Source organism: Mycolicibacterium sp. ND9-15 (genome assembly GCF_035918395.1).
In the GTDB taxonomy this organism is placed as follows: Bacteria; Actinomycetota; Actinomycetes; order Mycobacteriales; family Mycobacteriaceae; genus Mycobacterium.
In genome coordinates this window covers 4,885,956-4,999,247 of record NZ_CP142362.1, presented here as the reverse complement: position 1 = coordinate 4,999,247, position 113,292 = coordinate 4,885,956, and the positions used below count along the sequence as shown (strand labels likewise).

Genomic DNA, 113,292 nt, shown 5'->3' with positions numbered 1-113,292 from the left:
ATCCGGGATGAAGGGTCCGCACGCCTTCGCGGGCGCCGGTGCGTGGTCCGTCGTCACCGAGGAACGACGCCGGGCCGTGACGCTTTGCGGTCACCACGTGACAAACCCCCTTCGAAGCCGTGCGGGGCGGCCCCCGATAATGCTTTCGTCATACCACCCGTACGAACCGCGGGGTAGGGATCGCGCATCCGCGCGTCCGCGCCCACCGAAGCGCCGGGTGAGGTCGATCAGCACATCCCAGCAAGTGCATCTGCTCGGTCGGAGGTGTCAGGATGGCGCGCCGCACGTAATCGGCAACAGTCGGATGCTCTTCGAGCATGCGGTTCACCGCCGCATCGCGGGCGGCGGCGTGCCTGCGAGGATCGTCGATTGTGGCGTGACGGTGGAGGCCGAAAGACTGTTCATTGAGCCGAAGTGGGTTCGCGGATGACGCCGATCTCGGACAGGCTGCGAGTGATCGAGGCGATCTCGGCGACCAGTATCCGGGCGGCGCCGTCGTCGTCGGTGAGCCCGTCTGCCCGCTCGCGCACCTGCTGGTTGGCCACAGACAACGCTGCGAGGTCGACGGTCCAGGGTGTTCCCGGATTCGGCGGTGCCCCGCGTAGTGCGTCGACGAAGTCGTCCACGGCGGCGATGAATTCCGGTGTCAGCGTGGCGGATGGCTGACTCGGTAGGTTGTCCTCCAGAGCGGTGCACGAGATGGTGACGGCGTTCAGCGCGGTGCGGTATGAACGCAGCCACCGACGTAGCTCGCGGGAGTCCATCCGAGTGGCTCCCGACGCGGCCTCGAATCCGGCGCGGGCGCGATACGCGTGCTGCCACGCCGAGGACACGGCATCGCTCGGATGGTCGAGCGGATGTACGTAGGCGCGCACAACGGTTGCCGCGTAGTCGATTTCGGTCTTGAGAAGTTCGCCGGCTCGATGAGCCAACCGGGTCAGCGCGTGGTCCGGCAACGCGACGTGCGCTACGACGGCGAGTCCGCCTCCGATGATGACCGAGAACAACCGGTCCTCGAGCGTCGCCCCGGAGGTGACGGCGTCGATCTCGAGAAGGAATACGACGGCGGCGGCCACGGTTGCGCTGGTGGCGATGTACCCCGTTCTGGTCACCGCGTAGGTCGCGGCGAGACAGAGCACCGCCAGCACGGCGGCGAACAGACCCGTGGGGCGCAACAGCAGCACGATCGCCGAAGCCACGACAATGCCGGTGGCGATGCCCGCCAGTCGTCCGACACAGCGCGTATACGTGTGCGCGGTCTCGGGACGTAACACCATCAACACGGCGAGCGCGATCCAGTAGCCGTGCGCGATGGGGGCGAAGCGGTCTGCGGACGCAGCCAGGGCGACGGCTGCCGACAACCGCATGGCATGCCGGAGGATCGGCGAGGTCAAGGTCATGTGTGCCCGTACCGTCGTCATCGCCGCACGCAACGGGCTGATCAGATCGGGTCGGTACAGGTCGGGGAACCGCAACTCGGCCGCTTCGTGCAATTGCTGCGAAAGACGCTCGACCCCGGGGCTTTCCGGCTTACTCAGCGCGGCCACTGCGGCATCCAGCCGGACCAGGCCGTGCTCGGCGTTTCTTCGCGCGGTGTGGGTGTGGTCGGCGATCGCGTCCAGCACTTCGGCTGCGGCTGCCAGCATCCGTGAGATCTCTTCGCGGTTGGCCTCGGGGGTCCCGCGCAGCATGCGCAATGTCGCCATGATTCGTTCGGGCAACCGGTGCCCGCCCCGGTAGGCCTCGGGGTGACGGCTTGCCTGGGTGTCGACGAACGCGTCGCGCAACGACGGCATCAGGGTCGCGGCGGCGGGGGCCTCCGCGTCCTGGGCAACCTGGCGCGCATCGGCGGCCAGGGCTCGGTATGCCTCGGTCAACGCCTCGCGTTGCGTGCGCCATCGCTGCGGCGGCCAGACGGCGATCAGCGCCGACTGCACGGCACCGCCGACGATCGTCAGCAGCGTCGGAACCAGAACGGACGCCGCCGTCGGAGCCAGCGGCGGCGCAATCGCGAGCAGGGCGGCACTGGCGGCGGCGACCAGGCCCGCGTTCCTGCCGACCGCCCATTGCAGGCCTGCGCCGAAGCACCAGAGCGCGAGCGCTGCGATGAACACGGCGTCGAACGACGAACACAGCGAGCCGATAAGGACCGCCACGCCCATCTCCACGGCCACGACGAGCACCCGGGTGGCCCGCCCGCCGGGGCTGTCCTGCAGGGCGATGGCGCCGGCGACCACTGCCGCGCCCGCCGCCCACACGGCGGTAGCACCCGAGTCCCACAGCAGCGCGATGGCGGCGACCGCCAATACGCCGAGCAGGCTCCTGGCCACCGCCCCGGCGTCGGGCACGGTGGGCCGGAGGGCGTCGATGAGCCGGCTGCGGGTGCTCACGCACTCATTCTGACGCCTCCGGACCATCACCGGCGCAGTACACGCATCTGATCTGTGTCGGTCTCGGCGCCGTGGCCCTGGTCCGACGGTGCGCGGCGTGTCAAACCCCATGTGGCACATGGCAAAGCGTCCTCCGAAAGCACCGCTTCGGATCCGCTCGATTCCTCTGCGATGACTCGGGTTGGGGGCTACAGTCAGTCGACGGGGTTGCCTGCCGGTCCGGCACACAAATCCCGTCATACGAGAACCACCGAGCGAATCCGCGAGTATCGACGGATGGCCGGCCGCGGCGACGAAGGGAATCGTGATGAGCACTGCGGCCGAGCGAGCAGCCCAACTCGATCTGGTGGCCCGGTTGAAGTCGGCCTATCCCGAGCTGCCGGATGCCCCGACGCCGGACCTCCTCGATCACAACCGGATCACCGCGTACCTCAAACCCGTCCACGACGTCGGCGGTGAACCGGACGCGCCGATGAAGTACGAGAACAAGCAGTATGAACTCTGGGAGCACATGACCTATGTGATCTGCGAGGTGCTCGCGTGGCGCGGCATCTGGCTCTCGGAGGAACGCCGCCGGATCGGCAACGTCGACGTGGGCAGGGCAGAGTATCTGGGTCTGCCGTATTACGGCCGCTGGTTGTTGGCCGTCGCCCGGGTGCTCGTCGAGAAACACCACATCGGTCTGACCGAGTTGAGCGAGCGGATGGCGGAGGTCAAGGCGCGCTATGAGGGCGGGCTGGCCCCAAAGAAGCTGGAAGCCAAGCCGAGGTTCGAAGGCGACGGAGCAGACGTCAAGCGCAACGCTCATCACAAGCACGCGGTGGGCAAGGGGGACCCACAAATCTATGCCGGGCAGGCCGGGCAGCCGCAGTTCAAGGTCGGCGACGCGGTGGTCGTCCGTGAACTGCCGGTGATCTTCTACACGCGGACCCCGGAATACGTGCGCGGCGCGAAGGGCGAAATCGCAACCGTCGCCTACGAAAGCCCGGCCGCCGAAGACGAAACCTGGGACCGCCCGGCCAAACCGGAGTGGTTCTACGTCGTGCGGTTCAACATGGCGGAGTTGTGGCACGGCTACACCGGCACCGGCGACGACGTCATACAGACCGAGATCCCCGAGCACTGGCTGGAGGCCGCCCCATGACTGACCATGGTCACGATCACGACCATGAGAGCACCGTCGCACCGATGGTCGACGAGATCACCGACTTCGAGGTCCTCGAAATCGCGTTGCGTGAACTGTGTATCGAGAAGGGCATCTTCACCGCCGAAGAGCACCGGCGCTTCACCGAGTTCGCCGAGCAAATCGGGCCGAGCCCCGCGGCGGCCCTGGTCGCCAGGGCGTGGATGGATTCCGAATTCAAGAAGCTAGCCCTGGCAGAGCCCATGAGCGCCAGCAAGGAGGTCGGCGTCGACTGGATGGAACCAACCGGTTTCGGCACACCGAGCGACTTCACCGCATTCGAGATCCTCGAAGACACGCCGACGCTGCACAACGTGATCGTCTGCGCGTTGTGCTCCTGCTATCCCCGCCCCATCCTGGGCAATTCTCCGGAGTGGTATCGCACCCCGAACTACCGCAGGCGCATGGTCCGCTGGCCGCGTCAGGTACTGGCAGAGTTCGGGCTTTATCTGCCCGATGAGATCTCCATCCGGGTACAGGACTCCAACCAGAAACACCGGTTCATGGTGATGCCCATGCGCCCCGAGGGCACCGAGGACTGGACCGAGGAACAGCTCGCCGAAATCATCACCCGCGACTGCCTCATCGGAGTCGCACTGCCCAGGGCAGGCGTCACGACGAACGTCATCACCGACACCCGTCCCGCCGTACACCCTGCCTCCGAAGCATGAGCGGCACAACGGAACCCGGTATCGAACAGACGGCGATCGCGTCGCTGGAGAAAATCGTCGAGCGCAATCAAGTGTGGTCGCGGATGGCCGCCAAGTACGGGGTGGAAAACCCTGTGCCGCCGTGGAAGACAAGTTTGGACGGCATGTGCGACGCGCTCGACCGGGCCGCATGCGATGTCGATGTCTTAGACTTCAAGGCGCGTCGCGACGAAGAGGACGCGTTGTCGGCGACGCGCTACGCCGGGTTGCCCTATCCGGAGAGCCAGTTGGTGTCGCTTGCGCACTCGTTGGTGGCTCGCGGAATCATCGACGAGGACGAGCTGACACAACGCCTGGCCGGCATCCGCGAGCGGTTGGAAGCCTGATCGGCACGGCGCGTTAGGTTCGCTTCGTGGAAAAAGTCATCATCACGCTGCGGGGTGCCCCGGCCGACGACGCGTGGTGCGTGCGCATGCGCGAACACGTCGCCTCCGATCTGCTCGCCCTCGGAATGCCCGGGCTGACGGTCAACGTGCGCGACGGCGTGGTCCGCGACTCACTGATGACACTGACCACGCTGGATCCGCCCGTGATGGGCTTCGTCAGCGTGTGGACCCAGCAGTACTACGGCGATCAGCTGACCGATGCGATCTCCCGACTGAAACAGGAGGCCGACGACGTGGCGGCCTATCTGGTCACCGAATCGGTCCCGCTCGCGCCGCCGGCCACCGCGCCGGGCGAGCGGACCGAGGGCTTCACCAACGTCGCACTGCTCCGCCGGCCGGCCGATCTCGACGAGGCCACCTGGTTGACCCGCTGGCACATCGACCACACTCCGGTGGCCATCGAGACCCAGTCGACGTTCGGCTACACGCAGAACGCCGTGGTGCGCACACTGACGCCCGGTGCGGCGCCGATCTCCGCGATCGTCGAGGAACTGTTCCCGCATGCCGCGCTGTCCGACCTGCACGCGTTCTTCGGCGCGGCCGACGACGACGACCTCCGCTACCGGATGGAGCGCATGGTCGCCAGCACGGCGACCTTCGGCGCCAACCGCGACGTCGACACGGTGCCGACCAGTCGTTACGTGTACCGGACACCCTTCACCGATTCCGCTGCTGCACAGAGGAATTCATGACGACACTCGATGACGCAGTGGGGCTGGCCGCGGCCGACAACGGGCTGGCCGTTGTGTCGACGCTCCGCGGCGACGGCACCATCCAAGCCTCGGTGGTCAACGTCGGCAAGCTGGCGCATCCGGACACCGGCGCACCGGTCCTGGGCTTCGTCACCTACGGCAAGGTCAAGCTGGCCAACCTGCGCGTGCGTCCGCAACTGGCGGTGACCTTCCGCGACGGATGGCAGTGGGCGACCGTCGAAGGCAGCGCAGAGCTCGCAGGGCCGGACGATCTTCAACCATGGCTCACCGAGCCAGACCGGTTGCGGCTGCTGCTGCGCGAGGTGTTCGCGGCCGCGGGCGGAAGCCACGACGACTGGGCGGAATACGACCGGGTGATGGCCGAACAGCGGCGCACCGTGGTGCTCGTTTCACCCTCCCGGGTTTACCGCAACGGTTAACGCTTACGCTGCTGCCGTGGCTGAAACGACCCTGCAGATCGCCGATGACAACCGGGTCCGCACGCTGACCCTGAACCGGCCCGAGGTGCTCAACGCGTTCAACGAGGAGATGTACCTCGCGACAGCGGTCGCCCTCCAGGAAGCCGCCGCCGACCCGGAGGTGGCGGTCGTTGTGCTGACCGGCGAAGGGCGAGCGTTCAGCGCGGGTAACGACCTGAACGAGATGCACAGACGCATCACCGATCCCGCGTTCAACGAGCGGGGCAGCCACTTCACCACGATGATCGACGCGCTCGCCGACTTTCCGAAGCCGTTGATCTGCGCCGTCAACGGCGTCGGAGTCGGCATCGGCGCAACGATTCTCGGGTATTCGGATCTGGTCTTCATGTCTGCTGCTGCCCGGCTCAAGACGCCGTTCACAAGCCTGGGCGTGGCCCCGGAGGCGGCGTCCTCTTACCTGTTGCCGCGGTTGATGGGTCGGCAGAACGCCGCTTGGCTACTGATGTCGTCGGAATGGGTGGATGCGCCCGAGGCACACCGGATGGGACTGGCCTGGAAGGTATGTCCGCCGGAGGAGTTGCTGTCGGAAGCTCGCCGCCACGCCGAAGTGCTGGCATCGCGGCCCATCCCCAGCCTGATGGCGGTCAAGCAGACCATCGTGGCACCGACGCGCGACGGTATCGCCGCCGCGACCGCCCGGGAGAACGAACACTTCGCGGTGCTGATGGGCGCCGCGGCCAATGCGACCGCGCTGGCCGACTTCACCGGTAGGCGCGGGGAGAGCAGCGGAGGTTAGTGATTAACCGCTTTGGGCGTCGCCTCTTCGACATCGGCGTGTGCGGCGATGATCGCCCGCAGAGTGCGCCGGCACCTGCCGCAATCGCCACCCGCACCGCAGGCCTCGGCGATCTGCTTCGACGTCCGTGCCCCGTTGGACACGCATTCGGTGACGTCGTGGCTCGTGGTTCCGGTGCACAGGCAGACAAACATCGGCTCCCCCGTCAACCCTGCTCGGCCACGGCCATCAGATGGGCGAACCGGCCGACGAACTGAGTCGGGTAGGGGCCCAATCCCACGTTGGACATCCACTCCGCTGCCGCATCCGGGTGATCGACCCAGTGCTTCGCGGCGGCTTCGTCCTCGATCTCCTGCAGGATCATCACTTCCTGCCCGTCGTCGAGGGCGCGGTACACCCAGATCTTGCGCACCCCGCTGCGCTTGAAGCGCCCGATGCCGTCGTGAACCTTGACCATCAGCGCCGACACGTCCTCGACCGACGACATGACGCCCACCACCACGCGGCCCACGCGATCCGCGGGGGAGGGCGCGTACAGGTCGATCTTCTCGACCACTTCACCCCCGAAGATCGGTGGGATGTCGTCGACCCCGGCGATGTCGAACCACTCGAATACCGCGGATGATCGCAGGACGTCGCGGATTGACCGGGCGTTTCTAATTCCAATTGTCACGAGGACGCGATTCGGCTCCCAAATCGACTCATATAGGACGACATGATGGGCGCCGATCGAGTGCAGGTTTTCGCGACGCTTCTTGAGCCATTTCCACATTCGCTCGACGTCGGCAACTCGAAAATCGCACGCGAGAATCAATGAGTGGAGATCGTACTCACCCATCGATTCTTCCTGCCTACCTCGCGCCCTCGACAATGGTTAGCGCAGTCTAACCTTACTTAGCCTAGGCAGTCCAGAGTGGGGGTCGGCTCAGCGCCTCGAGCCGTCGGGGCGCGTCATGATTGAGCCGAAAACGCGCCTCGCCCAAGCAGTAAAGCAAGCTTGCGGGGCATAACTGGACTAGTTTGAGAGTGCGGCACCACAGCGAACGCGTGACCCCAGCCCCCAACTGCCTAGGAGCGACCATGCAAGGCGATCCGGACGTCCTCAAACTGCTGAACGAGCAGTTGACAAGCGAACTCACCGCCATCAACCAGTATTTCCTGCATTCGAAGATGCAGGCGAATTGGGGCTTTACCGAACTGGCCGAATACACGCGTAAAGAGTCCTTCGACGAAATGAATCATGCGGAGGACATCACCAACCGCATCCTTATGCTCGACGGGCTTCCGAACTACCAGCGACTGTTCTCGCTGCGCATCGGTCAGACCCTGCGTGAGCAGTTCGAGGCCGACCTGGCGATCGAGTACGAAGTGCTGGAGCGCCTCCGCCCGGGCATCATCATGTGCCGCGAGAAGGGTGACGCGACCTCGGCGACGCTGCTGGAGAAGATCCTCAACAGCGAAGAAGAGCACATCGATTACCTCGAGACGCAACTGCAGCTGATGGACAAGCTCGGCGATGAGCTCTACGCGGCGCAGTGCGTGTCGCGCCCACCGACCTCGCTGTAACTCTTGCAGTCGAGCGGTCGAGTCCGTCGGCGCCGCAAGAATGATCGGTGTCACCAGTGCCAAGCACCAGACCCGGCTCGCAGACGACACCCGGTCATGACACATCTCAGCAGTGAAAAGAAGGGCCCCGCCAGTATCTGGTACTGACGGGGCCTCTCTCCGTGTGCGCTGTGCTTATGCGCGAGGGTTGTTCGTGATGGTGCCGCCGCCGCGATTCGACGGGTAATCGGCGTCCTTGCGACGTTTCAGCCCCGCCAGTCCGAGCAGACCCAGCAGTCCCGCCAGGCCCCACAGGCCGTTGTCGCCGCTGTCGTCGTTGGCGTGTTGGTCCTGGGCGAGCGTTGTCGTGGTGGTCGCGGGCGCTTCGACCGTATCCGCGCTGGCGATACCGGCACCGCCGAACAACAGGGTCAGAGTAGTGGCTCCGATGACAAGTGGCTTCTGCATCTTCTCTCCTAAGTAGGTGTGGTCGGTCCCGAGGACCGCCACGCTCCGAGGTGGGACCAGGCTGCTCTAGTCGCCAGACTCAGCAGGCTTGCTGAGTTTGTTGCACCGGGCTTGATTTGCCAGGCGTGCGAAAGTGAAACCACTTTGAATAGCTAAGTGATGCCTAGCGCGGTGGTCTGCCGAGTTCAGGATGCACGTGTGACGTGCAGCACTCTTCCCTGCCTATAGTGCGCCCGTTTCGGCCTCAGCGAAGTGGGCGCAAAGTTCGCAGTAGAGGACGATCTACGAAGTGTCTGCCGTGCCGGGACGCCCCAACAATGCACGGACGACCCGGCGTGGCCCGTAGGGTCGAAGCATCTGGCTCGCGGGACTCGGGCGGACGCGTTGCGGCCACCAGAACCAGCGTCCGAGAACGACCGCGATTGACGGAGTCATGAATGCGCGCACGATCAGGGTGTCGAACAGCAGGCCAAGGCCGATGGTGGTCCCGATCTGACCGAGTACGCGCAAATCACTGAATACGAACGAAGACATAGTCGCGGCGAAAACGAGACCGGCCGATGTCACCACCGAGCCGGTGCCGGCCATCGTACGAATCATCCCGGTTTTGACCCCGGCGCCGATCTCCTCTTTGAATCGGGAAATCAACAATAAATTGTAGTCCGACCCGACGCCCAGGAGCACAATAATGGCGAGCGCGAGCACGATCCAATACAACTGGATGCCGAAAACATGCTGCCAAACCAGCACCGACAGTCCGAAAGAGGCACCCAACGAAAGCGTCACCGTGCCCACGATGACGATCGCGGCGACCAGGCTGCGCGTGACGAACATCATGATGAGCAAAATGAGACTCAGTGCGGCGATGACGGCAATGATCAGATCATATTTGGCGCCGTCCTGGATATCTTTGTATGTCGCGGCGGTGCCCGCGAGGGAGATCTCCGAACCCTGTAAGGAGGTGCCCTTCAAAGCCGTAGACACCACGTTCCTGATGGGGACGATATGCCCGATGCCCTGCGGAGTCGCAGGGTCACCCTCATGAGTGATGATCATGCGGGCCGCCTTGCCGTCCGGCGACAGAAACATCTTCAACCCGCGCTGAAAATCGGGATTGCCGAAGGCTTCCGGCGGTAGATAAAAGAAGTCATCGATCTTGGCGGCATCGAAAGCTTGTCCCATCGCGGTGGAGTTTTCGGTCATTTCCGCCATCTGATCGTAGATCCCCGACATCGTGGAGTAGTTGGACAGCAGCAGTTCATGATTGGTCTCTTGGCCGGCGATCTGGCCCGGTATCAATTCCACCAGTTGCGGTTGGACCGCATTCAACCTGTCCAAGCTTTCCTTGAAACTTTCCATCTGCCCGCTGAGCTTGTCGATCCCGTCGAGCGCCTCGAAAGCGGACCTCGCTGCTGCGCAGGACGGGATGTTGAAACAATGCTGTTCCCAATAGAAGTAATTACGAATTGGTCTTAGAAAATCGTCGACGTTCGCCATGTTGTCTCGGAGTTCGGTCAATGTGGCAGTCACTTCGTCGAAGCTTGCCACCTGGTCATTCGTCGCAGCGGCCATTTCCTGCTGAAGAGCATATTGACGCTTCAAGACGTCGATCGATTTCACCATCTCGTCGGCCTGCTTCAGCATGTCGTCGGCGCGGTCTTGCTGATAGGTGAGGTTCATGATCTGTCCGGTGTTTTGCATGCTGATCTGAAAAGGAATCGAGGCGTGGTCAATCGGCGTCCCCAGTGGCCGGGTGATGGACTGTACCTGGGCGATACCGGGAAGGCGAAACACCTCCCTGGCAACCCTGTCCAAGACAAGCATGTCGGCCGGATTGCGCATATCGTGGTCGGCCTCGATCATCAGCAAGTCGGGGTTCAGCCGGGCCGAGGGAAAATGGCGCTCCGCAGCGGCATAACCGACATTCGCCGGAGCACTGGCCGGGATGTAATGGCGCACATCGTAACTCGTCTCATACCCCGGCAAGGCCAGCAAGCCGACGAGGGCAACCGCACCGGTCACCGCCAAGATGGGCCCCGGCCAGCGGACAATGGCCGTGCCCACCCGCCGCCACCCACGCGTGCGCATCGTGCGTTTCGGTTCGAGAAGACCCAACCGACCACCCACGGTAACCACCGCCGGGATCAGCGTGAGCGCAGCCGCCAACGCAACCAGGACAGCGATCGTGACGGGAGCGCCGAGACTGTGAAAGTAGGGCAGCCGGGTGAAGCTGAGGCAGTACACCGCTCCGGCAATGGTCAAACCGGAGCCCAGAACGACGTGCGCGGTGCCGCGAAACATCGTGTGGAAGGCCGCCGGTCGATCCTCGCCGACCCCACGAGCTTCCTGATAGCGGCCGATGAAAAATATCGCGTAATCGGTCCCGGCTGCAATGACAAGCAATGTGAGCAGATTCGTCGCGTACACCGAAAGCCCGATGATCCCGGAGTCGGCCAGAAACGCGATGACCCCCCGCGCTGCAAGCAACTGCGCAAAAACCGTCAACAGCACCAGAAACATGGTGGCGACGGAACGATAGACAAAGAACAACATCACCGCGATCACCGCAAGGGTGATCAACGTGACTTTCACGGTGCCTTTGCTGCCCGCGCCGAACTGATCCGCGAGCAGGGGCCCCGCGCCGGTGACATAGGCGTGGACTCCGCTCGGCGGCAGCGTATTTGCCACGATGTCACGGACAGCATCGACGGACTCATTTGCCAAGGCCTCGCCTTGATTGCCGGCCAGATAGATCTGGACATACGCGGCCTTCCCGTCGGCGCTCTGGACGCCTGCGGCCGTCAGCGGGTCTCCCCAGAAGTTCTGGACGTTTTCTACATGCTTGGTGTCCTCGGCCAGCTTCTGAACCAACGTGTCGTGGTAGCGGTGCGCGTCCTCGCCGAGCGGCTCGTCGCCTTCCAGCACGACCATGGCCGCACTGTCGGAATCGAACTCGTGGAACACCTTGCCCATGCGCTTCATCGCCTGCAGCGACGGCGCATCCGCTGGGGTCAAAGACACGTTGCGTTCCTTTGCGACCTCTTCCAATCGCGGCACGGCCACGTTGGTCACTGCAGCCAGGCCCACCCAGAACAAGAGGATCGGCACCGCCAGCCGGCGGATCGTCCCCGAAAGGGAGGTTCGAGAGTCCTGCTCGTCGCTCACGAGGACTTGTCCACGCAGAAGGTATAGGCGTTGACGTTGTTGACGGCCCTCTCGTCTTTGACGACACCGTTGACGGTGATGCGGCAGCCGATGAAGTCGCTGTCGCCCTGCGCCACCACGTTCGCGAAGACGGCCGGCTGAGTCGTCGTAATCGTGAAGGCCCACGGAAGGGTGGCATCGTGGACCTGGCGCGGTTCGCTGTTGCCGTCCAGGTAGTTGATGGTCGCCACCGCCCCTTGGGAGCCGAAAACCTCAAGGGTTACGTGTTTAGGGTTGAACGGAACGATCTCATTCGAGATGCCGTCGCCAGGCGAAGCGTTGCTGTGACTTCCCAAAATCCCCTGGAGCCGATACACGCTGTACCCCGAGACCGCAACCACTATGACCGCGACCAGCAGCATCCAGCCTCTTTTCACCATTCCTCGGAGTGAAATCCTCTTCACCCGTTGGCCTTTCGATTGCAGGCGGCGCCAGCCTGACGAAAATCAGATGCCTCGCAGTCAGCGGGGATGTCGAGCACGGGAGAGAATCCGTTCGTTGCAGGGACCGACCACGTTCACTCTGCGCCGGCGACCGGCGTAATATCAACGATGATGAATTCTGTTTCCCGTCGGGGCCGCAGGCCGGGCAAGCCGGACACTCGCACGCAGATCCTCGACGTCGCCCGAAAGCGCTTCCTCGGGGGCGGATATCAGGCGGTCACGATGCGAGCAGTCGCAGCGGAGGCCGGCGTTGACCTTGCGCTGGTCAGCTACTACTTCGGTTCGAAGAAGGGCCTGTTGGGCGCTGCCCTCGCGCTGGCCGTCAACCCGGCCGACATCCTCGGTCGTGCCGCCGAGGGCGACACCGCACTGTTTCCCCAACGCGCCCTGCGCTCCCTACTCCGACTTTGGGAGGACCCCGAGAGTGGCGCGCCGCTGCGCGCGTTGATCGCCGGCGCCGCCCATGACGCGGTGGTGGCGAACCTGGTCAAAGAGATGATCGAGGTCGAACTCATCGACCTGATCGCGGAGCGGATTGGCGGGGCGAACGCCCGTAAACGCGCCGCAGCGTTCTGCGCCCAGCTGGCCGGCTTGATCGTAACCCGCTACATCCTGCGCCTCGAACCGATTGCCTCTATGCGCTCTGATGAATTAATCCGGCTCTACAGCCCGCCGTTACGACTGGCACTCAGGACCTGACCGCCGGTTTCGATGCCGGCTTCACGGTCTCGGCGTTCGCACGCTCGCGGGGGGCCCTGTCGCGGACCGGCGACAGCACCACGCTGGTGACCGCCGGCTGAGCGGCCAAACTAGAACGCGTTCCATTTCTGCTGTGGCGGCGTACGATGCCGCCATGAGCCGAATTGGGGATTTCGCCGACGACGACGCCGCCGCCTGGGTGACGAAGTCGCCGGATATCGGCGTCGCCATGGTCGGCTTCACCAATGCGGTCTACACGAAGAACCGGTTACCGATGCGGGTCCGTGAACTGGCGCGAATGGTGATCGCGTTGGACAACGAATGCGTGGTGTGTCAGAACACCCGCGACTCCGAAGGTCTCGCCGCGGGTGTCGACGAGGACCTTTACGACCATGCCGCCCAATGGCGCACGTGGCCCGGATACAGCGCGCAGGAACGGATCGCCGCCGAGTTCGCCGAGCGCTTCGCCAGCGACCACACCGGCCTGCGCGACGACGAAGACTTCTGGCGGCGCTGCCGCGAACAGTTCTCCGATGAATTGCTCGCCGATCTCGCGTTGTCGTGTGCGATGTGGCTCGGCATGGGTCGCATGCTACGCACGCTCGACATCGGTCAAAGCTGCAAGATCACGCTGTGAGTCGCGGCGCCGCCGCGCACAATAACGGCTATGGCCGCTAAACCGCTCGCCGCCGCGGCGATCGCGCAACTCGAGGCCGACGGGGTTGCCACCCTCATCGGCACGGTGGTCAACCCTGCCGGGTTGATACACGCCAAGACGGTTCCGCTTCGTCGGATGGGCGCGTTCGCCGATCCCGGGCTCGGCGCCAGCCCGGTATGGCACGCGTTCGCAATAGACCAGACCGGCATCGTGTTCGGCGATGCGATCACCCCCGTCGGTGACGAACGGGTACGCATCGATTTGGGCGCACTACGCATCCTGGGCGACGGATTGGCTTGGGCGCCGGGGTCTTTCTTCCACCAGGACGGCTCCCCAGACCCGTACTGCAGCCGGGGTGCGCTCGCCCGGGTGCAGGATCGGTTGTCGGACGCGGGGATCGACACTGTCGTGGGCCATGAACTGGAGTTCGTGCTGGTCGGCCCCGACGGTGGCCGCCTGCCGTCACACCTCTGGGCGCAGTACGGCCTGGCGGGTGTGCTGGAGTTCGAGGGTTTCGTGCGTGACGTCACCAACGCCGCCACCGGTTCGGGCGTCGCATTAGAACAAATCCACCCCGAATACGGGCGCAATCAGTTCGAGATCTCGCTGGCGCCGTTGCCGCCCGTCGCAGCGGTTGACGCGGTGGTGTTGATGCGCATCATCGTGGGGCGGGTCGCGCGGCAGTACGGCATGCGCGCGAGCATGTCGCCGGTGCCGTTCGCCGGTGGGGCCGGATCGGGTGCACATCAACATTTCTCGATGAAGCGCGGGGACACCCCGCTGTTTTCCGACGGCACCGGTGTCAACGGGATGACGCCAGAGGGCGAGTCGGCGGTCGCCGGCCTGGTAGCCGGTCTGCCCGATGCGCACGGCGTGCTGGCCGGTTCGGTGCTGTCGGGACAGCGTCTGCAGCCGGGGAACTGGGCGGGCGCCTACGTCTGCTGGGGTACCGAGAATCGCGAAGCCGCAGTGCGTTTCCTGCGCGGCGGGGCGAGCAATCCGTACGGCGCCAACATCGAGGTCAAGATCGCCGACCCGTCGGCCAACCCGTACTTCGCGGCGGCCGCGATCCTGGGGCTTGCGCTCGACGGGATCGAACGCGCGCTGACGCTGCCTGCCGAGGTCACCGTCGATCCGGCCACGTTGACCGAGGCGCAACGACAGCAGGCGGGCATCGTGCTGCTGCCCGAGAAGCAGGCCGACGCACTCGACGTGCTGGACCGATCGTCGTTGATGCGGGGGATTCTCGGCGACGCGGCCGTGGATTCCGTGGTTGCGGTGCGTCGCTACGAACACGACAACTTCGGTGCGCTGAGCCACGAAGAGGTTGCCGACAAGTTCCGGCTGGCCTGGAGCGTATGACTTCGGCGCTCGGTGAACACATCGAATCCGTGCCGATGGTCGACCACCACGTGCACGGCTGCTGGTTGCACGCCCCCGATCGCATTTCCTTCGAGAACGGGCTGAACGAAGCGAATACCGAGCCGCTCGCCGACTTCGATTCGGCGTTCGACACCCAGTTGGGCTTCGCCGTGCGGGCGCACTGTGCGCCGCTTCTCGGTATGCAGCGGCACGTCGATGCCGACACTTATTGGGCACGGCGCTGCGAGTGGGCCGAGGCCGACCTGGCGCGGCGCTTTCTGACGACGGCCAACGTCTCCGACTGGTTCGTCGACACCGGATTCGCCACTGGCGCGGCTGATCTCGGCGAGCTGTCGGCGTTGGCGGTCGGCACGGTCCATGAGATCGTCCGACTGGAGTCGGTGGCCGAAAGCGCGATCGCGCTGCCGGGGGACTATGCGTCCGCTTTCGAGACCCTGCTGCGGGAGCGCGCGGCTGGTGCGGTGGCTACCAAGTCGATCCTGGCCTATCGTGGCGGGTTCGCCGGTGACCTCTCGGAACCCTCTGCGACCGAGGTGGCTGAGGCGGCCGCACGCTGGCGCGACAGCGGGCAAGACCGCCTGAGCGACCGAGTGCTGTTGCGGTTCGGTCTTCACCAAGCACTGCGACTCGGCAAGCCGCTGCAGTTCCACGTCGGCTTCGGTGACCGGGACTGCGACCTGCGCACCACCAATCCGCTGTACCTGCTGGATTTCCTGCGCCGCAGCGGGGACACGCCGATCATGCTCTTGCACTGTTACCCGTACGAACGTGAAGCCGGTTATCTGGCACAGGCATTCAACAACGTCTACCTCGACGGTGGGCTCGCGATCAACTACCTCGGCGCCCGCGCCTCTGCGTTTATAGCGCGGCTGCTGGAGATGGCTCCCTTCCGTAAGATCCTCTATTCGTCGGACGGTTTCGGGCCGGCCGAACTACACTTCCTCGGGGCGCGCCTGTGGCGCCGCGGAATGCTAAGGGTGCTGGAGGGATTCGTCGACTCCGGCGATTGGAGCGAGCGAGACGCGATCCGAGTCGTCGATCTCATCGCGCACGGCACTGCCCGGCGCGTATACCGTCTGGCTTGACCGGCGTCAGACGGTTCCGTTGGCTGTGGTTGTCGCTCTGTTCGCCGCCCTGCGCGGTGATGTGGTGCCGGTTTCGTCGAGCCGTCCGACGACGAGCACCGGAACCGGGGAATGCTCGATCAACTCCGCCGACACGCTGCCCAGGAGATACGCCGACAGGCCGCGCCCGCGCCGGCCGACGACCACCAGGTCCATGTCCTGCTGTTCAGCGAACCGGCGCAGCGTGGCGCCGGGCGGACCGGCCAGCACCTCGGTGTGCACCGCCGCAGAACCGTCGAGGCGAGCCACCAGCGCGGCCAACCGCGCAACGGCGGCATCGATGACTGCGCGGGAGACGTCTTCGGTCGCCTCGAAGTGGACGACCTCTGCCAGCACGAGTACGCCGAATCTCGGCCCGAACAAGCGCATGGTTTCCGATAATGCTCGCTCGGACTCGGTTGAACCGTCGATCCCTATCAATATGCGCGGACCGGTGGTTTCGGGGGAGCGGCGCGGTGGCGCCCCCTCCGCGCCGACGGCGGCCAGAGCGGGGCGTCGCTGCACGCGTTCCGCCGCGATCGGCACGAAAAGCAGTCCGAGCGGCATCGCGGCCAGGATCCACAGTGGATCGAATCCTCGTCGGGCCATCCACAGACCGGAGGCGAGACCCACCCCGACCCACGTGACAGCCAGAACGAGGATCGTCGCCGAAGTCACAACCTCACTGTTTCACAACGACGTTCGATCTCAAAAGGCTATTGGCGCCGACCGTTCAGGGGCTCTTGGTGCCGTCCGGGCCGCTTGGTGCAACCGGAAGGCTCCGCTTCAGACGACTCCGGTCGCGTCGAACACCCAGGACATGTCGGCATTGGCGAAGTCCTCCAGCCACGTGGGCGGCGCGTGATTGGCCAGCGCCCCCATGTCCCAGTAGTCCTTCCACAACGTGATCTTGCCGTCTTCGACACGATGCACGGTGACGAACTGCAGAACAGCGGATTCGCCTGTGGGCCAATGCCATTCCTCATGGTGTTCGTACATCACGTCCGTGCCGTTGTCGACCATCAGGCCGGTGAAGTTCTGGTACGAGGCCAGCGGCTCCAGGCCGATCTTGAGTCGTTTGACGATGTCCTCCGGACCGCGCGCGGCGGCCGCCGGCCCTACCGGCATGTCGAGATAGATGCAGTCGTCGGCCAGGAAGGTTTTCACCGCCTCCCAGTCGCGCGCCGACAGCGCTTTCCACATCCCCAGCACCGTATCCTCAACCGACACCGGCCAATTCACCTTTCTGTTGTGCGAGCGCAGGCGCCTTGTGCGCGGCGCGCAGGAACCGCCCGGTGCGCCGCTCACCGACCAGATCGGTCGGCTTGCCGTCTAGGAAAACCGCACGGCCGCCGACGAACACGGCCGACACCGTGTCGTCGTTGCGGTTGACCATGCGGGACAGCCCGCCGTACTGGTCGACCCCCTCTTCGGCATAACGATCCAGCGAGTCGTCGAGGGCGGCGGGGTCGACGATCACGACGTCGGCCCGGTCACCGAGACGCAGGTGGCCGGCATCCAGGCGGTACCAGTCAGCCAGTTCCCCGGTGAGCCGGTGCACCGCATGTTCGACCGTCATGAACGGTTTTCCAGCCTGTGCTGCGCTGTGTACGTGGCGCAGGAAACGCAACCCCATGTTGTAGAACGCCATGTTGCGCAGATGCGCACCGGCGTCGGAGAACCCCATCTGGATACCGGAGTCGGGCGCGAGCTTCTTGAGCACCTCGGGGCGATGATTGGAGATCGTGGTGCGCCAGCGCAGCTGCGTGCCGTGCTCGAGCACCAGATCCAGGAACGCATCGACCGGATGCATGCCACCGCGATCCCGGCCGACCTGACCGAAGGACTTGCCGACGACCGAGGGATCTGGGCAAGCGACGATCTCGGCGTCGAAGAAGTCGCGTTGCCACACCCGGATACCGAGCTTGCTCTCGTACTCTTTGCGGAATCGGCGGCGATATCCCGCGTCGCGCATCAACTCGTTGCGCTCGACCTCGTCACGCAGGTGCAGCGCCGCAGCCCCGGCGCCGAACTCCTCGAAGACGACCAGGTCGATGCCGTCGGCGTAGACCTCGAACGGAACCGGTAGGTGCTGCCAACGAAAGTTCCCACCGAGCTTGTTCACCAACCGCGCCGCCGGGCCCAGCGCATGGATGGTGTACGGGTTGGATTTCACGTCCGCCGCCGACAGCAGGCTGGTCTTGAGCGGGTTGCGGATGATGCCCAGCGACTGCGCCAGCTGCGAGCCGAGATTGAGCGGGTTCTGGATATCGGGGCCCGACTGCAGCACCCGGCCGGCGCGGCGCAACAGCGACTTCAGCCGGCGCAGTTCTCGCGGTTTGGCGTAGGTCGACGGCAGCGTCCTCGAACGACACACGTCGCCGTCGAGCTTGTCGAAAAGCAGTTGCTGCGAGGACATTCCGACGAATCCCGCCTTGAGCGCCTCAGACAGCCAGCGCTCCATCTGGGCTTGCTCGGTCATGGTGGGTCGCTGGTCGTTGCGCGTGGCGCGATCAAGTCCCATCACCGCCGCGCGCATGTCGGAGTGTCCGATGAACGCCGCCACGTTGGGGCCCAGCGGCCGCGACTCGAGTGCCTCGATGTACTCCTCGCAGTTCGCCCAGGTCTTGTGCTGTTGGACCGCGGCGATCACGTGTTCACGGGGGATGGCTTCCACCCGGCCGAAGATGTCGCCGGCCTCGCTGGCGCCGATGTGCACCGTCGACAGCGAACAGGACCCCAGCATTACGGTGGTGACGCCGTGCCGCAACGACTCCGCGAGGGCGGGGCCGTTGAGCACCTCTACGTCGTAGTGGGTGTGGATGTCGAGCATGCCCGGCACGACCCACTTGCCGGTTGCGTCGATCACCTGTGGGCAGGCCGTGGCGTCAAGGTCATCCGCACTGACGGCGACGACGCGGCCGTCGCGGATACCGAGGTTGCGGACCGCCGACGGGCCGCCGGTGCCGTCGAACCAACGGCCGTTGCGGATGATCGTGTCGTAATTCACCACGCCCATAGAACAGTCCACAGATTGCGGTGTCAACGAAATCTGTGAACAGATCCGGAAATTTGTCTACTTCGTCCGATGACGTGCGCTTTTCGGCAAAACGAGGGTTGCAGTGAATGACGACCGCGAACCGGATGGGGTGTCGATGTCGAAGCGGCGGCGGCATACTCACGGAGGTGACCCCGTTGCAGCGTTACATCGCCGAAGAGATCGCCACCGATCACGTCGACGGGCTGCTGACCAGGCGCGAGGCGCTGCGCCGGCTCGCGCTACTCGGCGTCGGCACCGCCGGGGCCACGGCGTTGTTCGCCGCGTGCAGCCAGAACCGCGAGCCGACGCCGGAGTCACGGACCACTTCGAGCAGGCCCGTGACCACCAGCGTTCCGCCACCGGGAGGCGAGAACGCGCTACCCGCCACACCGATCACCTGGGCGGGACCCCGCGGTGAGCTTCAGGGCGCCTGGGCCGAAGCGCCGAACGCCCGCGGCGGCGTCCTGGTCATCCACGAGAACAAGGGACTGAACGAGCACATCCGCTCGGTGGCGGGCCGGTTCGCAGGGATCGGTTACTCCGCGTTGGCGATCGACCTGCTGTCGGCGCAGGGCGGCACGGCGGCGTTCGGCGACCCCGCCGAAGCGACGGCGGCGCTGGGCAAGATCCCGCCGGAGGAAGCGGTGGCGGATCTGAGATCGGGCGTCGACGAATTGCAGCGGCGCGTGCCCGGCAAGAAGGTCGCCGCGGTGGGGTTCTGCATGGGTGGTGGGTATGTCTGGCGTCTGTTGGCCGCCGGTGAACCGCGGCTGTCGGCCGCTGTCCCGTTCTACGGGCCGACACCCGATGATCCCGACTTTGCAGGATCTGAAGACGTTGCGGTGCTGGGTATCTACGCCGAGCAGGATCAGCGGGTGAACGCCACCGAAGCCGTCGCGACGTCGGCGCTCGAGAAGGCCGGCCTGGTTCATGAGCTGGTCACCGAACCCGATGCCAACCACGCGTTCTTCAATGACACCGGCGAGCGCTACAACGCGGCCGCCGCGGCCGACGCGTGGCGCCGCGTCCAGGACTGGTTCCACCGCTACGTCGACTGACCCACTCTTTTTTTCCGCGAGCGTGCGGGTCTGCACCCGACACGCCGCCGGTAATTCGACATTTGCGCACCCTCGACGGCGGACGACCGTGCGCAAAACGGGGTCAGCACATTCATCGGCAGTTCACCCGCCGCCATCGACGCGTCAATCGCAGCCCACGCCCCGCGGACACATTCAGCGCATGCGGGTTGTACAGACAGCCAACTTCTACGGCCCGCGCTCGGGCGGGCTGCGCACAGCGGCCGATCGCCTCGGCGCGGAGTGCTGTGCGCGCGGCCACGACGTCTACCTCGTCGTGCCGGGCGCGCGGTTCGAGTGGCAGAGGCTGCCATCGAGCGTCACGCGAATTTCGCTGCTCGCCCAACGGATTCCATTCACCGGCGGCTACCGCGCGGTGATGCCTCGCCCGGTCACCGCATTGGAGCAGCTCACACCCGACGCCATCGAAGTGTCCGACCGACTCACGTTGCGCTCCTTGGCCGCATGGGAACGAAGCCATGGGGCGTCCACTGTGATGATCTCGCATGAGACGTTCGGGCTGTCCGCGCTGGAGTCGCTGGCATGCGGAACACCGGCGGTGGTGTCACGGACCTCCGCGCTCACCGAGGTGCTCGACGCCGGAAGTGGTGCGGTCGCCGATAAGGACCCGGCCACGATCGCTCGCGCGGTCACCTCGGTCATCAGCCGGCCAGAGTCCGTGCGTCGCAGGGACGCACGCCGACGGGTCGAGGAGTTCACCTGGCCCAGAGCGGCTTCCGGCATGCTGCGGGCGTTGGCCATGCGCTGACCGGTCGCCGGCTGAACCGCAAACACGCACGCTCGTTGCGCGCCGACGGTGCGCAATCTGCGGTCAGAACGCGGTGTGTCGACCGCAAACACGCACTCTCGCGCAAATGGGGGATGGCCGGCGTGGCGTTGGCTTAGGATTCTGGAATGACCAGGTCGCTGTTGGTCGCGGTCTTCACCGTCGCGCTGAGCTGTCTGTCGATCACCGCGTCGGCCGGCGCCGAGCCGAACGCCGACTCGAGCGACATGCCATGCTCCTTCACGCTCTCTCCGCCACACGTCGTCCAGGTGTCGGGCACGGACATGGTGTCCGTGACGATGGAGCCGGCGAGCTGCGACGGCGGAACCCCGTACCAATCGATCGCCTGCATCCAAATGCAGGGCAACCAGGGCTCGGGACGGTGCAAGCAGAACAACGGCCTGTTGATGGCGCGGGTCTACTACTCGCCGTACCAACCGGGCGCCACCTACGTGGCCACCGGACGGGGCTGCGCGTCGAAGGGTAATCCGCCTCAGCCGTTCTGCGCGTCGACGGGACCGCTCACCGCGACGCTCTAGCGTCACGCGCTGCCAACGGCTACTTCTCGGGCGTCTCGTTTAGGCCGCGTGACACCGGGGCACCCGCAGAATTAGCGGGTTCGTCAGAGCCGGCTCGACCTACTGAAGGAGCCGACATGGACAGCAACGTCATCATGTGGATCATCATCGCCGTCCTGGTGATCGTCGCCATCGCGCTGGTGGCGTTCCTGGCACGCAATGCACGCACCAAGCGCCGCCGCATGGAGGCCGAACGGCTACGCGCGGACATCGATCAGAAGACGCAGCATGTCGACAAGCGGGAAACCGTCGCTGCGCAAACCGAGGCCCGGGCCCGCGCGGCGCAGGCCGAGGCGGAGGCGAAGGCGGCCGAGGCGGCCCGGCTGCAGGACTCCGCGCGTACGCACCGCGACGCCGTGGAGACCAAACGCACAGAACTCGACGAACAACGCGCCCGCGCCGACGCCCTGGACCCGAAGAGCAGCGCGTCAGATCAACCTTTCGCGGATCGGTCGCACGCGAAGACGGACGGTGCGCACGACGATCTCACCGCTCATCCAGACCATTCCCGGACGGACCACACCCAGCCCGAGCAGCACCGTTCGTGATCGGCCGAGCCAAGACCACGTCGGCGGTGCTGTTCGACATCGACGGCACGCTGGTCGACTCGAACTACCTGCACGTGCACGCGTGGTATCGCGCGTTCGAAGAGGCAGGCCATCCCGTCGAAGCCTGGCGCATCCACCGCTCGATCGGGATGGACGGCACGACGCTGGTCAAGACGCTGGCCACGGACGCCGACACGGATGCGCGCGAACGGGCCAAGGATCTGCATTCGCGCTACTACAAGGAACTGGCACCACATCTGAGATGTTTGCCGGGCGCACGCCAACTGCTCGAAGCCGTGCACAAACTCGACGTGCGAGTCGTGCTGGCGACCTCGGCGCCGGATGAGGAACTGGCGACGCTGCGCAAGGTGCTCGACAGCGACCACATGGTGTCCGCGGTGACGTCGTCGGCGGACGTCGACACGGCCAAGCCCCAACCCGACATCATCGAGGTCGCGCTCGAGCGCGCCGGGGTGACGGCGTCGCATGCCGTCTTCGTCGGTGACGCTGTGTGGGATGTGGAGGCCTGTAAGCGCGCACACGTCGACAGCATCGGTGTGCTCACCGGGGGAGTGTCTCGGGGAGAACTCGAAAAGGCCGGGGCGCATCAGGTTTTCGAGAATCCGCTCGAACTCTGCCAGCACCTCGATGACACCCCGATCGCGGCGCTGGCCAACATCGTCGGCGCTCGTTGACCAGCGGGCCGGGTCAGCGAGGCAGTGCGTACCGCAGGATCGCCGCGACGCCGTCGGCCGGATCGATGCGCTCGTCGGTGCGGATCAACGCGGCGCCGGTGGCGATCGCCGCCATCGGCAACGCCTCATCGGCCCGCAGGGTCTGACTGGGAGCGGCGCCGAGTTCGGACAGAACGTCGGCGTTCGGCGCGATCGTCGCCAGCTCGTCGCCGGCCACGACCGTCGCATCACCGACGTCGCCGATGATCAACGTCGCGACCGCGCCCGCCCGCAGTGCTGCGGTCACCCCGCCCAGACCTTCGGTCGCCATGCCCTCTCCGCGGGCGAGTTCGGCGGTGAATCGTTGTGCGGCGTCGTCGATTTCGGCCAGGCGGCGGCGCTGAAACTCCTGGTCGATCTCAAACTGCAGGGCTGCGTCGTCGAAACCACTGTGCCGCGCGCCCACATTCACGTCGACCACCAGAGAGCCGACCCGCTCGGGCAGTTGAGCGGCGAGGTCGGCGCGCGACTGGACTTCGCCCACGACGAACACGATTTCGGGACCGACATCGTCGACCAAGGTGGTCAGCCGGTTCGCGACCGCACGGATGTTCTGCTGGCGCGCTTCCTCGGCGGTGCGCTGCGGATCGCCGTAGCCCGGCGTCTCCGCGCCCGACGCCTTGTGCACGGGGTACGCATCACCGTCGACGGTGTCCGACACCGCGGTGCCGTCGCGGTGCAGCGTGATGTCGCCGCCCTCGTGATCGACGACCACGACCGCGTACGCCGGCCGGTCGAGGCCGTGCTCGACGACCGGGACGATGTAGGGCAGCGTCGAAACCCGCACGACGGGCCCGATCGGCCGGATGAGATGTTCGTTGACGAGAACGCCTTCGGGGCTCGCCACTACGGCGCGGCCGCTGGGGCCGACCGGGGGCGTTGCGTCGGCGACGGCCTGCTCGATGCTGTCCGTCACCGCGGGGTCGGCGCCCTGCTGCTCGAGTTGCTCGCGCAGCGCGCGCCATCTGAGTTCCATCTGCGCAGCGGCATCGGCTGTGTTGTGCGAATCGTCGAAGTACACCGACGCGTAGGGGCCGTTCGCCGTCAGCAGCGTGCGAAAGTGTTCGGGTTGCATGGCTGTTGGTTACCCGTTGAGCCGGCGACGACACTGGGCCGAGCCGGGCCCAGCTCAGCGCGGCGGTGTCCAGGACACCGGTAAGCGCTTGATTCCGTGGATGAACGGCGACAGCAACCGGGCCGGTTCCTCGGTCGCCGCGATATCGGGTATCTGCCGGTGAAGCTCCTCGAAGACGACGCTGATCTCGCGTCGGGCCAGGTTCGCGCCCAGGCAGAAGTGCGCACCGCCGCCGCCGAACCCGGCGTGCGGGTTGGGGCTGCGTCCGACGTCGAACGTCCACGGGTCGGCGAACTTGTCCTCGTCCCGGTTCGCCGAGCAGTACCACAGCGTGGCCTTGTCGCCCGCGGCCATCTTGACCCCGCTGAGTTCGCAATCCTCGGTGAGCGTGCGCCGCATATAGATCACCGGCGAGGCCCAGCGGACGATCTCCTCGACCGCGGTGGGGGCGAGCGCCTCGTAGTCGGCCCACCACCGGGCCCGCTCGTCGGGGAATCGGGTGAGCGCGAGCACGCCGTGGCTGATCGCGTTACGGGTGGTCTCATTGCCGGCGACGACCAGCAGGATGAAGAACGACGCGATCTCGGCCGACGTCAACCGCTCTCCGTCGACCTCCGCCTCCACCAGTGCCGTCGTCAGATCCTCCTGCGGATGGGCGCGACGGTCCTCGGCGTGCGCGGTCGCGTAGGCGCCGATGTCCATCGCGACCTTGACGAACTCCTCGTAGTCCTGGGCGATGTCCTTGTCCCCGAAGCCGAGGATCACGTTGGTCCAGTGGAAGATCTGATGGTGGTCTTCCTCAGGGATGCCCATCATGTCGCAGATCACCTGCAGCGGCAGGGGCCCAGCCAACTCGGCGACGACTTCACCGTGGCCGTCGGGATGCTTTGCGATCATCGCTTCGACGAGCCGGCGGGCCCGGTCCCGAACCGACGCCTCGGTACGCGCGACGACCCTAGGGGTGAACGCCCGGCTGACGATGTTGCGCAGCCGCAGATGCCGCGGATCGTCCATCACGATCATCGACCCGAAATACTCCGAGACTTCCGGGTTCCCGTCGTTGATGACGATGCTCGGGCTGGAGCTGAAGATGTGCGGATGCCTGCTGGCGTACCAGACGTCGTCGAACTTGGTGATCGCCCAGTGGCCGCGACCGTCCTGGACACCGGGCGTCTCCAGCGGGAGATGGAACGAGACCGGAGCTTCGCGGCGCAGCGTGGCGAAGGCGCCGTCGCGGAAATCGTCGGGTTGTACCCAGAACTTCCAGGAGCCCAGGTCGATCTCGGACAACGGCACCTCGGGCGGAGGAGTCCCGTTGACCCGGACCATGTGCGCTCCGGAGGTGAGCGGTGTCGCGGTGTCCACGCTCCCGAGCGTAGGCGGTAATTCGCCAATCCGCGTGCAGAAGCCAATTTGGTTACGACAACTGCCAGTTCATGTTCTTGGCAAACGCCCGGGCGTCGTCGGAGACGGTGCCGAGTTCGTGGCAGCGCTGGATGTAGGCCTGGACCATCACCAGAAAGTTCATCGGGTTATAGGCGTCTTCCTCATAGCTCCACTTGCCGCCACCGGCGTACCTGAGCACGGTGATGACCGGCGTGCCGTACACACTGCCGTCCCCGGGGTCCTTCATCGTGTTGACATTGCGGCTGATCACCCAGCCTTTGTCGACGTCGATCGAATACCACTCGACGGGGTAAAAGGGCATCTCGCTGCCGGGGAACGTGTTCATCGTCGAAACGATCCAGTCGCGAATGGTCTCGCGGCCGGACATGTTGCCGAGCGCGTGTTCGACGTAGGTCGCATCCTCGGTGAACTGATCGGCATAGCTCGACCAGTTCCACGTCTCGGCGATGCCGGCCACCACGTCCTGGTAAGCGCGGAAGGCCTCGTCGATCTCCGCGCGCGACCACTCACCCATCGCAGGCTCCCTCGGCTCGCCGCTGAACTGGCACCGTTCTACCAAAGGTGTCCGCGCCACCGAGGCGGATTCACGACACGCCCGGCCGCGATGATGTGCCGAGCATGACCTTAGGCATCGACGCCCAGGTGCTGGCGGAGAGTACGGACGGTCACCCGCCGTCGGGTGACTCGACCACCGCCTTGATGCGTACGAGCGTCTTGCGCATGTCGCGGATGTTGCGCCGGCGCCGCAACTGGCCGCCGAACACCGAGAACAGCTTCATCAAGACCGAGTCGTTCAGCCGGAACGACTCGGTCACATCGGTTCCGTCCCCGGCAGGCGTGAGCCGGTAATGCCAGTTGTTCACCGGTTTGTCGCCGACCAGCACTGCGAACCCGAACTCCCGGCCGGGCTCGCAGGCGGTCACCTCGCACGTCGTCCAGTACATCGGCCCGATCTCGTTGCGCTTCACGTGCCCGCGGAATCGAGCACCCAGCGCCGGTCCGGTGGCGCCACCGAGCCACTCGGCCTCCAGCACCTCGGGAGAGAACCTGCCGGTGTTTCGCACGTCGGCGATCAACTCCCAGATCCGATCCGCCGGCGCCGCCATCGACACCGTCACCGCTCCGTCCACCGGGCTCTCGCTCTCTGCCAACAGTTTTCCAGAACCCTAACGCTCCGTCGCACCGGCGAAACCAGGCGACTACCGCGACGAGACATCGCCATGCAGGTCCGGCCAGGGCGGGCGTCGCACCATCGCCACCCCCGCAAGCGCCGCCGACACCAGCCCGACCAGCATGCCCGCCAAGGCGATGCGCGTCGCGTCGACCGCGGGTCGCCACACGGCTTCGCCGCCCTTGATCACGAACACGCCGGCCGGTCTCGTCATCACCCGCACGTTCGGCTCACCGCCGCGCCGTGCCCGCCCCCGCACCACTGCGACGGGAATGACGGTGGTCCCGTCGGCAGTCTCATAGGGCTGGCCGTAGACGCGCGAGGCGTTCAGCTCGAAGTCGACGTTGCCCAGCAGTTCTGTCCGCAGATCCATGGCCTCATGCTTACTACCCGCGACGCACGGCGGCAGCAGATCCACGCGACGCGGTTCGTCCCACCTTGTGCGCGAGAACGGGCGTCCTTACTCGCCGGGGACGTCCTCGTCCGGGATCGGCACCTCGATCGCCTGGTCGATGAGATCCGCCTCGGTGGCCTCCCACTTGCGTTCCGCAGAGATTGCAGCGGCATCCTGCCAAGTGTCCTCGTCATCTGGATCCGCGGGTACGCGCTGGTCCGCGACGTCGGCTTCCGGGATGGCTTCGCCGAACGCGAGGTCGTCAGGTTCGGTCATGATCGATCGCCGTTCCACTTCTCGAGAGACTACAGACGGGCACCCGCCAGGATACCGCCTGACCAGGGCAATGACGGCGACGCCGCGGTGCTGTGCGTAAACTGCCCTCGACGGGGGAGGCTCTCCAGACCTTGCGGAGCTTCGAACCTGACCACTTTCTACGCCAGGGGCTGACCGTGCCAGACAAATCGACCGACATCGCCCAGGACCTGACGCCGCATTTCGAGGACGTGCAGTCACACTACGACTTGTCCGACGACTTCTACCGGCTCTTCCTCGACCCTACGCAGACCTACAGTTGCGCCTACTTCGAGCGCGACGACATGACGCTCGAGGAAGCGCAGATCGCCAAGATCGATCTCTCGCTCGGCAAACTCGGGCTGCAGCCGGGGATGACGCTGCTCGACATCGGCTGCGGCTGGGGCGCGACGATCAAGCGGGCGCTGGAGCGCTACGACGTCAACGTCGTGGGCCTGACGCTGAGCAAGAACCAGCAGGCCCATGTGCAGAAGGTGCTCGACGGACTGGACAGCCCGCGCAGCAAGCGGGTGCTGTTGCAGGGCTGGGAGCAGTTCCACGAGCCCGTCGACCGCATCGTGTCGATCGGTGCGTTCGAGCACTTCGGCCGCGACCGCTACGACCAGTTCTTCAAGATGGCTTATGACGCGTTGCCGGCCGACGGCGTGATGCTCCTGCACACCATCGTCAAGCCCGACGACGAGGAATTCGCGGCCCGCGGCCTTCCCATCACCATGACGAAGCTGCGGTTCTTCAAGTTCATCATGGACGAGATCTTCCCCGGCGGAGATCTGCCCCAACCCATTGCAGTGAAGACACACTCGACCAAAGCCGGGTTCAAGGTGGATCGGATCCAGCCGCTGCGGTTGCACTATGCGCGCACCCTGGACATCTGGGCGGCTGCTCTCCAAGCCCGCAAAGACGAGGCCATCAGGCTTCAGTCGCAGGAGGTCTACGACCGTTACATGAAGTATCTGACCGGTTGCGCCGACCTGTTCCGCGAGGGTTACACCGATATCTGCCAGTTCACCCTGACGAAGGGCTGACGGCGCAGCACGCGTCGATCACGGCCGACGGTGCGTCGAGGGACACGAACGTCCTCGCATCCGGCACCTCGATCAGCGTCGAGTTTTTGAACAGCGCCGCCAGACGCCTGCCGAGCGCCGGCGTGAATGCCCGGTCGCGCTGCCCCCACACCAGCGTGACCGGCTTGGTGAAACGCGGCAGCCTGCTCGCCACATCCGTCAGGTCCATCCCGGCCACGGCCCGTAACAGCGTCGCCAGGTCACGACGGATCCGCCCGTCGGCGCGCGCAGGTTGCAGCCATGAGTCGGTCAGCCGCGGATCCGGATGCATCAGAAGGCCGAAGCCGAGCGGAGAATGGCGCAGCGCTTTCACCCTCATCTGCTCGAACAGCACCTTGATCGAAATCGGCCCGCGCAGCAAGGCGAACACCACATTGAACGGGAACGGCGGAAACTTTTCGAACGCATCGCAGTTGGTGAGCACCAACCGTCCTACACAGTCGGGATCCTCGTCGACGACCAGCTGACAGAGCCCTCCGCCGGTGTCGTTGCCGACCAGCGTCACATCCGACAACCCTAGCGCGGCAATGAATTCGCGGATCATCGCCGCAACGGCATGCGGCGACAGTTCCACCCCGGGGTTCACCGGGACCGTGTGTGAACCCAGCGGCCAGGTCGGTAGATAACAGCGGTAGCCCCGGTGCGCAAGCCCCTCGGCCACGGGATCCCACAGATGACTGTCGACGAGGATCCCGTGCACGAACACCACCGGCGGATGCGGCGAGTCCTCGGGGCCCAACACGCGGTAGTCGATGGTGGCGTGTTTCAGCGCCACTTGCGGCATGTTCGCTATCCTTTCCCCGACAACTTACAAACACCCGGTACGAAAGTTACGTGCAAGCTGTATGAAAGTCAACGACCGGGCGGCCGCCCGTTCCCGAGGCCGCCGCACCCAGGCCGAGCGCACCGCCGCGACGCGCGCTCAATTGATCGGTGCTGCCCGGAAGTTGTTCGCGGACAGGGGGTTCGGCGAGGTATCGACACAGGCCATCGTTTCGGCCGCCGGCGTCACCCGGGGTGCGCTCTACCACCAGTTCGAGGACAAGGCCGGCCTGTTCGCGGCGGTGTACGAAGAGATCGAGCACGAGGTGGTCACCGACATCGTCCGCGAGATCGGCGAAGGCCGATCACCGGATCCGCTGGCGGCCATGCGGCTGGGGGCGCGCCGGTTCCTCGACGCCTGCGCCGCCCCGGACGTGCAGCAGATCGTGCTGATCGACGCCCCCGCGGTGCTCGGCTGGGACCGCTGGCGCGAGGTCGGCATGAAGTACGGTCTCGGCGTGATCGAAGGCATGCTCGCACACGCCGTCGCCGAGGGTGCCATACCCGAACAGCCGCTGCGCGCCACGGCGCACGTCTTGCTCGGCGCGCTCGACGAGGCTGCACTGTATGTATCGCGGGCGGCCGATCGCAAGCGCGCGCGTCGTGACATGGACGCCGTCTGTGACCGCCTGCTCGACGGGATCGCCGGCGGCGGTGGCTGACTGGCTGCGCTCACGCCCGTCGCGGCTTCTGCTGTGGGCCGCGCTGCTGATGTGCCTATTCCTCGGCGTGGGCGTCGTGCTGCTGACCGGCCCCCAGCCCCCGGGCCAGCCCGCCGAAGCGCTCGGCGACGACGCGGCCGCGACGCAGGTCGTGACGGCAGCCAGGCGGGTCGTCGCCGCCGCGCAGCTGCGACAGCCGGCGGCAGGATATGCGTACTTGTCGTGCAGTTCTGGCGACAACCCGCCCTATCAGGCCGTGCTGCACATGCGTTTCGCTGTACCGCAACGTGATTCGGAGCAATACCTCGACCGAGTCGCGGCCGACCTGATAGCCGACGGATGGGCGATGGCCGCGACGGAAGCCGAACATTTCGGGGTCAAGCTCACCACCGCGAACCTCACCGCGGTGCTCGAGCGCGAACCCTCGGTGCCCGAGTCGGCCACCATCAGGCTCTACGGTCCGTGTCTTGTCATGGGCGACCACCGTCACGACGATCCGGTGTGGACCGACTTGGCCTTCTGAACCAGATCAGCAGTCCGCCGGATATGTTTCGCAGTACGGGATCGTGCCCGGGAAGCGGTGGCGGTGCTCGGCGACATACCGGTAGACGGCTTCCTGGAGCGCTCGCACGCCGGGAATGCGGTACACGAGAAGCGGCAGCCGGGTGCCGAGCGCGGCCGCCACGGCCGCATTCATCGCCTCCGCTCCCGCGAAAACGTCGCCGCTGGCGTCATGCCAACGCGCCGCATCGAGAATCTGCGATTCCGGGATACCCAAACGTTCCGCGACACCGTCGCTCTGCAGAGTCGCGGTTCCCAGCTTTTTCGTCCGGTTCAGTTTCACGATGAAGTACACCGCGCGGGTACACATGCCACAGTTGCCGTCGAAGAACAAGGTCCCAGCCATATCTTCATTGTCGGCCATGCTCCGGCTTGCCGGTCGGCGAAGGGGGCACACTGGGGTCGTGGAATTGGTGACGCTCGAAGACATCGAGCAGGCGGCCGCCCGCATTCGCGCGTTCGTCCTGCGCACACCGCTGCTCCCGGCGCCGTGGGCCGACGACGACGACCGGCCGTTGTGGGTCAAGCCCGAGAACCTGCAGTCGGTCGGGGCGTTCAAGGTCCGCGGTGCGTTCAACGCGATCGGTCACCTCGATGAGTCCGTGCGCACCAGGGGAGTGGTGGCCTATTCGAGTGGAAACCACGCCCAGGCAGTGGCATATGCGGCGGCCGTGTACGCGGTCCCGGCCCACATCGTGATGCCGGAGGAGACGCCGGCCGTGAAGGTGGCGGCCACCCGCCGGCACGGGGCGCGGGTGGTGTTATGCGATGCGGGACAACGGGAGCGGGTCGCCGCCGAGGTCGCCGAGGAGACGGGCGGCGTGCTGATACCGCCGTTCGACCATCCCGACATCATCGCCGGGCAGGGCACGATCGGGCTGGAGATCGCCGAGGATCTGCCGACGGTCGATGCGGTGCTGGTCCCCGTCAGCGGCGGCGGCCTCGCCTCGGGGATCGGGACTGCAATCAAGGCGCTGTGCCCCAACGCCCACGTCATCGGCGTGGAACCCGAACTCGCGGGCGACACCGCGCAGAGCCTACGCGCCGGACACCGGGTCGACTGGTCCGTTCAGGACCGCAACCGCACCATCGCCGACGGGCTGCGCTCGCAGCCCTCCGAGTTGACCTTCGCCCATCTCGAGCGTGTGCTCGATGACGTCGTCACCGTGACAGAGAACGAAATCCGGTTGGCAGTGCGCGAGTTGGCCGAGTGTGCGCACTTGGTGAGCGAGCCCAGCGGAGCGGTGGCGCTGGCCGCCTACCGTCACGGTGACACTCCGTCGGGCCGGACGGTGATGATCCTTTCCGGCGGCAACATCGAGACCACATTGCTCCGGGAGATACTGGCCCTGTAGCCGTCGTCCAGAGGTCAGTGCACGCCCTCCATGTGGCGGCTGATCCACGGGGCCAGAGCGAACACCGTCGCCCCGGCCGCCACCGCGACCGCGCCGATGACGCCGAAGTAGGCGAACTCACGGGTGGGGTCGTAGTAGCCGGCCAGCACCCCCGACATCGCGGTGCCGATGCCGACGGAGAAGAAATACAGCGCCATCATCTGGGCCCGAAATGCCTCGGGCGCAAGCTTCGTGGTGGCCGACAGGCCGATCGGTGACAGCATCAACTCGCTGATCGCGAACACCGCCATGACGCCGACGATGTACAGCGCGGGCACCGCCCTGCCGGTCGTACCCGCCATCGGAAGGAACAGCAGGAACGCCGACCCCATCCCGATCACGCCGTACGCGAACTTCCGCGGGGTGGTGGGCGCGCGACTGCCGAGCCGCGTCCACACCGCCGCGAACAGGGGCGAAAGCGCGATGATCCACACCGGCTCGATCGACCCGATCCAACTCGACGGCGCGGTCCACCCGAGAATCGACCAGTTCATCCGCTCGTCGGAGTAGACCGCGAGCACGGTGAAGATCTGCTGGAACAGCGACCAGAACACCGCGTTGGCCACGAACAGCGGGATGAACGCACGGACCCTGGTGCGCTCTACGGCCGTCACCTTGGCACTGGTCAGCATCACCACGAAGTAGGCCACCGATGCGGCGGTGATGACACCGGTCGTGACCTGCGACAGATTCGACAACGTCACCGCTCTGGTCGCGAACGCCACGACGATCGCCGCGATCGCGGTCAGCATTATCGCAGCCGCGCGTCCGAACCTGCTGGGCGGCAACGGGTTCGGTACATTGCGGCCGTGGTCGCCGAGATTGCGCCGAAACACCGCGTACTGCGTCAGCCCGAGCGCCATTCCGACGGCGGCCGCGCCGAATCCGTAGTGGAAGCCGACGTGGGTCTGCAACAACCCCGTGATGAGTGGCCCCGTGAAGGCCCCGAGGTTGATGCCGAGATAGAACAGCGTGAACCCGCCGTCGCAACGGGGGTCGCCCTTGCCGTAGAGCGTGCCGAGCAAGGACGACGCGTTGGCCTTCAGCGCACCCGAACCCAGGGCGACCAGCACCAGGCCCGCGGCCACTCCCGGCAGCCCCGGCACGACCGCGAGGGCGATGTGTCCCCACATCACCACCACACCGCCGAAGAAAACGGTGCGCTCCATGCCCAGTACGCGGTCGGCGATCCATCCGCCGAGCACCGTCGACAGGTAGACCAGGCCACCGTAGGCGCCGACGATGCCGGTGGCTGTGCTCTGCGGCAGCGCGAGACCGCCGTCGGTGACCGAGTAGTAGAGGTAGTACCCCAGGATGGTCAGCATCCCGTAGAAGGAGAAGCGCTCCCACAGCTCCACTCCGAACAGATTCGCCAGCCCGATCGGGTGCCCGAACGCCGTGCGGCCGCTGGGCCCGGCCTCGGTCTGCTCGACTCCTGCCATGGGACTTCACCCTGCCACGGCCGCACGCGCCCCGCCCCCGATCGTGAGCAAACCGCGGCAAAGAGGTGCGGCCTGTGCTTGCAGGAGGTTCAAGCGGCACAGCATATTTCGGCTCGAACGATGACAGGTACATCCGCTCGCCGGTTGCCGCCCCGAGAAGGCGCCGGGCCGCCGTGCTGTTACCGTCGCCCCGGAAAGTGGACGTCCGAAGGGATGCGAGTGGACACCGTACTGGGCTTATCGGTGACACCGTCTGCCGTCGGCCTTGTCCTTGTCGAAGGACGGGACGCCGACGGCGCAACCGTCGACCGCGACACCATCGAAATTCTGCCCGCACGACGGTCTTCACCGCTTCAGAGTTCCGATGAGGCGGCGGCGGCGGTACTGCGCGCCGAGGCGCTGGCCACCGAGCGCGGCCACCGGTTACACACCATCGGCGTGACCTGGAGCGAGGATGCCGAACTCGAGGCTTCGCTGCTGCTCAGATCGTTGAGCGAATGCGGTTTCGCCAACGTGGTGCCGGTTCAGTTGCCGGAGGCGTCGGAGGCGCTGGCATGGGGCGTCGCCGATGCGATCGGCAACGAGGTCACGGCGGTCTGCGTGATCGGATGCGACACCGTCATCGCTCTGGTGGTGCATACACGAGAAGGCGCCGTGCAGACCGCGGTCAACCGCTCGATCGACAGCGAAGAATCGTTGATCCGCTGGCTGAACGCCGTGTTCGCCAAGGCCGACTGGCGCCCCGAGGCGCTGATCCTGGTCGGATCGGGCGGCGATCCGGACGCCCTCATGCCCCGGCTGGAAACCGTGCTGTCGGTGCCGGTGTTCGCGGCGGCGGAGGCCGAACTGGCGCTCGCCCGCGGTGCCGCGCTGGCGTCGGCGCACAGCAACGAATCGGTGTTCGCCGCCGAACAACCCCTCGATCACATGGGCGGGCATCGCCGACGTCAGACGACCCATGCCGGCCCGTTGGTCGTTCTGACCGTCGGGGTGGTCACCTTCGTGGCGTCGGTTTCGGCCGCGATCAGCATGCAATGGGGGCCGGGAAAGGGCACGGTACCCGCCGCGCCGAGCCCGGCGGCCAAAACGTCGCCCGATATCGCGGCAGCACCGGTCCCTCGTTCGGCAACTCCGCCCGTGCCTGCCGCTTTGCCCGCGCCCCCACCGGCCGAGCTCTCGCCGCCACCCGAGCAGCCTTCTGCCGTAACCGTCGAGGTACCGGCGGCTCCGGAGAGCCCGCCGCCGACCGCTCCGGCTCCTGAAGCGCCGATCGTGACCGTCCCGGGGGCACCGGCGCTACCGCCGGAGTCGATGGCTCCGGGTCTGGTACCCGCCCAGCCCACCCCGGTGCCCCAGCGCCGGGGGTTCCTGCAGCGGATCAGGGATCGGATCGCGGGTATCGGCGACCAGGATCCTGCGCTGCAGCCGCCGGCGCCAGGTGTGCCTCCCGCCGATCCCGCCCTCGCTCCGCCGCCCCCGGAGGCGATTCCCGCCGCTTCGGCGGGACCCGCTCAGCCACCGGTCGAGCCGCCGCCGCTGCTGCCACCGCCGTGACGGCGCGTGAAACGATCTGAGCAGCACTCTCGATATCCGCTGTGAGAGCCGCACCCGGCTGCGCTTCGACATGCGCGCTCGGGTGCGACTTGCGGATGCCGGGATGACTCGCCGAGACGAATTAGGATGACAGTGTGCTGAAGCTTCGAAATCTGCTCGCGGTGGCGAGCCTTGCGGTGCTCACCGTGACTTTCGCCCCGCCCGCCGGTGCGGGCATCGCGACGCAGATCGAGGCAGCCACGATCCAGCCGGCTGGGCAGACCGTTGGGGTGGCCCATCCGATCACGGTGACGTTCGACCGGGCGATCGATGACCGGACGGCCGCCGAGCGGACCGTCGGCATCTCCTCGCCGGCCCAGCCCCTCGGAAACCCTCCCGGAAGTTTCACCTGGCTCGGCGATCGGGTGTTGCAGTGGACTCCGGCCCAGTTCTGGCCGGCGCATTCGACGATCACGGTCACGGCGGGTAACACCAAGGCGAGCTTCCAGACCGGCGCCGCGGTACTGGGCGTCGCCGACATCGGTGCCCACACGTTCACCGTCAGCATCGACGGCGAGGTCGCGCGCGAAATGCCCGCCTCGATGGGCAAACCGAAGTACCCGACGCCGACCGGCTCGTTCACCGTGCTCGAGAAGCAGAATCCGGTCGTCATGGATTCTCGCACCATCGGCATCCCGTTGGACGATCCCGAGGGCTACAAGCTGACCGTCTACGACGCGGTCCGTATCAACTGGGGTGGGGTGTACATCCACAGCGCACCGTGGTCGACGGGGTCGCAAGGCTACGAGAACGTGAGCCACGGCTGCATCAACCTCAGCCCGGACAACGCCGACTGGTACTACAACACCGTGAGCATCGGCGACCCGGTCGTCGTGCAGTACTAGCCGGCGGCTACGCCGACCGGGTTTTGGGCGTAGAGATTTTTCACGGTCGGCGAGTTCTCCACGGTGATCGGGTCGGGGTAGGTGCCGAGCACCCGGTCGGCGGTCCCGGAACTGGTCACGGTGAACCAGTAGTGCTCGTTCTTGAAGTGGTGGTTCCGATGGTTACGCCAGACCGCCCGGTAGAGCGAGGTTCTGGGCTTGTAGTCGCTGTGGATCAGGTAATGCATCCACTCGTAAGCCAGCCCGATCGTCCCGATGCACACGAGATAAGTCAGCCCCATACCCAACCGCGGGAACGCCAAGAAGCCGACTGCCACCGTCACCGGCAGCACCCAGGTGGCCAACGACTTCCACGGGATGAAGATCAGCGGGACGCTGCGCGGATCGCTGTGGTGTGCGCGATGCTCACGGGCCAGCAGCGGGTCGATCGTGAACGGCCCCAGCCGCTTCGGGCGCCAGTGCAGGACGAAGACGTGAACGATCCACTCGAAGAACGGAAACAGCGCGAGCATCACCACCGGGACGATGGCATCGGTGATCTGCCAGTCACCGACGGCGATACGGGCCGCCAGCGCTGCCACAAGGGTGGAGCCGATCATCCAGGGGGAGGGGTGTTTCCAGAACTCGCGCCGGGCGTGAGCGAGGGTGAACCCCTTGCGCGCACCGCGCGCGGACGTCGTCGTCACTGGTCCTCCATATCGTCGAGGGCGCCCAGAAGGGCCGTGGTCGCTGGTTCGAGAAGCTCTTGGGCGGCCCGTCGGGCCCGCGGCGGATCGCCGGCGGTAATGGCGTCGGCCAGCTCCCGGTAGGCCTGTGGCCTGCCGACCTCGTCGGCCATCACGGCCGCCAGCGCGGGCAGCGCGGGTTCGTAGGTGGCCCGCAGCGTGTTGTACATGAGCCGGAACGCGATCGAGTCGGCGCCGTCGACGATGCGATCCCAGAACGCCAGGGCGTGCCGTTGTCGTTCGACCGCATCGTCCTCGGTGGCCAGCGCCCGTAGCACCTCCTCGAGCGCGTCGGCCAGCCCCGGGCCGCCGCGTCCGGCGGCCAACTCGGCGACCTTGGGTCCGTTGTGCAGCCGCGTCTCCAGGATGCTGCGCACGACAGACAGGTCGAGTTCGCCGGCCCGGATCAGCAGGCGCGGCAGCAAATCCAGGCCCGCGTAGCGGCGGAAGTCACGTACCGTGGTCGCCTCACCCTGGCGTACGTCGACCAGACCGACGGCGGTGAGTCGCTTGAGCGCCTCCCGCACGGCGGGCCGCGAGACTCCCAGGACCTCGGCCAACCTGCGCTCGCTGGGCAGCGACTCGCCGGGTTGCATCCCCCCGCTCAGCACTTCGTCCGCGATCTGCTCGAACACGTCTTCGGGCACGGAGCGGCGGTTCACCGGTTGCAGGGCCATGCGGCCAGGGTGTCACTCGATAGGCCAGAGGTCAAGTGGTCTGACCAATAGCTGTCAGCCCGTGAGCCGTGCTTTCATCATCTCGGCCACCGTCAGCGTCGCGTTCAGCGGACGCACCATCACGGTGAGCTCGGCGATCGCACCGTCCTCGTCGAACCGGAGGAAATCGCAACCCTCGATCTCCTTGTCGCCGACCTTCGCCTGGAAGACCAGCGCATGGTCACGTGCGTCGGCCGCTCCGATCTCGCGGACATAGCGAAAGTCTTCGAAGACCTCCAGTACGGCCGCGAGGATCGGCCGCAGCGCATCCCGTCCCACGTAGGGCGTGAATACCACAGGACTGCGAAACACGACGTCATCGCGACACATCGCCATGACGGCATCGAGATCGGCCGCTTCGACCGCTCGGCGAAAGGCGTGTATCACCGTCGCTCAGCAGTCGGCTTCGATGCGGAACGTGGCGGTGACCGGGTTGCTCGGGTTGTCGGCGAACGAGCCGTCGGCCGATCCGGTGATCGTGAACTTGCCTCCGGTGCTCTTCACCTCGGCCGCACCGATGTTGTCTTGCCAGAAATTGCCCGTGAAGCCGCCGATATCGTGGAAGGTGACCGATTCGACGGTCACGACGTCTCCGGTGCCGATGTTGGCCGTGAAGCCGTTGCCCTTGTCGGGGGTTTCGATGGTCCAAAACCATCCGGACTGAATGCACCGCACCGCATGTGGACCGCCGGTGCTTTGGCCGTTGATCGTCACCTTCGCGGTTGTTCCGCCGAGCGCGGCGGGAGGCGTCGAGCAGCCCGCGGCCCCGGCGACCAGCATGACGGCGGCCGCCGCAACGAGTCGGTTGTCCATGACGCCAGACTCTATTGATGTTCACGCCTGCACATGCGCAGAACAGCACTCTTGCCGACCGCTTTTCACCGCAAGGCGGTCGCGGTGGCCTCGTCGGCGGGCAGGAATGCCTCGATCGAGAGCTCGGCGGCGGTGAGGTCGAGTGCGGTGCCGAACGTCGTCACGGTGGACAGGAAAGTCAGCAACCGCCCATCCGAGGTGTATAGCTCGAGCGGCACGGCCACCCCGCCCAAATCGACTGAGGCGCCGGAACCGCCGGGGTAGGAATCGATCTCGGTCAGCAGCGAGGCCAGTTCGGCCGATCCGCTGACGGCCACTTGGCGGCGCAGCCGCTCGACGAGGTGGCGCCGCCACTGGCCGAGGTTGCGGATGCGAGGCGCCAGCCCGGCTGGGTGCAGCGCGATGCGCAGCGCGTTGGGCGCTTCGAGTAGTTCCGGTGCGACGCCGTCGAGCAGCACGCCCGCACCCGCATTGGTCCGTACGATCTGCCAGCCGCGGTCGACCACCACGCAGGGAAACGGGTTGTAGGCGCCCAGGACTCGCTCGATGCCCACCTGGATCGCTGCCATATCGGGGTCATCGAGCGGTCGCTCGGGATACACCGGGGCCAGGCCCGCCGCCAGCAGCAGCTGATTCTGTTCGCGTCGCGGCACGTCGAGAACGTCGGCCAGCCGCAGCACCATCGCCCGGCTCGGTGTGGAGCGGCCCGTCTCGACGAAGCTGACGTGGCGGGGCGACACCGCGGCCGCGATGGCGAGGTCGAGCTGGCTGAGCCGGCGGCGACGGCGCCACTCCTTCAGCAGCGCGCCGAACGTCTGCGCCTGCACCGCTGCAGAGGTCACGGCCCTCAGTGTGGCCCATCGGGGACGGACGCAACCACTACCTCGCAGGTAATTGCAACGGTTACCTCGTGGCGGCAGCGTTGGAGGTGACCATCGAACAGAGGCAGAAATCATGGGGACTGTCCTTCCGGCGCCGATCCCGCGGTGGTTGCGGTTCGTGCTGATCTCCGACCGCGCCGGATCCGCGTGGTATATCGGCGCCGGTTTCTTCTTCGCGCCGGTGCTGGCCGTGCTGTCGCCATGGCCGACGGTCACCGCCGTCCTCTGGGCGGTCCTCGGACTGTTCGGGTTGTGGCTCGGGCTACTCGGCATCGCGATGGTGACCGGTCTGGCGATTGTGTTGAAGTCGAACGCCGAGATACCGGAGGAATACTGGCGCTCGATCATCGACTACTGAGCGAACGGCTTGCTGGCTTCCGCGGCACTGAACTCGTGACACCGCATTGAGGGCCCGGACGGGACGGGCTGAAGGAATGGTCTGCCCCCGATGGGCAACCTCCAGCCCGATCTCGCGAACAAGACCCGACTTGGTAGTCGATCCCGTCCGGGAAGAACGACGACACCCGTGGGCTCCCTAGGCGGTCAGCTTCACCGACGCAGTTGCCTGTACGACGCGAATGATGACCTCGCCGGGGTAGTGCTGAAGGTGCGTCTCAGCCGCGTCGGCGCAGCTGCCTGCGATCACCACGCGCGAGGTTCGAGCTCCACCCGTGTGGCTGATGACCGTGAAGTGATCGTGTATCGAATTGTTCTCTCTCATCGAATGTTTCCTCTCTTGGACGAGACGACGAATTCGATGATGTAGGTTCTTGGAGCCTTGACGGGTCCGCCGATCGGCCTTTCATGCGGGGGAGGGCGGGTCCACCGATCGGCGGATCCCCACGTTGCGCTCGGGCAACTATCTGCGGGCCGCTCCGGTACCGGCGTAGTCGACCTGCCAGTGCTTGATGCCGTTGAGCCAGCCCGACCGAAGTCGCTCGGGCTCGGCGAGCGGCCGCAGGTTGGGCATCTCGTCGGCGATCGCGTTGAAGATCAGGTCGATTGTCATCCGGGCCAGATTGGCGCCGATGCAGTAGTGCGCGCCCGTACCGCCGAATCCCACGTGCGGATTGGGATCTCGCAGGATGTTGAACGTGTAGGGATCGTCGAAGACCTCTTCGTCGAAGTTGGCCGACCGGTAAAACATGACGACCCGGTCATCCTTCTTGATTTGCACGCCGGACAGTTCGGTGTCCTCGAGCGCGGTGCGCTGGAACGACGTGACCGGGGTAGCCCAGCGGACGATCTCGTCGGCGGCGGTGACCGGGCGTTGCTTCTTGAAAAGCTCCCACTGGTCCCGAAATTCGGTGAACGCCATCATGCCCTGGGTGATGGAGTTCCGCGTGGTCTCGTTGCCCGCCACCGCAAGCAGGATGACGAAGAACCCGAACTCGTCGTCGGTGAGCTTGTGTCCTTCGACGTCGGCTTGCACCAGCTTGGTGACCAGGTCGCCGCCCGGGTTCTTGCCACGCTCCGCGGCCATCTGCATGCCGTATGAGATCAGCTCGACCGATGCGGCGGTCGGGTCGTTACGGGAGTACTCCGGATCCTGATCGCCGACCAACTGATTCGACCAGTCGAACAGCTTCATCCGGTCTTCCTGCGGCACGCCCATCAGCCCGGCGATCGCCTGCAGCGGAAGCTCGCACGACACCTGCTCGACGAAGTCGCCCGAGCCCTCGGCGGCGGCTGCCTTGACGATGCCGGCCGCACGCTCGCGAAGTTCGTTGCGCAACGACTCGACGGCACGCGGGGTGAAGGCCCGCGACACGATCTTGCGTAGATGCGTGTGGTGCGGAGCGTCCTGGTTGAGCAGCACGACCTTGCCGGCCTCGATCGACGCGGGGTCGGCCTCGTCGCGGTACCGCGGCAGCGCGGTCTTCTTGTTGCTGGAGAAGACGTCGCTGCGCCGCGAGATCTCCTTGACGTCCTTGTGCTTGGTCACCACCCAGAAGCCGCTGTCGCCGAACGCCAGATTTCCCCTCGACTGTTCGTTCCACCAGACGGGTGCGACCTTGCGCATCTCGGCGAGCTCGGCGATGGGCAGGCGCTCGGCGTAGATATCGGGATCGGTGAAATCGAAGCCGGGCGGAAGGTTCGGAGTCGGCATGGCTGCATCCCTCGCATGACGTGGTCTAGTGCCCTCTCCGCATTGCTACACCACAGCTGGGGGCGGGTGAGGCGGGTTCGGTAAAGTCCGATGAAAAGCGAAGTGGAACGTGTTCCGTACGCCGGGGTCATTAGCCTCTTCGTCACGACGAGCACACCTGTAACAATTCTGCGACACTGCTCGAAGCAAAAGTGACGCCGTCGAAGCACCGCGACGGCAACCCGGAAAGGGGCACCGGTGAGGATCGTCATCAACCCGAAGCAGCTTTCGCTGCTGGGAGCGGCAATCGCCGCGGCGCTGGTGGCCGCTGCGCCGCAGGCACTGGCCGACCCCGCCACGCCCGCGCCTCCGCCGCCGCCCGCCGATGCCGCGCCGGTGGTGGCGGCCGCAGCCCCGGCACCCGCGCAACTGCCGGCGCCCCCGGCAACCGCTTCCGGCGAAACGCCGGCAGCTGCGACGCAGGGTGTTTCCCACCTGCCGAGCCCGGAGGCTTTGCCGCCGGGAACCACCATGGACCCGAGCGTGAAGGGCCACGAGGGCCCCAACGTCAGCTATCTCAAGGATCTGTGGCAGGCCGTACGGAACCAGGAGATCAGCGGTAAGGAAGCGCTGATCATGGGGCTCGCGCAGCGCGGGATGAACACGCCCTATCCGGATCAGGCGCCGGGCCCGAACGTTCCGATCTCCCCGGCAGACCCCGCTCCCGCCTCACCCTCGCCCGCGCCGCCGCCGCACTAGCGGCAGACTCGTTCCAAAAGCGAGCGCACCGTTTTGACGTGCGACGCCTCGATCGTCGCCCACAGCGCGCGGGCGATCGGCCTGTCGTGACGCACAAACGTCGCGAACAGCAATCGGTGTTCCTGGCGGCGCAACAACAGTTCGCCGGGCATTCCGATTCGCGAGTGTGCACCGAGCAGCACGAAGTCGTCATCGCTTGCCCGGACGTCCCATCCGAGGATTGATGAGTCAGCTCCGGGGAACCGCAGCTTGAGTCCGATGGCCGACCATGCCGAGAGCAGTTGCATCCGCGCGGGGAGTGGAGCGCCCTCCAATATCGCGCGCATCCACTGTTCGGCGCCGCGGTCGTGCGACCGCGCGACGTCGACCTCGAACGCGTCAACATAGTCGATGCGGCCGAGTGTGGTCGGCGTCCGGGGCGCAGTCGCGGAGGCGACCTGGCGAACGTGGTTGCCGGGCCTTTCGGTGTACGTCATCGGTGCCTGCTTTCGGTTCGTCACATCGCGCTCGACCGGCGGCGCCATAGATGGCCGATGTCGCGCAACATCAGCGGGTAGACGATCAGATGCCGGAATGGCCCAGGGACGCGAGACGTGCGCGGTTACCTCGAGCCGTTCGCCACCAAACATACATTACTGTATGCTTGAATCACCAACGGTGTCAAGGTCGTATCGAGGGAGGTTCATGGTCGCCCAGACCCGCACACCGCGGACCCTATGGATCGACACCGGTCTGGCGGCACTCGCAGCGGGTGGGCCCGACGCGGTGCGGGTGGACCTGCTGGCGAAAGCCTTGGGAGTCACGCGCGGCGGCTTCTATTGGCACTTCGCCAACCGGCAGGCCTTCCTCGAGGCGCTGCTGGAGTCGTGGGAGCACCGGAGCACCGACGACGTGCTCGACCGGGTGGAGTCCGAAGGCGGCGACGCCAGGGCCAAGGTGCGCAAGGCCGGCATGCTCACGTTCTCCAAGGAGCTGTTACCGGTCGACCTCGCGGTGCGTGACTGGGCCCGCCGCGACCGGGCGGTGGCCAAACGGCTGCGCCGCGTCGACAACCGCCGGATGGCATATCTGCGGGCTCTGATCGGCACGTTCGTCGACGACCCCGACGGCATCGAGGCCCGCGCCATGCTCGCGTTCTCGCTGGCGATCGGGAGCCCCTTCATCGCCGCCGACCATGGGGACCTGAGCCGACGCGAGGTGCTGGACCGAGCCACGCAGTTCCTCACCGAGTGATGGCGAACTACACCGGCACCGCGGAAATGCGGGCGGGGACGTGCTTGTGCCAGGGTGTGCCGGCGTAGGCGTCGCGCCAGTCGCTCGACGTCAGTGAATTCGGCGCGACGCCCGGGCTGTGGGAGCGACCGTCGTCGTCGACGAAATCCAGCCCGAACCCGTTGGGCAGCGATGCGTGCCCCGGCAGCATGGCCGCGCTGACCTCGACGCTGGCCACCGCGCTGCCCGCGGCCGTCGTGATCCGCGCCCTGCCGCCGTCGACCAGGCCGAGGTCTTCGGCATCCTCGACGCTGACCCGCAAGGCGCCGTCGGTGTCACGCTTGCGCCACGTCGGGTCGCGGAAGATGTCGTTGGCGGTGTAGGCCCGCCGTTCACCCGCCGACAGCACGATCGGGAACTCCGCACTCACCAGCGAAACGGGTCCGTGCGCCAACCTCCGTATCTCGTCGACCAGCTCGGGCATGTGCAACGCGATCTTGTGGTCGGCGTGGGTGATCAGCGCGAAGTCATCAACGTATTCGTGTGCGGTGACCGTTACACCGGAAGAACCCGCGAGGATCGCGTCGAACAATGCGTTACCGTCCGCGTGGCCGGCCCTGCGCACGGCATCCGGGTAGGTCATCGCAGCCTTCTGCGCCAGCCCCCACAATGCCGCGGCGCCGGAAAGTCCTTGTGGCAGCGCCGGTCCGAGTGTCTCGTAGAGCACGAAGGGCAGCACCTTGCCCAGTATCGGGCTGGCGGCCACCGACTGCAGAAAGGCCTGTGCGTAGGCCTCGCGACCTTTTTGCGCTGCCGCGCGAAGGGGCTGTAGATCGGCCTCGTCGACGACGTCGAGCGCGCGCATGAGGCGAGCCCAGATCTCCGGTTCGGGCAGAGTGCCCTCGAGCGGTGCCAGCAGCGGATGACGCAAATGAAAGGTGTTGTGCGGAAACTCGAGGTTGAAGAACGTGGCCTCGCACTTCTCGTACTGACTGGCGGCCGGCAGCACGTAGTGGGCCAGTCGCGCCGTCTCGGTCATGGCGACGTCGATGACGACCATCAGTTCGAGCGAGGCGAACGCTTCCCGGCATGCTGCGGAGTCGGCCAATGAATGCGCGGGGTTGCTGCTCTCGACGATCATCGCGCGGAACCGATCCGGGTGATCAGTCAGAATCTCTTGAGGCACAACATTACTCGGGACGAGTCCGCCGACGATGGGCGCCCCGGTGACCGGAGTCCGGCCGATCCCGGTTGAGTGCCGCAACAGCGGCCCGAACGACGAATGCAGGTGCTGGCCACCGCGCTTGGCGAAATTCCCGGTGAGGATCCAGAGCAGCTTGTTCAGGTACGAGCACAGTGTGCTGTTGGGTGCCTGTTGAACGCCGAGATCCTCGAACACCGAGACGCTGGCCGCCGCCCCGATCCGGCGCGCGGCTGCGCGGATCACTTCCTCGTCGACGCCGCACCGCAGCGCGTAGTCACCGACCGGGACCTCGCGCAGGACCTCGCGCACCGCTTCGGCGCCGCGCACATGCTGCGCCAGAAACGCCTCGTCGCAGAGGTTCTCCTGCACCAGCACCGCCGCCAGCGCCGCCAAGCACCATGCGTCGGTGCCCGGTCGTACCCGGAGGTGGTAGTCGGCCATCTTCGCGGTGTCGGTGATCACCGGGTCGATGACGACCATCGAGCGGTGCGGGTCCTTGGCAATCTCGTTGAGGACCGTTCGCGCGCGGGGGAAACTCTGTGACATCCAGGGGTTCTTGCCGATGAACACCGAAACCTCGGCGTTTTCGAACTCGCCGCGGGTATGTCCGCCGTAGAGATGTGCGTCGACCCACGCCTCGCCGGTCTTCTCCTGTGCCAGAGCATTTGACCGGTAATGGGAACCGAGCGCCTTGAGGAATGCGCCGCTGTAGGCGCCGCCGAGATGGTTTCCCTGACCGCCGCCGCCGTAATAGAAGATCTTGTCGCCACCGTAGGTATCGGCGATGCGGCGGAAGCCGGCGGCCACCTCCGCGATCGCGGTGTCCCAGTCGATTTCCTCGTAGCTGCCGTCACTTCGGCGCCGCATCGGCGATGTCAACCGAGCGCGATTGTTCTGGTAGTGGTCGAGCCGCAGCGCCTTGTTGCACGTGTAGCCCCGCGAGGCCGGGTGCGCCTTGTCGCCGCGGATCCTGGCCAGCCTGCGGTCGTCGAGTTGCACGACGATGCCGCAGTTGCACTCACACAGGATGCAGGCCGTGGGGTGCCATTTTTCGCTCATCGCTCGGCCTTTCCCTCCGTGACAGCGGCCTCGAGAAGGCTCCGCAGTTGGCTGTGTACAAGGTCGAGAGGCTTCACGTCGCGGGACGCCCTGGCGACGACGATCGCGCCCTCGACGGCGGCCAAGACCAGCATTGCCAGCTCTTGTGCACGGTCCGCGGCGACGCCGTCGGCCGTCAGCCGGTCGACGGTCAGCGCGTTCCAGCGGCCGAAGGCTGCCGCGGCGCGGTCAATCACCGGGGAGGCCGCCTCACCCTTGTCGCCGGATTCGACCGCCACCGCGACGACCGGGCACCCTGCTCGAAACCCACTGTCGACGAGCTGTTTGCGGAAACCGTCGACCACCACGTCGAGCACCTCGACGCCGCCGCCGGCTTTCTCGATGCGCGCTGCGATGTGGGCGCCGGCGTAATCGACCGCCTCACAGAGCAATTGGGTGCGACCCCCGGGGAAGTAGTGGTACGCGGAACCGCGTGGCGCGCCGCTGTGCGCGAGAACATCGGCGATCGCCGTCGGGTGCGCACCGCGTTCCCGAATGAGCAATGCCGCGGACGCGACCATCCGCTCGCGATGATTGGCCATATGCAGAACCTTCCGACCGGACTATGTATGCAACCCTACATAATCAGGTGGCATGCGGGGTAGACCTCGGCGATTCCCGGTGCATTTGGTCGTGTCGGGCGCTCCCAGCGGCACCGAACTCGCCTGGTCAGGGCGGTGGGGTAGGGAGGCCCAACCGGTCCTTGATGTCGTCGATCTTGGCCTCGATGCGCTCCATGTCCTCGGCATCGACCTTGAACAGCCAATGCTTGGCGCCGAGCAACAGAATCGCCTGGAAGATCAGCTGCAGCCACTCGCTCTGCCAGTTCTCGAACGTGCTGGCGAAGAACTCGTGCAGATATTCACCCCAGACGAAGGGCTGTCCATGCTGCTGCTGGGAGCTGGTGAACGCGGCCAACTGGGTGAAGAACTGGCCGAGCCAGGAGCCGACGAACAGCAGGAGCAGTATGTAGACGGCGCCCCATCGCCTCATGTGCCTCATAACAGGCGAATACCCCGCCGCGCCGGTTCGACGCGGTTTGAGGTAGCTCGAGGAAGCCGGCCTTCCGGCGTCAGACCGAGGCGGCCTCGTTGATCTCGTCGAGCCTGGCGGTGGCATCGAGATACTCCTGCACCCAGCGCTCGATCACCGCCGAGGTCTTCTCGACCTTGGTGAACTGGCCGACGACCTGACCGATGGGATTGAACGCCACGTCGACGGACTCGTTCGGGTACTTGTGGGTGGCGGCCACCGCCATCCCGGACACCATGTACTGCAGCGGCATCCCGAGCGGCTTGGGGTTGTCGGGGTCCTCCCACGCCTCAGTCCAGTCGTTGCGCAGCATCCGCGCGGGCTTACCGGTGAACGACCGGCTGCGCACGGTGTCGCGGCTGGTGGCTTTGACGTAGGCGGCGTGCTGCACCGGGGTGTTCTCCGACTCCTCGACCATCACCCATTGCGAACCGGTCCAGGCGCCCTGGGCACCGAGCGCCAACGCGGCGGCGATCTGCTCGCCGCTGCCGATCCCGCCGGCGGCCAGTACCGGAACCGGAGCGACCTCCTTGACGACCTGCGGCCACAACACGATCGACCCGATCTCACCGCAGTGCCCACCGGCCTCCCCACCTTGGGCGATGATGATGTCCACGCCGGCGTCGGCGTGCTTGCGCGCCTGCGACGGCGACCCGCACAGCGCGGCGACCTTGCGGCCCTCGTCGTGGATGTGCTTGATCATGTCGGCCGGGGGAGTGCCGAGTGCGTTGGCGATCAGCGTGCATTTCGGGTGCTGCAGGGCGACCTCGACCTGCGGGGTCGCCGTCGCCTCCGTCCAACCGAGAAGCTGCAACGCGTCATCGTCGCTGTGCTCGACCGGCACGCCATGGTCGGCGAGAACCTTCTTCGCGAAGTCGATGTGCTCCTGGGGCACCAGGTCGTTCAGCGTCTTCTTGAGCACCTCGGGCGAGAGGTCGGCGGCGTCCATGCCCTCGTACTTGTTCGGGATCACGATGTCGACGCCGTAGGGGTGATCGCCGATGTTCTCGTCGATCCATTTGAGCTCGATCTCGAGCTGTTCGGGTGTGTAGCCGACCGCGCCGAGCACGCCGAAGCCACCGGCCTTGCTCACGGCTACGACCACGTCGCGGCAATGGGTGAACGCGAAGATCGGATACTCGATGCCTAGGTCGTTACAGATGGGGGTGCGCATGCCTGCTCCTTGGTGGACCGCCACAAATTGAAACGTGTTCTAGATTAGTACGCGCCGAGGTCCTGCACGAAAGCCACCTCGTTACCATCCGGATCGACGACGTCGACGACCTTGACGAGGTCCGCGATCACGACGACCTCTCCGGTTGCGATCCCCAGCTCCGCCAGCTGGGCAATCTGCGCGTCGAGGTCGTCGACCCGATGCGGACCGCTGACCGGCCGGCGCGAGAGCGATCGTCCATCAGCTGTAGCCAGGCGGTGGCGGCTATCTGCCACTCGGCAACGCCCTCGACCGGTTCGAGATTGGGCCCACGACGGATGACCTGGCTATACCAGGACCGGGCGACGGCGTAGTCCCCGGTGGCGACGACCGCGGCGACATCGTTGAACTTTCCGGCCACGGCCCAATCCTTCACCGAGACTTCGCTTTATGACGGACTTCGGGTGATTTACGTCAGAAACCGTCGTCTCGGCGCGCCTCAGTCGTATCCGATCAGCCGTCGAAGCGACACTCGCCTGCGGTTGCTCGCCCCCTCGACCTGCAACACGGGCCACCCATGTTCGGCCGCCAGAGCGGCGAGTCGCGGGCGCGGGTTCACCGGCCGAGGGTTGCCGACCAGAGCCATCAACACCGCGTCCTCGTCGCCGTCGGCGTAGAAGTAGCTGTGGCGCAACCCGACGTCGTTCGCTTCGCAGAAGCGCTGCACCGCGGTGGACTTGTTGCGCCCCCAGATGACCGGCTTGGCGATCCGTCCGGTGAGCCGCCCGGCGTCGTCGAGCTCGAAGTGGTTGCACAGCACGTGGTCGATACCGGTGAACCGGGCGACCGGTTCGGCGTGAATGGTCAGCGCCGAACTGCTGAGCACGACCGTGTGCCCGCGCGACTGGTGCGCCTGCACGATCCGGTGCATGTAGGGGAACACGCGCGCCGCGATCCGCTCGGCGAAGAGCCGCTCGCCGAGGTCGTCGAGTTCGGCGAGCGACTCGCCGCGCAAATAGCCCGCCGCGCGGGTCAGCAAGCGCTCGAACTGCATGCGGCCCAGCCGATATCGCAGCGCCGCCTCGACGACGCCAAGCACCTCGCCGATGCGCGCCTGCCTGCGCCGGATACGGTCGGCGGCGTGTGCCGTTGCGGTGAACCCGTCGACGAGCGTCCCGTCGAGGTCGAAGAACGCGCCGACCCGTGGGCCCTCCGGGCTCGCGGCGATCTCGGCGATCGGGTCCGGCACCGCGGGCTGCGCGCTCACCACGCCGCACAGCCTACTGAGCCGCGTATACCCCCTTGCCCGTGACGAGCGGCATGTCCAACGTGGTTCGGATGCCGGGGTCGGCCGCCACGACGTCGGGGATCGCGTTCACGATGCGCCCGGCCGCCGCCACGATCGCGGCGTGGTTGTGGTCCCCGTGGCGGCTCGTCGGGCAGATGTCCATGACGTAGGACGGTTCGCCGGTGATCTCCACGCGGTAGGACCCGCCCGGTTGCGCGGGCTGAGCCCAGTCGGGGCGCAGGTCGCCCCGCAACCGGGTGACGTGCTCGACGACGATGGCCGGTCGGCCGTTGACCATGCCCTCGATCTGGAAGCGCACCGCCGCGACCGTGCCCTTCTTGATGGTCCCGACCGCCACCTCGATGTCCTCGGGAGCGGGTTCCTGTTCGACGACGTCGCGGATCTCGTCAACCTCTACGCCGAGTCCCGCCGCCAACTGCCGAATCGCGGTACCCCAGGCGATGCTCAGCACGCCCGGTTGGTAGAGCATCGGCAGGTCCCCGATCTCATTACCGAAGCCCATCACGTCGAACATCACCGTCGCCCCGTCGTAGCTCGCGTAGTCGGCGATCTCCATCGTGCGGATCTGCTCGATGCGCTGGCACGTTCCGGCCAACGCGAATGGCAGCAGGTCGGTCACGAACCCCGGGTCTACGCCGGTCATGAAGACCGTCGAGTTGCCTTCCCGCGCAGCGTCTTCGACGCGCTGGATGTACTTCTCCGGGATCACCTGCCACGGATACTGCAACACGCCGAGACCGGATCCGACGACATCGATGCCCGCCGCGAGAATCTTGCGCACGTCCGCCATCGCGTCGGGCAGGCGGGTGTCGCCCATCGCGCAGTAGACGATGCAGTCCGGTCCGCCCGCGATGATGGCGTCGAGGTCGTCGACCGCGGTGATACCGGTGGAGACGTCAAGGCCGGCCAGCTCGCCGGCGTCCCTGCCCACCTTGGCATCCGACGAGACCCAGACCCCGGTGAGGTCGAACCGCGCGTCGGTCACCAGTTGCTTCAATGCGAGGCTGCCGCAGTTGCCGGTTCCGATGAGCGCCACTCGAATCGCCATGGCCAGCAGTATGCGTGCTAACCAGCGAAATTGGAACAGGTTCTAGTTCCGGTCGTGGTGCGGTAGCCTGACGCCCCATGGGACGCGTGGACGACAAGGTTGCACTCATCAGTGGCGGGGCGCGCGGAATGGGCGCCGCCGACGCACGCGCACTGGTCGCCGAGGGAGCGAAGGTCGTGATCGGCGACATCCTCGACGAGGAAGGTAAGGCGCTGGCCGACGAGATCGGCGAGTCCGCCCGCTACGTCCACCTCGACGTGACCCAGTCCGACCAGTGGCAGGCCGCGGTCGACACCGCCGTCAACGAGTTCGGCAAGCTCAACGTCCTTGTCAACAATGCGGGCACGGTGGCGCTCGGGCAGATCGGCCAGTTCGACATGGCGAAGTGGCAGAAGGTCATCGACGTCAACCTCACCGGCACCTTTCTCGGCATGCAGCATTCGGTCGAGGCGATGAAGGCCGCGGGCGGCGGCTCGATCATCAACATCTCCTCCATCGAGGGCTTGCGCGGCGCCGTGATGGTGCACCCCTACGTGGCGTCCAAATGGGCGGTGCGCGGGCTCACGAAGTCGGCCGCACTCGAACTGGGGCCTCACAACATCCGGGTGAACTCGGTGCATCCGGGCTTCATTCGCACGCCGATGACCAAGCACTTCCCCGACAACATGTTGCGGATTCCGCTCGGCCGGCCGGGGCAGTCCGATGAGGTGGCGACGTTCGTGGTCTTCCTGGCCAGTGACGAGTCCCGGTACTCGACCGGCGCCGAGTTCGTCATGGACGGTGGGCTCACCATCGACGTCCCCCACAAGTAGCGGGCTCAGTCGACCGCGGCGAAGTTGACCGTCGCGGTCGCCCCGAGTTCGCCGTCGTTGCCGCGGTAGATATCGACCTGTACGACGACCGAGCGCTTGCCGGTTCGCAGGATGCGCGCGACCGCCCTGGCCGGCCCGATCTTGATCGGCCGCAGATACCGGATGAACAGGTCGGTGGTGGCGATCCCGTGGCCGAACGGGGTGGCGCGAGCGGCGAGCTGGCCGGCTGTGACGTCGGCCATCGTCGCGATCAGCCCGCCCTGCAGCCCACCGGCGGTGTTGGTGGTCCGTTCGTCGACGGGCATCTCCATCGTCACAGTGCCCTCCGCCGACGGCACCTCGGTCAGGCCGAGTTGGTCGAACAACTCGCGAAGCGACTTGGGCGCCGTCATGGGTAACGACATTACCGGCGTGGGGCGTCGCGCCGGCGCCCCGTAGTGTCGTAGCTCGTGGGCGCACGCGCGGGCATCGTCGTCACGGGCACCGAGGTTCTCACCGGCCGGGTACAGGACCTCAACGGACCGTGGCTCGCCGATCAGTTGCTGGAGTTGGGCGTCGAGTTGGCACACATCACGATGTGCGGCGACCGGCCGGCCGATATCGAGGCGCAACTGCGGTTCCTGGCCGCCGAAGGCGTGGACCTGATCATCACCACCGGCGGGCTGGGCCCCACCGCCGACGATATGACCGTCGAGACGGTGGCCCGGTTCACCGACCGAAAGTTGGTGTTGGACAACCGACTCGAGGTCATGATCGCCGACATCGTGTCGCGGTTGATGGTGCGTTTCCCGAACGTCGACGCCGAGGCCGTCCGGGCCGCGAACCGCAAGCAGGCGTTGATTCCCGACGGCGCCGACGTGCTCGATCCCGTGGGTACCGCGCCGGGCGTCGTGGTTCCGGGCAAGCCGACGGTCGTCGTGCTGCCCGGCCCGCCCCGGGAGCTGCAGCCGATGTGGCCGTCGGCGCTGCGAACCGCCGCCGTGCAGGAGGCGATCGCAGACCGCACGGCGTACCGCCAGGAGATGGTGCGGATGTTCGGGGTGCCGGAGTCCGGGCTCGCCGACACGCTGCGCGAGGCCGAGCGCAGCGTCGCCGGTTTCGGCCGCCTCGAGATCACCACCTGCCTGCGGCGCGGGGAACTCGAGGTGGTCACCCGCTATGAGCCCGACGCCGCCGAGACCTACACCGAGCTGATGGCGTTGCTGCGCGGCCGTCACGGCGATGCGATCTTCTCCGAGGACGGCTCGCGTGTCGACGACCAGGTCGCAAGGCTGCTGGCCGGGCGACGCATCGCGACCGCCGAGTCGTGCACCGGTGGGTTGCTGGCCGCACGGCTGACCGACCTCGCGGGCTCGTCGGTGTACGTCGCCGGCGCGGTGGTGGCCTACGCCAACGACGCCAAGACCGGGCTGCTCGGCGTCGACCCCGCGCTGATCGAGGCGCACGGCGCGGTTTCCGAGCCCGTCGCCGAGGCGATGGCCGACGGCGCGCTGAGCCGGTTCGGCGCCGACACCGCGGTGGCGATCACCGGCATCGCCGGCCCTGGCGGTGGTACGGACGAAAAGCCAATCGGCACCGTGTGTTTCAGCTTGAAGCTGGCCGACGGGACGACGGTCACCAGGGCGATGCGGATGCCCGGTGGCCGCGCCGACGTCCGCGAGCGGTCGACCACCGTCGCGATGCACCTGCTGCGCCGCGCGCTGAGCTGACACGCGGATCGGCTAACGTACGTGTCCGACACAGGAGGAATACCGATGGCGCCAAACGCGCGCGAGGAGATGTCTGAACGCGCCGTGGAGGCCGGGTGGCACCGTAGGGACGCGGACCGTACCGACTACTACACGCGCAGTCCGGTGCGCATCCACGTGATCTGGCGCGGGGACGACTCGATCAGCGGCGGAGCGCTGTACCACGACGACATCCTGATGGCCTACAGCCGGGACCTGTCCACGGTGTCCGGCTGGCTGCAGCGCTGAGCGGCCGGTTCTAGGGACGTGCGTATTCGTCCCACACCTTCAACATCGTCCGCAGGATCTCCTCGGCGCGGCCGAGGCCGGCGAGGTGACTCTCACCGGGCATCGGATAGAGCTCGGCGTCGGACAGCTTCGAGACCACGTGCTCGCCGTGCCTGAACGGGACGATGTGGTCGGCGTCGCCGTGCCACCACCGGACAGGCACGGTGATCTCGTCGAGTCGAACGCCCCAGTCGCGGGCGAACACGACGATGTCGGAGAACGGCGCGGCCAGCTGTTTGCGGCTGCCGTTGAGCAGGTCGTCGAGGAACATCGCCTTGATCTCCGGCCGGGCCAGCAGCCGGCGGTCCCCTTCGGGTGACACCCGGCCGTACAGATCGGCGGCCGGTGAGGCGACCGGTTTGATGAACCGGATGAGCCCCGACGCCAGCAACCCGATCGGAGTTCCCGCGTACTGCAGCAGCGGCGCGACCCGGGTGCCGAGGTTGCCCATCAGGCCGCCGGGGATCGAATCAGGGCCCACCGTGGGGGCGACACCGCCGATGACACCCGCAGCGACCACGCGGTCGGTCATCGCGGCGGCGCAGCCGAGCGTGTACGGCCCACCGCCGGACAGGCCGACGACGGCCATCTTCTCGATGCCGAGGGTGTCGGCGATGGTGCGCAGGTCGTCGGCGAACGCGACGACCCGCTCGTACCGGTGCGGGGTCGACGACCCGATGCCGGGCCGGTCCAGGCCGATCAGGCGGACGTTCGCCTGCTCGGCGTAGATGCGCGCCTCCATCGGGATCTGGCGACGGGCGCCGGGGGTGCCGTGCAACCAGAAGACAGCGCGCCCCTGCGGATCACCGAACTCGGCGAACCCGATCCGGCGGTCCCGGCCGACAGCGACATTGCCCTCGAGCTTGGGGCGGGCGATTGCGACAACCATGGCGGAAGTGTCTCATGCCGTCCGGGGCCCTTTTGCGCTACGCCACCCGAAACACGTAAGACGCCGCGGTAATGACGCGGTCGTCGACGCCCTCGTCGCGCATCAGGACCCGCACCGCGACCGTGCCCTCGGGACCGCTCATCGGTTCGGTGTCGACCCGGAACGGGCCGGCCTTGCCGCGCGCCATGAACATCACATGGCACGACACTCCGTGGAGGCGGTCGGTTCCCGCGACGGCGGCCGCGGCGTCGATCGCCGCGGTTTCGAGGATGACGAACTGGGGTCCGACATGCAGCGCCGCGTCCGGCGATGCGACCTCGACCGACAGTTCCGGCAACCCCCAGCGACCGTCGGGCCTGCGCTGGCCACCGAACACCTGCCACAGCGGCGGCAGATCCGGCGAGTCGACCACCTCGAGCGGGTTGGCCTCCATCCGTTCCAGCCCCTCGGGTGGAATGCCGATGCTGACGCCCTGGCCCTCGATCAACGCAAGCACCCGGCCCGGGTTGTCGGCGTCGACGATCTTCGCCCGGCTGTAGCCCATCTGGCGGCCCACTCGCAGTTCTTCGGAGACGACCTCGATGCGTCGGACGCCACGGCCCGGGTCGAGGATCTGGCAGGAGTGGATGACCGGGTTCGGCACCGCCTCCAGGTCTGACATGTGCCCGCTTTCGGGCGCGGAGATACCCAGCACGGCGAACAAGAGCCCACCCGCGGCGTCGCGCATGTCGCGGCGCACGGTGACGGTGTTGTCCTCTTCGACGAGGTCCATCTGCGCGTAACTGCGGCCGATGTAGCGATAGCTCAGCAGGCCGCCCCATCGCCGACGCAGTTCCTCGGCGTACTCCTCGGGCGAATCGGACAACTCCCGGATATCGCGCAGCACGCGGCACTCCTATCTGAGTTGAGGCCGACGCTCTTACAGCGGTCGGCGCGTCGATCTTTCCATCTGGTATCCGGCGGGGAAGGTCATCTCGATCACCCGCAGTTCGTCGTGGGCCTTGGATTCCAGTTCGAGGACGACACATCCCTCGCCGAGGTCCTTTGCCTCCAACACCGTGTAATGCTGACCGCCACCGTTGACATCGATGATCGGGTCTCCTGACCGCAGCGCCTCGACCGCCACCAGGCCGGGGTCTTTCGCCGGATGTGCTTCCACCCGCCCCACGGTAGGCCAAACCGTGGGCGAACTCGCTGCTTTCAACCGACCGCCATCGTGTACGCGACGCTGCCGGCGGGTCGCGCCGTTTCCCGCCGAAAGGCCACCACATCGACGATCATGTCGCTATCAAGACGGGCGCCCGGGAGATGGTCATGGACAGTACGATGCAGGACTTTCCGCTGACCCTGACCTCGATCCTGCGCCACGGCACCGGGTGGTACTCCAGCCGCAAGGTCATCACCGCGACGCCCGACGGGGCCCGCGAGATCAGCTACGGCGAACTCGGTACCCGGGTCGCGCAACTGGCCCACGGGCTGCGCGCGCTCGGAGTGACCAGCGGCCAACGGGTCGCCACGTTCATGTGGAACAACCAGGAACATCTGGAGGCCTACTTCGCCGCGCCGTGCATGGGTGCGGTGCTGCACACGCTGAACATCCGCTTGGCCGGCGACCAGGTCGCTTGGATCGCAAACCAAGCAGCGGATTCCGTTGTCCTGGTGGACATGTCGCTCGCGGCGATGTTCGCGCCGATCCTCGAGCAGTTGACGACCGTGCACACCGTGGTTGCGGTGGGGCAGGGTGACCATTCCGAGCTCGCCGCCGCGGGCCACACGGTGATCCGCTACGACGACCTCATCGCGGGGCGGCCCGTCGAGTATGACTGGCCGGAACTCGACGAGAAAAGCGCCGCCGCAATGTGTTACACCAGCGGCACGACCGGGCACCCGAAGGGCGTCGTATACAGCCACCGTTCGACGTATCTGCATTCGATGGCGGTGTGCGGAGCCAACAACATCGGCCTCGTCGACGGTGACCGGGTACTGGTGGTCGTGCCGATGTTTCATGCCAACGCCTGGGGTCAGCCATACGCGTCGATGATGGCCGGCGCAGACCTGGTACTGCCCGACCGGTTTCTTCAGGCCGCTCCGCTGGTCGACATGATCGAGCGGCACCGGCCGACCGCGTCCGCGGCGGTGCCGACGATTTGGAATGACGTGCTCAAGTACCTGAACGCCAACCCGGAAAAAGACGTCTCGTCACTGCGGACCGTCTGCTGCGGCGGCTCGGCGGTGCCGCTGGCGATGATGAAGGAGTACCAGGAGCGCTACGGCGTGGTCATCCGCCAGGGCTGGGGGATGACCGAAACCTCTCCGCTGGCGGCGATCGCGACCCCACCGCCAGAGGTGACCGGAGCCGACCACTGGACGCTGCGCGCGTCGGCGGGCCGGGTGATGTGTGGCGTGGAGATCCGCATCGTCGACGACGAGGGCGCTGTCCTGCCCAGCGACGGTAAAGCGGTGGGGGAGATCGAGATTCGTGGCCCGTGGATAACCGGGTCGTATTACAACAATGCCGATCCGGCCAAGTTTGACTCCGGCTGGTTACGGACCGGTGACGTCGGCAGGATCGATCCGCAAGGGTTCATAACGCTGACCGACCGTGCCAAGGATGTCATCAAGTCCGGTGGTGAGTGGATCTCCTCGGTGGAGTTGGAGCTGCGCATCATGGACCATCCTGCGGTGTTCGAGGCCGCCGTCGTCGCGGTGCCCGACGAGCGGTGGCAGGAACGGCCGCTCGCGGCTGTCGTGGTAGACACCGACGCGTCCGTCACCGCCGCGGAACTGCGGATGCACCTGAGCGACAAGGTCGCTCGGTTCTGGCTGCCCGAATGGTGGACGTTCGTCGACGAAGTGCCCAAGACCAGCGTCGGCAAGTTCGACAAGAAGGTGATCAGGGCCCGGTACGCAGACGGTGGATACGAGGTCGTCGAGTGCCGGGACTGACCGGCGCATCGAACCGGTCCGGTGCCGGTGATGAGTGGTTTACCGTATCGACGAAGGTCGATCCGTAGGAAGCTGACCGACGCGGAGAGGACGAAGACATGCGCCGATCGATCCGAGTGCTGACTTTGGCCGGCGCCGTCGCCGCCGCTGCACCGCTCGGGCTGACGAGCAACGCCGCCATCGCCGGCGCGGACGACAGCACGTTAATCCCGATGAATCAAGTGTCGCGGCGTTGCGATTTCAGCGAGACCGACTACAACGGGCCTACCGGTTATGCGCGAGCCACAAGTGTCGTCCGGGCGAACGGTTCCGATCTGTCTGCCGATGTCACGATGGACACGGCGATACCGAACATGCGATACGACGTCCGCCTGATCCAGTTGCCACGGTCGGCAGCGGTCCCTTGCCGCGGCGGGGACCCGGGGGTCGCGGCGGGGGTGCTCCAGGTCGACGGTGTGGGCCACGGGTCGGTCAGCCTTCACGACAGCGTCGAACCGGGTGCGACAGGGGCGTGGGTGCTCATCACCCGGCCCGATGCCTTCTCGCAGAACCCCGCGGAGTTCTACACCAGCGATTTGGTCGCCAAGATCTGACCGGGGTCGGTCAGGCGGCGACGACGACGGTCAACTCGTTGCGGCTTCGCTCCACGCGCATACCGGCGCGCCGTGCGACGGCGGCGACCGCGGCCGCGTCGGCGGGTTCAGCACGGGTGGTCGCCAGGATGCGGGCAAGGCGCCCCTTGTGCGCCTTGTTGAAATGGGTCACCACGCTACGTCGGCCGTCTGCGCGCTCGGCGACCACGTCGACGGCGACCGCGTCGGGCAGCCGCCCCAGCGACGCATAGGAACCCGACCGCAGGTCGACCACGAGTTGGTCGGCGGCCAGCCTGGTGAGCACGGGTTCCAGCAGCGGGCGCCACCGTGCCGCCAGCGTGGGCTGGCCCGGCAGCTTCGACGTCGCCGAGAGCCGGTACGCCGGAACAGGGTCATCTGCGCGCAACAGCCCGAACAGCGCCGAGCCGACCGCCAGCCGCGCTCGGGCACGAGCCGCGGCGGCGCCACGCAGCGATCCCACGTCGAGGGCGTCGTAGAGAACGCCGGTGTAGCGGTCGACCGCTGGCAGCGTCGGCGCGCTGCGCAGCTCGGCGTTGCGGTCGATCTCGATATCCTGCGAAGCCGACAGGCCCAACGCGTGGCGACAGGCCGGGCGGTCCGCGGCCAGCTCCACCAGCTCGTCGAGCAGCTCGGCGCGCAGCGGCGTCAGCTCCGGGAAGCGCAGCGACTCCAGGCGCAGTGGCGGCCCGTCGCCCTCGGCCCGCTTGGTCTCCGACGGCGGAAGAAGCACGATCACGCCGCAGAGGCTATCCGGGTGCGTCCTGCGGTCAGATCGCCGGCGGGGGAGCGAACGGGTCGGCCGGTGGCGGGGGAGCGAACGGGTCGGCCGATGGCGGGGGAGCGAACGGGTCGGCCGGTGGCGGGGGAGGCGCCATCGGCGGGGCAGGCGGCGCGGGCTGCTGACCGGCCATCATCACGACCGGTGCCTGCGGCGCACCCGGAACCATGGGCTGCTCGGGCGGCATCGGCAGGAACATGTGCTTGGTGAACTGGCCCTGGTAGGCACCACCACCGCCGACCTTCACGCCGCCGCCTTCACCGGACGAGACGGGTGTGCCGTCGGGCAGGGTGGCCGCGGTGTGACCGCTGTTCCAGCCGACCACCAGCGCACCCGGCTGGGTGCCGTACTGGAAGCCGCGTTCGAGCAGGGCGTTTTCGATGTTTCCCGTGTTGAACCGGTTCCCGTAGACGGGTCGACCGGTCGCCGCATTCGTCACCCAGGACACCAGGCCGGAGCAGTCGGTACCGGCCGGGGAGTCCCCGCCGGAGACGTACGGGGTGCCGGACACCTGGTTCACAAGCGTCAAGAGCGTGGCAATAGCAAACACGCGGTCGGACGCTACAAGTCACGCGTCAGCGTCGCCAAATTCTGTGACAACGTTCACAACCTGTGCCTTCTATTGCCTAGTTCACGAATAGCGTTGCAGACCGCCACTTTTCAGCTGCTCAGCAACGTCGTTTACTGTCGGCTAATTGGCATCTGCGGCAACTGAATTGGCACTACCGCCGCGAATGAAACCCGAAATACGTTGGAATACAGTGTATTCCGATGTTATTTGCCGAATCCAGCAGTGTCGCTCAGCCGAATGCCAACAGCAGGGGAACCGTCTGTTCAGCGAAGGTGAGCGACCCGTGGTGCCCGATCAGCGAAGATTCCAGCGGTTCGACGGTTCGACGGACGATCGCCGCCGAACCGCGGGCGGCCGCCACGACGTCGCCGATTCGGGGCCGCACGGTGTCGCTGACGTGCGGCCCGAACCAGCCGGCGCCGACCGCTTCCTCGCGCGAGAGCACCCACGCCCGATCACCCAACGTGGCGCGCCACGCGGCGAGCACATCGCTGTGCGCGCCGTCCTCTATATAGACGTGTCGGGCCCGCGGCTCTCCGCCGATCGCCTGCACACCGTCGAGCAGTGCCGGGGTGGCGTCGACGTTCACGGTCTCGGGTTCGAGGACCTCGACCATGCCGTGGTCGGCCACCACGGCCAGCAGGGCGCCGGCGGGCAGCGCCTCGACCACCGACTCGACGAGCGTGTCGATCTGCCTTAGCTGCATGCGCCACTGGGGCGATCCCGGACCATAGAGGTGGCCCAGCATGTCGAGTTCGCTGTGGTACCCGTAGCAGAACCCGCTATCGGACAGCGTGCTTCGCACGGCGGCTGCAAGGTCGCCGAGCGCGTGGACGCCGACATACCGGCCGCCGCGAAGCACGGCGCGGGTGAGTCCGGAAGCGGTGAACTCGGCCCCCGAGATCACGCTGACCGCGACGCCCGCCGACACCCCGCGCTCGAACGTGGTGGGCGACGGTTGCAGCTGTTCGGGGAGCACGGTGCCGCGGAGATCCTGGCCCCAGGGGTGCGGGCGCCAGCGCAGCGCATTGATCACGCCGGCATCCGGCACTCGGAACGAGTAGCCGACGAAACCGTGCTCTCCGGACTGGCAGCCGGTCCCTATCGCCGCCAACCCCGCGGCGGTGGTCGACGGGAATCCGACGGTCAGTGTCCGGCCGCGGAGCCCTGCCAATACGGGCGCGTCGGCGGCGAACGTGTCGAGAAGTTCTGCGCCCAACCCGTCAATCAACAGCACGCAGGCTCCGGCGATGTCATCGGGAAGACCGAGGCGGTTATCGAAGCCTTCGGCACCCATGGCCCGGAGCACCGACGGCACCACGTCGGCAAGGTGGGCGAGGCCCGGATCCGGCGTCGGCAGGTCCACACCGCGAGCCTGCCATACGACCGAAAGACCACGCCCGTCCTCGACTCGTTGACAGGGCAAAAGTCGCATGTCGGGCACCCTTTACCAATTCTTGACCACGTGTTGATTCACCACCGAGACGATGTCCGATGTGGATACGCTTCTACAGGTGGAACTGGGGGTTCTGGGGCCTCTACAGGTCCGGCAGCATGGCCTGCCGGTCGCCATCCCCGGCGTCAAACCGCGCGCGATCCTCACGATGCTCGGGCTGCACGGCGGTTCTGTCGTGTCGGCCGACATGCTCGCAGAGCTACTGTGGGGCGACGACCCACCGCGCACGGCTGTCAAGGCTCTGCAAACACATATCTCCTCGCTGCGTCGGACCCTGGGCGACGGCTTCGTGCTGACGAAAGGGACGGGCTGGACATTAGGCATCACCGAGATCGATGCCACGCGATACAAGACGGCCGCGACGCAGGGCCGCGATGTCATCGCCGCCGGGGACGCGAGCCAAGCAGTTGCCCGTTTCAACGAGGCGCTGGCACTGTGGCGCGGCATCCCCGAGCTGCCCGATAGCCCGCGAGGTGTCTCCGAGAAGACACGCTGGCTCGAGGGCCATGCGGCGTTGGTGGAGGACCGGGCCGACGCGCTGCTCGCGACGGGTCGCGCCGCAGAGATCATCGGCGAGCTGGAGGCCGCGATCGCCGACGCGCCATTACGCGAACGGCGTTGGGGCCAGTTGATGCTGGCGTTGTACCGCGCCGGCCGGCAGGGCGACGCCCTTGGCGCTTTTCAACGCGCGCGGGCGCTTCTCGCCGATGAGCTGGGTGTCGATCCCGGACCCGACCTTCGCAGGCTCGAGACCGCGATCGTATCGCAGGACGATTCACTCGAAATGCCTGTGTTGCAGCAGCTTTCAGTGGTAACGCGAGCGGTGACGTTCCTGCTCACCGACATCGAGGGATCAACGGCGGCATGGGAGTCCGACGCCGCTGCGATGGCGGTGGCGCTGGCCCGGCACGACGAGATCGTCGAACAGGTTGTCACCTCGGGCGGGGGGCGGCTCGTCAAGACGCGCGGCGAGGGCGACGCGACGTTCTCGGTGTTCGACCGCCCGTCGGCGGCTGCCGCTGCGGCAGTCGAACTGCAGGAGGCGGTCCGCCACGAACCGTGGGCGCTCGGGCAGCCCATGCGCATTCGGATTGCCCTGCACACCGGTGAGGTCGAGTTGCGCGACGGAGACTACTTCGGTCGGGCGGTCAACCGCGCCGCTCGCCTGCGGTCGCTGGCATCCGGCGGCCAGATCTTGTGTTCAGGCGCCACGGCCGAACTCGTCATCGACACACTGCGCGACGATGTCGTGCTGGCCGATCTGGGGATGCGTCAGCTGAAAAACCTTGCCCGTCCGGAGCATGTCTTCGAGCTGCGTCTGGAGACCGTCGACGACGCTCGGACTCTGAACACCGATGCGCCGCCCGTCGAACGTCCTGACCTGCCCGCCGTGCTGGTCGGTCCGGGGCCGTTCGTCGGACGCGCCCGCGAACTGGAGCGGCTGCTCTCCGCATGGCAGACGACGCTTTCCGCCGGCACCCACGCCGTGCTCATTGCCGGCGAACCTGGGGTCGGCAAGACGCGGTTGGCAGGCGAATGGTCGCATCAGGCGTATGAGCAAGGGGCTATCGTGCTCTACGGCCGATGTGACGAGGACCTCGGTGCGCCATACCAGCCGTTTGCGGAAGCGCTGCGGTCGCTGGTGCCGTCCCTTGGCTCGAAGCGGTTGCGCGGGCTGCGCGGAGTCGAGTCGCTTCTCCCACTCGTTCCAGGCCTGACCGACGAGTTGCCCGATCTCGCCGCGCCTGCTCGCGCCGACGCGGACACCGAACGCTATGCGCTGTTCGACGCCGTCGTCGCGCTGTTGGGTGTCGCGTCGACGAGCGCACCCGTGGTGTTGATCCTCGACGACCTGCACTGGGCGGCGAAGCCGACGCTGCTGCTGTTGCGTCACCTTTTGCGGTTCGGCGAGCACGCCCGCGTGCAGATCGTCGGCACGTACCGCAGCACCGATCTCGACCGGTCGCACCCGCTGGCGGCGATGCTGGCCGACCTTCATCGCGACGGCTCCGCTCATCGGCTTTCGCTTGGGGGCCTGGACGAGGATGACGTCACGGCTTATGTCTCCGAGGCGGGCTATGACGACGAAGAGCTGGCCCGGGCACTGGCGTCGGTCACGGGTGGCAATCCCTTCTTCCTCATCGAGGCGTTGCGCCATGTCGACGAAAGCGGTGGCCGGTGGGATCCCAGTACGTTGCCGCAGGGTGTGCGGGAAGCCGTGAGCCGCAGGCTTTCTCGACTCCCCGCTGAGACGAACAAGGCGCTGGCAGCAGCTGCGGTGGTCGGCAGCAGGTTCGCTCTTGACCTGGTCGAGCGGGTCGTCGAGGAGGATCTAGTCGACTCGTTCGACGACGCGTGCAAGGCCGGAATCCTCATCGAAGAGCCGGGTGGGCGTTACCGGTTCAACCACGCGCTGGTCCGCCAGTCACTGCTGGCCGAGCTGGCATCGGTGCGACGGATGCGGCTGCATCAGCGCATAGCAGCGACACTCGAGAGCGAGGCCGGCGACGACGACGAACTTGTGGCCGAATTGGCCTACCACTACTTCGAATGCGCGTGGGCGGGAAATGCGGCCAAGGCCGTCGAATATTGCCGACGTGCGGCCGACCAGGCGATGGCTCGCCTGGCTTACGAGGGCGCGGCCGACTATTACGACAAAGCTCTCCATGCACTCGACGAGCTCGACGACGAGCTGCCTGAGCGCGACGATTTGCAAGCCGAACTGCTTGTCGCGCGGTGTGAGGCGCTGTTGGCCGCTGGTGACGTGGCTTCGGCGGCGGGTGCGGTGGCGCAACTGCGGTCAGCCGCCGGCGATTCCGCCCGTCTCGCGGCGTGGGGGACGTGTTTCGAGGGCGAGTTGGCAATGCTCACCGATCCCGAACGGCTAGACGAAATCGCCACCGAGGTCGCCGCCGCCGCAGCAAAGCTCGCCGCACTCGACGACGCGGCGGGGGAGGCGAAGGCGCACACCGTCCGGGCGATGTGCCTGGGCCGTCTCGGACGAATCGCCGAATGCGAGACCGCATTGGACCAAGCGCTCACTGCGGCGCGGCGCGCGCAGGAGCACCGCCGGGTCAATGCCGTGCTGGCGACTGCCCCACTTGCGGCGCTGTGGGGCCCCAACCCGGTTCCGCGCGCGGGCGGGCGGTGTCTCGATGTGGTGCGGTTACTTCGGATCACGACGGGATCGCCTGTCGTGGAGGCGACGTCGACGCGGTGCCAGGGGGTGCTGGACGCGTTCCGGGGCCGAGCGGCCGCCGGGCGTCAGTTGATCGAGTCGGCCAGACGCTCACTCACCGAGCTCGGCATGCGGCACGCCTTGCTGGAGGCAGACCAGTTCGCGGGCATCGTCGAATTGGTCGCCGACGAGCCGACAGCCGCCGAGGCGCATCTTCGGCGGGCGTGCAACGGCTTTCGTCGCATGGGCCTGGATGCGGACACGGCAGAGACCGCGGCATTGTTGGCGCGGGCATGTCTTGCGCTGGACCGTGACTCCGAAGCCGACGAATTATGCTGCGAGAGTGAGCGTCTCGCCGGCCACGCATTGAAGGCGGCGATTGCCTGGCGGACGGTTAGAGCGCAGCTGCTTTCGCGCCGCGGTGTCCATGCCGAGGCCGGGCGGGTGGCCCAAGAGGCCGTCGCCCTCGCGGAGCGCACCGACGCGTTGGTCGACCACGGCGACGCCTGTCTAGCACTGGCGACCGTGTTGCTCACAGCAGGCGACACCGTTGGAGGGCAGGCCGCCGCTCAGCAAGCTGTCGACCTGTATGAACTGAAAGGTGCTGCGGCGCTCGCTGAAAAGGCGCGCGGTATCTCGGGTGAGCCTACCGTTCCGACTGCACCGACTGCACCCGAAGAGCCTAGTGTCGAACTCGACAACACATGCGTCTGGGTGATCCATCAGACGGACGCTGCCTTCGACCGCGGGGCCTGGGATGAGTGCGACCAATTCTTCGCACCCGATATCGCCGTCGAGAGTCGCCGCAAAATGGTCCGCTTCACCCCGGCTGATCTTCGGCCGGGCGATTGGCCGCGAGTTGCAAGACATCTTCGCGAAGGTTGGGCTTGGCACCGGAGCCTAGTTGTGGCCGTCCGAGGCGAGCGTCTGACCCTCACGCGATTGGAGCTCGGCACCGACGATGCGAGTCCTGGAGCGCCGCAAGAGGAATTCCTCTCGTTATGGAGCCTCGACGAGGACAGTCGAATCGCGCGGCAAGTGTTCTTCGACGTCGATGACATCAACGCGGCGATCGCCGAACTGGACGCGTTGCACGCCCGGTTCGAGCAACAAAGATTTTCGAGGCTGGCTATCGAGCCTGAAAACACCTGCGTGCGGGCGATCCGAAAGATGGCGGCCTCCGTCGACCGCGATGCCTGGGACGAGGTCGAGAAGATGTACGCGCCGGACGTCTCCGTCGAAAGCCACCGGAAGATTGTCGGCTTCACCAAAGACGACCTTCCTTCTGCCGACTGGCCGCACGAGGTAGAACGGCTTCACGGTTTTCGGGGCCTGATGATCAACCAATTGGTGGTCGTCGCCGTGCGGGGTGACCGCCTGGCCCTTCTTCGGGTGGGGGTGGGAACGGCTGACCTGAGCGCGGGGTCACCGCGAGACGAGTCCTTGCAGTTGTGTGGCATCGACACCAAAGGTCGCATCACGCTGCTGGAGTGGTTCGACATTGACGACGCCGACGCGGCAATGGCCGAGCTGGACGCCAAGTATGCACAGCTAGAGGCCGCAATGCCGCGCCCACCGTTGGAGAATGCCGCAAGCCGAGTCGATCGTCGGTTCAACGCGCTCTTCGCCGAGAGCCGCTGGGATGAGGCCGCGGCGCTGTGGGCCGACGGCGTCAGAGTCGAAGACCGACGTCGAGGACTGCGTCGGGAGGTCACCTACGACCACGCCGCAGGAGTCGCTGAGATTCGGGCGATGGCCGACCTCGGGGTGGCTACGATGACGTCACACGTCGTCGCGATTCGCGGGGAACGCCTTGCCCTCTGCCGCACCCAGTACTCAGGCCGTGATCAACGGCCCGACGCCTTCCACACCGAGATACTCCGCATCACCGAGATCGATGTCGACGGGCGGTGTTTGGCATCAGTCGCGTTCGACCTCGACGATATCGACGCCGCCTTGGCCGAACTCGACGCGCGCTACCTCGCCGGCGAGGCGGCCGCCCACGCCCATACCTGGTCGGTGATCGCGGACGCCTACTCCGCCGTCAATCGGCGGGAAATGTTCGCAACAACTCCGAACTGGGTGAACGTCGACCACCGCCGCGCTACAGCATTCGCCCCAGGCGATCTCAGCGCATTCTTTCGCGCTTCCTGGGAGGACACACCTGATATCCACGTCTACATCGAGGCGGTGTATCGGCTGAGCGACCTCGCAGCGGTCGTTGTCAGCGCTGGGCGCGGGAAGTCGCGAGAAGGCTTCGATGCGGAGTGGCGGGATATCGCTCTTTCGACAGTTGACGGCGACTTGATCAGTCGTACCGAACTTTTCGACGAGACGGCCCTCGACGCCGCGCTCGCACGGTTCGACGAACTCAGCTGTCCGGCGACGCGACTCGAGAACGCCGCGGCCCGGGCCGGCGAGCGATATGCGGAATGCTTCGCCACCCGAGACTGGGACGCGATGGCGGAAGTCCTTGCCGACGAAGTTGTCTCGGATGATCGCCGTCGCGTCGTGAACTCCGGCGTGCGAGTCGGTCGGGATATCCAGATCGCCGATACGCAAGCCGCGGTGGGTGTAGGTGCCCAGTGGGCTGTGTCGGAAGTAATCGCGATTCGCGGGGAACGCCTGGCGCTGATGCTTATCAGCTGGTCCAACGATGGGATGGACACCCGGGATGATGTCGGCGCTGAGCTGCTGGGCCTCGCCGAGGTCGATAGCAGCAATCGGCTCAGCGCCATCGTGTCTTTCGATGGCGATGACGTCGACGCCGCATTCGAGGAACTCGACGCACGGTATCTCGCCGGCGAAGCGGCCCCTCACGCGCATACGTGGTCGGTCATCCTCGAGATGACCGCGGCATTCAACAGGCGTGAAATCCCAGCCACGACGCCCAACATAGTGAGTGTGGACCACCGCCGGGTGGCGTTGTTCGCGCCAGGCGAACTGCCCGCGTACCTGCGTGCCACGTGGGATCTTTCGCCGCAAGCCACGCTTCGCATCGAGGCTGTTCATCGGCTCAGCGACTGCGGTGCTCTCGTGAGCTTCGCGGGCGATGCGACGTCCACCGCCGGTTTTTCCGCTGAATGGCGGGTGATCAATCTCTATACGGTAGAAGGTGATTCAATCAGCCGCGTAGAAGTGTTTGACGAAACAGACCTCGACGCCGCTCTAGCGCGGTTCGACGAGCTTGGTCGGCCGACGCCGAAGTTGGAAAACCTTGCCAGCCAAGTGAACGACCGCTTCGATGCGTGTTTTGCAGCCCGCGACTGGGACGCACTGGCGGAAACGCTGACCGAGGATACCTTGATTGACGATCGCCGACGAGTCGTGAACGTCGGAACCCGCCGCGGCCGCGATGCCGAAGTGGCGAGTATGCGTGCCATCGCCGGGATCGGGGTCAAGAACGCTACGTCGGTCGTCATTGCGACGCGCGGCCAACGCCTCGCTCTCAGTCGTACACGCTACACCGGACGCGACCAGAGCCCTGAGGCGTTCCAGACAGAGATCCTCGACGTCGTTCAAATCGACGCTACCAACCAGATCTCGGTGCGTGTCGCGTTCGACCCGGACGACATCGACGCCGCCTTCGATGAACTCGACGCGCGTTACCTCGCCGGTGAAGCGGCTGATCACGCGCATACATGGTCAGTCATCGCGGAGACGTGCGCCGTGCTCAAACGGCGCGAAGCCCCCGCGGCGACACCGGGCTATGTCGTCGTCGACCATCGGCCGGTCGGAACGATCGGCGCAGACAATGTGGCCGCACACCTGGACGCCAGTCTGGACCTCACACCGGACCGCAGCATGTATATCGAGGCGGTGCATGGCCTAACCCACCGCGGCGCGGTCGTCACGTGGGCGGCGCGGGACACCACACAGCAGGGCTTCGATGCGGAGTGGCGGATTGTCGGAGTTCAAACAATCGACGGCGACATGCTAAACCGCGCAGACCTTTTCGACGAGGCCGACCTCGACGCCGCGCTCGCCAGATTCGACGAACTCAGTCGTCCCGCACCGCTGCAACTGGCAAACGCAGCGAGCCGAGTTTCCAATCGCTGCAACGAGTACTTCGCCGACCACGACTGGGAGGCCCTGGCTCGGTTGATCGCCGACGACATAGTGACGGTCGATCGGCGTCGCGTAGTAGGCGGGCTGGTGCAACAAGGTCGAGAGAGCGTGATCGCACATCGCCGAAGGACCGTGAACGGCGGAATCCGGATTGGTCCGGAAGTCGCGCTCCATGATCTGCAGATGGCCGCCGACGTCGGCTTCACAAACGTGACCGAGAACGTGGTGGCGATTCGCGGTGACCGCCTTGCGCTCACGCGTGCTTACTACACCGGCGATGTACAGCGGGAGGAGGCGTTCTACGCAGAAGTTCTCCACATCCTCGAGATCGACTCTGACAAGAGGATCGCGGCGACCATCGTGTTCGATCCCGACGATATCGATGCTGCCTTCGAGGAACTCGACGCTCGCTATCTCGCCGGAGAAGCGTCGGCGTCCGCGCAAACATGGTCGGTGATAACTGAGGGGTATGCCGCAGCCAATCGAGGCGAGCTTGCCGTGACGGCGCCCGATGTAATGAACATTGATCACCGCCGAATACCAATGATCAATTCAGGAGACTTGATCCCTTACCTCCGAAACACATTCGATGAGCTTGGGAATATCAGGACCTACCTCGAAGCTGTGCACCGGCTCACGGATACCGGCGCGGTCGTAACCCACATAGGGGCCGGAGCCTCGAAGGAAGGGTTCGAGGCCGAGTGGCGGATGATCAACGTCCTCGTTGTAGACGGCGGCGTGATCATCCGCTCAGAGGTGTTCGACGAGGACAACGTCGATACCGCGCTGGCCCGCTTCGAGGAGCTCAACCGACCTACGAGGAGACCCGAGAACACTGCGAGCCGAGTGGCCGAACGCTTCTGCGAGTGTTTCGGTGCCCGCGACTGGAGGGGCATGGGGGACACGCTCGCCGCCGAAGTCTGTACGGTCGACAATCGCCCGGTCGTAGGCGTAGGGAAGCGACGAGGACGAGACCTCAACGTTGCGGACTGGCAAGCCGTCGCTGAAGTCGGGACCCGGAATTTGGCTTCGACTGTCATCGCCACCCGAGGGACGCGGCTGGTATTGAGTCGTTTCGTCACCTCCGGCCGAGACCAGCGGCCTGAGGCGTTCCGCACCGAGGTGTTATGCGTCATCGAGACCAACGCCGACAAGCGGATCGTGGCGTGTGTGATGTTCGAAACCGATGAGATCGACGCCGCCTACAAAGAGCTCGAGGGCCGTTACCTCGCCGGTGAAGCAGCCCGCTACGCCGACGTGTGGTCGATATTCGCGGATACCTACGCCATGTTCAACAGGCACGAGATTCCCCCGTTGTCGAACTGGGTCACCATCGATCACCGGGTGCGTGAGACCTTCGCCGGCGAAGACCTGGCCGCCTACCTGCGCTCGGGTTGGGACGTCACGCCGGAGAACAAGATGTATGTCGAGTGCGTACATCGGTTGAGCGAGGTCGGGGCTGTTGTCACGCATGTGGCGAACGGAACTTCCCCAGAGGGCTTCTATGCCGAATGGCGGATGATCGCGCTCATGACGCTTGGAGCCACCTCCACGAACCGCTGTGAGTTGTTCGACGAGGCCGAAATTGCGACGGTGCTAGCGAAGTTCGACGAACTGAGCCGTCCGGTGCCGCGGCTGGAAAACACGGCAACCCGGGTGTATGACCGTCTCCTTGAACATCATGCAGCGCGCGACTATGACGCCTCGGCCGAAATCCTGGCCGAGGAGTATTGCGTCGACGACCGTCGTCGTGTGGTGAACGCGGGTATCCGCCACGGTCGCGATGCCGCGATCGCCGACGCGCGAACAGTCACCGAGCTCGGGGGTACGCACATAACGTCCGATGTCATTGCGACTCGCGGCGAACGGCTCTTTCTCGCTCGTAGCCGAGTGTCAATCCGCGACGAGGGGCCGGAGGTGTTCGACAACGAGTCGTTCGTCATCGTCGAGATCGGCGCCGACGAGCGCGCCGTGGCGATGGTGGTGTTCGACCTCGATGACAGTGGCGCCGCCTTCGCGGAACTCGATGCCCGATATCTTGCGGACGAAGCTGCCACCCACGCCCAGACCTGGTCTGTCATCGCGGCCGCCTACGCGGCGCCCTCTTGGCATCAGTTCCCCGTGACGCATCCGGACTGGTTGACCATCGACCATCGGCGAGGAACACCGTTCGCGTCCCGCGATCTGGACACCGTCATCCACGCTGTCAAGGACCTCACCCCGGACATCAGGATCCACGTTGAGGCTGTGCATCGACTCAGCAGCGTCGGCGCAGTCGTCACCAACACCTCGCACGGGACCTCCCCACAGGGCTTTGCTGCCGAGTGGAGGATGATCCAGCTTCTGACGGTCGAAGGCGGCCGGGTGAACCGGTGCGAGCTCTTCGACGAAGACGACCTCGACGCCGCGCTCGCGAGATTCGACGAGCTCAACGCCTCGATGCCACGACTTGAGAACACCGCGACACGTGGAAATGCGCAAATTGCCGATGCGTTCAACCGCCGCGATCTGGAACGCTATTTCACCACTTTTGACGCGAACGCACGATGGGAGGATCGGCGAAAAGGCCTGCGCAGCGAGGTTCCAATGGAATCCAAGTTGGCACGTTCAGTGTTCCTCGGGGCACCCGCGAGTTGGCGGATGGAGATCGAGCCCGTCGCCACCAGGGGCTGTCGCCTGGCGCTGAGCCGCTACCTCATCCGCGACACCGACGAGGCCGACCGGCCGATCACGATCGAGGTCTTGTTGGTCACAGAAGTCAACGACGACGGATTGTTCTGTCGCAGTGTGACGTTCGACCCCGACGACATCGACGGCGCCTTCGTGGAGCTCGACGGCCGTTACCTCGCCGGTGAAGCGGCGCGCTACGCACACACGTGGTCCCTCGTGGCCCAAACTATCGCAGCTTTCAATCGACACGAACTGTCACAGATGACGCCGAATTGGGTGAACATCGACCACCGGCGCGCGATGACATCAGCACCCGGGGATATGGCCGCGTATGTCCGTGAGATTTGGACGGTTGCACCAAATGTCACTACCCACATCGACGCCGTGTATCGGCTGAACGATGCCGGCGCAGTCTTCAGCCACGTGGAGAGCGGCACCTCACAACACGGGTTCACCGCCGAGTGGCGCGAAGTTACCTTGCTGACGTTCGATGGCGACGCGATCAACTGCTGCGAAACCTTCGACGAGGCCGACCTCGAGACCGCGCTCGCCAGATTCGACGAACTCGACCGACCGGCACCCCGGCTGGAAAACGCCGCCATCCGAGCACGAGCGTATGTCGCCGAGGCGTACAACCGCCGAGATGTGGAGACATTTCTCGAGGTTCCCGCCGGCCGCTACCAGGACCGCCGCAAGGGGTTGCGTGATGAGGGCACTATGGACCGGAACTATACGTACGCGGTGTTGTCTGGAACGCCGACGAGCTGGCAGCTGGAAGTGGAGCCCGTCGCCATTAGGGGAGATCGACTCGCGCTGAGCCGGGAAACCTTCCGCGACACCGATGATGCGAGCCGGCCGATCACCGTCGAGTTGATGACGCTCACCGAAGTCACCGAGGACGAAGGGATCTCGTACACGGTATTTTTCGATCCCGACGACGTAGACGCCGCCTTCGAGGAGTTCGAATCACGTTATCTCGCCGGGGAAGCGGCAGCCCACTCACACACGTGGTCGGTAATCACAGAGGCTTACGCCGCAAACAATAGGCACGAACTTCCCTCAATATCAGGTGAATTCACTGACGTCGACCACCGCCAGGGTCGCGCGTTCGCGCCGGGTGACCTCATCCCGTACATCCAGGCTGGGTGGCAGGTTTACCCGAACGGTAAGACGTATATCGAGGCGGTTATACGGCTAGACAGTTTTGGTGCGGTCGTTGTACATGCCGGCCATGGAACTTCTCATGAGGGCTTCGAGGCCGAATGGCGCGCAGCCAACGTCTTCGTAGTTGAAGATGAAGTCATCAATCGCTGCGAGTTATTCGACGAGGCCGACCTCGACGCCGCCCTCGCCAGGTTCGACGGGCTGCGCCGTCCAGCGCATTCGATCGAGAACGCCGCGACCCATACGTGGGCGCGTCTGGTTGACGCATACAACCGCCGCAACCTCGACGCCTTCGTCGCTCGCACCGCACCGGAGGGCCAGTATCACGACCGCCGCAAGGGCCTGCGCGACGCGCACGAAGGGTCAATGCGGTGGCGGGTCGCGCAGACGTTGTTCGATTTGCCGCCGAGCTTGCGGCTGGAAACAGAGGCGCTGGCTACCAGGGGATCACGGCTCTGTCTGCTCAGGCAGGCCTTCCGTGACACCGAGGACGCCGAGCGACCGATCGTCATCGAATTCCTGACGGTCCTGGAGGCGACTGAAGAAGGCATGGCGCACACCATCGTCAACTTCGATACCGACGACATCGACAGCGCAATGGCGGAACTCACCGCGCGGTGGATCGCTTCAGGAGTGGTCTCGCACCCCAAGGTCATCGAAGCGCATCGCAAGATCATCGAGATGACCAACCGTCATGAGTGGGATGCGCTTACCGCTCTCTGCGAAGGGGCAACCTATGTCAATCACCGTCAGCTCGGAAGTACTACCGCCGACTACATCACGTCGATCCGGACGGCGGCATCGCTCGTACCCGACCTTCGCATCGAATCGGCAGAGTTCCTCGCACACTCGGCGATCGGCGTCGCGGTGCACGTAGTCGTACGGGGGATGTCCACCGAAGGCCTCGCGATCGAGCTTCCGTTCGTGATGATCAACCTCCTCGACGGTGAGCGGGTGACCCACATCGAGAACTTCGAACCCGACCAGCGTGACCTCGCGTTGACACGCTTCGAGGAACTCAACACATCCGGGTAGCGCCCCTCGGGTCGCCGAGCGTGAGGCTGTTGCGAAATTCCGCGCGGATTCTCGCAGTGAGTGCACACTCGGCGATGAAGGCCCCGTTGACGTGCAGCCATTAAGCTGCATATCGTCGAACATGCAGCCGGTCGGCTGAATACGTATAGGCGGCAGGGATGGACGATGTGTTCAGGGCACTGGCCGATCCGAACCGGCGCATCCTTCTCGACAGCCTCAACGAGAGCAATGGTCAGACGCTGCGGGATCTGTGTGCGGGGCTGTCGATGGCGCGTCAGTCGGTGAGCAAGCACCTCGCCCTGCTGGAGGCTGCGAACCTCATCACCACCGCGCGGCGGGGGCGGGAGAAGCTGCACTTCCTCAATGCCGAACCGATCAACGCGATCGCCGACCGCTGGATCAATCAATACGACCGGGCCCGGGCGCAAAAACTCGCCGACCTCACGACACCATTGGAGACCCCACCGATGAACAACAGCGAATTCGTCTACGTCACCTATATCCGCACCACCCCAGAACGCTTGTGGCAGGCCATCACCGACCCGGTGTACTCGACTCGCTACATGGGCCATGCAATCGTCTCCGACTGGCAGACGGGTTCGACGTACGTCTGGGCCGACAGGGAACTCGAGATCGTCCACCCGGAGCAGGTCATCCTCGAGTCCGACCCGTATCGCCGGCTCGCCTTCACCTTCCACTCGTTCGTCCCCGAACTCACCGAGTTCGGACTCGACGAGGAGACGATCTTGCAAGCCGCTACGGAGCGGCGTTCGAAGGTGACGATCGACATCGAGGTGGTCGACGACGGCCAAGTGAAGCTCACGGTCATACACGACGACTTTCCGCCGGAAAGTACTGTCCGCGAGCTTATCTCGGGTGGGTGGCCGTGGAAGTTGGCCAACCTCAAGAGCGAACTGGAGGCCTCATGACCACGACGAGGACACCGCCGGTCGTTTCTCCGCAGGACTGGCTGACGGGCACCCGGACCCCGACACCCCGACGGCCGCGGCCGCCGCGTCGGGAGTCCTGGCTGCCACCTGCTCACTCTTCACCGAATGTGAAAGCATGGCGGAAATACACGCGAAAAACCGCCATGGTTTCACAATCGAGATCCGCGGCAGCTGCGAGAGACCCACGGTCCGCTGGTGGACGGAAGCGACTAAGACGGTACGGTCGCCAGTGCCTGAGCCACGCACTCTGCCCAACGTTCCTCGTCGACGGCCATCCACGCTAATTCACCGCCGATGGCACTGGAGATCACCAGATCGGGTGCGACAGTGCCCAGCATCGTCACGCTTTTCCGGAGCTGGTCGGCATCGCCTCGGCCCGGAACCAGAAATGTGGCCCAGGTGCCCTCAACGGTGGGGAACATGGTGTCGCCGGTGAACAAGTACCTCTCGCCAGTGCTACCGGTGACCAGATAGCTTGTGCTGCCGACCGAATGGCCTGGGCTGGGAAGCACCTCGACACCGTTGGTGTCGACGTGGCGGGTGGCGCCGATAGCCACGTCGACGTGACCGTGTTTGGCAATGGCGGCGATCTCCGCCTCCGGCGCATGCAGCCGACGGCCAAACCGCTTCGCGATCCGGTCGAGGTTGGGCCCCGCCTCGTCGAGGTGCGACAGATACTGCGCGGTGATGCCGCCCAGGGCGTCGATCGCATCGAGATCCGCTTCCGTGGCGGGGCTGTAGAACAGCAAGTTGCCCTGCAGACTGCGCCACAGGTAGGCGTGTGTCGTGAGCCCAGGGAACGGCGTATCCATCCGGGTCTGCCATAGGTCGTCACGTATTTGGGTCATTTCCCGCGTCGCGGAGTTAGTCATAACCCAACTCTGCGACCTCAACCGTTGTTGAGGTCAAGCGATTTGTCACCAAATTTCGAACTCAGGTGCCACGATCGATGGATGGTGCGCTCAGACACCGCCAGTATCGCGGTGCTGACAGCGGTCGCCGCGTCGGTCATGTTCGCTCCCGAGGCGTCGGCGGTGTGCTACTCCGCCGACTGTGTGCCCAATGTGGCGCACAATGTCGTCGAGCGAGCACCATGTAGACCCGGGAAGTACTTCAACTATGGACTCGGTCCCACCGGCGCGACGTTCGTCTGCAACCGGGTGGGCGTATGGACGCCCGCCGGACCGCTGGTCGGTATCCACAATGTCGCGATGGACTGCCCGGAACGCAATCTCTCCGCCCAAGGTTCCGACGGCGTCGCTTTCGTCTGCGCCGACATGGGCGGTGGCCACCTGCGCTGGGCGCACCGCATCGACACCGCGGAGTGATCTACAGCGCGGCAGCGATCCGGGCCGCCACCTCCGCCGCAACGGAAAGCGTCGCCGGATCGGAGGCCGCGGAATAGCGGTCGGCGACCGGGTCGTAGGTCGCTCCTGCGATCGACCCGTGGTCGGCGGCCAGCACGACACAGGAAGCCGGCCAACCGTTGCGCTCGAGCGTCTCCGCGAACCCGCGACTGACCTCGACCGGAATGACGTCGTCGTGCTGACCGTGCAGCAGCGTGAACGGCACAGGATCGCCGTCCAGCTCCCGCGGCAGCGGCGCACCGGAGATCGGGTCGGGAACCACGAACGCCCCTGCAAGACAGACGGTATGCGTGACATTGATCTGCCGAACGTGGATCGTCAGGCCGGCCGCCGCCAAGCCACCCATCGACCAGCCGACGAGCACCAATGGCTTGTCGCCGGCGTGTTCACGCGCGTATTCGGCCGACGCCATCAGGTCGGCGCGGCCGCGGTCGTCGGCGTGCGAGTCCCAGTCGGCAAGCACGACCGCCGGCCCGTGTTCGTGCACGCGTTCGGCCAGCGGCCGCATCGCGGTTCGCGAATCGGTCTGCGCGCCGTGCCACATCAATACGGTGGGTTGCGCCGGGTCGCCGAAGACGTCTGCGGACCGACCGGGGGAGTACTCGACGGTGTGCACCACCCTGGTGTGCCCAGGCGACCCGAAGGCCAATCCTCAGCGCGAATACTTCTCGACGAAGCGGCGCAGGATGGTGGACGGATAACGCACATGCCGTTGCCGGGCAGCGACTCTCAGCGACTCCGCGGTCTCGGGCGGGAAGTATCCGTGGTTCTTGTAGACGTCGATTCGGGTCATCACGCCGTCGAGGTCCAGTTCGGGGTGGAACTGCGTGGCGTACACGTGCCGTCCTACCCGAAACGCCTGCACAGGGCAGTCAGCCGACGACGCGAGACGTGCCACGCCCGGCGGAAGCGAGGTCGCGCCCTCCCGGTGTCCGCCGAAAGCATCGAAGACATCGGGCACCTCGGCGAACAAGTCGTCGTCACGGCCCTCAGCCGTGACGGTGACGGTGAGCCCGCCGACCGGTTCCGGATGTGTCCGGTCCACCGTGGCGCCGACGACCGTACCGAGGGTGCCGACGCCGTAGCAGCAGCCGAGGAACGGGAAATCGTGATCGACGATGCGTCCGATGAGCTCCAGCAACTCCGACTCGACCCGCCGCTGCGTCGCCGATTTCACCTCGGCGGGGTCGCTGACGTTATAGGGACCCCCACCGAGGACGATCCCGGACCAGTCCGCAAGGTCGATGCGGCCCAGCGATTCGTGGGTCAACCGGATTCGCCGCATGCCGGTGGTGTCCAGGCCGGCGAAGCGCATCATCGCCCGGTACTCGTCCTCGGCGGCTTCGTCCTCGCCGCGGATCGAGAGCAGCAGGAAGGGCTTTGACAGCACGACACCCCGCGAGCCCGGTGAGCCCGCGGGGTGCCGCATGTTGTTACCGACGATCAGGCTCGCCTGTTAATCGAGGTCGAACCGATCGTTGTTCATGACCTTCACCCAGGCAGCGACGAAGTCCTCGACGAACTTGTCCTTGCTGTCGTCCTGCGCGTAGACCTCGGCGATGCCGCGAAGCACCGAGTTCGATCCGAACACCAAGTCGTTGGCGGTGGCCGTCCACTTGACCGCCCCCGAGGAACGGTCGCGTCCCTCGTAGACGTTCTCGGCGGTTTCCGACGGCTTCCACTCCGTGTTCATGTCGACCAAGTTGACGAAGAAGTCGTTGCTGAGCACACCCGGCTTGTCGGTGAACACGCCGTTCTTGCTGCCGCCGTGGTTGACGTTCAGCGCCCGCAGACCGCCGACGAGGACCGCCAACTCGGGAGCGGTCAGGTCGAGCATGTAGGCCCGCTCCACCAGCAACTGCTCCAACGGATTCTTCTCACCCGGGCGCACGAAGTTACGGAACCCGTCCGCCCGCGGTTCGAGCACCGCGAACGACTCCACGTCGGTCTGCTCCTGCGAGGCATCGGTGCGTCCCGGCGCGAAGTGCACGTCGATCTCGAAGCCGCCGTCACGCGCCGCCTTCTCGACCGCCGCCGCACCGCCCAGCACGATCACGTCGGCCAGCGAGATCTTCTTGCCGCCGGAGGCGGAGGAGTTGAACTCCTGCTGGATGCGCTCGAGCAACGGCAGCACCCGAGCCAGCTCGGCAGGCTCGTTGGCCTCCCAATTCTTCTGTGGCTCAAGACGAATCCGCGCACCGTTGGCCCCACCGCGCTTGTCGGTGCCGCGGAAGCTGCCCGCCGACGACCAGGCCGTCTTGATCAGCTGCTGCACCGTGAGACCGGAGTCGAGCAGCTTGGTCTTCAGCGAGGCGATGTCGGATTCGTCGACCAGCTCGTGATCCACCGCCGGCACGGGGTCCTGCCACAGCTGCTCCTCGGGAATCCACGGCCCGAGGTAGCGGCTGACCGGCCCCATGTCGCGGTGCATCAGCTTGAACCAGGCCTTGGCGAAGGCCTCATCCATCTCCTCGGGATGGTCCAGCCAACGACGCGTGATGTCGGCGTAGATCGGGCTTTCCCGCAGCGAGATGTCGGTGACCAGCATCGTGGGCTTGCGCGGCGGCCCGCCGAACGGGTCGGGGATGACCGCCTCGGCGTCCTTGGCCTCGAACTGCCAGGCGCCGGCGGGGCTCTTGGTCAGCTCGTACTCGTAGCCGTACAGCGTCTGCAGGAAGCTGTTGTCCCACTTCGTCGGAGTGGGCGTCCAGACCACCTCCAGACCGCTGGTGACGGTGTCGGGTCCCTTACCGGAGCCGAACGGACACTTCCAGCCCAACCCCATCTGCTCGATCGGGGCACCCTCGGGCTCGGGCCCCATGCCTTCGTTCGAGCCGGCGCCATGGGTCTTGCCGAGCGTGTGACCACCGACGATCAGCGCGGCGGTCTCCTCGTCATTCATCGCCATCCGACCGAACGTCTCGCGGATGTCGTGGGCCGCGGCCAGCGGATCCGGCTTACCTTCCGGGCCTTCGGGGTTGACGTAGATCAGGCCCATGGTGGTCGCGCCGTAGGGCTCGGCCAACTGACGGTCACTTTCGTTGGTCCCGCCGTAGCGCTCGTTGGTGCCCAGCCAGGTGTCTTCCTGACCCCAGAGCATCTCCTCGGGCTCCCAGATGTCCTCGCGGCCGAACGCGAAGCCCAATGTCTTGAAGCCAGAGGACTCCAGCGCGGCGTTACCGGCGTAGGCCATCAGGTCGGCCCAGGAGATCTTGTTGCCGTACTTCTTCTTGATCGGCCAAAGCAGGCGGCGCGCCTTGTCCAGGCTGGCGTTGTCCGGCCAGCTGTTCAGCGGAGCGAAGCGCTGGGCGCCTTGTCCGGCACCGCCGCGGCCGTCGAAGATGCGGTAGGTGCCCGCGGCGTGCCAACTCATCCGGACGAAGAGCCCGGCATAGCTGCCGTAGTCGGCCGGCCACCAGGCCTGCGAATCCGTCATCAACGCGATCATGTCGGCCTTGAACGCCTCGAGGTCGAGTTTGGCGAACTCCTCGGCGTAGTCAAAGTCCGGCCCGAGCGGATTACCCTTCTCGTTCTGCCGGTGCAGTACCGAGACGTCGACCTGTTCGGGCCACCAGTCTCGGTTGGTCAGCGGAGCATGCGCCTTCGGCTTCGGCGAATCGATAACCGGGTTCTCGCTCTCGCTGTGACTGCTCGTCTTGGAGTCGTCGTGAGGCGGTCGGGCGTCGGAGGTATCAGTTGGCACGGCGTTGTTCCTTCCGATGGGGTGATTGGGCTGTGATCACGGTTGTGATCGGGAAACTTGCGATACCAGGCAGTCCGGGCACATGCCCCAGTAGATGACCTCGGCTTCGTCGAGCACGAAGCCGTCCAACGCCCCGTCCGGGTCCGACGGCGTCAGGCAGGGCGCTTCGCCGACGGCGCAGTCGATGTCGGCGATGACGCCGCACGACCGGCATACGACGTGGTGATGGTTGTCGCCGACGCGCGATTCGTAGCGCGCCACCGAACCGGACGGCTGGATCCGCCGCACGAGCCGGGCACTGGTGAGCGCGGCGAGCACGTCGTAGACAGCCTGTCGCGAGACGTCGGGGAGGGCAATACGCACGGCCCCGAAGATCGTCTCGGTGTCGGCGTGGGGATTGCCGTAGACCGCCTCCAGCACCGCGAGACGCGGTCGAGTCACGCGGAGATCGGCGGCACGCAGCCGATCCGCATAGTCGGGTGTGAAGGCCACGCTGCCAATATGCCGCCTTATCTGGAATGAGTCAAGACTTGTTTTGGCGGCGTGTCGCGTGGACTCCAACGAGACGTTGCTGTCATCGTCGAAGTAGCTAGTTACCAATGCTTTTCGAAGTAGCAGGGCGTGTGAAGCCGCGTTTGTGGGGCATGCTCTGCGCAAGGTTGCGCTGCTACCCTTCGGAGGCTGCTGGGTCGGGACCGTTGTGGTCAGGGGAGGTAAACCACCCGGCGAGTGCCGATGAGGCGAAACCCGAACGAAACGCTACGGACTTCCGCGAAGAGAGTGTTGTGCGCACCGGAGAAATCAGAGCCCTTTCCGGCCTGCGCATCGTCGCCGCCGCGTGGGTGGTCCTGTTTCACTTCCGGCCACTGCTGGAGGAGTCGATACCGGGGTTCCGGTCGGCCCTGGCGCCGCTGCTCAACTGCGGCGCGCAAGGCGTCGACCTGTTCTTCATGCTCAGCGGGTTTGTGCTGACGTGGAACTATCTCGACCGCATGGGTCCGAGGTTCGAGTGGCGGGCCACCGTGCGCTTCCTCTGGCTGAGGCTGGCCCGGGTGTGGCCGGTGTACCTGGTGACGATGCACCTGGCGGCGTTGTGGATCATCTTCACGCTGCACATCGGCCACGTGCCGGCGCCGGCGGCCGAAACCCTTACGGCCACGAACTACCTCCGCCAGGCGCTGATGATCCAACTGTGGTTCGTGCCGTACTTCGACGGTTCCAGCTGGGACGGGCCGGCCTGGTCCATCAGCGCCGAATGGCTGGCCTATCTGCTGTTCGGCGCGCTGATCCTGGTGATCTTCCGGATCGCACGCTCCACCCGGGTGCGCGGTCTGATCGCGCTGGCGTTTGTCGCCACCCTGCCGCCGGTCCTGCTGCTGCTGGCGACCGGGCAGTTCTACACACCCTGGAGTTGGCTGCCGCGGATCGTCATGCAGTTCACCGCAGGCGCCCTCGTCTGTGCGGCGGTCCGCAAGCTCCAACCAAGCGAGGGGGCCCGCCGCAACGCCGGATATGCCTCGCTTCTGCTGGGAGCGGCCATCGTCGCCATCCTGTACCGGCTCGACGGGCATCCGCTGCCCAAGATCGCGGACAGTGCCGGCCTGGTCGATGTGCTGTTCGTGCCGTTGCTGTTCACGCTGGCCATCGGTTCGGGGACCTTGCCCTGGCTACTCTCGCTGCGGCCGATCGTGTATCTCGGACACGTGTCGTTCAGCCTCTACATGGTTCATGAACTGGTGCACACCACCTGGAACTGGATGGTGGCGCAGTTCGACTTGCGGTTGTCACCGGACATCACGGGCAAGCTGATAATGGTCGCGTTGCTTGGCGCCGCGCTGATCGGCGCCGTCTTGCTGTACCACTTCGTCGAGGAGCCTGCCCGAAAATGGATGCGCAGCATGATGAGCGCCCCCACCGATTCGCGTCCGGATATGCCCGGCAAGTTGCACACCGTGTATCGCTCGCGCGAACGGACCGAGGTGGTTTCGGCCCGCGCAGGCTGAGCGCGCGCGTCTCCGCCCTGTTGTCCTCATTGCGGCCCTACGCTGGAGCGGTGAGGCGCCTGGCGACGATCGCGGTGGCGGTCGCCGTTCTGGTGGTCACCGGTTGCCAGCATCCGAAGCCGACGGGGCACAAGGAGATCGTCACGCTCACCGTCGCGGCCAACCGCGTCGCGGTGATCGGCGACTCGTACACAACCGGCGGCGCAGAAGGCGGGCTCGGCGAAAAGGGCTGGACGACCCAGGCCTGGCAGATCCTGGCCCAGCAGGGGCTGGCCACTACGGCAGACGTCGGCGCCGAGGGCGGCGCAGGCTACGGCACGCGCGGTAACCGGGGCAGCCTGTTCGAGGATCTGACCGCCGCGACGGTCAAGCCCGACGACACGCTGGTGGTGTTCTTCGGCTCCCGCAACGATCAGAGTGCCGATCCCGCACAGTTGTCGATCCTCATCTATGGCACGTTCGCGTTGGCGCGGCGCATTGCGCCGTCGGCGCTGTTCCTGGTCATCGGACCGCCGTGGCCGACAACCGACGTTCCCCCGGCGGTGGTGCGCATCCGCGACACTCTTCGGTATCAGGCGGAATTGGCGGATGCGACGTTCGTCGACCCGATCGCCGACCGTTGGTTCGTGGACAGGCCCGAACTGATCGGCCCCGACGGCGTGCATCCCACCGACGCCGGCCATACGTACATGGCGAAAAAGATCGCGCCTCTGATCGGCGCGCAACTACCGCGTCGCACCTGATCTGATCCAGCCGCCCCACCGGTACCGTCCGCCACGCCGGGATCCGCCTAATTACCTACGGCCCTAGGGCGATGCGACTACCGTTTCTAGTCTCGGATTGTCAGTCCGTTCGAGGTGGGAGGACCGTATGACGACCGACGCAGCGCCTGTTGCACAGCTCGAAGCCCGCCGACCGTTTCCGGCCCGCCTCGGCCCCAAGGGCGCTCTGATCTACAAGCTCGTCTCCACCACCGATCACAAGCTGATCGGGATCATGTACTGCGTCGCCTGCTTCATCTTCTTCTTCATCGGCGGGCTGATGGCGCTGTTCATGCGCACCGAGTTGGCGATGCCGGGACTGCAGTTCCTGTCCAACGAGCAGTTCAACCAGTTGTTCACCATGCACGGCACGGCGATGCTGCTGTTCTACGCCACCCCGATCGTGTTCGGCTTCGCCAACCTGGTCCTTCCGCTGCAGATCGGCGCCCCCGACGTCGCGTTCCCTCGGCTCAACGCACTGAGCTTCTGGTTGTTCGTCTTCGGGGCACTGATCGCGCTGAGCGGCTTCATCACCCCCGGCGGCGCGGCGGACTTCGGCTGGACGGCGTACGCGCCGCTCAGCACCGCCATTCATTCGCCCGGCGCGGGCGGGGATCTCTGGATTCTGGGGCTGGCGGTCGGCGGCCTGGGCACGATCCTGGGCGGGGTCAACATGATCACCACCGTGGTCTGCATGCGCGCACCCGGCATGACGATGTTCCGGATGCCGATCTTCACCTGGAACATCCTGGTGACGTCGATCCTGGTGCTGATGGTGTTCCCGATCCTGACCGCCGCGCTGTTCGGCCTGGCCGCCGACCGTCACCTCGGCGCGCACATCTACGACCCGGCCAACGGCGGGCCGATCCTGTATCAGCACCTGTTCTGGTTCTTCGGACACCCCGAGGTGTACATCATCGCCCTGCCCTTCTTCGGGATCATCACCGAAGTCCTGCCGGTCTTCTCGCGGAAGCCGATCTTCGGCTACACCACGCTCGTCTATGCGACGTTCAGCATCGCGGCGCTGTCGATGGCGGTGTGGGCGCACCACATGTTCGCCACCGGAGCGGTGCTGCTGCCGTTCTTCTCGTTCATGACATTCCTGATCGCGGTGCCCACGGGCATCAAGTTCTTCAACTGGACCGGCACGATGTGGAAGGGCCAGTTGACGTTCGAGACACCGATGCTGTTCGCGATCGGCTTTTTGGTCACGTTCCTGGCCGGTGGGCTCACCGGCGTCTTGCTGGCCAGCCCGCCGCTGGACTTCCACGTCACCGACTCCTACTTCGTGGTCGCGCACTTCCACTACGTGCTGTTCGGCACCATCGTGTTCGCCACGTACGCGGGTATCTACTTCTGGTTCCCCAAGATGACGGGCCGGCTGCTCGACGAACGGTTGGGCAAGCTGCACTTCTGGTTGACGCTGATCGGTTTCCACACCACGTTCCTGGTGCAGCACTGGCTCGGTGACGAGGGCATGCCGCGCCGCTACGCCGACTACCTGCCCTCGGACGGGTTCACCACCCTCAATGTCGTCTCGACCATCGGTGCGTTCATCCTCGGCATCTCGACGATCCCGTTCGCGTGGAACGTGTTCAAGAGTTGGCGCTACGGCGAGCCGGTGACCGTCGACGATCCGTGGGGTTACGGCAACTCGCTGGAGTGGGCGACCTCGTGCCCGCCGCCGCGGCACAACTTCACCGAGCTGCCCCGGATTCGTTCGGAGCGACCGGCATTCGAGCTGCACTATCCGCACATGGTGGAGCGGATGCGCGCCGAGGCCCACATCGGCCGCAGCCACGGACCCACCGACGGCGATGTGACACGGTTGGACGACGCGGACGTCCGTACCTGACCGCGGAGCCGACGCGTCGACGTTCGCTCACTTCCCGTCAGGCGTCGGTCGGGCAGTATGACAACCGTGCAACCCGGTGGACGCCTGTACCAACTGCTGACCCGCGTGATGTCGCTGCGCGTCATCGTCATCGTCGCGGCGCTGTCGGTCGTCGCGCTGGTGATCACACTGGGCGCGTGGGTGTGGTTCGGCGTCACCAACGACCAGTACAGCCAACTCGACCGCCGCCTCGACTCGGTCAGCAGCCTGGGGGACATCAGCACCCTGCTGCGCACCGCACAGCAGGCCGACCTCGACCAGCCCATCCCGGACGGTGGCCTGGTGCGCACCGCGCGGGTCGACGGCGTCACCGTTTCGGTGCCCCGAGACATCGTGTTGCCCCAGTTCGACATCGGTTACGCCGACACCACCATCGACGGCGTCGAGTACCGGGTTCGTACGTTCGCCGCCGGTGAGGCATCAATCGCGATCGGCGCTCCGCTCGCCGAGACCCAACGCCGGATCGACGAGTTGCACCGGCGCGTGCTGATGATCTGCGGAGGTGTCATCGTGGGCACCGTGCTCGTCGGCTGGGTGATGTGGTCGATCATGATCAACCCGTTTCGCTTGCTGGCACAGCAGGCGCGCGCCATCAACGCGCAGTCGAAACCCGAAGAGGTCCAGGTGCGCGGCGTGCAGGAGGCCGTCGAGATCGCCGAGGCCGTCGAAGGAATGCTCGCCCGCATCGGCGATGAACAGCAGCGCACCAGGGCGGCACTGGAGTCGGCCCGCGACTTCGCGGCGGTGGCGTCACACGAGCTGCGCACCCCTCTGACCGCGATGCGCACCAACCTCGAGGTGCTCTCCACCCTGCAGATGCGCGACGAACAGCGCCAGGAGGTGATCGCCGACGTGATGCGCACGCAGAGCCGCATTGAGGCGACGCTCACCGCCCTGGAGCGCCTTGCCCAGGGCGAACTGACCACCGTCGACGACTTCGTGCCGGTCGACATCACCGACCTGCTGGATCGGGCCGCACACGATGCGATGCGCAACTATCCAGGGCTGCGGGTGTCCCTGGCGTCGTCGACGACGGTGCTCATGCTGGGCCTGCCCGCCGGGCTGAGACTGGTCGTCGACAACGCGATCACCAACGCGATCAAGCACGGCGGTGCGACCGAGATTCAACTCGGCGCCGTCAGCTCCGGCGAAGGCGTGCAGATCACCGTCGAGGACAACGGCTCGGGAATACCGGAGGACGAACGGTCCGCGGTGTTCGAGCGGTTCTCCCGCGGTTCCACCGCGGCACGGTCCGGTTCGGGGCTCGGGCTGGCGCTGGTGGCACAGCAAGCGGAATTGCATGGCGGCACAGCAGCGATCGAAGCCAGCCAGCTCGGCGGCGCCCGACTCGTGCTGAACCTTCCGGCACCGAGCTGAGGCTGCCCGCGTCGAGCTGATCTGGTTACCATCCCAGGATGGCGAAGCTGGAGTTGTCGCGCGAGCTGGCGTTGACCCCCGACGAAGCGTGGGTGCATGTCTCGGACCTCGGCTCCCTCGGCGACTGGCTGGTCATGCATGAAGGTTGGCGCAGCGAGTTGCCCGACGAGCTGTCGGTCGGCACCACGATCGTCGGCGTCGCCGGCGCCAAAGGTCTGCGCAACCGCGTCACCTGGACCATCCAGAAGTTCGACCCGCCCAAGCTGATCGAGGTGACGGGCAAGGGTGTGGGCGGCACGAGGTACGGACTCACGATGAAGGTGGCGGCGATCGGAACCGGCTCCACGTTCACCCTCACCATGAATCTCGGGGGAGCCCCGCTGTTCGGGCCGATCGGGGCCACGGCGGCGCGTGCGGTCAAGGGCGACATCGACCGGTCCATCCGCAAGTTCGAAGAGCTCTACACCTGAGGGAAAGGGCGTGAAGCGCAGCGATTGAGCGGTGATCGACCGGGTAACACACCTGGGTGTCCCACACCATGGAGCTGACCGTTCTCGACCCTCGCACCGGCGACATGGTCAGCCGGATTCCGATCACCGATCCCTCGACATGCGCCGAAGCCGTGGCGCGAGCGCGCGCGGCGGCACCTGCGTGGGCGCGAACCCCGGCTGCCGAACGTGCGGCGGCGCTGACGAAAGCCGCCGCAGCGGTCCGTGCGGCGGCAGACGAACTGGCCGAACTCAACGAACGCGAGACCGGCAAGCTGCGCGACGACGCGGCCGGCGGGGTCGACGCCGGCACGGGCACCTTGGTGCAGTACGCCGAGCTCGGTCCCGTGCACCGCGGCCGCAGCCTGCACGGATCCTGGGGCGCAACCGATCTGATGATTCCGGAACCCCGCGGTGTCGTGGCAGTGCTGACCCCGTGGAACGACCCCGTCGCCGTGGCGGCGGGTCTGCTGGGCGCCGCACTGGTAACGGGAAACACGGTGGTGCACAAGCCAAGTGAACGATGTCCGGCGACCGGTCGACGCTTCGCAGAGCTACTGGCCGGTCAGCTTCCCGACGGTGTGCTCGAAATCCTCGACGGCGACGGATCGGTCGGCGCCCAGCTCGCCTCTGCACCGGACGTCGACGTGGTGGCGCATGTCGGCAGCAGCGCGGCGGGCCGGGCGATCGCGCGAGCATGCGCGGAACGGGGCGCCAAGACCGTGCTGGAAAACGGCGGCAACGACGCGCTGATCGTCGACGCCGGCGTGGATCCACGATGGGCGGCCGAGCAGACTGCGTTGGGCGCGTTCGCGAACGCCGGGCAGATCTGCGTGTCCGTGGAACGGGTTTTCGTGGTCGAGGCGCTTTCCGATGCCTTCCTCGACGAGTTGGTCGAGGAAGCGCAGGTATGGGCTGAGCGGATCGGGCCGATGGTCGACCGCCGGCAGCGTGCCGTGGTGCAGGACCACATCGATGACGCGGTCGCCAACGGCGCGCGCGTGTTGGCCGGCGGCGCGCCACAGCCGGGACCGGGTTCGTTCTACCCGCCGACCGTGTTGGCCGACTGCACACTTGACATGCGGGTGTTTCGCGAGGAGACGTTCGGCCCGGTGGCGCCGGTGCGGGTAGCGGCGGACTTCGACACCGCCCTGCGCGAAGCGGCCGACGATCGCTACGGGTTGGCCGCCACCGTGCTGACCCCGGACATGGCGCACGCGCAGGAGGCATGGCGGGTACTGCCCGTCGGCACCGTCAAGATCAACGACGTCTTCGGCGGAGCCCCCGGCGGGGCCTCGCAGCCGCGCCGGGCGAGCGGCAACGGCTACGGCTTCGGCCCAGAGCTACTCGACGAGATGACCGCGATGAAGGTCGTGCACTGGTCACCGCCGGGCAACTGAGCGCTCAGTCCTCCTTGCGGATCAGCCGGACCAGCGCCTTGCGATCGGGATTGAGCAGCTCCTCGATCCTGGGCTGGTTGATGTCGGCCACGATGATCTCGCCGACCTCCTGGTACACGTCGGTGAAGATGCCGTGCGATTTCATCTTCTCGGTCTGATAGATGTTGTCCTCCGTTGGCGTGACGTAGTACATGATCTCTGGCTTGAACCGGTGGATCAGCCACAGGTGCACCACGCTCATCAGCCGCTTCTGGCGCAGCTTCTCGGCGAACGTGTTCTGGTCGCGCACCGTCAGGATGCTGCGGCCGTGCCGGTCCTTGATGGGGTCGACGATCACGTTGGCCAGCTTCTCGTCCTCGCCGTCGCGCTCGCCGTAAATTCCTAGTTCGAGCACATCCGACCCGGGCCGCGTCGGGCGCAGCTGCACCCGCAGCTTCTCGCCGAGTTGATAGTGCTCGCTCCACAGCGCCAGCCACTCCTCGAGCAGCTTCTTCGGAACCTCGGTCTGCACCAGATGCTGATGCTGGGTCGAGCCCTTGCCCATCGCCTTGGTGGTCGCGAGCCGTCCCGACGACGCGGTCAGGGCGGCGTCGCTACGTGGTCCACCGACGAGCGTCTGCGGTGTGCGGTAAGGAGATTCGACCAGCCGCATCTTGCGCTGCAGACGAGCCAGCGCAAGCATGCCGTCCTGCCTCAGCGAGGTGGCGAACTCCTCGGAGGCGACGCCGTCGACCTGATGCCCGCCGTAGGTGATGAAGTTGAAGACGAACCCCATCTTGCCGAGTTCCTCGGGGAAGGCCCGCATCTCGTCATCGGTCATGCCGGTGGTGTCCCAGTTGAAGGAGGGGGACAGGTTATAGGCCAGCATCTGGTCGGGGAACTCGGCGTGGATCGCCTCGGCGAACTCGCGTGCGTCGGCGAGGTCGGCGGTCTTCGTCTCCATCCAGAGGATGTCGGCGAACGGCGCGGCGGCAAGCGATTTGACGATCGCGTACGGGATGCCGCCACGGACCTGGTAGTAACCCTCCGGGGTTTTTGCCAGCTCGCAGTCCCAGGCGACGGCCGCGCCGATATCCTCGGCCTTCTCGCGGGCGGTGTACAAGGGAGCGCGCTCGGAGAACTCACGCCACTCCGTGACGCTCATGTCGAGTTGCTCACCCTCGCTCTCGCGGAACTCGAGCAGCTCGGCCACCGCCTCGCCGTAGGTCATCAGCCCGGCATCGACCTGCCAGGCGTCGACGACCTTCGATTCCACCCCGTCGAAGATCTCGTCGATCGCGCCGTCGGGACGGTCGCGGTACGCCGACGCGGCCTCGGCGACCGCATCACCCAGGCCGTGGCGGTCCAGCCAGGCGTTGGCGGTCACGTACTCACCTTCGGGCAGCGCGTAAAGCAGGTGGCCGTTGAGTTCGGTGACGCCGGCCTCGTAGAAGCGGCGCATCATCGCCAGGTAGCACGACTTGTACGACGGCACCTTCAGGTTGGTCACGCCGAGCAGGAAGGGCTGGTCGCGCTCGTCGGCGCGGCTGTCGATCAGGTTGGCCGCCTCGGCGTCCGTGCGGGCCACGATGATGCCGGGCACCCGCATGATGTCGAGCTGGAAGCGGGCGGTGTTGAGCCGCTTGATCTGCTCGTCGGAGGGCACCAGCACCTTACCGCCCTGATGGCCGCACTTCTTCGTGCCCGGGCGCTGGTCTTCGATGTGATATCCCGGTACCCCGGCCTCCACGAACCGGCGAATCAAGTTGCGCACGTGCGGATCCCCACCGTGGCCCGTGTCGGCGTCGGCGATGATGAACGGCCGGAAGTCGACGGCCGGGGTCGCGGCGCGCTGTTCATCCGACATCTGCAGCCGCAGGTACTGCTGGTTGCGGTCCGCGGTGAGCAGCGCGCGAACCAGGCCCGCCGCCTCCTCGGGTACCTGGCTCAGCGGGTAACTGGCCAGGTCGGGTCCGGGATCTTCGGTGGTGGACCCCTTGGCCGACGTCGCCCAGCCACCGAGGTAGATGCCCTCGATGCCCATTCGTTTCATCGTGACGGCCTGCCCGGGCGAGTACGGGCCGAACGTGGTGATGCTCTTCTTCTTCGCGAACAGTTCGCGGAGGCGCTCGTAGAACGCCGTGGCGGCCTCGCGAGCCACGATGTAGTCGGACGGGATCGTGCCGCGCTGTTCGGCGACCTGGCGGGCCGAGTAGAGGCGGGTGATCCCGTCGAATCTCGGGCTGTCGAAGTACCGCTGCGTGGCAGCGGCCTCCTGCTCGAACGGGGTCTGAGGCGCGGCGTCCGTTTCGATGATGGCCATGGATTCACCCTACGACTCGGCTTTGGGCGGTGAGGGCGTTATGGCAGGGCGAGGGTGTCGACGACGTGCTCGGCGATCGCCAGCGCCGACGTCGCCGCGGGTGAGGGTGCATTGCGCAGCAGCGTGACGCGGTCGCGAATGCTGATCCGGAAGTCGTCGACGAGTCCGCCGTCGGCGTCGAGCGCCTGGGCCCGCACGCCCGCGACGCCCGGCACCACGTCGTCGTCACGCAACGCGGGCACATAGGCCCGGGCGGCCGCGATGAACCGCCTCCTGGACAACGAGCCGGCCACCTCACGCAGCCCCGTGCGCCAGTGCCGCCGGGCAAACCGCCAGAAGGCCGGCGCCGATGCCATCCCGACCAGGTCGTGCAGCGAGATCGTGCGCCAGGAATACCCCTCGCGCGCCAATGCCAGCACGGCGTTGGGCCCGATCATCACCTCACCGTCCACCCGAGGGGTGACGTGGACACCGAGAAACGGATACCGGGGGTCAGGCACGGGATAGACCAACCCGTTGACAAGGTCGCGCCGGTGGGGCTTCAACGCGTAGTACTCGCCGCGGAACGGCATGATCACCGGATCCGGTCCGTCACCGGCCATCTCGGCCAACCGGTCACTCTGCAGACCACCACATACGACGACCCGGTCAAAGCGGGCTTCGTCGTCACCCGCTGCGGTGCGTGTGCTGACCACCACTTCGGTGCGGCTTGGTCGCAGGCCCGTCACCTCTTGTTCAAGAAGGACTTCCGCACCTGAGCTCACGGCATCGGCGGCAAGCTCCGTTGTCACCTGTGCGTAGTCGACGATCGACGTCGCCGGTGAATGCAGGGCGGCGATCCCTGAAACATTGGGTTCAAGCTCACGCAATTCCTCCGCCCCGATGATCCGGACTCCCGGGACGCCGTTGGCCAAGGCCCGCTGCTCGATGTCGTCGAGCCTGGCCCGGTCGTCGTCGCTCAGCGCGACCACGACCTTGCCGCAGGCGATCCGGCGGATATCACGCTCGGCGCAGAACGCTTCGAGGAGTTTCACTCCGCGACGACAGAGCACCGCTTTCTGCGAACCGGGTTCGTAGTACAGGCCCGCGTGCACCACCCCGCTGTTGTGCCCGGTCTGGTGCGATGCGAGGCGGCCCTCCTTCTCGAACAGCGTCACATCGGAGTGCGGTCGACGCCGCAGAATCTCGCGGGCCACCGCGACTCCGAGGATGCCGCCACCGATTACAGCGAGCCGTTCCGTCATCGCCGGGCCGGGCAACCGAGGTGGGTAATCACTGTTCGATTACGGTACTGCATCTCATTGACCCTGGGCCAGGCGCGAATTGGCATGTCTGGCAAATCAGGCGGTACAAGTGGATACAGCGCCATCGGTATGCGCACAGTCGAGAAAGATGAACCATTCATGAGACGCATATACGCCTTGGTGATCGGTGTCGCCCTGCTGGTGGCGGTTCCTGGTGTCGCGACCGCCGCACCGTACCCGCGGCCGGCGGCCAACCAGCAGGCGGTTGACACAGTGATCGCGCGCGGACTCTCGCAGCGCGGCGTCCCGTTCTCCTACGGCGGGGGCGACGCCAATGGGCCGACCAGGGGCAGTGGCACAGCCGAGAACGTCGCGGGGCTGGACACCGAAGGCCGCATCGTCGGCTTGAATCCGGCTGTCAGCACGGTCGGTTTCGATGCCTCGGGTCTGATGGTCTACGCATTCGCCGGTGTCGGTGTCAAGCTGCCGCGGTCCTCGGGTGCACAGTACGCCGTCGGCCAGAAGGTGTTGCCGTCGGAGGCGTTGCCGGGCGACCTGATCTTCTACGGCCCCAACGGAAATCAGAGCGTCGCACTGTTCCTCGGCAACGGGCAGATGCTGGAGGCCACCGAACCGGCCGTCACGGTTTCGCCGGTGCGGACCACCAACATGGCGCCGTACCTCGTCCGCATCATCAAGTGAGGTGACCCGAGCGCCAGACGTCGGTAGGCATCGGGTAGGACGGATCGAGCGTGGCCGCGCGGACGAACACCTCCCAGGGCGCCACGACGTCGAGTGCATCGAAACCGTCGAACACGATGATCTCGATGCGCATTCCTGGAGAATGCTCCAGCAGCGGATGCCGTTGCGCCGATTTCGGCATCATGGAAGTCGATGCGCGCGGCGGATATCGCTGATAGAGAAGACGGATGACATCGACACTGGAGTCTGCCGAAGGCATCGCGGGAAGGGTCCGCACCATGCGCGAGACCGTCCAAGGCGAAGCAGGCGAGTCCGAGCGACTACGCACACTCAGCCCCGCGATCGTCGAGGCGATGTGGGACACCGGGCTGATGTCGGCGTTCAACCCGGTGCCCGCAGGCGGCATGGAACCGTCGTTCGCCGAGATGATCGAAACCTGGATCGAAATGGCATGGCAAGACGGCTCTTTCGGGTGGGTCGGGATCGCCAATCTGCCGTCGTCGTTCGCCGCGGCCACCTACCTGCCGGATGCCGGTTTCGCCGAGGTCTTCACCGCGCACGACAATCGCGTGACGATGGGAGGGCAGTTCTTTCCCAACGGACAGGGCGCCGCGGTATCCGGCGGTTACCGGCTGACCGGTTCGTGGAGTTTCGGCTCCGGGATCGGGCATTCGCAGTATGTCGCCGCGGGCTTCCTGCCGATGGACGGTGCAGAGATGCGGTGGGTCGGCGAAGGCGTGCCCGACATGCAGGTCGCCGTCCTGCCCCGCGACCAGGTGAGCTTCAACGACGGCTGGTATGTGCAGGGGCTGAAGGGAACCGGCTCCTACGACTACAGCGTCGAGGACGTCTTCGTTCCCGCCGAACGTACCTTCGCGCTGTTCACCCGTGAGCCGCTGCGCGGTTCCTCGCCCGCGACCCGCATGGGTTTGATGCCGGTCACCGCGGCCGGTCACGCCTCGTGGGCGCTGGGGGTGGCAAAGAGCATGCTCGACGACGTCCAAGAGCTCGCGGCCACGAAGTTCCGGATGAGTGACATGGCGTCGCTGGCCAGTCGTCCCACTTTCCAGAAGGGGCTTGCCCATCACGTCGCCGCGTGGCGGGCGGCGCGCCTGCTGGTGATCGACGCATTCACGGCGGCCGAAGCCGCTGTCGGGGCGGGTGAGGACCTGCGCCCGGGCTTACGCGCGGACATGCGGGTGGCCGCCGTGTACGCCACCGACGTGGCGCGCCAGTGTGCGGAGTGGGCGCATCTGGTCGCGGGTACCAGCTCGATTCGCGAGGGCACCCGCCTGGAGCGCGCGTTCCGCGACATGTACACCGGCACCCAGCATGCGTTCATCAGCGAGAAGGTGGCGATCGATGCCGCCCAGATCTGGCTCGGCATTCTCGACGACCAGTTCGGGCTTTAGTCAGCCGGTACGCGCCACGAAGTCGGCGACGATGCGACCGAGTTCGGCGCCGCGCTGTTCCTGGATGAAGTGGCCCGCACCGGTCACGGTTGTGTGGGGCTGGCTGCGGGCGCCGCGAACCTGCTCGGCAAAGACCTTGTCCCAACCGCGTGTTGCCGGATCGCCGTCGGAGTACGCGGTCAGAAACGGCCGTCGCCAGTCGCGCAGTGCGGCCATGGTGGCGCGGCCGATGGCGGCCCCGCGATCGTTGCGTGTCAACGGGATCAACGCGATCATCTGGCGCAGGCCGGCGGTGAAACTGCGGTCGGGAAACGGCGCGTCATAGGCGGCGCGAACCTCGGGACTCAACGGCCCGGCGACCGCGTCGAGGAAGAAACTGGGAACGAGTTCTGGCGCGCGCTGATAGAACGCCACGTAGTCGAGGAGGGTCTCCTGGTGGATGACCTGTCCGTCACCGACCGCGTGGTGCGGCCACTCCAGCATGCCGGCGAGGTCGGGGTCGCACGTGTGCAGGATCGTGTTGGTCGCGACGACGCGCGCGAATCGGTCGGGATCGCGTGCGAGCACGCTCAGCCCGATGGGTCCGCCCCAGTCCTGCACGACAAGCGTGACATCGGACAGGTCCAATGCAGTGATTGCGCTGTGCATCCAGTCGATGTGCCGGTCGAAGGTGTAGTCCGTCGGTTCGGTCAGTTTGTCCGATCGCCCGTAGCCGATGTGGTCCGGTGCGATCACCCGAAGGCCCGAGCCGAGCAGCACGCCCATGACGTGCCGGTAGAGATACGACCAGGTGGGCTGTCCGTGCAGCAACACGACGACAGGCGCCTCGGACGGGCCGGCATCCACGTAATGCATTCGCAGCGGCTCGATTCCACGCGTATGGACGTCGACGTAGCTGGGCTCGAATGGAAAATCCGGCAGCGCCGCGAAGCGCTCGTCGGGAGTTCTCAGCACCGCCATCGCGTCACCTACCGAGGCGGCCGTCGAGGACCATGGCCCGCAGCGCCTTTCGGTCGAACTTGCCGCTGGGCAGGATCGGGATGTCCTCACTCGAGGCCAGAATCCAGCGCGTCGGCACCTTGTAGGCAGACAGGTGCCCCCGGGTGTGAGCGGCCAGCGAGTCGACGTCCATGCCTGGGGCGCTCGGCGCTTCCTCCGCCACGACGACCGCGCAGACCTCCTCGCCGCGTGTGCACTCGTCGATTCCGAGCACGAGACACTGCGCCACGCCGGGGAATTCGGCGATGACCGCCTCGACCTCGAGCGGTGACACGTTGGCGCCCGCGGCCTTGATCAAATCGGTGCTCCGGCCGACGTAGAACAGCCTCGGGTCGCCGGTCCTGCGGTAGACACGGTCACCGGTGTGGTACCAACCGTCTTCGTCGAAGGTCTCCCACCGCTCGCGCTTGTTGTAGCCCGCCATCACACCGATCCCGCGAACGAGCAATTCACCCACCGCGCCGTCGGGAACCGCGTTGCCGTCCTCGTCGACGATGCACATGTCGGTGAAGGCGAAACCGCCCGCCGTCTCAGACATGGTGCGATGGACGGGAAATCCGTCGGGCACGTCAACCATCGCGATGTCGAGCGGCCCGTCGCGCAGCATCGGCGCACAACTCAGATCGCGGTCCGGAAAGCTCGGGTGGTCGCGTAGCCGCTGTGTGAATGCGGGCCAGCCGACGACCCCGCATGCCCGTTCGCGTTCGATCAGGTCCAGCGCGGTCGCGGCGTCCAGGCGCGGCAGGACGAGCACCGTGACCGGTTCATGCAGGGCCCCGGTGGCGGCGAGCAGCCCGCCAACCCAGAAGAACGGCATCGCACACAGGATCCGCAGCGCCTCTTCGCTTTTCGTCACCGCACGGATGGCGCTCGGCCACGTCGAGGTCTGACGCACCAGCGTGCCGTGGGTGTGCAGGACGCCCTTCGGGTCGGCGGTCGAACCAAATGTGTGGATGACGACGGCGAGATCGGCGGGGGAGACCTCGGCCTCGGCGGCCGCGAGCACTTCGGGCGCGACGCCGTCCGCGTCGCCGTCCCATCGGGTCGCCCAGCCGGGGACCGGATCGTCGACGACCACGATGCGGCGCAGGTATGGCGCGGCATTCAGTGCCAGCCGCCCGGCCTGCTGGGTCGGCAGGTCTGACCAGGCCGCCTCGAAGCGCTCGGCGACGTCGATACTCAGCACCCGGCTCGGCGCGATGAGCAACGCGACGTCAGCCAGCCGCGCCACCTTGGCGATCTCCGCGGGGGTGTAGAGCGTGCTGAGGGGGACGGCCAACGCGCCGATGCGGGACACGGCCAGCCACCAGATGATCCAGTCGACCCCGTTGGGGAAGAACAGTCCGACGCGGGTGCCCTTGCCGATGCCGTCACGCAGTAGCCGCCGCGCCACGCCGGCCGAGCGCTGATCCGCTTCGCGGTAGGTCAGGCGATCCGTCGGGGTGATCAGGTAGGTGTGGTCACCGAACTCCTCGCAAGCGCGCGTGAGGAGCGCAGGAACGGTCGGTCGCGGCTTCGGCGTCACGCAGTGATTGTCTCCAACGCGCGCTGGGCGGCCGCACGAGGCGGTCGCCCAGCCGCGTCGCGGCCTCAGGCGCCCAGCGTGCGCTGGATGTCGCCCTTCATCGCGTTCAGCTGCGAGCCCCAGTAGCCCCACCCGTGGGTGCCGTTGGCCGGGAAGTTGAACGTGCCGTTGCTGCCGCCGGCGGCCTGGTAGGCCCGCTGGAACTCCTTGTTGCTGTCCAGCGTGATCGTTTCGAGGAACTGGCCTGCGATGTCGCCGCCGCCGCCGAGTTCCGAGGGGATGCCGTTGCCGCAGTACACCCAGATGCGAGTGCCGTTGCTCACCAAGCGGCCGACGTTGACCGTCGGGTCGTTGCGCTTCCACGCCGGCCCGCCGGGCAGGCCCCACATCGCGGTCGCGCTGAATCCGCCCGCGTCGCGCATTGCGACGCCGACCAGCAGTGGCCAGACGCCCGCGGACAGGTTGAGAAAGCCCGACAGCGATGCGGCGTAGCGGAATTGACCCGGGTAGTAGGCCGCCAGGATCAGCGCCGCACTGCCCGACATGGACAGCCCGACGACCGCGTTGCCGCTGGGCGAGATGCCCTTGTTGGCGGCGAGGTAGGCGGGCAGTTCGGAGGTCAGGAAGGTCTCCCACTGGTAGCTGTGGGTGCCGCCGTTGCCGACCGCGGGACCCTGCCAGTTCGTGTAGAAGCTGGACATGCCGCCGACCGGCATCACGACCGACAGCCCCGACTCGAAATAGCTTTCGAACGCGGCGGTCTCGATGTCCCAGCCGCTGTTGTCGTCGCGGGCGCGCAACCCGTCGAGCAGATACACCGCATGGGCGCCGCCGCCCTGGAATTTGACCGGGATGTCGCGGCCCATCGCGGCCGACGGGACCATGAGTGTTTCGACCGGCAGGCCGGGTCGCGAGTATGCGGCCGCGGTGGACGATCCACCCGCCACCGCGATCAGGCCCGGAATCAGCAGGGCCGCCAGCGCGCCGGCCATCACGCGGCGCGCCCAACTGTGAAGCAATGTCATCGCTGTGAACTTCCTGGTTGATATATACCGTCGAGCGGTCGTCGCGGATTTGGCGGACCGGCGCCGGTGGTCGGCTACCGAATCAGGTTTTCTCACCTGCCATGTCCGCCGACAGCCACCGCGAACGGCCGCTACTGAATTGTTTTTCGGCACCGGCCTCCCCGGCGTTACGGTGGCGTCGAATCCAGCGCCGTGCCGTCATCGTTCAGTCATCAGCGACTCCGACCCGGTACGCCGAGCGGTCGAGGGAGACAGGAAGGTGGTCGCGGGGGCTCCGGAGCCGTCGCGCTAGCGGCGCGCCACGGCAGTGCCGTTGGTGGGCAGACGGCGCCGCGCATACGCCTTGAGTTCGTCCGACAAAGCGTCGGCGGCGAGCAGCTGTGGGAGCAGCGACGGGTCGGACATCCGCGCGCGGAAGGCCAACTCGATGGTGACATCGTGGTCGGGTCGGTGCTCGATGGTGATCGCGTCCCCTGCGCCTACCGTTCCCGGTGAGATGACCCGAAGGTAGGCACCGGGTTTGGCGGCCGCGGTGAAGGTCTTCAGCCAACGGTCGATCTGCAGGAAAGCCGTGAACGTGCGACACGGTGTGCGGGGCGCCGACACTTCCAGCAGCAGGCCGTCGGCGCCGACGCGCCAGCGTTCGCCGATCCGCGCCTGGGTGACGTCGACATCTGTGGTGGTGAGGTTCTCGCCGAACATGCCGTTCGTCAGGGAGCGGGACAGTCGGGTTTCCCAGTCGTCGAGGTCTTCTCGCGCGTAGGCGTACACCGCTTGATCGTCGCCGCCGTGCAGCTTCGTGTGGCCGATGGTGTCGCCGACCAGTCCGCTGCCCAGACCACCCCGCATCGGGCCCGGTGCGCGCACCGCCACTCGGTCTGGCGCGGCGACCTTGTCGATGCCCGTCGACCTGGACGGCGCATCGGGATTCACGCGCACCCGCGCCACGTTCACCGACAGCACTTTCGCCACCCGGACAGAGTAGCGGCGGACACCCGCGCGGGAGTTCCGGCAGAAGCCGGGGGTTCACCCCTTAACAGCAACTACTACTGCGCGTAGTATTCACGGCAGTCCGCGCTGACACGACGGAAGGCGTTCCGGTGAAGTGGAGCTTCGCCCAGATCGGTCTGCTGGTGATTTCCGCTTTCCACGTGATTCAGGCGGTGGTCGGGTTCATCGTCGAGCCCAGTTTCGCGATCGGGCCGGATGCGCCTACGGCGCAGATATTCGGGATGGACTACAACGGCTGGCACGCCGTCGCCGGGCTGGCCCTGTTCGGGCCCGGACTGGTTTTCGCGATGCGCAAGTCGTGGTCGGTGCTGTATCTGATCGCCGCGGCCGTGGCCGGCGCGCTGCCGGGCATCTGGGCCTTCTTCTCGCACCAGGTCGCATACGTTTTCACGTTCCCCAACAACATCACCGACGCGGTGGTGCACCTGGTGACCGCCGCGGTGATGTTGGCGGTGGCCGGTATCCAGATCCGCATGGACGGCGGCTTGCGGAACTCGCTTGCCGATCTGCGTAAGTATCCGTGACCCGGCTTAGTCTCGTTGTGTGTCGATGCGTGAGTTGATCGTCCTCGGTACCGCCAGCCAGGTGCCGACCAGACGTCGCAACCACAACGGCTATCTCCTGCTCTGGGACGGCGAGGGGCTGCTCTTCGATCCGGGGGAGGGCACGCAGCGGCAACTGCGGCTGGCCGGCGTCGCATCGAGTCGGCTGACCCGGCTGTGCCTGACGCACTTTCACGGCGACCACTGTCTGGGCGTGCCGGGTGTGCTGCAGTGGCTTTCGCTTGACGACGTACAACACCCCGTTCACGCCTACTTCCCGGCATCGGGCAGCGACTACTTCGCGAGGCTGCGCCATGCCAGTATCTTTCACGAACGCGCCGACGTGCGCGAAGTTCCGGTAACCGCTGACGGGCCCGTCGCCCGAGAGTCGTTCGGCGTGCTCGAGACCCAGCGCCTTGACCATGCCGTAGACGCGATCGGCTATCGGTTGACCGAAGCCGACGGGCTGCACTTCGTCCCAGAACTGTTGGACCACTTCGGTATTGAGGGCGAGGCGGTCGGAGATCTGCACCGATCCGGTTCCATCCGGGTGGGAGACCGCACAATCGGGTTGGCGGAGGTCACCACGACCCGGCCGGGCCAGAAGTTCGCGTTCGTCATGGATACCCGGTTGTGCGACGGCGTATACGCGCTCGCCGACGGCGCGGACATGTTGGTGATCGAGGCGACCTTCTTGACCGAAGACGCCGAATTGGCCGATCGCTACGGACATCTGACCGCGCGCCAAGCCGGGCAGGTGGCAGCCGAATGCAATGTGCGCCGACTGGTCCTGACCCATTTCTCCCAGCGGTACACCGATACGGTGCGGCACCGCGAAGAGGCTGTCGAGCAGTTCGGCGGTGACGTGGTCGTGGCCGAAGACCTGATGTGCATCGCGGTGCCGAAGCGCCGCTGAAACAGCTTGGGACCTGCTACGGGCTACTGGGAAGCATCCTGGTCGTCGGCCGAGGGCACGCCCTCCGGCGGGGGCGTCGAATACGCCGGCGCGGTCGGCGGAATCGGTTGTTCGGCGTTCTCACCCTGGTTCGTATCGTCAGAGGGCGGTTCGGGCGAGCTCATCGGTTCTCTCCTAGTCGGTCGTATCGCCAAGCGATACCCAGCCCACGACGAGGGAAACGCACCAGCGAGTTGGTAGCCGAACGGATTTCCACTAATTGCCACCACAACGCGGAAATCGGCAGACCATGATCAACAGGAGCAGACCATGGACACACCTCATATGCCGACGCGAATCCTTGGCGCGGCGCTGACGTCGGTCGGGCTCGCGGCCGCCGGTGCCGGATGGCTGACGGGAACCGCCGAAGCCCTGCCCAACGGGCCGGTGCCTGAGCAAGCATGGCCCGGCTGCCCGGACGAAAACCCGTCGGGTCCATGTCGATGGTGCCCAGGTGATCCACCGGTGCAAACCGGGAATCTCCGGGTGAATCCGGTGGTGTGGGACGACTCCGTGTGCCACACCTACTGGTACGTCCACCACGGGCAGGGCAACGTCGCGCAGAACATCTTCGAAGGTGAAACGCCACCGCCCCCGCCGCCCCCACCACCTGGATTCACTCCGCCACTTCCGCCGGGATGGTGTTGGTCGCTGTTCATTCCCGGGCCGTGCCCGTAGGCATCGAGTCGGCTCAGCAGCGTCCAGCACTTCGCATACCGCTTATGGTGGATCGCCATGCAGGGCTTGACCGCTGCCGCCACTTTCGGTCTTTCGGACTGCGAGCGCACGGTGGGCGACGGGTTGGCGCAGCCCGTCCTGGCACTCACCAGCTTGGCTTACGCGGCCATTGGGATAGCCGTCGGGTGCGGGGCGATCCGTGGCCGGGGCCTGCTGACAGGGGCCGCGGCAGCCGCGCTGGTGGCGGTCGGTTTCGGCAGCTTCGTCTACCACGGGCCGCAACCGCCGTGGGCGGGACCGGTCCACGACTGGCCCATCGTCGCTCTGGCGGCGGTGTGCGCCGCCGGCGCGGTCCGAGGAGTGCGAGGGCAGCGGCGGTCGGTGTGGATGGCAGCGGCCGGCGTCTTGGCGCTCGGCCTGGCCGCGTACGCGGCAGGACGTTCGGGATCGCCGTGGTGCCGGCCCGACAGCCTATGGCAGTACCACGGGGCCTGGCATGTCCTGTCGGGCACCGCAGCGGGCTTGGCCGCGTGGGCCATGCTGCCGGAACGGCAGTATCGTGCACCTCAATGGCGCTAGATCGAACGCCCGGCGGTCGAGTCCGCCGTGGTTTGCGAAATGCACTGCGCGGCAGCCGTGATCCGGCACCCGTCGCCGGCCAGCGGAGCCGGCGGTCGGACGGGATGGGCGACCTGCACACCCGCAAGGTGCTCGATCTGACGATCCGCCTCGCCGAGGTGATGCTCTCATCGGGGTCAGGCACCGCCGACGTCGTCGCGACCGCCCAAGACGTAGCTCAGGCCTACCGACTGACCGACTGCGTCGTCGACATCTTCGTCACCACGGTCATCGTGTCGGCATTGCCGACTGCGGACAGTCCGCCCGTCACCATCGTCCGGGCCGTACACAACCGATCGACCGACTACACCCGACTGGGTGAACTCGACCAACTCATCCAACGGATCACGTCCGGCGGGGTGACCGTCGATCAGGCCCACGAGGTCATGGATGAGCTGACCGAACGCCCGCACCCTTATCCACGCTGGCTGGCAACCTCGGGGTGGGCGGGCTTCGCCCTGGGCATCGCCATGCTGCTCGGTGGCGGCTGGCTGACGTGCTTGCTGGCCGCCGCGACGTCCGCGGTCATCGACCAGGTGGGCCGGAAGCTGAACCGCATCGGCACGCCGTTCTTCTTTCAGCAGGTGACCGGAGCAGCGATAGCCACCTCGGTCGCCGTGGCCGCCTACCTCTATGCCGACGTGGGTCCGACGGTCATGGTCGCCACCGGCATCGTGATGCTGTTGTCCGGGCTGACGTTGGTCGGCGCGATGCAGGACGCGGTGACCGGTTACATGCTCACCTCGATCGCCCGGCTCGGGGAAGCGGTGCTGCTGACTTCGGGAATTGTCGTGGGAATCGTCGCGGGCCTGCAGATCGCGCAAACCGCCGGCATCTCCATCGCGCTGCACGTGGACGCGACCGAATCCTTCATCGCACCGAGCGGAGCGCTGCGGATCTCTGTTGCGGTGTTCGGCGCGGCGCTGGCCGGTGCCTGCCTGACGGTCGCGAGCTACGCACCCCTGCGGGCCATCCTCACCGCTGGACTGGTGGCCGGCCTAGCCGAGGCGGTGCTGATCGCGCTTGGCAAAGCGGGATTCGGTCAGATACTCGCCAGCGGGGCCGCCGCGGTCGGGGTGGGTCTCGTCGCCACGCTGATCTCGATCCGCCGACAGGCGCCGGCATTGGTGACGGCCACCGCGGGCATCATGCCGATGCTTCCGGGCCTGGCGGTTTTCCGCGCCGTATTCTCCTTCGCCGTCGACGGCAACTTCGACAACGGCTTGCGCCAGATGATGTCGGCGATCGCAATCGCGCTTGCCCTCGGCAGTGGGGTAGTGCTCGGCGAATTCCTCGGCTCGCCGCTGCGTTTCCGCGCCGGCCGGATCGGTGACTTCGTCCGGAAGGAGGGGCCACCCGGGCTCCGCCGGGCCGTCGGCCGTGTCGTGCGTCTGCAGCCGACCGGAGAACAGCCGACAGAGATCGTCTCGCGGACGCGAAGCGTTGCATTGCAACCGGCGCCGACCGACGGCGTGGCGCAAGAATCCGGCGACGACGGCGAGGCTTCCGAGAAGTAGTAGCTCAAGACACGGCTCCTGAGCTCTCGCCACTTCGGTTGAGGGTTATGAGTTCTCAGGATCGGATTCGGTCTACCCTGGAAGCGTGCTCATGACCTCTTTGAAGACCGCGCTGCCTGCCGTGGCAGTTGCGGGTGGACTGACCGCGGCCGTCTTCACCCTGGGCGCGACGGCAAGCGCACAGCCGCCCCCGCCGCCCCCGGCGCCGGTGCTGCCGGCAGAGGCGCCCGCGCCGATGGCCCCGCCGGCCCCCAGGCCGGCGCTCGGGGAACCGGTTCCATCATGGGCGCCGCCGAAGCCCGCCGAGTCCTGGCTCGGCGAGCCCGTCGTGTGGAATTCGGGGTGGGGCGGCCGCTGGGGCGTGTGGAAGAACGGTGGCTTCATCATCCTGTCGAAGAACCCGGTTACCGGCGGCGGCTGACCGTCTCACATCAGCTTGAGGCGTCCAGGATCTTGATCGCGAAGATGAGCGAGTCGCCGGGCTGGATCCCAGCGGCCGGCTGACCTTCCGGGTAGCCGTCGGCAGACGTCATCGCAACGGCGACCGTCGACCCGACCTTCTGGCCGGCGATGGCCTTCTGGAAGCCCGGCACGACTCCGTCGAGCGGGAAGTCGACCGGCATGCCGCGCTCGTAGCTGTTGTCGAATACGGATCCGTCACGTCCGTTCACACCCATGTAGCAGACGAAGACGGTCGCCGTGTCTGCGACGACCGGTCCGTCACCGGCCTGCAGGGTGTGGACCTGCGTCTCGGTCACGCTGAACGGCGGCTCGACGTTGATCAGCGGCGCCGTCGTATCCGTGGACCCGGTGACCGCGACGCTGCCCGTCGTCCCGTTGAACGTCCACTCGGGCGTGCCGCCGCTCTGCGGCACCGCCGTGGGGCACGTCGCACTGGCGGGGTTGCCCGTGTCGGTGACCGACGGAATGAACTCGTCGGCGAGGGCGGTGCTGCTGGTCGACGATGTTGTGCTTGTCGATGAGGGCTCCGTCTCGGAACCGCATGCGGCGAGCGTCATGACCAACGACACGGCGCCCGTCGCGACCGCCACGGAAGAAGGCACACGAGATAAGTTCACGGCCGCCACGCTACAGCCGAATCACCGAAGGCTGTCGAGGAGGTTTGCAGCAGGTCGCCCTACACACTCCTACACTGCCGTTATGGGTACGACGGCAACGCGCTTGAACGTCACCGACAACTCGTTTCTCACTTTGGAGAAGGCCGGTGGACACATGCACGTCGCGGGCGTCCTGATCTTCGAAGGGCCGCCGCCACCCTACGAACAGGTGGTGGCGCGGATTGAATCGCGCCTCGATCTGGTACCGCGCTACCGGCAAAAGCTGACCGGCTCCCCGCTGCGGCTCAGCCGCCCCCTCTGGATCGACGACCCCAGCTTCAACATCCACTACCACCTACGCCACACCGCACTTCCCAGCCCCGGATCCACGGCCGAACTGGAGACGCTGGTCGGGCGGATCTGCTCGCAGCGACTCGACCGCTCGAAACCGCTGTGGGAGATGTGGTACGTGTCCGGGCTCGAGGGCGATCGATTCGCGCTGATCGGCAAGACCCACCACTCGCTCGTCGACGGGATCGCCGGAGTGGACGTCGCCAGCCTGTTGTTGGACCCGCTCGACGCGGACGACGGCGCTGCCCGAAACGGCGCTGACGCGGAATGGGAGCCCGCTTCAGAGCCGAGCGGCGCGCAGCTTGCCTCCGCCGAGCTTCGTGAACTTTTCGGCGGGCAGTTGGCCGTTGCCCGAAGAGCGTTGGGGGCCGTGCCCCATCCGCGCCGGGCGCTGCAGGTCACGGGGGGATACCTGCAAGGCTTTCGGGACTTCCTCGCCGCCACGCTCGACGCCGCCCCGCCCTCTCCGTTCAACGTTGCGCACGGCCCGCACCGGCGGGTGACCTGGTTCGAGGTCGAGTTGTCCGAGATCAAGCAGATCAAGAACGCGCTCGGCGGAACCATCAACGACGTGGTGATCGCAGCCGTCGCCGGTGGCCTGCGAAATTGGATGCTCGATCGGGGCTATCCGGTCGACGGGCTGACGCTGCAGGCGATGGTGCCCAAGTCCGTCCGGCTCGAGACGGAGCGCAACACATTCGGCAACCGGGTCGCAGCGATGCGCGCGCCGCTGCCGGTCGGCGTCGCCGACCCCGTCGAGCGACTGCGGACGGTGATCACCGCGATGAATGCGCTGAAGAGCTCGAAGCAGGTGCTGGGCGTCGAGGCGTACCTGGGCGTGCAGCAGTTCGCGCCACCGACGCTGCTGGCCCAGGCGGCGCGGCTGAACTTCTCCACCCGCTTGTTCAACCTCATCGTCACCAACGTTCCCGGGCCACAGTTCCCGCTGCACATGCTCGGACGCGAACTCGTCAGCTTTCTGCCTATCGTGCCAACGCCACAGGGCCACACCATCGGGTTCGGAATCCTTTCCTACAACGGCAAACTCGGCATCTGCCTGATCGGGGACTGGGAGGCGATGTCCGAGGTTCATGAAGTCGCCAAGCACGTGCACGACGCGATGACGGAGTTGCAGCGGTCCGCACAGACAAGCAGTGGGGGAGAAGGTGACTGACGACGGCACCAGCGGCCTGACCGTGGCGGTCACCGGACCGACCGGTGACATCGGCCGGTCCCTGATGCGGGCGCTCGAACGCTCCGACCGGGTCAAGCGGGTTCTGGGGATGGCGCGCCGACCGTTCGACCCCGGCGCGCACGGGTGGAGCAAGGTTTCCTACCGCGAAGGCGACGTACTCGATCGCGAATCCGTCGCCGCGCTCGTCGCCGAGGCCGACGTGGTTGTGCACCTGGCATTCTTGATCTTCGGCGACCGCGAGGAGACGCGGGAGGTGAACCTGCACGGTTCGCGCAACGTGTTCGAGGCCGCCGCCGCCGCGGCCATCGAACGCTTCGTGTACACCTCCTCGGTCGCCGCCTATGGCTTCAGCGACGACCTGCCCGAGCACGTCGACGAGACGGTGCCCCCGCGCGGAACCGAGGCGTTCTACTACTCGGCTCAGAAGGCCGAACTCGAGGCGCTGCTGCACGCGACGCTCGACGACGCCGGCGTCGATGTCTACATCTTCCGGCCCGTCGTGGTGGCAGGCCCGGACGCGCTGCTTCTCGTCGACAGCATCGCGAAGAGTTTTCAGCTCGGTGGGCGGTTCCCGGTCGAACGTCAATTGGTCAAGGCGCTGCCGTGGCTGCGCCCGATGCTTCCCGATTCGGGCGTGGCGATGCAGCTCGTTCATCATGAAGACGTGGCGGACGCGCTCGTCGCGGCGATCGAGGGGAGGGGCACCCCCGGCGTCTACAACCTAGCCGCACCGGATCCGGTGTCGCTCAGCGAGGTTGCGCGCGCACTCGGGTGGCGACCGCTGCCGATCCCGAGCCGGGCGGTGCCGGTGGCGGCCGCGGCGATCGAACGGCTGCAACGGTTCCTGCCCCAGGATCTCGCATGGATCAACGCAATGCGCAAGCCGCTCATCCTGGATACGACCAAGGCGCGCACCGAGTTCGGCTGGCGTCCACACCACAGCGCCCACTCCACCCTGCGTGAAACCGCGATAGCAGCACGAATCCAAGGACTGCTGTAGGCCGCCCAGCCCGGTATCTGTCGAGCGTTCAGTAGTCCCAGAAGACCGGTGCGCACCGAAAGGCGTCGCCGGCGACGGCCACTCGGCACGCCGAAGGGAACGGTAGGTGAGTGGCCACCAACGACTCGCCGGTCGCCGCCAACTCCCGCAACAGAGCGATCCGGACGCGTGCCGACTCCTCGGGATCGTGCTCAAAGCCGTTGTGCCACTCCGGATTGTCGAACCCGGGCGCGAACACAGCGTCACCGACAAAGGTCAATGCGTCCCCACGGGATGCCAGGCGGACGACGCTGTGACCGGGGGTGTGACCACCCGTGCGGGTGACGAGCACTCCCGGCGCTACCTCGTACTCGGTCTCGAATGGTCTTAGCTGACCGTGGTATTCGTCCAGAAATTGCGATGCGACCCGCCGGAGCACGTCCGGGACCGGCGCCGGCATCGCGGTGTGGGAGAAATCGGGCGCCGCCCAGAACTCGGCCTCGCGGGCCGCCAGGTGGACCCGCAGATCCGAGCGCAGGCGAGCTTTCAGTCCTTCGGTGAGCAGCCCGCCGACGTGGTCCATGTGCAAGTGGGTGAGCACGACATCAGTCACCGATGCGGGCTCGATGCCGGCGGCTTCCAGTCGGTGGGCAGTCTGCCCCGCTCGCGGAAAGTCCGGGAACTCCACGCCGAGTCCGGCGTCGACGAGAACGGTTCGGTCACCGCTGCGCACCACGACAACATTCAGTGGCCAGTCGAGCAAGTCAGGCGGAAGGAAGTTGTCGTCCAGCCAGCCCGCCAAATCGGCGGGCTCGGCGTTGGTGGCCATTGTCGCAGCCGGCAACGGTAGGACGCCGTCGCTGATTATCAGCACGTCGATGTCGCCGACTTGCACCGCGTAACGCGACGGGACCAACTCGTCGAGCCCCGTTGTACCCAAGCGTGTATAGCTATCCAAGCTCATGTTCGTCTCCTTCAGAGCGCCGTACCCGAAGACATGGCAGATGACCTGTCTTCCTCGTGGAACGCGCGGCGGCGTAGGGATTTATCCGGCGAGCTGAAGCTGACTTTCTTGAACACGTCACGTCTGACGGCGTTAGGCGGCAGAGCATCCCTCGCCGAGTGTTCGCCGCCTTCCAGATCGCCGAAACACTGCCGCCCGGACCGCAGCGCGATCACTGGCTCACCATGATCGTCGTCGGCGCGGGCCCTACCGGCGTCGAATTAGCTGAATAGCTCTGGAAGCTGGCGGTGCTGAAGAGCTTCGCGCCGACGTTGGCGCAACGCACCATCCCGAGCTGTTCGTCATCGGCGATCCGGCACATCCGCTGGCATGCACTGCTGCAAGCCGGGCCGGTCAAACTCACCGGCGTATGGCTCGGCTGGGGCCTGATCCACATCGCATTTCTCACCAGCGTACGCAACCGCTTAAGCACCGTCGGGACCTGGTTGGCGACCATCGCGCTGGCCAATCGCAGCGACCGCACGTTCATCCTCAGAGGATCCGGCCATCCGGAGGAGCCCTACACACGAAAATCGCCTATACACCAAGGGCACCACACGACACGCGACGACTCGAATCGCGAACGACGGCCTAACGGAACCGGCGGCTTCAGTTCTGCGTCTGCTCGGGCGGTTCCGGAGCGGGAGGCGCCGGGGGCGGTGGAGGAGTTGTGAGCCGTGCCAACACCTTGGCACGCTCGACCCTGGCGCGCAGAGCCCAGCCGTGGCTGTGCGAAACGCCGGTGACATGGTCCTCGAACACCGCCTGATATTCCTGACTTCCCACCGTCAGCTTCTTCGAGAACGCCTTCTCGAACCCGCGGCGTGTCTGTCCCGCAGGAACGAGAGCGTTCAGTTGCTCATCGAACCTATTGATGAGGAGGAACGCGATGACCGCCGCGATCGCGGTACCGATCACCATGTCGAGGGGCTCTTGCTGTGCAGCAGGCAGGAATTCGAAGTGGCGGCGCGCCACTTCCTCGCCCCACAGACCCAGCACGATGACTGCGGTGGTGACCGCTACCGTCGCCAAGGCTGAAAACTGGATGGCGAACACCGCTTGCACCGGATAACCACCCATGGCGCACCGGCCCGCGACAAGAAACGCGAGCCCCACGAGGAACATAGCGCCGAGGACGACGAACGGCCAACAGCGATGATCGATCACACCGATCACATAGACGAAGGGGGCAGCCACCACAGCCAACAGCAGCCACACAACCCTGCTCGCGGCGCCCTCCACGGCGTCAGGGACACGCGATCGATGAGCCGCCGGCATCCCAACAATGCGGCGGATTGTGGCGACACCTGAAAATCAAGCTGTTGTTGGCGCCCCGTGGTCTCACGTCGATCTCGGTCGGTGCTATCGACGGATCGAGGTCACACTTGATGTTGCCGGCGGCCAGCAGCGCAGACATGGTGACGCCCAGCAGTTGCAATGCCAATGCGATCTGCGCGTCTGCCTCCACACCGCGCCAACCTGTTCCCAGGATGCCGGCCAGTCGCTCACCGACAAGACCCAACTGCGGCAACCCGTCGAGGACGATTTGCTCAAGCTCAACGTCGTCGTGAGTGGCCCGCCAACCTTGGCCACCGATGGAACCGGTTGTCATTGACCAATCGTACGATCGGTCGCCGCAGCCACGAAGATAATCAGGTGTGGAATCGAGCGCTCACATTGTCGCCGCAGCCCGAGATCGCGAGATCAGCGTTTGTGCGACTGCTGGCAGCGATGCCGCACAAGGTGACTGTCGACCGCGTACTGACCGCCGCAGAACACGACGTGGCCGCTTTCGAGCAGTTCGTGAACGTCGTGGCACGCCATCGCTTTCGACCCGGCTCTTCAACCGCTATGTCTGCTCGTCGGTTTCACGTCGAGAAGGCGAGTTCTCTTCCTGTGCGAAACCTTTCGGTGACACCGACCTAATCGGGTCGCCAGTGTCGCAAAGCTGGACGGGAAAATCACAGGGATCGTCCAGGTCTCGAACAGGTCGCAGTGCTGCCGGTAGCGTCGGGCCGTTTTGTTGACTGGCAGGGCACCGCCGCCGACTGCCATCTGACAGGCCAGCCGGGTGGGCTTCGCGGCCGCCCGGAAGAACCGTCGCTGTAGGTCCTGCTGGCCGTTGGACAGGCATCCGCGCAGCGCCAACGCCTGCAGCGCGGCCACCGTCATGCCCTGTCCATAGATTGGATTGAAGCTACAGAAGGCGTAGCCGACAACGATGAATCCGCCGGGCAGGCGGACCCTGTCGTAGCGACGCCACCTGTTGGACGGGCTGACCAACAGCGCCGAGCAATCCGCGGATCGGCATCCACCGAGCTGACCACCGAGCCTTTCCCTCGGTAGGTCGATTCATCAGCTGGCCAAGCACCACGCGGATGCTGACGAAACACGGTCGCGCAGAGCGAGACTCGAGTATGGCTGTCTTGGCTTTCACGCCCGAACTAGGTGTGCGCCAACAATAATTGGATCGCATTTCGCTTGATAGTCCAGTCGACATGACACCTCCGTACGGATTCGGCGTTCGAGGGAGATGCACATTTGCCCGTTGTTGGCGAAGGCGTCGTCCACGTGCAGTTGCGGCGCGCCTGACGTCTGGGGCTGCACTACGCCACGGCTAGAGCAACTATCTGCAATCGGCGATGGTGTTAATGATGGTGTATGTTATGGTGTATGAAACGTACTAACATTTACCTCGACGAGGAACAGACGGCCAGCCTCGACAGGCTGGCCGAGCAGCAGGGTACGTCTCGCGCAGAGCTCATCCGCCAGCTGCTGGATCGTGCTCTCAACAACGCAGACGACGACCTTCCTGCGGACCTCAAGGCGATCGACGATTCGTTCGGCGTTCTGCGTGATGTCGAGGTGCCCGATCGTCGACCCGGAAGCCGCGAGGAGCACCTTCAGCGGATGTGGCGCTGCACATCATGATGCTGGTCGACTCAGACATCCTCATCGCTCACCTTCGTGGCGTAGCCGCGGCGCGTGATTGGCTCCGCGACGCTCGGGGAGAAGGCCCGTTAGCGATCAGCGTGGTGTCGCTTACCGAACTGGTCGGCGGGATGCGCAGCGCGGAGCGACGCGAGGTATGGCAGCTGCTTGCGTCGTTTCGCGCCGAACCGGTCACCGAGATCATCGCGCGGCGGGCTGGCGACTTCATGCGCCAGTACCGGCGGAGTCATTCCGGTATCGGTCTGGTTGACTATCTGATCGCTGCGACAGCCGACATCAAGGGCTATGAGCCCGCGACGCTCAACGTGAAGCATTTTCCGATGTTCAAGGATTTGCGGCCGCCATTCAAATTCTAAAAAAAGCCACAGCTGTAACAGGGAGATCGCGGCACCGGCGACATTCCGAAGCGCGCCAGTACTTGGCCGTGCGTACCTTCAAGCCATCAAGCCGTCGGAGACCGTTCGCATTGCATTGGAGCAAGCCGCAGCGTCGTCTGATCGCGCGCGCCAGGTGTTTGTTGGTTGGCGACCGAGTCGATCTGTTACCTGGCCGGCCAGATTTTCTGTTACATGTAACATAGGGGCATGGCAGTGCGAGAAAGGGTCAGAGAATACCGACGTCGGATGCGGGAGCGGGGCCTGCGACCGCTGCAGGTCTGGGTGCCTGACGTTCGCACTGAGAGTTTTGCCGCCGAGGCGCACCGCCAGGCTTCGTTGGTCGCGCGAGCAGACGTAAGCGCCGATGACCAGGACTTCATCGAGGCCATTTCGACGCCATGGGATGAGGAGTGAACAGAGGGGAGATTTGGACCGTAGCCGGGGGCGTCTACGCGATCAAACCGCATCCGGCGGTCATTGTTCAGGATGACCTCTTCGACGCCACGAGTTCAGTAACTGTTGCTCCCATGTCCAGCACGCTGTTAGATGCGCCGTTGATGCGCATTCGGATAGTCGGCGGAGACGGCCGGTTATCAGGACTTGTTCACGACAGTGACGTGATGATCGACAAGCTCACTACCGTCAAAAGGTCGAACGTCCACGCCCGAGTCGGTCGGCTGACGGCGGAGCAAGTCATCGAGGTCGAGCGAGCGATGATGGCATTCCTCGGCCTTGCTAGATGAATGAAACCCTTGTGCAGCAATGTAAGCGGCGTACTTTACTGGTTACCCGCATATTCGATTCCGCCGCATTCCTCCCGATCCCCAGCAGCACACCAGTCGAGATGCCGGACAGCGGAGGCAATCCGACACCGTGCTGTCGGTATTGGAAGTTTCGCCAGACGCACTGAGAGCGGACAGAAGAGCCCCACTGAAACATGCTGCGCCACAACTCAATTTGCAGTACTTTACTGGTAACCCGCCATATTCGATTCCGCCGTATTCCTTGCCGGGGCAGGCCGGCGGATCGCCACCGACGCCTAGATGTATAACCTGGGAGTCGACCTGCCCAAGGCAGGAGGGCAAGGGTCTGGCGGCGCTCGAAGTGCGCTCGGCGTTCGTTTGCTGAACACGTGGAGCGGTTCGCCCTGTGTCTACAATTCGTCTACACTGGCTCTATGGCAGCAGAAACCACAACTGTCCGAGTCCGCCGTCCCGATTCTGAGCGGCTGCAATCTCTAGCCAAGGCCCGTCAAACCGCTGTCGTCGACGTCGTACACGCAGCCATCGACGCCTTGGAAAGGCAGGAATTCTTGCGAGGGCTCAACGGGGACTACCAGCGCCTGCGCAACGACCCCGAACTGTGGGAGCAATACCTGGCCGAGCGTCACGAGTGGGATGCACTGGCTTGATCTGGCGAGGGGAGGTCTACCACGTCGATCTCGGCCAGCCAGTCGGACACGAGCCGGCCTTTCGTCGCCCGGCGGTGGTGGTGTCGGTCGACATTCTCAACAACGGACCGGGCGGTCTGGTGGTCGTCGTCCCGATCACGACCGCTGGTTACGGTCTGCGAAGCCACGTCGAACTTGAGCCAGCCAGCAGCGGGCTGGACCATGTTTCCTACGCATGCTGCGACCAACTGCGAGTGGTCTCCGTCGAACGACTGTCATCTCGCCAGGGAATGATTAGTCCAGAACAGATGCAAGCCGTTGACCAAGCGCTGCGCTTCGTCCTAGATCTGTAGTGCCCAGCTCTCGGCGTAGATCGCCGTCGTCGGATGAAAACAGTTGAGGCGCAGCGCAATAGGACGTACTCTACTGATAACCCGCCATATTTCATTCCGTCGTATTTCCAGCTGCGATGGAATCATTACCACATCGGCACTGGTAGGTCCATCGTGAAACGAAGCTTCGTCGACGCGTGTCGCGGCAGTCGTACCGGAACGGAGGCGCACGAATTTCCTGGACCTGCCGTAAGCCGTTGGTGTCGAGGCGCTTTGGCCATATCGATCCGACGCGGCAGGCGAGGGCACTTCGGGTGCCGCATGATTCATCTGATGAAAACGGCGTAGTTAACTTGACATAATGTGGCTTATCGGCATTTAACCAGTGCGAGTTGCACTAGATGAAAGTGCTCGCACCCCTTGACGATTGTCCGATCCGGAACTAGTTGAGAGTAATCCGGGAAAACCTGAGAGCTATCCGACTTCTCGCCCTCCGTTCCAGACTATCTGACAGTGCCCCCCGCCCAGGTCGGTGCACATGCACCTGCGCATTTCCGGCCGGCGCCATCATGGCGCCGAGTTGAATCCACCACTATCTGACAGCGCCGGACGGGACGATCGATAGTCCAGAACTACCTGACAGCGGCGGACACTCCGCGCCCTCGAGGTCCAGCGGTGAACCGTTCAATTCGTCACTGTGACGTTATGTCGCTGATGCAGCGTCCCCTGTTCGCGGAGGCTGGAGCCGCGCAAAACCCAATAATATGGATAACGTTGATTATCCACCTTTTATCTGCGAGGCTGACCGTGTGCCGCACGAGACCGATCCCGGCTACTCCGTCACCGAAGGCGTTGTTGAAGCTGCTACCGTCGTGCCGGCCGTCGATGAGATCCCCGAGTGGTTCCAGCAGTTCTTGGATCACCGGCAGGCAAGTAAACCCTCGGCGCACACGATGAAGGCCTATCGCCGCGACTTCGTCGCCATTGCGAATCTGCTTACCGGTGGTGAGCCGGTCCGTCTCAGTCCAGCTGACATAACTCGCGATTCGATGCGTACAGCGTTCGCGGCATTTGCAGCCGACCATGAGGCGGCATCCATCCGACGCTGCTGGTCAACGTGGAATGTGTTGTGCACCTTCCTATATACGAACGAACTGTTGGCAGCCAACCCCATGCAGCTCGTTGGACGACCGAAGTTGAAGAAGCGGCTGCCGAAAGCGCTCCCCCGAACCGCTGTGGAAGCATTGCTCTCTGCTGTCACGCAGGAGTCCGATGCTCGCCGAACAGATTGGAAAGAAAGGGATCTCGCGCTCATTCTCACTGCACTCCTCGCGGGGCTGCGGGCTGAAGAACTCCGCCTGATCGATGTTGGCGACATGCGCACGCTCGACGACGGCTCCGCAGTGATCAACGTAAAAGGCAAAGGCGGGAAAGAACGCAATGTCCCCATCGAGGCAGCCCTGCTGGAGGTGATCGGTACGTATATGGATAGTCGTGCCGGACGGTTTCCTCAGGGCAAGAAGCGCACATCGTCACCGAAGAGCACGCCATTGTCGGGCTGGCCACCTTCCGCCCCGCTATTCGTCGGTCGGGACGGTGAGCGGATGACGCGTGGCACTCTACAGTCACGTATCAAGCGCGCGTTCAAACGCGCAGGGCCTGAAGCGCGCCCCGTACCCGGCGCCCTGGTGCACGGCCTTCGCCACACCTATGCAACTGAGCTCGCGACCTCGAATGTCAGCGTCTACACGCTGATGAAGCTCCTCGGACATGAGTCGATGACGACATCGCAGCGTTACGTTACTGCGGCGGGGATTGAAACACGAAGTGCGGCAGCGCAAAATCAGCTCTACTCACTACTGCCCGAACAACGGGAGGAAGATGGGACGAGCTGAAACGAAGCGATCGACTTGCCCCAACGACTAAGGAAGGCCCCGCAATGAGTAAGCGAGTGAGCCTGATTCTCCGCGACGCAGACGAGGCGATGATCGCTCCCTTCCTCCATCGGGGATCGCCAGCTTTCGAGGTTCTGCGACAGTGGGCACACCACAATGACTATGCCTCGGGCCACATCAGCTCGGATTCCGCTGTACTGCGAATTCTGCTTCGGGTGGGCGCCGAGGCTATGCACCGACAAATCCTGGATGCTGGCTACGCCCAGCTTGCGTCCGAGTTCAATTGCGCAATAACAAAAATCGAGCGAATAGCCGCACGGGGTCGTTCTGCTTCCCAGACCGACGAGCTCAGATGAGCTCCCGTGCGCTCCGCGGCGGTCACACGCATCAGGGCCGGCAAGTTCCGCACGGCAGGATGGGCCTTCGCACGGTGTTTGCGGCCCACTCTTCGGCGTCCGCCGCCTGAATAGCGCACACCTTGACGTACGCACCAGTCCACGGCCCGTTGTGCGGATTCTGACCGCTGATGGTGCGGCACGGGCGCGATGCACCCGCGCGGTAGACACGCTGTAGTTACGCGGGATGTTTACGACGAAGCCTTCCGGGTTCGCGGCGAGCCAGGCCAGATAGCCAGCGTCGTTGTCCCGAAATTCGTGCGCGCGCCTGCGTTGATCCACCCCGGCGAGAGCATCGGCTGGCACGACGTCGACAAACTCGCCAACCGGTCTTTGTAAGACATCGAGCGAGCTGTCCTCTCTAACACTGGCGGATTCGGCTGATGCGTAGATGCCCACCACGACCTTGTTGCCGGCGAACCGGTCCACGGTGCAATGCAGGCCGAGCTCGGTGATTCGGCCATCGCGGGGATGCCATGCCCGATCTGGCCGGGTACGTCCCAGCAGTGGGTCGAGCGCGTCGATCGTCTGCTTCCAGAGGTTCAGCCAATTGCGACGTGGACCGACCACGAAGGACAATTCGAGCCGAACTGGTCCATCCGGTAGCACGGCAACGCCAGAGACAGCGGCGTGGATAGCCTCCTTGTAGGCGACGCTCGAGGAAGATGCCGCAGTGGTCGCGACGACCACACCGGCGGCGGTGGGTGCAGGAACTTCTCGGGCGGCACAGATCCGCACAGACGACTGTTCACCATGGCGCTTCGTGCACCACACCGACACCAAGTCGCCATCGCGCAGGCGCGATGCGAGCGGATACGCGTAGTTATCCAGGTCGCTGGCATCGAGCAGGTCTCGTGAACTCGGTAAACCGACGTCGAGGCGCAGCGCCCACGGGCCGCTGATCCGTGCGCCAGCGATCAAAGCCTCCGTATCGTCGAGGTACTCCTGCAATCGGATCTGATCTGGATCGTCAGCCTTGTTCCACGATGCGAGCCGCGGGGCGACCCTCAGCTCCAGCGAGCGATTATCAGGGCGGGCAAACCATCGCA

General features: G+C 65.9%; 114 protein-coding genes and 2 pseudogenes (1 of these 116 cut by a window edge). 56 read left to right on the top strand and 60 right to left on the bottom strand.

The annotated features are described in order from the left end of the window. Positions 1-213 precede the first annotated feature (213 nt). A pseudogene (locus tag QGN32_RS23740) lies at positions 214-364 on the bottom strand (TetR/AcrR family transcriptional regulator); the annotation flags it as partial. 37 nt (positions 365-401) lie between these two features. Next, positions 402-2,417, bottom strand: a complete 2,016-nt coding sequence (locus QGN32_RS23735; protein WP_442791758.1) for an FUSC family protein — start codon at positions 2,415-2,417, stop codon at positions 402-404. A 280-nt stretch (positions 2,418-2,697) separates the two neighbouring features. Here QGN32_RS23735 and QGN32_RS23730 point away from each other — a divergent pair, with 280 nt between their 5' ends. Genes QGN32_RS23730 through QGN32_RS23705 form a run of 6 tightly spaced genes read left to right on the top strand, consistent with a single transcriptional unit; the run spans position 2,698 to position 6,597 of the window. After that, the gene (locus QGN32_RS23730) at positions 2,698-3,534 is read left to right on the top strand and encodes an SH3-like domain-containing protein (protein ID WP_326546590.1); all 837 of its coding nucleotides are present in this window, start codon (positions 2,698-2,700) and stop codon (positions 3,532-3,534) included. Next, positions 3,531-4,244 (top strand): thiocyanate hydrolase subunit gamma, encoded by a 714-nt coding sequence (scnC, locus tag QGN32_RS23725; protein WP_326546589.1) that lies wholly within the window; start codon positions 3,531-3,533, stop codon positions 4,242-4,244. The genes QGN32_RS23730 and scnC overlap by 4 nt, the downstream gene beginning before the upstream one ends. Further along, positions 4,241-4,609, top strand: a complete 369-nt coding sequence (locus QGN32_RS23720; RefSeq protein WP_326546588.1) for a thiocyanate hydrolase — start codon at positions 4,241-4,243, stop codon at positions 4,607-4,609. Before scnC ends, QGN32_RS23720 begins: the two co-directional genes overlap by 4 nt. Before the next feature lie 26 nt (positions 4,610-4,635). Next, complete coding sequence (locus QGN32_RS23715) at positions 4,636-5,361, top strand: hypothetical protein (protein ID WP_326546587.1); 726 nt, start codon at positions 4,636-4,638, stop codon at positions 5,359-5,361. Further along, positions 5,358-5,801 carry a TIGR03618 family F420-dependent PPOX class oxidoreductase gene (locus tag QGN32_RS23710; protein ID WP_326546586.1) on the top strand — a complete coding sequence of 148 codons (444 nt, stop codon included), beginning with the start codon at positions 5,358-5,360 and terminating at the stop codon, positions 5,799-5,801. Before QGN32_RS23715 ends, QGN32_RS23710 begins: the two co-directional genes overlap by 4 nt. A 16-nt stretch (positions 5,802-5,817) precedes the next feature. Then, positions 5,818-6,597: an enoyl-CoA hydratase/isomerase family protein gene (locus QGN32_RS23705; protein ID WP_326546585.1), complete on the top strand. Its 780-nt coding sequence runs from the start codon at positions 5,818-5,820 to the stop codon at positions 6,595-6,597. Here QGN32_RS23705 and QGN32_RS23700 read toward each other — a convergent pair. Then, positions 6,594-6,791 (bottom strand): (2Fe-2S)-binding protein, encoded by a 198-nt coding sequence (locus QGN32_RS23700; protein WP_326546584.1) that lies wholly within the window; start codon positions 6,789-6,791, stop codon positions 6,594-6,596. The two genes, QGN32_RS23705 and QGN32_RS23700, sit on opposite strands and share 4 nt — an antisense overlap. 11 nt (positions 6,792-6,802) lie before the next feature. Next, positions 6,803-7,435 (bottom strand): fatty-acid--CoA ligase, encoded by a 633-nt coding sequence (locus QGN32_RS23695; RefSeq protein WP_326546583.1) that lies wholly within the window; start codon positions 7,433-7,435, stop codon positions 6,803-6,805. A 242-nt stretch (positions 7,436-7,677) separates the two neighbouring features. Between QGN32_RS23695 and bfr the strand changes: the two genes are divergently transcribed. Next, a complete protein-coding gene (bfr, locus tag QGN32_RS23690; RefSeq protein WP_326546582.1) occupies positions 7,678-8,163 on the top strand; it encodes a bacterioferritin in 486 nt (161 codons plus the stop codon). Between the two features lie 174 nt (positions 8,164-8,337). On the opposite strand, the gene QGN32_RS23685 is transcribed toward bfr, so the two are convergent. From QGN32_RS23685 to QGN32_RS23675, 3 genes are all read right to left on the bottom strand, one after another. Continuing rightward, the gene (locus QGN32_RS23685; RefSeq protein WP_326546581.1) at positions 8,338-8,610 is read right to left on the bottom strand and encodes a WGxxGxxG family protein; all 273 of its coding nucleotides are present in this window, start codon (positions 8,608-8,610) and stop codon (positions 8,338-8,340) included. 282 nt (positions 8,611-8,892) lie between these two features. Then, on the bottom strand, positions 8,893-11,775 hold the full coding sequence (locus tag QGN32_RS23680; protein ID WP_326546580.1) for an MMPL/RND family transporter: 2,883 nt from the start codon (positions 11,773-11,775) through the stop codon (positions 8,893-8,895). Next, complete coding sequence (locus QGN32_RS23675) at positions 11,772-12,176, bottom strand: MmpS family transport accessory protein (protein ID WP_442791757.1); 405 nt, start codon at positions 12,174-12,176, stop codon at positions 11,772-11,774. The genes QGN32_RS23680 and QGN32_RS23675 overlap by 4 nt, the downstream gene beginning before the upstream one ends. Before the next feature lie 192 nt (positions 12,177-12,368). Here QGN32_RS23675 and QGN32_RS23670 point away from each other — a divergent pair, with 192 nt between their 5' ends. The 4 genes from QGN32_RS23670 to QGN32_RS23655 all read left to right on the top strand — a co-directional run bounded on the left by QGN32_RS23670 (position 12,369) and on the right by QGN32_RS23655 (position 16,082). Beyond that, positions 12,369-12,956, top strand: a complete 588-nt coding sequence (locus QGN32_RS23670) for a TetR/AcrR family transcriptional regulator (protein ID WP_326546578.1) — start codon at positions 12,369-12,371, stop codon at positions 12,954-12,956. A gap of 154 nt (positions 12,957-13,110) precedes the next feature. Continuing rightward, the gene (locus QGN32_RS23665; RefSeq protein WP_326546577.1) at positions 13,111-13,593 is read left to right on the top strand and encodes a carboxymuconolactone decarboxylase family protein; all 483 of its coding nucleotides are present in this window, start codon (positions 13,111-13,113) and stop codon (positions 13,591-13,593) included. Between the two features lie 30 nt (positions 13,594-13,623). Further along, on the top strand, positions 13,624-14,976 hold the full coding sequence (locus QGN32_RS23660; RefSeq protein WP_326546576.1) for a type I glutamate--ammonia ligase: 1,353 nt from the start codon (positions 13,624-13,626) through the stop codon (positions 14,974-14,976). Further along, entirely contained in the window at positions 14,973-16,082 is a 1,110-nt protein-coding gene (locus tag QGN32_RS23655; RefSeq protein WP_326546575.1) for an amidohydrolase family protein, read from the top strand. The genes QGN32_RS23660 and QGN32_RS23655 overlap by 4 nt, the downstream gene beginning before the upstream one ends. Before the next feature lie 6 nt (positions 16,083-16,088). On the opposite strand, the gene QGN32_RS23650 is transcribed toward QGN32_RS23655, so the two are convergent. The 3 genes from QGN32_RS23650 to QGN32_RS23640 all read right to left on the bottom strand — a co-directional run bounded on the left by QGN32_RS23650 (position 16,089) and on the right by QGN32_RS23640 (position 19,119). Next, a complete protein-coding gene (locus QGN32_RS23650; RefSeq protein WP_326546574.1) occupies positions 16,089-16,778 on the bottom strand; it encodes a universal stress protein in 690 nt (229 codons plus the stop codon). A 108-nt stretch (positions 16,779-16,886) separates the two neighbouring features. Continuing rightward, positions 16,887-17,330, bottom strand: coding sequence for a nuclear transport factor 2 family protein (locus QGN32_RS23645; RefSeq protein WP_326546573.1), 444 nt, complete (start codon positions 17,328-17,330; stop codon positions 16,887-16,889). Beyond that, positions 17,320-19,119, bottom strand: a complete 1,800-nt coding sequence (locus QGN32_RS23640; protein ID WP_326546572.1) for an N-acyl-D-amino-acid deacylase family protein — start codon at positions 19,117-19,119, stop codon at positions 17,320-17,322. Before QGN32_RS23640 ends, QGN32_RS23645 begins: the two co-directional genes overlap by 11 nt. A 167-nt stretch (positions 19,120-19,286) precedes the next feature. Here QGN32_RS23640 and QGN32_RS23635 point away from each other — a divergent pair, with 167 nt between their 5' ends. From QGN32_RS23635 to QGN32_RS23615, 5 genes are all read left to right on the top strand, one after another. After that, entirely contained in the window at positions 19,287-20,198 is a 912-nt protein-coding gene (locus tag QGN32_RS23635) for a dienelactone hydrolase family protein (protein WP_326546571.1), read from the top strand. A gap of 181 nt (positions 20,199-20,379) precedes the next feature. Further along, the gene (locus QGN32_RS23630; RefSeq protein ID WP_326546570.1) at positions 20,380-20,985 is read left to right on the top strand and encodes a glycosyltransferase; all 606 of its coding nucleotides are present in this window, start codon (positions 20,380-20,382) and stop codon (positions 20,983-20,985) included. 146 nt (positions 20,986-21,131) lie between these two features. Then, entirely contained in the window at positions 21,132-21,542 is a 411-nt protein-coding gene (locus QGN32_RS23625; RefSeq protein ID WP_326546569.1) for a hypothetical protein, read from the top strand. 116 nt (positions 21,543-21,658) lie between these two features. After that, a complete protein-coding gene (locus tag QGN32_RS23620) occupies positions 21,659-22,129 on the top strand; it encodes a hypothetical protein (protein WP_326546568.1) in 471 nt (156 codons plus the stop codon). Continuing rightward, complete coding sequence (locus QGN32_RS23615; protein ID WP_442791862.1) at positions 22,129-22,824, top strand: HAD family hydrolase; 696 nt, start codon at positions 22,129-22,131, stop codon at positions 22,822-22,824. The genes QGN32_RS23620 and QGN32_RS23615 overlap by 1 nt, the downstream gene beginning before the upstream one ends. Before the next feature lie 13 nt (positions 22,825-22,837). Here QGN32_RS23615 and QGN32_RS23610 read toward each other — a convergent pair whose 3' ends face one another. The 6 genes from QGN32_RS23610 to QGN32_RS23585 form a co-directional block, all read right to left on the bottom strand. Continuing rightward, positions 22,838-23,938 (bottom strand): Rv2629 family ribosome hibernation factor, encoded by a 1,101-nt coding sequence (locus tag QGN32_RS23610; protein WP_326546566.1) that lies wholly within the window; start codon positions 23,936-23,938, stop codon positions 22,838-22,840. Positions 23,939-23,992: 54 nt separating this feature from the next. Beyond that, on the bottom strand, positions 23,993-25,267 hold the full coding sequence (locus QGN32_RS23605; protein WP_326549232.1) for a cytochrome P450: 1,275 nt from the start codon (positions 25,265-25,267) through the stop codon (positions 23,993-23,995). Between the two features lie 88 nt (positions 25,268-25,355). Further along, complete coding sequence (locus QGN32_RS23600; protein WP_326546565.1) at positions 25,356-25,859, bottom strand: nuclear transport factor 2 family protein; 504 nt, start codon at positions 25,857-25,859, stop codon at positions 25,356-25,358. Positions 25,860-26,010: 151 nt separating this feature from the next. Then, entirely contained in the window at positions 26,011-26,475 is a 465-nt protein-coding gene (locus QGN32_RS23595; RefSeq protein WP_326549231.1) for an SRPBCC family protein, read from the bottom strand. A gap of 69 nt (positions 26,476-26,544) precedes the next feature. After that, positions 26,545-26,889 (bottom strand): hypothetical protein, encoded by a 345-nt coding sequence (locus QGN32_RS23590; protein ID WP_326546564.1) that lies wholly within the window; start codon positions 26,887-26,889, stop codon positions 26,545-26,547. A gap of 87 nt (positions 26,890-26,976) precedes the next feature. Next, positions 26,977-27,186, bottom strand: coding sequence for an Rv3202a family protein (locus QGN32_RS23585; RefSeq protein WP_326546563.1), 210 nt, complete (start codon positions 27,184-27,186; stop codon positions 26,977-26,979). Between the two features lie 176 nt (positions 27,187-27,362). Here QGN32_RS23585 and QGN32_RS23580 point away from each other — a divergent pair, with 176 nt between their 5' ends. Beyond that, a complete protein-coding gene (locus tag QGN32_RS23580) occupies positions 27,363-28,250 on the top strand; it encodes a cyclopropane mycolic acid synthase family methyltransferase (protein ID WP_326546562.1) in 888 nt (295 codons plus the stop codon). Here QGN32_RS23580 and QGN32_RS23575 read toward each other — a convergent pair. Further along, on the bottom strand, positions 28,231-29,073 hold the full coding sequence (locus tag QGN32_RS23575) for an alpha/beta fold hydrolase (RefSeq protein WP_326546561.1): 843 nt from the start codon (positions 29,071-29,073) through the stop codon (positions 28,231-28,233). The genes QGN32_RS23580 and QGN32_RS23575 overlap by 20 nt on opposite strands. A gap of 61 nt (positions 29,074-29,134) precedes the next feature. On the opposite strand from QGN32_RS23575, the gene QGN32_RS23570 reads away from it, so the two are divergent. Further along, positions 29,135-29,773 carry a TetR/AcrR family transcriptional regulator gene (locus QGN32_RS23570; RefSeq protein WP_326546560.1) on the top strand — a complete coding sequence of 213 codons (639 nt, stop codon included), beginning with the start codon at positions 29,135-29,137 and terminating at the stop codon, positions 29,771-29,773. Then, on the top strand, positions 29,766-30,296 hold the full coding sequence (locus tag QGN32_RS23565; protein ID WP_326546559.1) for a lipoprotein LppJ family protein: 531 nt from the start codon (positions 29,766-29,768) through the stop codon (positions 30,294-30,296). The genes QGN32_RS23570 and QGN32_RS23565 overlap by 8 nt, the downstream gene beginning before the upstream one ends. Positions 30,297-30,302: 6 nt before the next feature. Here the strand turns inward: QGN32_RS23565 and QGN32_RS23560 are convergent, their stop codons facing one another. Beyond that, positions 30,303-30,680: a thiol-disulfide oxidoreductase DCC family protein gene (locus QGN32_RS23560; protein ID WP_326546558.1), complete on the bottom strand. Its 378-nt coding sequence runs from the start codon at positions 30,678-30,680 to the stop codon at positions 30,303-30,305. A gap of 58 nt (positions 30,681-30,738) precedes the next feature. On the opposite strand from QGN32_RS23560, the gene QGN32_RS23555 reads away from it, so the two are divergent. Beyond that, the gene (locus QGN32_RS23555) at positions 30,739-31,689 is read left to right on the top strand and encodes a threonine ammonia-lyase (RefSeq protein ID WP_326546557.1); all 951 of its coding nucleotides are present in this window, start codon (positions 30,739-30,741) and stop codon (positions 31,687-31,689) included. 14 nt (positions 31,690-31,703) lie between these two features. Here the strand turns inward: QGN32_RS23555 and QGN32_RS23550 are convergent, their stop codons facing one another. Continuing rightward, complete coding sequence (locus QGN32_RS23550) at positions 31,704-33,170, bottom strand: peptide MFS transporter (RefSeq protein ID WP_326546556.1); 1,467 nt, start codon at positions 33,168-33,170, stop codon at positions 31,704-31,706. 219 nt (positions 33,171-33,389) lie between these two features. On the opposite strand from QGN32_RS23550, the gene QGN32_RS23545 reads away from it, so the two are divergent. After that, the gene (locus tag QGN32_RS23545; RefSeq protein WP_326546555.1) at positions 33,390-34,724 is read left to right on the top strand and encodes a DUF7159 family protein; all 1,335 of its coding nucleotides are present in this window, start codon (positions 33,390-33,392) and stop codon (positions 34,722-34,724) included. Between the two features lie 134 nt (positions 34,725-34,858). Beyond that, on the top strand, positions 34,859-35,608 hold the full coding sequence (locus QGN32_RS23540) for a L,D-transpeptidase (protein WP_326546554.1): 750 nt from the start codon (positions 34,859-34,861) through the stop codon (positions 35,606-35,608). Here QGN32_RS23540 and QGN32_RS23535 read toward each other — a convergent pair. From QGN32_RS23535 to QGN32_RS23515, 5 genes are all read right to left on the bottom strand, one after another. Further along, positions 35,605-36,294: a sterol desaturase family protein gene (locus QGN32_RS23535; protein WP_326546553.1), complete on the bottom strand. Its 690-nt coding sequence runs from the start codon at positions 36,292-36,294 to the stop codon at positions 35,605-35,607. The two genes, QGN32_RS23540 and QGN32_RS23535, sit on opposite strands and share 4 nt — an antisense overlap. Then, the gene (locus tag QGN32_RS23530) at positions 36,291-37,010 is read right to left on the bottom strand and encodes a FadR/GntR family transcriptional regulator (RefSeq protein WP_326546552.1); all 720 of its coding nucleotides are present in this window, start codon (positions 37,008-37,010) and stop codon (positions 36,291-36,293) included. Before QGN32_RS23530 ends, QGN32_RS23535 begins: the two co-directional genes overlap by 4 nt. A gap of 54 nt (positions 37,011-37,064) precedes the next feature. After that, positions 37,065-37,436: a nuclear transport factor 2 family protein gene (locus QGN32_RS23525; RefSeq protein ID WP_326546551.1), complete on the bottom strand. Its 372-nt coding sequence runs from the start codon at positions 37,434-37,436 to the stop codon at positions 37,065-37,067. A 6-nt stretch (positions 37,437-37,442) separates the two neighbouring features. Then, a complete protein-coding gene (locus tag QGN32_RS23520; protein ID WP_326546550.1) occupies positions 37,443-37,862 on the bottom strand; it encodes a lipoprotein LpqH in 420 nt (139 codons plus the stop codon). 65 nt (positions 37,863-37,927) lie between these two features. Further along, a complete protein-coding gene (locus QGN32_RS23515) occupies positions 37,928-38,704 on the bottom strand; it encodes a helix-turn-helix domain-containing protein (protein ID WP_326546549.1) in 777 nt (258 codons plus the stop codon). Between the two features lie 112 nt (positions 38,705-38,816). Here QGN32_RS23515 and QGN32_RS23510 point away from each other — a divergent pair, with 112 nt between their 5' ends. Continuing rightward, positions 38,817-39,101: a hypothetical protein gene (locus tag QGN32_RS23510; protein WP_326546548.1), complete on the top strand. Its 285-nt coding sequence runs from the start codon at positions 38,817-38,819 to the stop codon at positions 39,099-39,101. A gap of 501 nt (positions 39,102-39,602) precedes the next feature. On the opposite strand, the gene QGN32_RS23505 is transcribed toward QGN32_RS23510, so the two are convergent. Then, positions 39,603-40,853: a cytochrome P450 gene (locus tag QGN32_RS23505; RefSeq protein ID WP_326546547.1), complete on the bottom strand. Its 1,251-nt coding sequence runs from the start codon at positions 40,851-40,853 to the stop codon at positions 39,603-39,605. A gap of 237 nt (positions 40,854-41,090) precedes the next feature. On the opposite strand from QGN32_RS23505, the gene QGN32_RS23500 reads away from it, so the two are divergent. After that, positions 41,091-41,591, top strand: coding sequence for a hypothetical protein (locus tag QGN32_RS23500; RefSeq protein ID WP_326546546.1), 501 nt, complete (start codon positions 41,091-41,093; stop codon positions 41,589-41,591). On the opposite strand, the gene QGN32_RS23495 is transcribed toward QGN32_RS23500, so the two are convergent. Continuing rightward, positions 41,588-42,067, bottom strand: a complete 480-nt coding sequence (locus QGN32_RS23495) for a hypothetical protein (RefSeq protein WP_326546545.1) — start codon at positions 42,065-42,067, stop codon at positions 41,588-41,590. The two genes, QGN32_RS23500 and QGN32_RS23495, sit on opposite strands and share 4 nt — an antisense overlap. A 208-nt stretch (positions 42,068-42,275) precedes the next feature. Here QGN32_RS23495 and QGN32_RS23490 point away from each other — a divergent pair, with 208 nt between their 5' ends. Beyond that, entirely contained in the window at positions 42,276-42,824 is a 549-nt protein-coding gene (locus tag QGN32_RS23490) for a TetR/AcrR family transcriptional regulator (protein WP_326546544.1), read from the top strand. A 7-nt stretch (positions 42,825-42,831) separates the two neighbouring features. Here QGN32_RS23490 and QGN32_RS23485 read toward each other — a convergent pair whose 3' ends face one another. The 7 genes from QGN32_RS23485 to QGN32_RS23455 form a co-directional block, all read right to left on the bottom strand. Beyond that, positions 42,832-45,066 carry a molybdopterin-dependent oxidoreductase gene (locus QGN32_RS23485; protein ID WP_326546543.1) on the bottom strand — a complete coding sequence of 745 codons (2,235 nt, stop codon included), beginning with the start codon at positions 45,064-45,066 and terminating at the stop codon, positions 42,832-42,834. Beyond that, positions 45,063-45,647, bottom strand: coding sequence for a TetR/AcrR family transcriptional regulator (locus QGN32_RS23480; RefSeq protein ID WP_326546542.1), 585 nt, complete (start codon positions 45,645-45,647; stop codon positions 45,063-45,065). Before QGN32_RS23480 ends, QGN32_RS23485 begins: the two co-directional genes overlap by 4 nt. Before the next feature lie 127 nt (positions 45,648-45,774). Continuing rightward, positions 45,775-46,098, bottom strand: a complete 324-nt coding sequence (locus QGN32_RS23475) for a DUF6766 family protein (protein ID WP_326546541.1) — start codon at positions 46,096-46,098, stop codon at positions 45,775-45,777. Between the two features lie 79 nt (positions 46,099-46,177). Further along, positions 46,178-47,311, bottom strand: coding sequence for a nitronate monooxygenase (locus QGN32_RS23470; protein WP_326546540.1), 1,134 nt, complete (start codon positions 47,309-47,311; stop codon positions 46,178-46,180). Between the two features lie 44 nt (positions 47,312-47,355). Beyond that, positions 47,356-47,586, bottom strand: a complete 231-nt coding sequence (locus tag QGN32_RS23465; protein ID WP_326546539.1) for a hypothetical protein — start codon at positions 47,584-47,586, stop codon at positions 47,356-47,358. A gap of 203 nt (positions 47,587-47,789) precedes the next feature. Continuing rightward, positions 47,790-48,557, bottom strand: coding sequence for an HAD family hydrolase (locus QGN32_RS23460; protein ID WP_326549230.1), 768 nt, complete (start codon positions 48,555-48,557; stop codon positions 47,790-47,792). 13 nt (positions 48,558-48,570) lie between these two features. Further along, on the bottom strand, positions 48,571-49,647 hold the full coding sequence (locus tag QGN32_RS23455) for an NAD(P)H-dependent amine dehydrogenase family protein (protein WP_326546538.1): 1,077 nt from the start codon (positions 49,645-49,647) through the stop codon (positions 48,571-48,573). A 77-nt stretch (positions 49,648-49,724) separates the two neighbouring features. Between QGN32_RS23455 and QGN32_RS23450 the strand changes: the two genes are divergently transcribed. Next, entirely contained in the window at positions 49,725-50,459 is a 735-nt protein-coding gene (locus QGN32_RS23450) for a glucose 1-dehydrogenase (RefSeq protein WP_326546537.1), read from the top strand. A 5-nt stretch (positions 50,460-50,464) separates the two neighbouring features. On the opposite strand, the gene QGN32_RS23445 is transcribed toward QGN32_RS23450, so the two are convergent. Then, a complete protein-coding gene (locus tag QGN32_RS23445; RefSeq protein ID WP_326546536.1) occupies positions 50,465-50,851 on the bottom strand; it encodes a PaaI family thioesterase in 387 nt (128 codons plus the stop codon). Positions 50,852-50,908: 57 nt separating this feature from the next. Between QGN32_RS23445 and QGN32_RS23440 the strand changes: the two genes are divergently transcribed. Further along, positions 50,909-52,168 carry a competence/damage-inducible protein A gene (locus tag QGN32_RS23440; protein WP_326546535.1) on the top strand — a complete coding sequence of 420 codons (1,260 nt, stop codon included), beginning with the start codon at positions 50,909-50,911 and terminating at the stop codon, positions 52,166-52,168. Between the two features lie 45 nt (positions 52,169-52,213). Then, positions 52,214-52,435: a hypothetical protein gene (locus QGN32_RS23435; protein ID WP_326546534.1), complete on the top strand. Its 222-nt coding sequence runs from the start codon at positions 52,214-52,216 to the stop codon at positions 52,433-52,435. 10 nt (positions 52,436-52,445) lie between these two features. Here the strand turns inward: QGN32_RS23435 and QGN32_RS23430 are convergent, their stop codons facing one another. Genes QGN32_RS23430 through QGN32_RS23420 form a run of 3 tightly spaced genes read right to left on the bottom strand, consistent with a single transcriptional unit; the run spans position 52,446 to position 54,522 of the window. After that, positions 52,446-53,363: an alpha/beta fold hydrolase gene (locus tag QGN32_RS23430; protein WP_326546533.1), complete on the bottom strand. Its 918-nt coding sequence runs from the start codon at positions 53,361-53,363 to the stop codon at positions 52,446-52,448. 37 nt (positions 53,364-53,400) lie between these two features. Beyond that, entirely contained in the window at positions 53,401-54,249 is an 849-nt protein-coding gene (locus QGN32_RS23425; protein WP_326546532.1) for a hypothetical protein, read from the bottom strand. Between the two features lie 33 nt (positions 54,250-54,282). Next, a complete protein-coding gene (locus QGN32_RS23420) occupies positions 54,283-54,522 on the bottom strand; it encodes a hypothetical protein (RefSeq protein ID WP_326546531.1) in 240 nt (79 codons plus the stop codon). A gap of 155 nt (positions 54,523-54,677) precedes the next feature. Here QGN32_RS23420 and QGN32_RS23415 point away from each other — a divergent pair, with 155 nt between their 5' ends. Together QGN32_RS23415 and QGN32_RS23410 are read left to right on the top strand one after the other, a co-directional pair. After that, a complete protein-coding gene (locus QGN32_RS23415) occupies positions 54,678-56,309 on the top strand; it encodes a fatty acid--CoA ligase (RefSeq protein WP_326546530.1) in 1,632 nt (543 codons plus the stop codon). Between the two features lie 98 nt (positions 56,310-56,407). Further along, the gene (locus tag QGN32_RS23410) at positions 56,408-56,902 is read left to right on the top strand and encodes a hypothetical protein (RefSeq protein WP_326546529.1); all 495 of its coding nucleotides are present in this window, start codon (positions 56,408-56,410) and stop codon (positions 56,900-56,902) included. 10 nt (positions 56,903-56,912) lie between these two features. On the opposite strand, the gene yaaA is transcribed toward QGN32_RS23410, so the two are convergent. The 3 genes from yaaA to QGN32_RS23395 all read right to left on the bottom strand — a co-directional run bounded on the left by yaaA (position 56,913) and on the right by QGN32_RS23395 (position 59,638). Next, entirely contained in the window at positions 56,913-57,659 is a 747-nt protein-coding gene (yaaA, locus tag QGN32_RS23405; RefSeq protein ID WP_326546528.1) for a peroxide stress protein YaaA, read from the bottom strand. Positions 57,660-57,690: 31 nt separating this feature from the next. Beyond that, positions 57,691-58,251, bottom strand: a complete 561-nt coding sequence (locus QGN32_RS23400; RefSeq protein WP_326546527.1) for an NlpC/P60 family protein — start codon at positions 58,249-58,251, stop codon at positions 57,691-57,693. Between the two features lie 250 nt (positions 58,252-58,501). Further along, positions 58,502-59,638, bottom strand: coding sequence for an alkaline phosphatase family protein (locus QGN32_RS23395; RefSeq protein ID WP_326549229.1), 1,137 nt, complete (start codon positions 59,636-59,638; stop codon positions 58,502-58,504). A 148-nt stretch (positions 59,639-59,786) separates the two neighbouring features. On the opposite strand from QGN32_RS23395, the gene QGN32_RS23390 reads away from it, so the two are divergent. After that, positions 59,787-71,843, top strand: coding sequence for an ATP-binding protein (locus QGN32_RS23390; RefSeq protein WP_442791861.1), 12,057 nt, complete (start codon positions 59,787-59,789; stop codon positions 71,841-71,843). Positions 71,844-72,001: 158 nt separating this feature from the next. Then, a complete protein-coding gene (locus tag QGN32_RS23385; RefSeq protein WP_326546526.1) occupies positions 72,002-72,772 on the top strand; it encodes an ArsR/SmtB family transcription factor in 771 nt (256 codons plus the stop codon). Between the two features lie 230 nt (positions 72,773-73,002). Here QGN32_RS23385 and QGN32_RS23380 read toward each other — a convergent pair whose 3' ends face one another. Then, positions 73,003-73,665, bottom strand: coding sequence for an MBL fold metallo-hydrolase (locus QGN32_RS23380; RefSeq protein WP_326546525.1), 663 nt, complete (start codon positions 73,663-73,665; stop codon positions 73,003-73,005). A gap of 81 nt (positions 73,666-73,746) precedes the next feature. Here QGN32_RS23380 and QGN32_RS23375 point away from each other — a divergent pair, with 81 nt between their 5' ends. Then, the gene (locus tag QGN32_RS23375) at positions 73,747-74,121 is read left to right on the top strand and encodes a hypothetical protein (protein ID WP_326546524.1); all 375 of its coding nucleotides are present in this window, start codon (positions 73,747-73,749) and stop codon (positions 74,119-74,121) included. A 1-nt stretch (position 74,122) separates the two neighbouring features. Here QGN32_RS23375 and QGN32_RS23370 read toward each other — a convergent pair whose 3' ends face one another. Genes QGN32_RS23370 through QGN32_RS23355 form a run of 4 tightly spaced genes read right to left on the bottom strand, consistent with a single transcriptional unit; the run spans position 74,123 to position 78,355 of the window. Then, entirely contained in the window at positions 74,123-74,776 is a 654-nt protein-coding gene (locus tag QGN32_RS23370; RefSeq protein ID WP_326546523.1) for an alpha/beta hydrolase, read from the bottom strand. Positions 74,777-74,812: 36 nt separating this feature from the next. Further along, positions 74,813-75,589: a glutamine amidotransferase gene (locus QGN32_RS23365; RefSeq protein ID WP_326546522.1), complete on the bottom strand. Its 777-nt coding sequence runs from the start codon at positions 75,587-75,589 to the stop codon at positions 74,813-74,815. A 27-nt stretch (positions 75,590-75,616) separates the two neighbouring features. After that, positions 75,617-77,863, bottom strand: coding sequence for a catalase/peroxidase HPI (katG, locus tag QGN32_RS23360; protein WP_326546521.1), 2,247 nt, complete (start codon positions 77,861-77,863; stop codon positions 75,617-75,619). A gap of 36 nt (positions 77,864-77,899) precedes the next feature. Beyond that, on the bottom strand, positions 77,900-78,355 hold the full coding sequence (locus QGN32_RS23355) for a Fur family transcriptional regulator (protein WP_326546520.1): 456 nt from the start codon (positions 78,353-78,355) through the stop codon (positions 77,900-77,902). A gap of 293 nt (positions 78,356-78,648) precedes the next feature. On the opposite strand from QGN32_RS23355, the gene QGN32_RS23350 reads away from it, so the two are divergent. From QGN32_RS23350 to QGN32_RS23325, 6 genes are all read left to right on the top strand, one after another. Beyond that, entirely contained in the window at positions 78,649-79,866 is a 1,218-nt protein-coding gene (locus QGN32_RS23350; protein ID WP_326546519.1) for an acyltransferase family protein, read from the top strand. A gap of 50 nt (positions 79,867-79,916) precedes the next feature. Continuing rightward, a complete protein-coding gene (locus QGN32_RS23345; protein ID WP_326546518.1) occupies positions 79,917-80,609 on the top strand; it encodes an Rv0518 family GDSL lipase in 693 nt (230 codons plus the stop codon). 127 nt (positions 80,610-80,736) lie between these two features. Further along, a complete protein-coding gene (gene ctaD / locus QGN32_RS23340; RefSeq protein WP_326546517.1) occupies positions 80,737-82,482 on the top strand; it encodes an aa3-type cytochrome oxidase subunit I in 1,746 nt (581 codons plus the stop codon). A gap of 57 nt (positions 82,483-82,539) precedes the next feature. Continuing rightward, the gene (locus QGN32_RS23335; protein ID WP_326546516.1) at positions 82,540-83,898 is read left to right on the top strand and encodes a sensor histidine kinase; all 1,359 of its coding nucleotides are present in this window, start codon (positions 82,540-82,542) and stop codon (positions 83,896-83,898) included. Between the two features lie 38 nt (positions 83,899-83,936). Beyond that, a complete protein-coding gene (locus tag QGN32_RS23330) occupies positions 83,937-84,368 on the top strand; it encodes a type II toxin-antitoxin system Rv0910 family toxin (protein WP_326546515.1) in 432 nt (143 codons plus the stop codon). Positions 84,369-84,436: 68 nt separating this feature from the next. After that, entirely contained in the window at positions 84,437-85,786 is a 1,350-nt protein-coding gene (locus QGN32_RS23325; protein ID WP_326549227.1) for an aldehyde dehydrogenase family protein, read from the top strand. 4 nt (positions 85,787-85,790) lie between these two features. On the opposite strand, the gene aceA is transcribed toward QGN32_RS23325, so the two are convergent. Then, positions 85,791-88,088 (bottom strand): isocitrate lyase ICL2, encoded by a 2,298-nt coding sequence (aceA, locus tag QGN32_RS23320; protein ID WP_326546514.1) that lies wholly within the window; start codon positions 88,086-88,088, stop codon positions 85,791-85,793. Between the two features lie 38 nt (positions 88,089-88,126). Next, positions 88,127-89,332 carry an L-2-hydroxyglutarate dehydrogenase gene (gene lhgD / locus QGN32_RS23315; RefSeq protein ID WP_326546513.1) on the bottom strand — a complete coding sequence of 402 codons (1,206 nt, stop codon included), beginning with the start codon at positions 89,330-89,332 and terminating at the stop codon, positions 88,127-88,129. Between the two features lie 159 nt (positions 89,333-89,491). Here lhgD and ripD point away from each other — a divergent pair, with 159 nt between their 5' ends. Next, a complete protein-coding gene (gene ripD / locus QGN32_RS23310) occupies positions 89,492-90,034 on the top strand; it encodes an NlpC/P60 family peptidoglycan-binding protein RipD (RefSeq protein WP_326546512.1) in 543 nt (180 codons plus the stop codon). On the opposite strand, the gene QGN32_RS23305 is transcribed toward ripD, so the two are convergent. Continuing rightward, a complete protein-coding gene (locus tag QGN32_RS23305; RefSeq protein WP_326546511.1) occupies positions 90,027-90,215 on the bottom strand; it encodes a hypothetical protein in 189 nt (62 codons plus the stop codon). The two genes, ripD and QGN32_RS23305, sit on opposite strands and share 8 nt — an antisense overlap. A gap of 46 nt (positions 90,216-90,261) precedes the next feature. On the opposite strand from QGN32_RS23305, the gene QGN32_RS23300 reads away from it, so the two are divergent. Then, on the top strand, positions 90,262-91,446 hold the full coding sequence (locus tag QGN32_RS23300) for an acyl-CoA dehydrogenase family protein (protein ID WP_326546510.1): 1,185 nt from the start codon (positions 90,262-90,264) through the stop codon (positions 91,444-91,446). Here the strand turns inward: QGN32_RS23300 and QGN32_RS23295 are convergent, their stop codons facing one another. From QGN32_RS23295 to QGN32_RS23280, 4 genes are all read right to left on the bottom strand, one after another. Continuing rightward, positions 91,447-92,406 (bottom strand): haloalkane dehalogenase, encoded by a 960-nt coding sequence (locus QGN32_RS23295; RefSeq protein WP_326546509.1) that lies wholly within the window; start codon positions 92,404-92,406, stop codon positions 91,447-91,449. A 4-nt stretch (positions 92,407-92,410) separates the two neighbouring features. Then, positions 92,411-93,970, bottom strand: a complete 1,560-nt coding sequence (locus QGN32_RS23290) for a class I adenylate-forming enzyme family protein (RefSeq protein WP_326546508.1) — start codon at positions 93,968-93,970, stop codon at positions 92,411-92,413. A gap of 65 nt (positions 93,971-94,035) precedes the next feature. After that, positions 94,036-94,995, bottom strand: coding sequence for an esterase family protein (locus QGN32_RS23285; protein ID WP_326546507.1), 960 nt, complete (start codon positions 94,993-94,995; stop codon positions 94,036-94,038). Positions 94,996-95,283: 288 nt separating this feature from the next. Beyond that, a complete protein-coding gene (locus tag QGN32_RS23280) occupies positions 95,284-95,967 on the bottom strand; it encodes an MOSC domain-containing protein (protein ID WP_326546506.1) in 684 nt (227 codons plus the stop codon). A 128-nt stretch (positions 95,968-96,095) separates the two neighbouring features. Here QGN32_RS23280 and QGN32_RS23275 point away from each other — a divergent pair, with 128 nt between their 5' ends. Further along, positions 96,096-96,530 carry a DUF4383 domain-containing protein gene (locus tag QGN32_RS23275; RefSeq protein ID WP_326546505.1) on the top strand — a complete coding sequence of 145 codons (435 nt, stop codon included), beginning with the start codon at positions 96,096-96,098 and terminating at the stop codon, positions 96,528-96,530. A 19-nt stretch (positions 96,531-96,549) separates the two neighbouring features. Continuing rightward, positions 96,550-97,464 (top strand): ribonuclease Z, encoded by a 915-nt coding sequence (locus QGN32_RS23270; RefSeq protein WP_326546504.1) that lies wholly within the window; start codon positions 96,550-96,552, stop codon positions 97,462-97,464. 23 nt (positions 97,465-97,487) lie between these two features. Here QGN32_RS23270 and QGN32_RS23265 read toward each other — a convergent pair whose 3' ends face one another. Then, positions 97,488-97,628, bottom strand: a complete 141-nt coding sequence (locus QGN32_RS23265; protein ID WP_326546503.1) for a hypothetical protein — start codon at positions 97,626-97,628, stop codon at positions 97,488-97,490. Positions 97,629-97,773: 145 nt separating this feature from the next. Here QGN32_RS23265 and QGN32_RS23260 point away from each other — a divergent pair, with 145 nt between their 5' ends. The 4 genes from QGN32_RS23260 to QGN32_RS23245 all read left to right on the top strand — a co-directional run bounded on the left by QGN32_RS23260 (position 97,774) and on the right by QGN32_RS23245 (position 100,737). Then, positions 97,774-98,181 (top strand): hypothetical protein, encoded by a 408-nt coding sequence (locus QGN32_RS23260; RefSeq protein ID WP_326546502.1) that lies wholly within the window; start codon positions 97,774-97,776, stop codon positions 98,179-98,181. Positions 98,182-98,238: 57 nt separating this feature from the next. Further along, entirely contained in the window at positions 98,239-98,760 is a 522-nt protein-coding gene (locus QGN32_RS23255) for a hypothetical protein (protein WP_326546501.1), read from the top strand. Beyond that, a complete protein-coding gene (locus QGN32_RS23250) occupies positions 98,751-100,316 on the top strand; it encodes a threonine/serine exporter family protein (RefSeq protein WP_326546500.1) in 1,566 nt (521 codons plus the stop codon). Before QGN32_RS23255 ends, QGN32_RS23250 begins: the two co-directional genes overlap by 10 nt. 91 nt (positions 100,317-100,407) lie before the next feature. After that, positions 100,408-100,737: a hypothetical protein gene (locus tag QGN32_RS23245; protein ID WP_326546499.1), complete on the top strand. Its 330-nt coding sequence runs from the start codon at positions 100,408-100,410 to the stop codon at positions 100,735-100,737. 10 nt (positions 100,738-100,747) lie between these two features. Here the strand turns inward: QGN32_RS23245 and QGN32_RS23240 are convergent, their stop codons facing one another. Next, a complete protein-coding gene (locus QGN32_RS23240) occupies positions 100,748-101,380 on the bottom strand; it encodes an FKBP-type peptidyl-prolyl cis-trans isomerase (RefSeq protein WP_326546498.1) in 633 nt (210 codons plus the stop codon). Between the two features lie 97 nt (positions 101,381-101,477). On the opposite strand from QGN32_RS23240, the gene QGN32_RS23235 reads away from it, so the two are divergent. After that, on the top strand, positions 101,478-102,899 hold the full coding sequence (locus QGN32_RS23235) for a WS/DGAT/MGAT family O-acyltransferase (protein ID WP_326546497.1): 1,422 nt from the start codon (positions 101,478-101,480) through the stop codon (positions 102,897-102,899). Then, positions 102,892-103,920 carry an NAD-dependent epimerase/dehydratase family protein gene (locus QGN32_RS23230; RefSeq protein ID WP_442791756.1) on the top strand — a complete coding sequence of 343 codons (1,029 nt, stop codon included), beginning with the start codon at positions 102,892-102,894 and terminating at the stop codon, positions 103,918-103,920. The genes QGN32_RS23235 and QGN32_RS23230 overlap by 8 nt, the downstream gene beginning before the upstream one ends. Before the next feature lie 28 nt (positions 103,921-103,948). On the opposite strand, the gene QGN32_RS23225 is transcribed toward QGN32_RS23230, so the two are convergent. The 5 genes and pseudogenes from QGN32_RS23225 to QGN32_RS23205 form a co-directional block, all read right to left on the bottom strand. Then, the gene (locus QGN32_RS23225; protein ID WP_326546496.1) at positions 103,949-104,863 is read right to left on the bottom strand and encodes an MBL fold metallo-hydrolase; all 915 of its coding nucleotides are present in this window, start codon (positions 104,861-104,863) and stop codon (positions 103,949-103,951) included. A gap of 211 nt (positions 104,864-105,074) precedes the next feature. Continuing rightward, positions 105,075-105,392, bottom strand: coding sequence for a hypothetical protein (locus tag QGN32_RS23220; protein WP_326546495.1), 318 nt, complete (start codon positions 105,390-105,392; stop codon positions 105,075-105,077). Positions 105,393-105,511: 119 nt separating this feature from the next. Continuing rightward, the gene (locus tag QGN32_RS23215; RefSeq protein WP_326546494.1) at positions 105,512-106,120 is read right to left on the bottom strand and encodes a hypothetical protein; all 609 of its coding nucleotides are present in this window, start codon (positions 106,118-106,120) and stop codon (positions 105,512-105,514) included. 28 nt (positions 106,121-106,148) lie between these two features. Then, entirely contained in the window at positions 106,149-106,514 is a 366-nt protein-coding gene (locus QGN32_RS23210; RefSeq protein WP_326546493.1) for a hypothetical protein, read from the bottom strand. A 437-nt stretch (positions 106,515-106,951) separates the two neighbouring features. Beyond that, positions 106,952-107,176 (bottom strand): annotated as a pseudogene (locus tag QGN32_RS23205) (2-polyprenyl-6-methoxyphenol hydroxylase-like oxidoreductase); the annotation flags it as partial. Positions 107,177-107,575: 399 nt separating this feature from the next. Here QGN32_RS23205 and QGN32_RS23200 point away from each other — a divergent pair. The 7 genes from QGN32_RS23200 (at position 107,576) to QGN32_RS23170 (ending at position 111,848) form a co-directional block, all read left to right on the top strand. Beyond that, on the top strand, positions 107,576-107,833 hold the full coding sequence (locus QGN32_RS23200; protein WP_326546492.1) for a ribbon-helix-helix domain-containing protein: 258 nt from the start codon (positions 107,576-107,578) through the stop codon (positions 107,831-107,833). Continuing rightward, positions 107,830-108,210 carry a type II toxin-antitoxin system VapC family toxin gene (locus QGN32_RS23195; RefSeq protein WP_326549225.1) on the top strand — a complete coding sequence of 127 codons (381 nt, stop codon included), beginning with the start codon at positions 107,830-107,832 and terminating at the stop codon, positions 108,208-108,210. The genes QGN32_RS23200 and QGN32_RS23195 overlap by 4 nt, the downstream gene beginning before the upstream one ends. 228 nt (positions 108,211-108,438) lie before the next feature. After that, positions 108,439-108,645, top strand: coding sequence for an antitoxin MazE-like protein (locus QGN32_RS23190; RefSeq protein WP_326546491.1), 207 nt, complete (start codon positions 108,439-108,441; stop codon positions 108,643-108,645). Continuing rightward, positions 108,642-108,974 carry a type II toxin-antitoxin system PemK/MazF family toxin gene (locus tag QGN32_RS23185; RefSeq protein WP_326546490.1) on the top strand — a complete coding sequence of 111 codons (333 nt, stop codon included), beginning with the start codon at positions 108,642-108,644 and terminating at the stop codon, positions 108,972-108,974. Before QGN32_RS23190 ends, QGN32_RS23185 begins: the two co-directional genes overlap by 4 nt. Positions 108,975-109,408: 434 nt before the next feature. After that, a complete protein-coding gene (locus QGN32_RS23180; RefSeq protein ID WP_019971098.1) occupies positions 109,409-109,642 on the top strand; it encodes a hypothetical protein in 234 nt (77 codons plus the stop codon). Further along, positions 109,594-109,974: a type II toxin-antitoxin system PemK/MazF family toxin gene (locus QGN32_RS23175; RefSeq protein WP_326546489.1), complete on the top strand. Its 381-nt coding sequence runs from the start codon at positions 109,594-109,596 to the stop codon at positions 109,972-109,974. Before QGN32_RS23180 ends, QGN32_RS23175 begins: the two co-directional genes overlap by 49 nt. A gap of 788 nt (positions 109,975-110,762) precedes the next feature. Further along, positions 110,763-111,848, top strand: a complete 1,086-nt coding sequence (locus QGN32_RS23170; RefSeq protein ID WP_326546488.1) for a tyrosine-type recombinase/integrase — start codon at positions 110,763-110,765, stop codon at positions 111,846-111,848. Here QGN32_RS23170 and QGN32_RS23165 read toward each other — a convergent pair. Then, positions 111,803-113,292, bottom strand: partial view of a hypothetical protein gene (locus tag QGN32_RS23165; protein WP_326546487.1) — the 3' portion only. 1 nt of this gene lie beyond the right edge of the window; only the last 1,490 of its 1,491 coding nucleotides appear in the window; the start codon is cut by the window's right edge — 2 of its three bases fall inside, at positions 113,291-113,292; the stop codon is at positions 111,803-111,805. The genes QGN32_RS23170 and QGN32_RS23165 overlap by 46 nt on opposite strands.

Bases quoted from the DNA above. Each gene is read 5' to 3' on its own strand.
- QGN32_RS23735 (WP_442791758.1), bottom strand. From the start codon at position 2,417: ATGGTCCGGAGGCGTCAGAATGAGTGCGTGAGCACCCGCAGCCGGCTC.
- QGN32_RS23730 (WP_326546590.1), top strand. From the start codon at position 2,698: ATGAGCACTGCGGCCGAGCGAGCAGCCCAACTCGATCTGGTGGCCCGG.
- scnC (WP_326546589.1), top strand. From the start codon at position 3,531: ATGACTGACCATGGTCACGATCACGACCATGAGAGCACCGTCGCACCG.
- QGN32_RS23720 (WP_326546588.1), top strand. From the start codon at position 4,241: ATGAGCGGCACAACGGAACCCGGTATCGAACAGACGGCGATCGCGTCG.
- QGN32_RS23710 (WP_326546586.1), top strand. From the start codon at position 5,358: ATGACGACACTCGATGACGCAGTGGGGCTGGCCGCGGCCGACAACGGG.
- QGN32_RS23700 (WP_326546584.1), bottom strand. From the start codon at position 6,791: ATGTTTGTCTGCCTGTGCACCGGAACCACGAGCCACGACGTCACCGAA.
- QGN32_RS23695 (WP_326546583.1), bottom strand. From the start codon at position 7,435: ATGGGTGAGTACGATCTCCACTCATTGATTCTCGCGTGCGATTTTCGA.
- bfr (WP_326546582.1), top strand. From the start codon at position 7,678: ATGCAAGGCGATCCGGACGTCCTCAAACTGCTGAACGAGCAGTTGACA.
- QGN32_RS23685 (WP_326546581.1), bottom strand. From the start codon at position 8,610: ATGCAGAAGCCACTTGTCATCGGAGCCACTACTCTGACCCTGTTGTTC.
- QGN32_RS23675 (WP_442791757.1), bottom strand. From the start codon at position 12,176: ATGCTGCTGGTCGCGGTCATAGTGGTTGCGGTCTCGGGGTACAGCGTG.
- QGN32_RS23670 (WP_326546578.1), top strand. From the start codon at position 12,369: ATGAATTCTGTTTCCCGTCGGGGCCGCAGGCCGGGCAAGCCGGACACT.
- QGN32_RS23665 (WP_326546577.1), top strand. From the start codon at position 13,111: ATGAGCCGAATTGGGGATTTCGCCGACGACGACGCCGCCGCCTGGGTG.
- QGN32_RS23660 (WP_326546576.1), top strand. From the start codon at position 13,624: ATGGCCGCTAAACCGCTCGCCGCCGCGGCGATCGCGCAACTCGAGGCC.
- QGN32_RS23655 (WP_326546575.1), top strand. From the start codon at position 14,973: ATGACTTCGGCGCTCGGTGAACACATCGAATCCGTGCCGATGGTCGAC.
- QGN32_RS23640 (WP_326546572.1), bottom strand. From the start codon at position 19,119: ATGGGCGTGGTGAATTACGACACGATCATCCGCAACGGCCGTTGGTTC.
- QGN32_RS23630 (WP_326546570.1), top strand. From the start codon at position 20,380: ATGCGGGTTGTACAGACAGCCAACTTCTACGGCCCGCGCTCGGGCGGG.
- QGN32_RS23625 (WP_326546569.1), top strand. From the start codon at position 21,132: ATGACCAGGTCGCTGTTGGTCGCGGTCTTCACCGTCGCGCTGAGCTGT.
- QGN32_RS23620 (WP_326546568.1), top strand. From the start codon at position 21,659: ATGGACAGCAACGTCATCATGTGGATCATCATCGCCGTCCTGGTGATC.
- QGN32_RS23610 (WP_326546566.1), bottom strand. From the start codon at position 23,938: ATGCAACCCGAACACTTTCGCACGCTGCTGACGGCGAACGGCCCCTAC.
- QGN32_RS23605 (WP_326549232.1), bottom strand. From the start codon at position 25,267: ATGGTCCGGGTCAACGGGACTCCTCCGCCCGAGGTGCCGTTGTCCGAG.
- QGN32_RS23600 (WP_326546565.1), bottom strand. From the start codon at position 25,859: ATGGGTGAGTGGTCGCGCGCGGAGATCGACGAGGCCTTCCGCGCTTAC.
- QGN32_RS23590 (WP_326546564.1), bottom strand. From the start codon at position 26,889: ATGGATCTGCGGACAGAACTGCTGGGCAACGTCGACTTCGAGCTGAAC.
- QGN32_RS23585 (WP_326546563.1), bottom strand. From the start codon at position 27,186: ATGACCGAACCTGACGACCTCGCGTTCGGCGAAGCCATCCCGGAAGCC.
- QGN32_RS23575 (WP_326546561.1), bottom strand. From the start codon at position 29,073: ATGCCGCAAGTGGCGCTGAAACACGCCACCATCGACTACCGCGTGTTG.
- QGN32_RS23570 (WP_326546560.1), top strand. From the start codon at position 29,135: ATGAAAGTCAACGACCGGGCGGCCGCCCGTTCCCGAGGCCGCCGCACC.
- QGN32_RS23560 (WP_326546558.1), bottom strand. From the start codon at position 30,680: ATGGCTGGGACCTTGTTCTTCGACGGCAACTGTGGCATGTGTACCCGC.
- QGN32_RS23550 (WP_326546556.1), bottom strand. From the start codon at position 33,170: ATGGCAGGAGTCGAGCAGACCGAGGCCGGGCCCAGCGGCCGCACGGCG.
- QGN32_RS23530 (WP_326546552.1), bottom strand. From the start codon at position 37,010: ATGGCCCTGCAACCGGTGAACCGCCGCTCCGTGCCCGAAGACGTGTTC.
- QGN32_RS23520 (WP_326546550.1), bottom strand. From the start codon at position 37,862: ATGGACAACCGACTCGTTGCGGCGGCCGCCGTCATGCTGGTCGCCGGG.
- QGN32_RS23510 (WP_326546548.1), top strand. From the start codon at position 38,817: ATGGGGACTGTCCTTCCGGCGCCGATCCCGCGGTGGTTGCGGTTCGTG.
- QGN32_RS23505 (WP_326546547.1), bottom strand. From the start codon at position 40,853: ATGCCGACTCCGAACCTTCCGCCCGGCTTCGATTTCACCGATCCCGAT.
- QGN32_RS23495 (WP_326546545.1), bottom strand. From the start codon at position 42,067: ATGACGTACACCGAAAGGCCCGGCAACCACGTTCGCCAGGTCGCCTCC.
- QGN32_RS23490 (WP_326546544.1), top strand. From the start codon at position 42,276: ATGGTCGCCCAGACCCGCACACCGCGGACCCTATGGATCGACACCGGT.
- QGN32_RS23485 (WP_326546543.1), bottom strand. From the start codon at position 45,066: ATGAGCGAAAAATGGCACCCCACGGCCTGCATCCTGTGTGAGTGCAAC.
- QGN32_RS23480 (WP_326546542.1), bottom strand. From the start codon at position 45,647: ATGGCCAATCATCGCGAGCGGATGGTCGCGTCCGCGGCATTGCTCATT.
- QGN32_RS23475 (WP_326546541.1), bottom strand. From the start codon at position 46,098: ATGAGGCGATGGGGCGCCGTCTACATACTGCTCCTGCTGTTCGTCGGC.
- QGN32_RS23470 (WP_326546540.1), bottom strand. From the start codon at position 47,311: ATGCGCACCCCCATCTGTAACGACCTAGGCATCGAGTATCCGATCTTC.
- QGN32_RS23455 (WP_326546538.1), bottom strand. From the start codon at position 49,647: ATGGCGATTCGAGTGGCGCTCATCGGAACCGGCAACTGCGGCAGCCTC.
- QGN32_RS23450 (WP_326546537.1), top strand. From the start codon at position 49,725: ATGGGACGCGTGGACGACAAGGTTGCACTCATCAGTGGCGGGGCGCGC.
- QGN32_RS23445 (WP_326546536.1), bottom strand. From the start codon at position 50,851: ATGACGGCGCCCAAGTCGCTTCGCGAGTTGTTCGACCAACTCGGCCTG.
- QGN32_RS23435 (WP_326546534.1), top strand. From the start codon at position 52,214: ATGGCGCCAAACGCGCGCGAGGAGATGTCTGAACGCGCCGTGGAGGCC.
- QGN32_RS23430 (WP_326546533.1), bottom strand. From the start codon at position 53,363: ATGGTTGTCGCAATCGCCCGCCCCAAGCTCGAGGGCAATGTCGCTGTC.
- QGN32_RS23415 (WP_326546530.1), top strand. From the start codon at position 54,678: ATGGACAGTACGATGCAGGACTTTCCGCTGACCCTGACCTCGATCCTG.
- QGN32_RS23410 (WP_326546529.1), top strand. From the start codon at position 56,408: ATGCGCCGATCGATCCGAGTGCTGACTTTGGCCGGCGCCGTCGCCGCC.
- QGN32_RS23385 (WP_326546526.1), top strand. From the start codon at position 72,002: ATGGACGATGTGTTCAGGGCACTGGCCGATCCGAACCGGCGCATCCTT.
- QGN32_RS23380 (WP_326546525.1), bottom strand. From the start codon at position 73,665: ATGACTAACTCCGCGACGCGGGAAATGACCCAAATACGTGACGACCTA.
- QGN32_RS23375 (WP_326546524.1), top strand. From the start codon at position 73,747: ATGGTGCGCTCAGACACCGCCAGTATCGCGGTGCTGACAGCGGTCGCC.
- QGN32_RS23365 (WP_326546522.1), bottom strand. From the start codon at position 75,589: ATGCGGCACCCCGCGGGCTCACCGGGCTCGCGGGGTGTCGTGCTGTCA.
- ctaD (WP_326546517.1), top strand. From the start codon at position 80,737: ATGACGACCGACGCAGCGCCTGTTGCACAGCTCGAAGCCCGCCGACCG.
- QGN32_RS23335 (WP_326546516.1), top strand. From the start codon at position 82,540: ATGACAACCGTGCAACCCGGTGGACGCCTGTACCAACTGCTGACCCGC.
- QGN32_RS23330 (WP_326546515.1), top strand. From the start codon at position 83,937: ATGGCGAAGCTGGAGTTGTCGCGCGAGCTGGCGTTGACCCCCGACGAA.
- QGN32_RS23325 (WP_326549227.1), top strand. From the start codon at position 84,437: ATGGAGCTGACCGTTCTCGACCCTCGCACCGGCGACATGGTCAGCCGG.
- aceA (WP_326546514.1), bottom strand. From the start codon at position 88,088: ATGGCCATCATCGAAACGGACGCCGCGCCTCAGACCCCGTTCGAGCAG.
- lhgD (WP_326546513.1), bottom strand. From the start codon at position 89,332: ATGACGGAACGGCTCGCTGTAATCGGTGGCGGCATCCTCGGAGTCGCG.
- ripD (WP_326546512.1), top strand. From the start codon at position 89,492: ATGAGACGCATATACGCCTTGGTGATCGGTGTCGCCCTGCTGGTGGCG.
- QGN32_RS23305 (WP_326546511.1), bottom strand. From the start codon at position 90,215: ATGCCGAAATCGGCGCAACGGCATCCGCTGCTGGAGCATTCTCCAGGA.
- QGN32_RS23300 (WP_326546510.1), top strand. From the start codon at position 90,262: ATGACATCGACACTGGAGTCTGCCGAAGGCATCGCGGGAAGGGTCCGC.
- QGN32_RS23295 (WP_326546509.1), bottom strand. From the start codon at position 92,406: ATGGCGGTGCTGAGAACTCCCGACGAGCGCTTCGCGGCGCTGCCGGAT.
- QGN32_RS23285 (WP_326546507.1), bottom strand. From the start codon at position 94,995: ATGACATTGCTTCACAGTTGGGCGCGCCGCGTGATGGCCGGCGCGCTG.
- QGN32_RS23265 (WP_326546503.1), bottom strand. From the start codon at position 97,628: ATGAGCTCGCCCGAACCGCCCTCTGACGATACGAACCAGGGTGAGAAC.
- QGN32_RS23260 (WP_326546502.1), top strand. From the start codon at position 97,774: ATGGACACACCTCATATGCCGACGCGAATCCTTGGCGCGGCGCTGACG.
- QGN32_RS23255 (WP_326546501.1), top strand. From the start codon at position 98,239: ATGCAGGGCTTGACCGCTGCCGCCACTTTCGGTCTTTCGGACTGCGAG.
- QGN32_RS23250 (WP_326546500.1), top strand. From the start codon at position 98,751: ATGGCGCTAGATCGAACGCCCGGCGGTCGAGTCCGCCGTGGTTTGCGA.
- QGN32_RS23245 (WP_326546499.1), top strand. From the start codon at position 100,408: ATGACCTCTTTGAAGACCGCGCTGCCTGCCGTGGCAGTTGCGGGTGGA.
- QGN32_RS23235 (WP_326546497.1), top strand. From the start codon at position 101,478: ATGGGTACGACGGCAACGCGCTTGAACGTCACCGACAACTCGTTTCTC.
- QGN32_RS23225 (WP_326546496.1), bottom strand. From the start codon at position 104,863: ATGAGCTTGGATAGCTATACACGCTTGGGTACAACGGGGCTCGACGAG.
- QGN32_RS23220 (WP_326546495.1), bottom strand. From the start codon at position 105,392: ATGAACGTGCGGTCGCTGCGATTGGCCAGCGCGATGGTCGCCAACCAG.
- QGN32_RS23210 (WP_326546493.1), bottom strand. From the start codon at position 106,514: ATGACAACCGGTTCCATCGGTGGCCAAGGTTGGCGGGCCACTCACGAC.
- QGN32_RS23200 (WP_326546492.1), top strand. From the start codon at position 107,576: ATGAAACGTACTAACATTTACCTCGACGAGGAACAGACGGCCAGCCTC.
- QGN32_RS23195 (WP_326549225.1), top strand. From the start codon at position 107,830: ATGATGCTGGTCGACTCAGACATCCTCATCGCTCACCTTCGTGGCGTA.
- QGN32_RS23190 (WP_326546491.1), top strand. From the start codon at position 108,439: ATGGCAGTGCGAGAAAGGGTCAGAGAATACCGACGTCGGATGCGGGAG.
- QGN32_RS23180 (WP_019971098.1), top strand. From the start codon at position 109,409: ATGGCAGCAGAAACCACAACTGTCCGAGTCCGCCGTCCCGATTCTGAG.